This window comes from Sphingobacterium spiritivorum ATCC 33861, assembly GCF_000143765.1.
Taxonomy (GTDB): Bacteria; Bacteroidota; Bacteroidia; order Sphingobacteriales; family Sphingobacteriaceae; genus Sphingobacterium; species Sphingobacterium spiritivorum.
Map to the genome: position 1 here is coordinate 173,015 of NZ_GL379774.1, position 115,343 is coordinate 288,357.

78 protein-coding genes (2 of these 78 running past the window's edge) are annotated in these 115,343 nt (G+C 41.5%); 32 read left to right on the forward strand and 46 right to left on the reverse strand.

What is annotated here, in order from left to right; genetic code table 11:
- The 25 genes from HMPREF0766_RS18600 to rhaT form a co-directional block, all read right to left on the reverse strand.
- Nucleotides 1-835, reverse strand: partial view of a sialate O-acetylesterase gene (locus HMPREF0766_RS18600; RefSeq protein ID WP_236590590.1) — the 5' portion only. Its footprint begins 680 nt before the window's first position; 835 of the gene's 1,515 nt are visible here — the first part of the coding sequence; it begins with the start codon at nucleotides 833-835; its stop codon lies off the left edge, out of view.
- 8 nt (nucleotides 836-843) lie between these two features.
- Nucleotides 844-2,652, reverse strand: coding sequence for a RagB/SusD family nutrient uptake outer membrane protein (locus HMPREF0766_RS18605; protein ID WP_003000710.1), 1,809 nt, complete (start codon nucleotides 2,650-2,652; stop codon nucleotides 844-846).
- Nucleotides 2,653-2,663: 11 nt separating this feature from the next.
- On the reverse strand, nucleotides 2,664-5,888 hold the full coding sequence (locus tag HMPREF0766_RS18610) for a SusC/RagA family TonB-linked outer membrane protein (RefSeq protein ID WP_248676781.1): 3,225 nt from the start codon (nucleotides 5,886-5,888) through the stop codon (nucleotides 2,664-2,666).
- 564 nt (nucleotides 5,889-6,452) lie between these two features.
- Nucleotides 6,453-8,078, reverse strand: a complete 1,626-nt coding sequence (locus HMPREF0766_RS18615) for a RagB/SusD family nutrient uptake outer membrane protein (protein WP_003000714.1) — start codon at nucleotides 8,076-8,078, stop codon at nucleotides 6,453-6,455.
- Between the two features lie 11 nt (nucleotides 8,079-8,089).
- Nucleotides 8,090-11,185, reverse strand: a complete 3,096-nt coding sequence (locus HMPREF0766_RS18620; RefSeq protein ID WP_236590591.1) for a SusC/RagA family TonB-linked outer membrane protein — start codon at nucleotides 11,183-11,185, stop codon at nucleotides 8,090-8,092.
- A 63-nt stretch (nucleotides 11,186-11,248) separates the two neighbouring features.
- Complete coding sequence (locus HMPREF0766_RS18625) at nucleotides 11,249-12,829, reverse strand: fasciclin domain-containing protein (protein ID WP_003000718.1); 1,581 nt, start codon at nucleotides 12,827-12,829, stop codon at nucleotides 11,249-11,251.
- Nucleotides 12,830-12,840: 11 nt separating this feature from the next.
- A complete protein-coding gene (locus tag HMPREF0766_RS18630) occupies nucleotides 12,841-14,457 on the reverse strand; it encodes a fasciclin domain-containing protein (protein WP_003000720.1) in 1,617 nt (538 codons plus the stop codon).
- 7 nt (nucleotides 14,458-14,464) lie between these two features.
- A complete protein-coding gene (locus HMPREF0766_RS18635; RefSeq protein WP_003000722.1) occupies nucleotides 14,465-15,931 on the reverse strand; it encodes a RagB/SusD family nutrient uptake outer membrane protein in 1,467 nt (488 codons plus the stop codon).
- 12 nt (nucleotides 15,932-15,943) lie between these two features.
- Nucleotides 15,944-19,186 (reverse strand): SusC/RagA family TonB-linked outer membrane protein, encoded by a 3,243-nt coding sequence (locus HMPREF0766_RS18640; RefSeq protein WP_003000724.1) that lies wholly within the window; start codon nucleotides 19,184-19,186, stop codon nucleotides 15,944-15,946.
- A 54-nt stretch (nucleotides 19,187-19,240) separates the two neighbouring features.
- Nucleotides 19,241-21,436, reverse strand: a complete 2,196-nt coding sequence (locus tag HMPREF0766_RS18645) for a fasciclin domain-containing protein (protein ID WP_236590592.1) — start codon at nucleotides 21,434-21,436, stop codon at nucleotides 19,241-19,243.
- Nucleotides 21,437-21,824: 388 nt separating this feature from the next.
- On the reverse strand, nucleotides 21,825-22,856 hold the full coding sequence (locus HMPREF0766_RS18650; protein WP_003000728.1) for a GntR family transcriptional regulator: 1,032 nt from the start codon (nucleotides 22,854-22,856) through the stop codon (nucleotides 21,825-21,827).
- 72 nt (nucleotides 22,857-22,928) lie between these two features.
- The gene (locus HMPREF0766_RS18655; RefSeq protein WP_003000731.1) at nucleotides 22,929-25,682 is read right to left on the reverse strand and encodes a glycosyl hydrolase; all 2,754 of its coding nucleotides are present in this window, start codon (nucleotides 25,680-25,682) and stop codon (nucleotides 22,929-22,931) included.
- A 54-nt stretch (nucleotides 25,683-25,736) separates the two neighbouring features.
- Nucleotides 25,737-26,882 (reverse strand): glycoside hydrolase family 88/105 protein, encoded by a 1,146-nt coding sequence (locus tag HMPREF0766_RS18660; protein WP_003000732.1) that lies wholly within the window; start codon nucleotides 26,880-26,882, stop codon nucleotides 25,737-25,739.
- Between the two features lie 33 nt (nucleotides 26,883-26,915).
- On the reverse strand, nucleotides 26,916-27,656 hold the full coding sequence (locus HMPREF0766_RS18665; RefSeq protein ID WP_003000734.1) for a rhamnogalacturonan acetylesterase: 741 nt from the start codon (nucleotides 27,654-27,656) through the stop codon (nucleotides 26,916-26,918).
- Nucleotides 27,657-27,681: 25 nt separating this feature from the next.
- The gene (locus HMPREF0766_RS18670; protein ID WP_003000735.1) at nucleotides 27,682-29,529 is read right to left on the reverse strand and encodes a rhamnogalacturonan lyase; all 1,848 of its coding nucleotides are present in this window, start codon (nucleotides 29,527-29,529) and stop codon (nucleotides 27,682-27,684) included.
- Between the two features lie 28 nt (nucleotides 29,530-29,557).
- Complete coding sequence (locus HMPREF0766_RS18675; RefSeq protein ID WP_236590593.1) at nucleotides 29,558-31,735, reverse strand: hypothetical protein; 2,178 nt, start codon at nucleotides 31,733-31,735, stop codon at nucleotides 29,558-29,560.
- A 60-nt stretch (nucleotides 31,736-31,795) separates the two neighbouring features.
- On the reverse strand, nucleotides 31,796-35,413 hold the full coding sequence (locus HMPREF0766_RS18680) for a DUF4450 domain-containing protein (protein WP_003000740.1): 3,618 nt from the start codon (nucleotides 35,411-35,413) through the stop codon (nucleotides 31,796-31,798).
- A 2-nt stretch (nucleotides 35,414-35,415) separates the two neighbouring features.
- On the reverse strand, nucleotides 35,416-36,837 hold the full coding sequence (locus HMPREF0766_RS18685; protein WP_003000743.1) for a glycoside hydrolase family 28 protein: 1,422 nt from the start codon (nucleotides 36,835-36,837) through the stop codon (nucleotides 35,416-35,418).
- Nucleotides 36,838-36,851: 14 nt separating this feature from the next.
- Entirely contained in the window at nucleotides 36,852-38,297 is a 1,446-nt protein-coding gene (locus HMPREF0766_RS18690) for a glycoside hydrolase family 28 protein (RefSeq protein ID WP_003000745.1), read from the reverse strand.
- Between the two features lie 36 nt (nucleotides 38,298-38,333).
- A complete protein-coding gene (locus tag HMPREF0766_RS18695) occupies nucleotides 38,334-39,428 on the reverse strand; it encodes a glycoside hydrolase family protein (RefSeq protein ID WP_003000746.1) in 1,095 nt (364 codons plus the stop codon).
- Between the two features lie 237 nt (nucleotides 39,429-39,665).
- Nucleotides 39,666-40,832, reverse strand: coding sequence for an alpha-hydroxy acid oxidase (locus tag HMPREF0766_RS18700; protein WP_003000750.1), 1,167 nt, complete (start codon nucleotides 40,830-40,832; stop codon nucleotides 39,666-39,668).
- Between the two features lie 3 nt (nucleotides 40,833-40,835).
- Nucleotides 40,836-42,209 (reverse strand): FGGY-family carbohydrate kinase, encoded by a 1,374-nt coding sequence (locus HMPREF0766_RS18705; RefSeq protein ID WP_003000753.1) that lies wholly within the window; start codon nucleotides 42,207-42,209, stop codon nucleotides 40,836-40,838.
- A 27-nt stretch (nucleotides 42,210-42,236) separates the two neighbouring features.
- Nucleotides 42,237-43,511: a sugar isomerase gene (locus HMPREF0766_RS18710; RefSeq protein ID WP_003000756.1), complete on the reverse strand. Its 1,275-nt coding sequence runs from the start codon at nucleotides 43,509-43,511 to the stop codon at nucleotides 42,237-42,239.
- A gap of 94 nt (nucleotides 43,512-43,605) precedes the next feature.
- Entirely contained in the window at nucleotides 43,606-45,714 is a 2,109-nt protein-coding gene (locus HMPREF0766_RS18715; protein ID WP_003000758.1) for a bifunctional rhamnulose-1-phosphate aldolase/short-chain dehydrogenase, read from the reverse strand.
- A gap of 23 nt (nucleotides 45,715-45,737) precedes the next feature.
- Entirely contained in the window at nucleotides 45,738-46,811 is a 1,074-nt protein-coding gene (gene rhaT, locus HMPREF0766_RS18720; protein ID WP_003000759.1) for an L-rhamnose/proton symporter RhaT, read from the reverse strand.
- A gap of 273 nt (nucleotides 46,812-47,084) precedes the next feature.
- On the opposite strand from rhaT, the gene HMPREF0766_RS18725 reads away from it, so the two are divergent.
- Complete coding sequence (locus HMPREF0766_RS18725; protein WP_138944210.1) at nucleotides 47,085-47,705, forward strand: hypothetical protein; 621 nt, start codon at nucleotides 47,085-47,087, stop codon at nucleotides 47,703-47,705.
- A gap of 53 nt (nucleotides 47,706-47,758) precedes the next feature.
- On the opposite strand, the gene HMPREF0766_RS18730 is transcribed toward HMPREF0766_RS18725, so the two are convergent.
- Together HMPREF0766_RS18730 and HMPREF0766_RS18735 are read right to left on the reverse strand one after the other, a co-directional pair.
- Complete coding sequence (locus HMPREF0766_RS18730) at nucleotides 47,759-49,081, reverse strand: RagB/SusD family nutrient uptake outer membrane protein (RefSeq protein ID WP_248676783.1); 1,323 nt, start codon at nucleotides 49,079-49,081, stop codon at nucleotides 47,759-47,761.
- Between the two features lie 153 nt (nucleotides 49,082-49,234).
- Nucleotides 49,235-52,720: a SusC/RagA family TonB-linked outer membrane protein gene (locus tag HMPREF0766_RS18735; RefSeq protein ID WP_003000766.1), complete on the reverse strand. Its 3,486-nt coding sequence runs from the start codon at nucleotides 52,718-52,720 to the stop codon at nucleotides 49,235-49,237.
- Nucleotides 52,721-53,385: 665 nt separating this feature from the next.
- Here HMPREF0766_RS18735 and atpD point away from each other — a divergent pair.
- The 19 genes from atpD (at nucleotide 53,386) to nrdF (ending at nucleotide 74,938) form a co-directional block, all read left to right on the forward strand.
- On the forward strand, nucleotides 53,386-54,888 hold the full coding sequence (atpD, locus tag HMPREF0766_RS18740; protein WP_003000768.1) for a F0F1 ATP synthase subunit beta: 1,503 nt from the start codon (nucleotides 53,386-53,388) through the stop codon (nucleotides 54,886-54,888).
- A gap of 119 nt (nucleotides 54,889-55,007) precedes the next feature.
- Entirely contained in the window at nucleotides 55,008-55,256 is a 249-nt protein-coding gene (atpC, locus tag HMPREF0766_RS18745) for an ATP synthase F1 subunit epsilon (protein WP_003000770.1), read from the forward strand.
- A 402-nt stretch (nucleotides 55,257-55,658) separates the two neighbouring features.
- Nucleotides 55,659-56,549: a branched-chain amino acid transaminase gene (locus HMPREF0766_RS18750; protein WP_003000773.1), complete on the forward strand. Its 891-nt coding sequence runs from the start codon at nucleotides 55,659-55,661 to the stop codon at nucleotides 56,547-56,549.
- Nucleotides 56,533-58,233: a dihydroxy-acid dehydratase gene (ilvD, locus tag HMPREF0766_RS18755; RefSeq protein ID WP_003000774.1), complete on the forward strand. Its 1,701-nt coding sequence runs from the start codon at nucleotides 56,533-56,535 to the stop codon at nucleotides 58,231-58,233. Before HMPREF0766_RS18750 ends, ilvD begins: the two co-directional genes overlap by 17 nt.
- 58 nt (nucleotides 58,234-58,291) lie before the next feature.
- On the forward strand, nucleotides 58,292-60,040 hold the full coding sequence (gene ilvB, locus HMPREF0766_RS18760; RefSeq protein ID WP_003000776.1) for a biosynthetic-type acetolactate synthase large subunit: 1,749 nt from the start codon (nucleotides 58,292-58,294) through the stop codon (nucleotides 60,038-60,040).
- A 1-nt stretch (nucleotide 60,041) separates the two neighbouring features.
- Nucleotides 60,042-60,632: an acetolactate synthase small subunit gene (ilvN, locus tag HMPREF0766_RS18765; protein ID WP_003000779.1), complete on the forward strand. Its 591-nt coding sequence runs from the start codon at nucleotides 60,042-60,044 to the stop codon at nucleotides 60,630-60,632.
- Between the two features lie 2 nt (nucleotides 60,633-60,634).
- On the forward strand, nucleotides 60,635-61,108 hold the full coding sequence (locus tag HMPREF0766_RS18770) for a DinB family protein (protein ID WP_003000782.1): 474 nt from the start codon (nucleotides 60,635-60,637) through the stop codon (nucleotides 61,106-61,108).
- A gap of 35 nt (nucleotides 61,109-61,143) precedes the next feature.
- On the forward strand, nucleotides 61,144-62,625 hold the full coding sequence (gene ilvC / locus HMPREF0766_RS18775; protein ID WP_003000785.1) for a ketol-acid reductoisomerase: 1,482 nt from the start codon (nucleotides 61,144-61,146) through the stop codon (nucleotides 62,623-62,625).
- 94 nt (nucleotides 62,626-62,719) lie between these two features.
- Nucleotides 62,720-64,117: a 3-isopropylmalate dehydratase large subunit gene (gene leuC / locus HMPREF0766_RS18780; protein WP_003000789.1), complete on the forward strand. Its 1,398-nt coding sequence runs from the start codon at nucleotides 62,720-62,722 to the stop codon at nucleotides 64,115-64,117.
- Nucleotides 64,118-64,138: 21 nt separating this feature from the next.
- Nucleotides 64,139-64,723 (forward strand): 3-isopropylmalate dehydratase small subunit, encoded by a 585-nt coding sequence (gene leuD / locus HMPREF0766_RS18785; RefSeq protein WP_003000792.1) that lies wholly within the window; start codon nucleotides 64,139-64,141, stop codon nucleotides 64,721-64,723.
- Entirely contained in the window at nucleotides 64,723-66,189 is a 1,467-nt protein-coding gene (locus tag HMPREF0766_RS18790) for an ATP-binding cassette domain-containing protein (protein ID WP_003000796.1), read from the forward strand. Before leuD ends, HMPREF0766_RS18790 begins: the two co-directional genes overlap by 1 nt.
- Before the next feature lies 1 nt (nucleotide 66,190).
- A complete protein-coding gene (gene leuB, locus HMPREF0766_RS18795) occupies nucleotides 66,191-67,264 on the forward strand; it encodes a 3-isopropylmalate dehydrogenase (protein ID WP_003000799.1) in 1,074 nt (357 codons plus the stop codon).
- 34 nt (nucleotides 67,265-67,298) lie between these two features.
- Entirely contained in the window at nucleotides 67,299-68,465 is a 1,167-nt protein-coding gene (locus tag HMPREF0766_RS18800) for a 2-isopropylmalate synthase (protein WP_003000802.1), read from the forward strand.
- Between the two features lie 63 nt (nucleotides 68,466-68,528).
- On the forward strand, nucleotides 68,529-69,848 hold the full coding sequence (gene ilvA / locus HMPREF0766_RS18805; RefSeq protein ID WP_003000806.1) for a threonine ammonia-lyase IlvA: 1,320 nt from the start codon (nucleotides 68,529-68,531) through the stop codon (nucleotides 69,846-69,848).
- 226 nt (nucleotides 69,849-70,074) lie between these two features.
- Nucleotides 70,075-70,593, forward strand: a complete 519-nt coding sequence (locus tag HMPREF0766_RS18810; protein ID WP_003000810.1) for a DUF2911 domain-containing protein — start codon at nucleotides 70,075-70,077, stop codon at nucleotides 70,591-70,593.
- A gap of 534 nt (nucleotides 70,594-71,127) precedes the next feature.
- Nucleotides 71,128-71,361 carry a glutaredoxin family protein gene (locus HMPREF0766_RS18815; protein ID WP_003000813.1) on the forward strand — a complete coding sequence of 78 codons (234 nt, stop codon included), beginning with the start codon at nucleotides 71,128-71,130 and terminating at the stop codon, nucleotides 71,359-71,361.
- Nucleotides 71,362-71,392: 31 nt separating this feature from the next.
- On the forward strand, nucleotides 71,393-71,800 hold the full coding sequence (nrdI, locus tag HMPREF0766_RS18820; RefSeq protein WP_003000815.1) for a class Ib ribonucleoside-diphosphate reductase assembly flavoprotein NrdI: 408 nt from the start codon (nucleotides 71,393-71,395) through the stop codon (nucleotides 71,798-71,800).
- On the forward strand, nucleotides 71,760-73,865 hold the full coding sequence (nrdE, locus tag HMPREF0766_RS18825; protein ID WP_003000818.1) for a class 1b ribonucleoside-diphosphate reductase subunit alpha: 2,106 nt from the start codon (nucleotides 71,760-71,762) through the stop codon (nucleotides 73,863-73,865). The genes nrdI and nrdE overlap by 41 nt, the downstream gene beginning before the upstream one ends.
- An 86-nt stretch (nucleotides 73,866-73,951) precedes the next feature.
- The gene (gene nrdF, locus HMPREF0766_RS18830) at nucleotides 73,952-74,938 is read left to right on the forward strand and encodes a class 1b ribonucleoside-diphosphate reductase subunit beta (RefSeq protein ID WP_003000821.1); all 987 of its coding nucleotides are present in this window, start codon (nucleotides 73,952-73,954) and stop codon (nucleotides 74,936-74,938) included.
- 78 nt (nucleotides 74,939-75,016) lie between these two features.
- Here nrdF and hutG read toward each other — a convergent pair whose 3' ends face one another.
- From hutG to hutH, 4 genes are read right to left on the reverse strand one after another with little or no spacing between them, the layout of a single operon-like run.
- The gene (gene hutG, locus HMPREF0766_RS18835) at nucleotides 75,017-76,000 is read right to left on the reverse strand and encodes a formimidoylglutamase (RefSeq protein WP_003000824.1); all 984 of its coding nucleotides are present in this window, start codon (nucleotides 75,998-76,000) and stop codon (nucleotides 75,017-75,019) included.
- A 12-nt stretch (nucleotides 76,001-76,012) separates the two neighbouring features.
- Complete coding sequence (gene hutU, locus HMPREF0766_RS18840) at nucleotides 76,013-78,013, reverse strand: urocanate hydratase (protein WP_003000827.1); 2,001 nt, start codon at nucleotides 78,011-78,013, stop codon at nucleotides 76,013-76,015.
- A gap of 11 nt (nucleotides 78,014-78,024) precedes the next feature.
- Nucleotides 78,025-79,284 (reverse strand): imidazolonepropionase, encoded by a 1,260-nt coding sequence (hutI, locus tag HMPREF0766_RS18845; protein WP_003000829.1) that lies wholly within the window; start codon nucleotides 79,282-79,284, stop codon nucleotides 78,025-78,027.
- Nucleotides 79,285-79,287: 3 nt separating this feature from the next.
- Nucleotides 79,288-80,862, reverse strand: a complete 1,575-nt coding sequence (gene hutH / locus HMPREF0766_RS18850) for a histidine ammonia-lyase (protein WP_003000831.1) — start codon at nucleotides 80,860-80,862, stop codon at nucleotides 79,288-79,290.
- A gap of 134 nt (nucleotides 80,863-80,996) precedes the next feature.
- On the opposite strand from hutH, the gene HMPREF0766_RS18855 reads away from it, so the two are divergent.
- Nucleotides 80,997-81,890, forward strand: a complete 894-nt coding sequence (locus HMPREF0766_RS18855) for a LysR family transcriptional regulator (RefSeq protein WP_003000834.1) — start codon at nucleotides 80,997-80,999, stop codon at nucleotides 81,888-81,890.
- A gap of 122 nt (nucleotides 81,891-82,012) precedes the next feature.
- A complete protein-coding gene (locus HMPREF0766_RS18860) occupies nucleotides 82,013-83,818 on the forward strand; it encodes a M60 family metallopeptidase (protein ID WP_003000838.1) in 1,806 nt (601 codons plus the stop codon).
- 80 nt (nucleotides 83,819-83,898) lie between these two features.
- Here the strand turns inward: HMPREF0766_RS18860 and HMPREF0766_RS18865 are convergent, their stop codons facing one another.
- The 6 genes from HMPREF0766_RS18865 to uvrB all read right to left on the reverse strand — a co-directional run bounded on the left by HMPREF0766_RS18865 (nucleotide 83,899) and on the right by uvrB (nucleotide 91,359).
- A complete protein-coding gene (locus HMPREF0766_RS18865; protein ID WP_003000841.1) occupies nucleotides 83,899-84,300 on the reverse strand; it encodes a hypothetical protein in 402 nt (133 codons plus the stop codon).
- Between the two features lie 15 nt (nucleotides 84,301-84,315).
- The gene (locus tag HMPREF0766_RS18870) at nucleotides 84,316-85,584 is read right to left on the reverse strand and encodes a glutamate-5-semialdehyde dehydrogenase (protein WP_003000844.1); all 1,269 of its coding nucleotides are present in this window, start codon (nucleotides 85,582-85,584) and stop codon (nucleotides 84,316-84,318) included.
- Nucleotides 85,565-86,599: a glutamate 5-kinase gene (gene proB / locus HMPREF0766_RS18875; RefSeq protein ID WP_003000847.1), complete on the reverse strand. Its 1,035-nt coding sequence runs from the start codon at nucleotides 86,597-86,599 to the stop codon at nucleotides 85,565-85,567. Before proB ends, HMPREF0766_RS18870 begins: the two co-directional genes overlap by 20 nt.
- A gap of 176 nt (nucleotides 86,600-86,775) precedes the next feature.
- Nucleotides 86,776-87,555 carry a hypothetical protein gene (locus HMPREF0766_RS18880; RefSeq protein WP_236590594.1) on the reverse strand — a complete coding sequence of 260 codons (780 nt, stop codon included), beginning with the start codon at nucleotides 87,553-87,555 and terminating at the stop codon, nucleotides 86,776-86,778.
- An 80-nt stretch (nucleotides 87,556-87,635) separates the two neighbouring features.
- Complete coding sequence (locus HMPREF0766_RS18885; RefSeq protein WP_003000855.1) at nucleotides 87,636-89,093, reverse strand: hypothetical protein; 1,458 nt, start codon at nucleotides 89,091-89,093, stop codon at nucleotides 87,636-87,638.
- 232 nt (nucleotides 89,094-89,325) lie between these two features.
- Nucleotides 89,326-91,359 carry an excinuclease ABC subunit UvrB gene (gene uvrB / locus HMPREF0766_RS18890; protein WP_003000858.1) on the reverse strand — a complete coding sequence of 678 codons (2,034 nt, stop codon included), beginning with the start codon at nucleotides 91,357-91,359 and terminating at the stop codon, nucleotides 89,326-89,328.
- Between the two features lie 125 nt (nucleotides 91,360-91,484).
- Between uvrB and upp the strand changes: the two genes are divergently transcribed.
- The 4 genes from upp (at nucleotide 91,485) to HMPREF0766_RS18910 (ending at nucleotide 94,056) form a co-directional block, all read left to right on the forward strand.
- Nucleotides 91,485-92,129 (forward strand): uracil phosphoribosyltransferase, encoded by a 645-nt coding sequence (gene upp, locus HMPREF0766_RS18895; protein WP_003000859.1) that lies wholly within the window; start codon nucleotides 91,485-91,487, stop codon nucleotides 92,127-92,129.
- 160 nt (nucleotides 92,130-92,289) lie between these two features.
- A complete protein-coding gene (locus HMPREF0766_RS18900) occupies nucleotides 92,290-92,763 on the forward strand; it encodes a ribonuclease H-like YkuK family protein (protein ID WP_003000862.1) in 474 nt (157 codons plus the stop codon).
- A 61-nt stretch (nucleotides 92,764-92,824) separates the two neighbouring features.
- Nucleotides 92,825-93,424 carry a nicotinamide riboside transporter PnuC gene (pnuC, locus tag HMPREF0766_RS18905; protein WP_003000865.1) on the forward strand — a complete coding sequence of 200 codons (600 nt, stop codon included), beginning with the start codon at nucleotides 92,825-92,827 and terminating at the stop codon, nucleotides 93,422-93,424.
- A gap of 104 nt (nucleotides 93,425-93,528) precedes the next feature.
- Nucleotides 93,529-94,056 (forward strand): AAA family ATPase, encoded by a 528-nt coding sequence (locus HMPREF0766_RS18910; protein WP_003000867.1) that lies wholly within the window; start codon nucleotides 93,529-93,531, stop codon nucleotides 94,054-94,056.
- Nucleotides 94,057-94,116: 60 nt separating this feature from the next.
- Here HMPREF0766_RS18910 and ahcY read toward each other — a convergent pair whose 3' ends face one another.
- Nucleotides 94,117-95,433 carry an adenosylhomocysteinase gene (gene ahcY / locus HMPREF0766_RS18915; protein WP_003000870.1) on the reverse strand — a complete coding sequence of 439 codons (1,317 nt, stop codon included), beginning with the start codon at nucleotides 95,431-95,433 and terminating at the stop codon, nucleotides 94,117-94,119.
- Nucleotides 95,434-95,602: 169 nt separating this feature from the next.
- Between ahcY and HMPREF0766_RS18920 the strand changes: the two genes are divergently transcribed.
- A complete protein-coding gene (locus tag HMPREF0766_RS18920) occupies nucleotides 95,603-96,013 on the forward strand; it encodes a BrxA/BrxB family bacilliredoxin (protein WP_003000873.1) in 411 nt (136 codons plus the stop codon).
- Between the two features lie 77 nt (nucleotides 96,014-96,090).
- On the opposite strand, the gene HMPREF0766_RS18925 is transcribed toward HMPREF0766_RS18920, so the two are convergent.
- Genes HMPREF0766_RS18925 through HMPREF0766_RS18935 form a run of 3 tightly spaced genes read right to left on the reverse strand, consistent with a single transcriptional unit; the run spans nucleotide 96,091 to nucleotide 100,410 of the window.
- Nucleotides 96,091-97,338 carry a hypothetical protein gene (locus HMPREF0766_RS18925; protein WP_236590595.1) on the reverse strand — a complete coding sequence of 416 codons (1,248 nt, stop codon included), beginning with the start codon at nucleotides 97,336-97,338 and terminating at the stop codon, nucleotides 96,091-96,093.
- A 33-nt stretch (nucleotides 97,339-97,371) separates the two neighbouring features.
- Nucleotides 97,372-98,637: a DUF1501 domain-containing protein gene (locus HMPREF0766_RS18930; RefSeq protein ID WP_003000879.1), complete on the reverse strand. Its 1,266-nt coding sequence runs from the start codon at nucleotides 98,635-98,637 to the stop codon at nucleotides 97,372-97,374.
- Between the two features lie 12 nt (nucleotides 98,638-98,649).
- Nucleotides 98,650-100,410, reverse strand: coding sequence for a DUF1800 domain-containing protein (locus HMPREF0766_RS18935; RefSeq protein ID WP_236590596.1), 1,761 nt, complete (start codon nucleotides 100,408-100,410; stop codon nucleotides 98,650-98,652).
- Nucleotides 100,411-100,636: 226 nt separating this feature from the next.
- Here HMPREF0766_RS18935 and HMPREF0766_RS18940 point away from each other — a divergent pair, with 226 nt between their 5' ends.
- On the forward strand, nucleotides 100,637-102,292 hold the full coding sequence (locus tag HMPREF0766_RS18940) for an amidohydrolase (RefSeq protein ID WP_003000886.1): 1,656 nt from the start codon (nucleotides 100,637-100,639) through the stop codon (nucleotides 102,290-102,292).
- Between the two features lie 56 nt (nucleotides 102,293-102,348).
- On the opposite strand, the gene HMPREF0766_RS18945 is transcribed toward HMPREF0766_RS18940, so the two are convergent.
- The 3 genes from HMPREF0766_RS18945 to HMPREF0766_RS18955 all read right to left on the reverse strand — a co-directional run bounded on the left by HMPREF0766_RS18945 (nucleotide 102,349) and on the right by HMPREF0766_RS18955 (nucleotide 104,807).
- A complete protein-coding gene (locus HMPREF0766_RS18945; protein WP_003000889.1) occupies nucleotides 102,349-102,798 on the reverse strand; it encodes a hypothetical protein in 450 nt (149 codons plus the stop codon).
- An 89-nt stretch (nucleotides 102,799-102,887) separates the two neighbouring features.
- Nucleotides 102,888-104,117, reverse strand: coding sequence for a hypothetical protein (locus HMPREF0766_RS18950; protein ID WP_003000892.1), 1,230 nt, complete (start codon nucleotides 104,115-104,117; stop codon nucleotides 102,888-102,890).
- A 45-nt stretch (nucleotides 104,118-104,162) separates the two neighbouring features.
- Complete coding sequence (locus HMPREF0766_RS18955) at nucleotides 104,163-104,807, reverse strand: peptidylprolyl isomerase (protein ID WP_003000896.1); 645 nt, start codon at nucleotides 104,805-104,807, stop codon at nucleotides 104,163-104,165.
- Between the two features lie 164 nt (nucleotides 104,808-104,971).
- Between HMPREF0766_RS18955 and HMPREF0766_RS21975 the strand changes: the two genes are divergently transcribed.
- The gene (locus HMPREF0766_RS21975) at nucleotides 104,972-105,871 is read left to right on the forward strand and encodes a GLPGLI family protein (RefSeq protein WP_003000899.1); all 900 of its coding nucleotides are present in this window, start codon (nucleotides 104,972-104,974) and stop codon (nucleotides 105,869-105,871) included.
- Nucleotides 105,872-108,538 carry a peptidase associated/transthyretin-like domain-containing protein gene (locus HMPREF0766_RS18965; RefSeq protein ID WP_003000902.1) on the forward strand — a complete coding sequence of 889 codons (2,667 nt, stop codon included), beginning with the start codon at nucleotides 105,872-105,874 and terminating at the stop codon, nucleotides 108,536-108,538.
- Between the two features lie 84 nt (nucleotides 108,539-108,622).
- Here HMPREF0766_RS18965 and lipA read toward each other — a convergent pair whose 3' ends face one another.
- On the reverse strand, nucleotides 108,623-109,504 hold the full coding sequence (gene lipA, locus HMPREF0766_RS18970; protein ID WP_003000906.1) for a lipoyl synthase: 882 nt from the start codon (nucleotides 109,502-109,504) through the stop codon (nucleotides 108,623-108,625).
- A 158-nt stretch (nucleotides 109,505-109,662) separates the two neighbouring features.
- Here lipA and HMPREF0766_RS18975 point away from each other — a divergent pair, with 158 nt between their 5' ends.
- Both HMPREF0766_RS18975 and carB read left to right on the forward strand, forming a co-directional pair.
- Entirely contained in the window at nucleotides 109,663-111,918 is a 2,256-nt protein-coding gene (locus HMPREF0766_RS18975; RefSeq protein ID WP_003000911.1) for a glycoside hydrolase family 20 protein, read from the forward strand.
- Between the two features lie 204 nt (nucleotides 111,919-112,122).
- Nucleotides 112,123-114,939, forward strand: a complete 2,817-nt coding sequence (gene carB / locus HMPREF0766_RS18980) for a carbamoyl-phosphate synthase large subunit (RefSeq protein WP_003000913.1) — start codon at nucleotides 112,123-112,125, stop codon at nucleotides 114,937-114,939.
- 112 nt (nucleotides 114,940-115,051) lie between these two features.
- Here carB and HMPREF0766_RS18985 read toward each other — a convergent pair whose 3' ends face one another.
- Nucleotides 115,052-115,343, reverse strand: the 3' end of a protein-coding gene (locus tag HMPREF0766_RS18985; protein WP_003000916.1) for a formylglycine-generating enzyme family protein. 800 nt of this gene lie beyond the right edge of the window; 292 of the gene's 1,092 nt are visible here — the last part of the coding sequence; the start codon falls outside the window, past its right edge — the gene reads right to left on this strand; its stop codon occupies nucleotides 115,052-115,054.

Here is a 115,343-nt window from a genome sequence, read left to right on the forward strand (position 1 = left end):
TATTGTGGTATATTCCTAAAGGTTCTTTTGGTTTTTTGGGTAGTTGCTGTCCCTTGCTTCTTGCCTCCTCATAGTCCTTAAGTTCCTTCTGGTAGATCAGGCTGTCCTGTGGATAGCTTTCTTCGGCTTTATTTTGTTCTTCGATCAGTGTAGTGTAAAGCGGGTTGTGCTGCATCACCGGCATTGGCGTCCACGATTCGGCATGTGTCCCTCCCCAGGTTGTCTGTATCAGTCCTACGGGTAATTTGGTCTGTCTGTGTATTTTGCGACCGAAGAAAAAAGCTACAGCTGAAAACTCTTTTAAATTATCCGGATTACAAATCATCCACTCTCCTTCGCAGTCTTCTAACGGTACTTTAGGAGATAATGTCTGCCGGACATGAAATAAACGGATTTCCGGAAAATCTGCTTCTTTCATATGTTGCTCTTCATCCAGAATACCGGTTCTCCAGCCTGTTGATTTTGCAACCGGAAAATCCATATTGGACTGCCCCGAACAGAGCCATACCTCCCCCACCAGAATGTTACGAATGCGGATCTCATTTTTTCCGTTAAACAGCAATTCATATGTTTTGTCAGATGCTTTTGGAGTCTCTATTGTCAGCATCCATTTTCCGGCATAATCTGCAGTTGTTATAAAGTTGTCTGCCGTCCATGATGCCCTTACGGTTACCTGCTCGCCGGGATCTGCACTTCCCCACAGTCTGACTTTCGTATTTTGCTGTAAAAGCATATTGTCAGACAGAAGTGCGGGCAGCCTGATATCTGCCTTACAAATATCCAGCAGGACTAATGCAAGGCAGCTCAGCGCATATTTTAATACAGTGGTTTTCATGTTAAGCATTAGTAAAGCGGATGTTGCTGTCCGCGCAATCCCGGATTATCGTCTATAGTCTTGGTACTCAACGGGAAAAGTTCTACTTTATTTTTTTCCAATCCTCTGTATAAGTTGCCCACCCATGTTGCTGTTGGTGTAAGCGCATTGGCAAAGAACGCTGCAACATTGCTGTGCATCTCCAGGATCGTATATCCTTCATTTTGTAACTGAGTTCTTTCTGCAGCAGTGGGTGCTGTCTTGAAAGAAATATAGGTACACGCCACCAAGGGATCATTGAATGTGGTAGCAGGAGTCTTTTTATAGGCTCTGTACAGATCTACATTTGCAAAACGTCCTTTTTTTCCGGCAAGATCCAGTACCTGCTGTTTGGTTTCTGTTAGTTTTTCAAATAAAATACCCCATCGAATCAGATCTGTTCTTCTCCATCCTTCAAAACCCAGTTCCAGTTTTCTTTCTTCAATAATAGCATTTTTAAATTCCTGATAAGAACCGGGAGTTGTTCCGATCTTGCCTGCGTCGCCTTTAAAAGCTCTTAATCTGACTTTTTCCAACATTTGCTTTGCTGTAGCTGTCGGCGCCTGATTCAGTTCGTTTTCGGCTTCAGCATACATCAGTAATATATCCGAATAACGCAGTTCTATCCAGTTGATATCTCTCTTATTAACGGCAGGTCCCTTTTCGGATTTCCAGTTTACTCTGAATTTACCAATGGTATTACTGGCATATGTATTCATCTGATGCAGATTATCTGCTGTAATTGCATAATTACTGATCGCGACATCCCTGCGGGTATCTCCTTCTTTGAAATCAAAATAATAAGTCGGAAGCACGGCCATTGCCGGTTGCGCTTTACCATAGAATGAATTCTGGTGTGCAAAGATTCCATTGGTATACCCTACTTGTGCCTCATTGCGGTCCAGGCCTAGCTGACCGTATTCTAACATGGATTCCCTATTGTAACGGCCATTAATCAGATCCCGGAATACGGTTTCATAATCTATAAGATCATTTTCTCCTCTCTTAACGACTTCTTCACATGCATCGCGTGCAATCTGATACAGCTGCTGGATACGTTGGGTATCTGCTCTTCGGGCCAGTTGTACACTTCCGGGTGAATAGGAATTCAGATCCCATCTTAACGAATACCCGGCTGCATATAAGGCTGTACGTGCCAAAAGACCGTAAGCGACATTTTTGGTGATACGCTCAGAGCTAACTCCTGATTCGCTTTTCCATGGCAGCAGTGTTATGGCTTTCTGCAGATCTTCGATACATCCGTCCATGATAGTATCTCTGCTCACACGTGAAGATGAATAACTATCGGCTTCTATAACCGGAATCTTAGGATATGGTACATCTCCAAAATAACGTACTACATTCAGCATGTTTTTTGCACGTATGGCATAAGCCTCTCCCAGTAGCATATTCAGTTTCGTTTTTTCAGATTCAGCAACGTTTGTCATCAACGGAATATTACGAATGATGACATTGACCTGCTCAACTCCCGAAAACATAGCCGTATACGTTGAAGAGGGGCTTGTTGCCGGGTTATACACATAGTTAGAAACCTGATTTTTGGAGTTTGTCTCTCCTTCTGTAGAGAAACATTCGTCGGTACCCATTCCAAACTGATAATACAATTCGTTATTAAATGTACTTGTATATGCTCCCAACACAGCCATTTCGACGCGGGGTACATTTTCAAATATATTGGAACTATCAAAATCACTTTGCGAAGGCAAGTCTAACCAATCCTTACATGAAGTGGAGAATAATGCCGCGGAAATACTGATTATATAGACTAATTTTTTCATGACGTTAAATCTTAAAATGTTAAATTAACTCCTGCTACCACACTTTTTGCTCTCGGATAAGCTGAATTATCCACCCCTCTTGTCAGGATAGAAGAACTTGCGGATACTTCAGGATCATATCCGGAGTATTTGGTAAACGTATGGATGTTATTCAATGTCAGGTAAACCCGCATCTTATTGATAAATGCTTTTTTGGAAACCGCAGCCGGTAAAGTGTAACCGAACGTAATATTATTGATCCGTAGAAATGAAGCATCTTCCAGATAATAATCCAGGGCATCGCTAATGGCTATATTATTACCTGAGTTGAGACTCCATACCTGATCTTTACTGTGCTGATCCGGATTTAATGCTGCCAGACGACTCAGGTCTTTGGTTTCTAACCCTGTTGCCGGATCTATAAGTGTAAAGCGGGAAGCCATTGTTGACAGCGAATTCTGATTAGGAAGGTATGGCCCCATAAAACGTTGTGTATTCATATTGAATGCCTGATTGCCGTACGCAAAATTGACAAATACACTCAGATCAAAGTTCTTGTAAGAGAAAGCATTGTTCATACCCCCGAAGTATTTTGGTTCAGGATTACCGATAACTGTTCTGTCATTAGTAGACCAGACCGGGTTACCATTGGCATCTGTCTCTCCTGCTGTTGGCAAATATTTAACATCTCCCGGTTTGATATTTGCCCGGTTTTTACCTTTCAGTGAAGCCACTCCGTTTTTTAAACTGTATGATCCGTCCGGATTCTGATTGAAATCATCCGTTGTATATACACCATCGTATTTGTATCCGTAGAATTTACCTACAGATTCCCCTACCTGCGTCATAAAGTCTACTCTAGAACTCAGATTTGTAATGAGGTAATCATTGCCACTGGTTCCGAATAAAGCCTTTGTTTTTGACTTGTTGAATGTGATATTAAAACTGGTTTGCCATTGAAAATCTGCTTTCTTGATATTAACGGTATTCAGTGTTACTTCCACTCCTCTGTTTCTCAATGCAGCTATATTCTGAAACTGATACGAGTAACCTGTAGAGGTAGGAATATTGGCTCTAACCAACAGATTTTTGGACTCATTATTATAGAAGTCTGTTGTCAGATTGACTCTGTTATCTAAGAATGACATATCCAATGCGATATTGCTGGTCTGTGTTTTCTCCCATACCAAATCCGGATTTCCTAATGTTGTTCCTGGTTTGAGACCAATAACCTGTGTATTATTTACAGCTACAACTGTAGATCCGTAAAGAGTGGCATAGCTGGTATTACTGATCTTATCATTTCCGGTAGATCCATATCCTGCACGAAGTTTTAACTGATTAAAGAAACTTCCATCTTTCATAAAGCTTTCATTATGAATATTCCAGGCGGCAGATACGGAAGGGAATGTACCCCACTGATTTCCTTTTCTGAATCGGGATACACCATCTGCCCGGATTGTTCCGGTTACTAAATAACGATCGTCATAATTATACATAGCACGTGCAAAACCTGAAACCAGACCGTATCGTCCTTCATCCGTATCTGCTCTTTCGATACGGGATGCTAAAGAGACATCATTCAAACCAAAATTACTGGAAGGGAATCCGTAATAAGTATGTCCTACACTCAGATCCTTGGAATACAGAATCTCATGTCCTGCCAACAGATTAAGATTGTGCTTACCAAATGTTTTCATCCAGGATAAGGTATTGGTCAATTGCCATTGGTAACCTTCTGCATTGGAACGGCTTCCATACGGTCCTCCATTGTTGCGTGCGGTTACGGTACGTCCGTCATCCCAATAATCTTTACGGGTTTGATTCCACTGATATGCGCCTGAACTTCTAAAGGTGAAATTTTCCAGAAAATTTACTGTAAGCCCTACACTCAGATTAGCCAGACGAGCTACTTTATTACGGGTGATGGCATCGTTCGTAATAATCGGATTGTAAATATCGTACTGGGAATCCAGTGCCTGAAGATCTTCAGCAATATCTGAATTGATCAATTGCTCATTTGTAAAACGAATTCCACCGGTTGCAGGCTGGAGGATAGACATTTTTAACATCCCTCCAAGAGATCCGTCTCCATCAGTATTGGTATCCTGAAACAAGGAGTTAAAGTCCAGATTGACCCCCTTTAGCAATTCGTGATTTACTTTTGCACGAACACTATTTCTGCGAAATCCGGATTTTGCCAGAATACCATCCTGACTGGTATTATTAAAGGTCAACATGAGTTTTGTCTTTTCATTACCTCCGTTGATATTCAGGTTATGATTCTGTAAGATAGCTTGTCCTCCAAAGACCTCATCCTGCCAGTCGATACCCGGTCTGCTGCCATAATCACGCTGAATTCTGGCATAAGCGCCTGAAGCAAATTCCGGAGTATTGACATCTCCTCCGAACATATTGGCAAATTGCTGTTGTTTGCCTCCTAATGTTTGAAATTCATACTGGTATTTCACGTAATCTTCGATATTCAGTAAGTCCAGTTTTTTACTGAGCTTTTCAAAACTTGCATATCCGTTATAATCAATATTGGTACGTCCGGCTTTTCCGGATTTGGTAGAGATCAGGATAACACCATTAGCCCCACGTGAACCGTAGATTGCGGAGGCTGATGCATCTTTGAGGATGTCAATACTTTCGATATCATTTACATCGATCTTCATCAGGGCATCTTCCATGACAAAACCATCGACAATATAGAGCGGCGTGGTCGATCCTGTAATAGAGGTTCCTCCTCTCACGGTAATATTAATTGCAGCTCCGGGAGCGCCACTTTGAGTCACCACATTGACACCTGCCACTTTACCGGTAATTGCCTGTGCCGCTGTAGTCACGGGGACATTACGGATATCACTGTTTTTTACCGTTCCGACTGCTCCTGTAAGATCCCGTTTACGGGCGGTACCGTAGCCGATGACTACAATTTCATCAAGTTCATTGTTGGCAGATTGCAAGACTACTTCCATAGGACTCTTTGTATTCGCTACGGCATCTTTTGTTTCAAACCCTACGTATGTAAATCGGAGATTGGCATTTTGTTGCTTTACCTGAATGGAAAACTTACCATCTCTGCCGGTTGTCACCGCTACATTTGTGCCTACTACGGCAACTGTGGCTCCTCCGATGGGTTGATTCTTCTCATCGACAATTCTTCCTGTAACAATATCTGAGGTTTGTGCAACACTTATTCCTGTCATTACAAACGCAAGCAAGGCACATAAGATCGCTCTTAAAAAAAGCATATTTTTCATAAGCTGGTATTCGGTTTCTATTTTTCTGTAGGAGCTAAAATATAGCTCTTTTATTTTACGCTATTCTAATTTATTGTATACACCCTGATAAGACATTAACTGTCAGCACAATGAAAAATCAACATTGGCTGCTGTCTCATCGTTGTATTTCAATAATAAGAAAATGGGAAAGGGTACTGACGGCAATAATTATCAGCATATACGACCTCACTCCGGTTTATACTTGTTGGTTCCATTACGAAATTATAGATTGGTTAATCCAAACTTAGTAAAACCAAAAAGCACAACTATCCTGACCTATCCTGAAACGTATTCAAAACAGGCAGAAACCGGAAGGGCTAAACAGAAGAAATATAGATAAGAATATCTACAGACAGGTATTTACATATACCGGTAATGATTGATTTTAAATGTTTTAAAAACCGAAAGAGAGACCCCATGAACACTTGGTGTGTTCTTTCTTTCCTAGCAGGTCTCTCTTTTGGTTGTATTGTTTTTAGGTTAAAGAATTAGAATAAATATTGTTTATATGCTGCTTAATGTGTGTTTCTGTTGTTACAATGGGTAGTTGACATACCAGTTGACAGGATTCATCAGATGCTGTTTAAAGGTTTGCTGATAGGCTCCGGTGTATTTTTCGCTGACTCTGTTGGCGAGCATAGCCGGATCATTCCAGCGGGAGGCGATCCGTATCATCGCAAAATAAGCTTTTGCTTCTCCGGCACTTTCCATTAATGTTTCTTCAATGATCAGATCATCTACTGCTTTCTTATATGCTTCTATCTTCTCGGGAGTATTCAAGTTATCCTTTGAAAGCCCCGCCGGATATACAGGAGACAGATTGACCCGGCGCCGGATACCCCAATTCTTGGCTAAAGCCACATTCCATACAGCATTATTCAGCGGATATTGGAGGTTATTTGCATTACGGGACAGGTATAATTCTATACCATCATTGAGAAAAGCTTCTGCTTCTTTGAATTTTCCAAGATTATTGAGGGCTTCCACCATAAAGAAGTGAACATCAGCATCTCTGTAAAGGACAATATGGACGTTGTTTTTGTAGATCTCTGAAGCACTTTCCCTGTCTCTGGAAAACTTACGGATAACCCATTCACCATTTTGCATATAGTAGGTATAGTTTTCTCCGCGATACAGGTCTCCAAGTGTATTACCATCATAGCGCAATTGCTTTTTATAACGTTTCATTGCAGCTTCTGTCGGTTTCAGATAATATACAGAGGGCTGGGTATTGGAGAAATAAGAGATTAACTTATTGGTCTGATTACGTTCAAAATCATAGGGTACCACATTGATCAGTCCTCTGGTTTTTGTAACGGGACTGCGGGTAAAAAACTGAATCCATTCTCCGTTATAATCATCGTTACCTATTTTGTAGCGACCACCGCCGTTATCATAGATAAAAGGCATGCCGACTTCTACCACTTTGCTGTAATTCTTATTCCACAGATACAGCTCCATCAACAGCGGTTCGGGCGAAGGACAAATCATGTTCCACACGAGGTCCTGTTCGGACGCATTGACTCCGGGAAAGAGTACATCTCCCCATACGAGTACATTTTTGCCGTTGACTCCTTCTACACCTGACTCCATCAGGTCAATCAATTTGGGAATCAGCTGATCTAATGTCAGTACCGGAATTTCTCCGACCTTATTGATATCTAAATTTTTATCATCAAAGTAAGCAGCCTTACCATAGAGTTTACCGATCATCAGATATGACCATACCTTGAATCGTATCGCTCCGGATATAATGGAGTTGTAATGTGCTTCTTCTATTGCTTTCGGATTTTTCTTTCGGTACTCTATGACCTTTGCGAGGTAATTGTTTGCATTGATAATAATATCATAGAATCCTTTCGGATTTGCAAATTCATTACCTTGTTTTTCACGATAGTAATAGAGATCCCAGAGATCCTGAGGCGCATTTTTAGTAGGTTCCAGCAGATCTGTACGCAGGTCTGCCAGAAAAACAGCCTGATCAGCAACTTTCTGAACTTTTGCAGCTATTCCCATATAACCGGAATAGAGTTCGTTGGCATTACCTACATAATCTTCATCTTTCAGGATATCATTGGTATCTACTTCAAAGTATTTTGAACAACCTGTGAAAAACAAGACGGCACAGGCTGCTGCTATTTTCAAATAATTTTTCTTCATCTCTTCAACGATTAGAGTTTCAGGTTAACACCTAATTTAAATGTACGTGGTAATGGTATTTTACCATAATCGGCTCCTAACAGACTGACATCATAGCTATAAGCGGTCACCGGATCGAGGCCTAAATATTTGGTCCAGGTGTATATATTTTCCCCGGAAATATAGATTTCGGTATTGTTGAGCAATTTGATTTTTTGAGTTCCAAAATTGTATTTCAGAACTACATTACTCAGGCGCAGGTAAGAAGCGTCTTCAATCCAGCGATCTGAAAAACGGCTGTTACCCATCGGATCAGCATAAGTTGCTTTGGGAATTGCTGTAACCTGTCCCTCTTCCTGCCACCTGTTGAGGATAGCGGTAGACTGATTCCTATAGCTACTCATATCTTCCAGGCTCCGGCGAACGGCATTGTACATCTTGTTGCCTTTAGAGAAGGTGACATATCCGCGTAAGGTCAGTTTTTTGAATCTGACATCTATAAATCCGGATCCATAAAATTTTGGTAAGGCATTCCCCAAACTCTTACGATCATCTTTATCAATGATTCCGTCTTTATTGATATCTTCAAAGATAGCATCTCCGGCTTCGAAAGGCAGATTTTTGAAATCTGTCAGATTCAGACGTGAAGCCTCTGCCGCATTGCTGATTACACCATTGAACTGATGTCCGTAAAAATCATATGGTGAACCTCCGACCTGTGTGATCAGTGTCATGCCATACGGCGCTGTGGTTATCTTCTGGTCTATATTATTCAGACTTTTCACTTCATTTTTCAAGGTGCTCAGATTTCCTCCGATCGTAAATCCGAAATCTTTTTTCTCTATAAGGGTCAGGTTGGCATCAAACTCAAATCCTGTATTGAGCAGTGTAGCTCCGTTGACATACATATTTTCGATACCGGCAATGGGTGTGACCGGCACAGCCTGTACAACATCTTTAGCTGTTGTATGATAGTAAGAGGCACTTATATTAAGTCTTTTTTTCCATAGACTGGCGATCAGACTGACATCCCAGTTTCTGACATCTTCTCTGTTTAAAGATGTATTGGGAATATTGCCGACTACAATACCTGCTAACTGACGATAAATCTGGCTGCTGTAATAGGCCTGACTGAGTTTGGATGAATACCTGCTATTTGCTGTTTTGGAATATCCGGCATTCAATGTCAGCAGGTCCAGGTTGCTAATATCTTTGAATACGCTTGTATTTGACAACACAAATGACAGGTCAACTCCGGGATAGAATCCGAAACGGTTCACATCTACTCCTGTAGAGGATGCTCCGTCGGATGAGAGATAAGTAGATGCTTTTACTAAATTGCGCCAGTCATACTGTACAAAACCATAAAAGCTCATCCAGTTCCAGGATTCGTTATAGCCTTCAAAAGCACGTCCTGCAGCATTTACATAATTGAGGGTACGATAGAAATCCGAGCTGGTATTGCGTCCGAATCCGGCATCATATTCTCTATCGGTGATCACCCCCTGAAATCCTACACCTGCCTGAATATTGGATTCATCCAGTTGTTTTGTGTAATCTGCATTTATCTTGTAATAGATATTGGAGTTTTTACCTGATCCGGAACGGGCTGAGTTGAGTGCTACACCATTTTCCAAAGGCAGAATGGTACGGCTGGACAATCCGGGAATAAAGGTAGATTGTCTGTTATAACTGGAGAATAGTCCGAATGTACCGTACACATTTATATCCCGGGTGGCTTTGTACCTGACACCTGCATTGACAAAGACATCATATATATCCGAATTGATGGTAGTTGTATTGAGTAAGGCCAGTGGATTGGACACATTGAATTGTCTCACGATATCGTAATCCGGCAATATGTTATTCTGATCATCTTTGCGGTAAGGACTGAGTATCGGCGCCTGATACAAGGAAGCTAACATTGGGTTAGTCGCCTGAAGCATTCCCTGCTCGTGCAGTTTATTTGTCGCATATGTCAATGCTACGCTGGCTGAGAGATCAAATTTCTTTCCTAAGGTAAGGGTTGAATTAAGACGGGTGCTGTAGCGTGTAGATTTACTGTTTTCCAATGTTCCGTTCTGATCCATCACACCCAGAGAGAGGTCATATTTGGCAATGGCATCTCCTCCTTTGATACGAAGGTGATTATCTGTTACGAATGCCGGTGTATAGATCTCATTTTGCCAGTCTGTATGATTATTGTACAGAAAATTGTAATAGTAATTCGGATCATCTCTTAAAAACGGGAAATAGCTGATCATATCATTCATATCCGCAAACTGGGACATTCCCACATCTCCGATAAAGTTTTTGAAATCGCTTCCCTGCAATACCGGGATACGTTTGTTATTGTATCCTATGCCATAGTTTCCTTTGAATTCAATAACTGTTTCCAGATCATCTGCAGAGGAGGTCTCGATGAGGAGTACACCGTTGGAAGCTAATGATCCGTATACCGCAGCTTCAGGACCTTTGATCAATCTGATACTCTTGACATCCTGCGGATTGATGGCATTAAATACACTTCTGGAATATCCACCGATAATAGTTGAGGTCTCATTGTCCGGAAAGTATGGCATTCCATTGAGAATAATCAGCGGTGAATTGTCGGCACTCAGGGTTCTGATTCCGCGAAAGTTGAGCACGCTTCCCTCCGTTGGCATTCCACTTTTATTGATCACATTCAGTCCTGAAAATTCGCCGGCCAGCACATCTTCAATGTTGTACACACCGTCCTTGAAGTCCTGATTGTATAACACAGAGGTTCCTTTATTGGCAAAAATACCTTCTTTGACTTCGTCAAATCTGAATCGTGTATCGGGAACCAACGTTACAACAATAGAATCCCGCTTGAGTGTGCTGACCTGCAGTTCATGAAATCCCGGACTCCATACGGTAATAAGGGCGGAGGTACCGACATCATCAACCTTCAATGAAAAATCTCCATTTTTATTGGTTTGTGCTGATGCGGCACTGTTTTTTATGGAAACAATTGCATTTGCTACGGCAGCATTATTATAGGAGCTCAGTACCTTTCCTTTTATTATCCGCTGTGCAAAAGCCTGCTCTGCACTACACAAACCTATAACCGAGCTTACAAGCAAAATTTTATATAATATATTCACCCTTTTTATCATAACTGTTCAATAAGCATTCTTTAAAAACATTATAAAACTGCTTTACTCTTTTTAATAATTGTTTTGTGTGGGAATCAACGCCCAGTGATATAATTCTATTTGTTCAACCGTTCCTTTACCTAATCCGGCAAATTCTACTTTTATTTTAAATCGTCTCACCTGATTACCATCTATAATGACCGGGCCAACCAATCCTCCCCAACCATTATATTTGGTGCTGCCAACCGTATTTGTTGAACGGTCATAGTTCCATGGTGTGGACGGCTCTACATTGAGTGCACTTTTGATCAGTTTGCCATCGATATAGATATTTACAAAAGGATGGGTAGATGACCGGAATCCCATATACAGATTATATTCTCCGGGAGGTACTTCTACCACTTTATAACCTGTAGACCCGTCGCTGTTGCGAACAGTCAGTACTGGGGTAAAGTCTATAGAAAGCGGAGCTCCTGCGATTTTTGCACCTCTGAGTACCAGTGTGCGGTATTTGTATTCCAGTCCCAGCGTCGGGAAACTTGCATTATCGCGATCTGTCGGTACGACACTTGTTGCATTCAGTACGGTAAACAGATTTCCTTTTTCATTATCCGGTACGTATTCCCAATAGTGAAAAAACTGCTTGATCATATCGATGTGTACGTTATTCGGCACTTTCAACTTTGAAATTTCAAATATTCTGCCATTGCTCATGCGTTTGTAAACTGGGTTTACCTGTTGCACACTTGTTTTCCAAAGTTTGTTGAAAGCCGAATAGATATTTTCTTCACTGCCATAATCATCGACCAGTGTATTATAAAAAATAGCTTCTTTGATCCAGGACATAGCTTTGAGATAATCATCCTCTTCAAATGTTTTCCCAAACTGAGCATATAGACTTCTCAAATCATTAAAACAATTGTTCAGTACCTGATTGCTTGGCAAAAACATACTGACCTGAACAAATTCTGAACGGATATTCGCCTTTTCGAAAATCGGGTTCTTGATTACATAGGCTGAATCGTAAACGGTGTTTCCGGTAGGATCCACACCGATAGGGACACTGTTTGCCAGATCAAAAATAGTATCATTGAGTCGCAGAATGGTATCCCGGATAATGGAATAATCTGATCCCAGCCCTTCCAGGTATTCATAGATACTTACATCCGGTTTCATGAGTTCGTTAATCTCGTGGACGACTCCGTTTTTGCATAATTGATTACCGTTTACGATCGCCGCATCTCCTATCTGATATTTACCTGAAGCATCCTGATTAATGGACAGATACTTTCCATTCAATGTCTTCAGGCGTAATCCTTTTTTGAGTTTAGAGACATCATAGGTAAGATTGTTGATATGATACCCCATCACATATTTTTCATCCAGATTTAATTGTGCAAGACGATCCATCTGTTCGTTACTGACAGCCCACACAGTGAGATACTGGTCTCTTTGCAGCTCTTGTGCCAGTCCTGTTTCCTCCAGTTTTGCGACAAATTTGCTATACTCTGGTTTTGACTTCAGGTAGTCCAACAGATTTAACGGAGATACGGTAGTCGTACCATCTGTCGTTCCATAGTGGCTCTCCCAGGCTTTTTTACAGCTCGAAAAGCAGATCACTGCTGCCAATAGAGCAAAAATTAATCTTTTCATAATCGTAGTATTTAGTCTATAGGATCAAATCGTATATAATCCAGCGTAATCAGTTTTCCGTCTAAGGAAAGTATACGCAGTTTGTGAGATGTCGTCTCCTCAAAAGTGACATTGCCAAGCGACTGTTCAAGTTGTCTGTCTGTCCGGGTGTTGCTGATGGTATGTTTGTCTCGCATCAATACGCCATCCAGAATAAATGAACAGATACCTGTGGAAGTTGCCTGAATAGGACTCGGCCAGAAGAAGGTCACTTTATATTTCCCTTTGACGATGACCGGACTATTCATTTCTATCCAACCTGACTCACCCAAGGTAACCCGCAGATGATCGTAGTTCAGTACATCGCTGTAATAAATACCGTCTGCCGGCCGGCTGTTACGGTATATCAGCACATTGCTGCGTGTCTCCGGACGCGCACTCCAGATAATACTTTTGAGATCTCCGGTAACAAATGTTTTGTTATACTGTGCACTCAGATTTGCTTTCTTAAACTGAGTCACATTGGCTTCTACATCCGGATAGTCGGACAACTCCCAGATCACGGATACCCGCTCCGGTGTAAATACCGGCATCCAGTTATTCACTTCATGTAAAACCCCGTTTTTACACAGAACATTGAATTCTACAAATTTGATTCCTGTGGTATTGGCCGCATTACTGTTTAATAATAATTCTCCCTGTCCTTCCGACATTTTGATCAGCTGCTTATCTGCCAGAGTATTGATATTCATCTTACGCTGTCCTGAAGGGAACTGCCCCAGACTGGCATAATCTCTCAACTGTCCCAGAAGATGGTAAGCGACATACTGATTCAGAGGATTCCTGACGTCTGTATAAGGCAGACCATTATTAGCAGATAATTTCGTGATCAGGTCTGTGATACTCCTGATATTATCGGCAGCAAAAGTCTGATTGGCTACTGCAAATGCGGTATACCGATACCTTATTTCTATAGGGTTGCCCTGTTCATCTGTAGAAGGTGTATACACCGTTTTGAGACGTTCTTCATAGCCTGCCATTTTCACGGCTTCATAGAAAATGCTGAACTTCTCCTGTTGAAGACGATCGGTGATCGTTTCGGTCAACGGAATCAGTACATCTTCGATAATATGTATAATTCCGTTAGTAGCTTTAACATCAAATTTTTTGAATCGGGAAAGTCCGTTGAGATATACGGCCTCAAGTCCTCCTCCTCTAAACTCTATACTCAGATTGTCATCTGTTTCGTTAAGTTCGTCAATGGCTCCGCTCTGAAACTGCCCCAGATCAATAACTGTTCCTGCGATCAGATGATAGCGGACCAGATAAGCGGCATCTTCTTTGGACATATCCTGCACACTTGTGTAACCTTTGGCCTTTAAATAGCGGTCAACGCCTTCATTAACCGGCACAAAATGGGTATAATTTGCATTCAGATTAAGGGTATTATACAGATCTGCCTGCTTCAATACTTCTACCCAACGGGAGAATTGATCCGGATGCTGATTGAGGTATACTGAAATCGGAAATTCATCATAAGCCGTGAAGGTTTTATCTTCGAAGCCATCTTTACAGCTATTGACCAGCAACAGCGGAAACAACAGCAATAACGCCTGTATCGTTCGGTGTAAGTTGTAAATTCGTTTCATAAGTTGGTTAGTTTAAGCTATCGTAATAGGGATTCTGCACCAATAAGCGATTTGATTTCAACTCGTCAATATGAATCGGCAGGTAGTGCGAATTGTTATTTAATAATTTGGACCGTATTATCGGGGATGAACCTCCCGCAGTACCCAACAGCACCTGTTCGATGAGGTAATCCTTATATTCGTAATTGTTTCTTTTACCGACACGCAGCAGATCGTACCATCTTTTTCCCTCGCCTATAAATTCAAGAGCTTTTTCATTTAATACGATGTTTAGCATCTCCAACTGATTAGATGCAATAGAGAGGGGCTGTGTGATTCCGGCACGTGCGCGTACGGCTGAAACCAGATCCAACGCTTCCTGGTAATGGCCGGCTCCTTTCATCACATATGCCTCTGCTTTCATCAGGTAGATATCAGCCATACGGTAGAGTATCCAGTTCTGGTCACTATTCTGACGTGGAATGGTCGTTCCGCCTTCCGAACCCAGATATTTCCAGACCTTGAAATCAACACCTGAATAAGATGCTCCAAGACCACGTATATCATCCGGATTCTGCTGAAATCTGGCAACCATCAACGGGGAGATAATCCAGTTGTAGGAAGAGCCGAACCAACTAACGAGGCTATTGGTCTGATTTTTTGTAAAGTCAAATTGTATTTCAAAAATTCCCTCGTTCGAATTACCCGGACTGAAGATGGTAAACCAGTTATTTTTGGTATTTACTTTTCCCTGTATCAGTCCTACACGTCCGGAGTTTAATACTTTATCGCAGGCTTCGATGGCCAGATCATACTGCTCTGTCCAAAGGTATACATCTGCTAATGTGGCATATACTGCCCATTTGGTTACCCGTCCTTTGGTTTCCCATACCGTTGGCCAAAATTCTTTGCTGCTACCGATGGATTGTTGCAGATCGGAAATAATCTGTGTAAAGATCTGAGCGGAGGTCGAGGTTGCGATTTCAAAAGAAGTCTGATCATCCATATAAGGTTCCAGGATCAGTGGAGCATCCTTAAAATTACGTACGATGTAGAAATAGGCCAATGCTCTCAGATAATAAGCTTCTGACAGGTAAGACCGCATAGTTGCTTCATTAAATGAAGGGTCTTTTGCCACTACTTCCGGTGCATAGCGGATAACCATATTGGCGTAATTGATAATACTATAGAAGTTAGACCATTTCACAAATGAATTGGAAGGGATAACGTCGAATGATTTGAAACGCTGCAGATCGTTATTGATAAAACCACCTAATGATAATCCGTTTCCGCGGGCTTCTCCCCAGACCAGCATCAATTGTACAGACTGCTGCATCTTTACATATGCAGCTCCAAGTACGGCCTCTACTTCTTCTTTATTGGACCAGTAGGAGTCGCTGATCTGCTCGTTTTCGGGCTTTACATCTAACCATTTATTGCATGAACTGCTGAACGTTATTATAAAGGCAAAAAGAATAAAAATGATCCTTTTCATATGATATCTACATTAAAAGTTTAATAATATACCCATCGCAAATCTGCGCGGACGTGGTGTACTCGCATTGTCCTGACTCAACATATAAATATTGCTGGACAACGAAACCTCCGGATCCTGTCCGGAATATTTGGTCCACGTGAACAAATCCTGTACAGTAGCAAAGACATCAAATCTGCTCAGACCGTATCGTTTTACTAAAGTTTTGGGCAGCGAATAACGAAGCGAAACGGTTTTAAGACGGACATAGGAAGCATCTTCCACAAACCGGTCTGATCCCAGATAATTGTATCCTTCACCATAGAGTGCACGAGGGATATCCGTGTTATCTCCTTCATGTCTCCAGCGTCTCAGCACAGCGGTACTCTGATTGCCTGTGCCTCTCATATTTTCGGTATCCATGCGGGTGCTGTTGACAACTTTCTGACCAAAACGACCATGGAAGAAGGTTGTAAGTAAGAAATTTTTATAGCCGATATTGAATCCTGCTCCTGAGGTAAAGAGTGGCATTGCATTGCCCAGATATACAATATCATACTGATTGATAACTCCGTTGCCGTCTATATCCTGGTATTTTGCATCTCCGGCATATACTTTACGAGGTCCGTTCTGTATGACGACAGGTTCTCCATTCAGGTTATACATAATATTACCACTCAGATCCCGAGCAAAGGTTTCATCCTGATTCTGATAAACTCCGAGATAGCGGTATCCGTAAAATGAGCCAATAGGATTGCCTTCAATGATCTTATGTGCATATTTTCCATTTCCAAATTCATAATTTTCGAACTGCATGTTTTCAGGAAGTTCGACCACTTCATTTCTGTTTTTTGAAAAATTGATATTAAAGGAAAGTTTGAAATCTTCTTTCCGGACTGCGTCATAGTTAAACATAATTTCCCATCCCTTGTTGGTCAGTTCTCCTGAATTGAAATAACTGATTTGTGAAAATCCTGTCGAAGAAGGTAATTCCACATCTTTCTGCAACAGATCTGTGGTGCGGCGATGGTACCATTCTGCTGTAATGTTCAGTTTGTTTTTGAACAGGGAGAAATCCACCCCGATATCTGTACTTGTAATGGTTTCCCATTTCAGATTTTCCAGTTGTATGGAAGAAGGTGAAATCGCAGTCATATCCATATATCCCGGGGTAATCGGTTTGAACACCCCTAAGTATGGCCATGCTCCTGAAGGTGCATTTCCGCTTTGACCCCAACTCACTCTGAATTTGGCGGTTTGAAAAATATTCAGATCCTGAATAAACTTCTCATCTCCGGCCTGCCAGGCAACTCCGATCGAAGGGAATCCTGCCCAACGCTGATTCTTACCTAAGCTGGAATTAGATTCCCAACGGTATCCTCCGCTGATGATATACTTTCCTTTGTAGGTATAGTGTCCGTTGGAGATCACTCCGAGACTACGTGTCAGGGTATTACCTGATCCCATTGATAATACGGATGCTCCTGCTGTAGGATCACTCAGAGAAGAGGATGCATTACCGGAAGTCTCACTTGCATAACTGAAACGACGGGCTTCATTGGTCTGAAGTAGTCCGCTCAGAATGACCTGATGGTCTTTTGCAAATGTGCGGTTGTAGATAAATTTGTTTTCCGTATTAAGGTATAAGTCATCTGAAATCATATCCGACCCTCTGTTAAAGTATGGGTCTGTCCAGATCACACCGGTGACGGACTGCGGCAGAAATTTTTTGTTTTTAGTAGAGCGGGTATCAAAACCTACTGTACCGGTATACTGAAGTCCGTTTAACACATCATATGTCAATCTGAAAACCACACGGGCTTGCTCACCCTTGGTATTATTCACAGATTCATTGACCATAGCTACAGGATTGTAACTTTTGTCGGTTGAATAGCTCCCCTGAAAATTTTGTCTGGGTGTAAAGTACTGATCCGTTGGCAATCCGTTTTCGCCGATAACCCAGGGGCTCATATTGGGCATTTTGGTCATTGCCATTCCTCTGGGCGTTGCCAACTTGTTTTCTGTCCAGAAACTATTACGATCGCTCAGGGAATAAGACATATCCGCATTTACATTCAGCTTGTTGGAGAATTTATAGTTCACACTTACAAGGGAATTGTAACGGTTGAATTTTGTTCCTTTCGTAGTACCGATATCATTCAGATAACCTAAAGAGACCCGGTAAGTCGCTTTATCTCCTCCTCCGCTGACAGAAAGTGAATTATCTTCAAAATGACCAACCTGAGATACCTCTTTTACCCAATCTGTATTCTGATTATACTCATCAAAATACACCCATGAAGGATCAAATTTGATTTCATTGGTATTGAATAATAAGTTGAGATAGGCTGTTGAATTCTGATATCCGAGGTCATTGACGGTATTCCATACGCCATCCTGTATCAGACTGACGTATTGTGAACCGTTGAGCATCGGAATAGTAGAAGCCTCTTTCTTGACATCTATTTTACTGGAAAAAGCAAACTGTGTTTTTCCTGATCTTCCTTTTTTAGTTTTAAAGAGAAGTACACCATTTGCTCCTTTGGATCCCCATATGGCAGTAGCTGCAGCATCCTTCAGGACTTCTATAGATTCTATATCATTTGGTGAGATATTGACCAGGGCTCCAAAATCTTCATCGTTAGCTGTAGAGAAATTGAAATCATCTGATATCTGTGTAGGATAAGGCACTCCGTCCACGACGATAAGAGGCTCAGAGTTTCCATTCAGGGAAGATGTACCGCGGATACGAATAGAACTTTTTGCTCCCGGATCTGCACTGGCAATGATGTCGACATTGGCCAGTCGTCCCTGCAATCCTGATTCTATAGAAGCAAAGGGCATCATTTCCAGTTCTTTCATATCAAAGCGTTCGGTGGCTGATACCTGATTGCGGTAGCTGATTCCCATTGCATTTTTATCTGCCGGTTTTTCTTTGCTGATGATGACCTCATCGAGGGAATTTTCATCATCTGTGAGACTCATATTGAGGACTTTCTGCTTACGGTAGGCTACACGCTGGGTTTTATATCCTATACTTGAAAATACAATAGTCAGATTGTCCTGATCCGGTATTTCCAGACGGTAGAAACCATTTGCATCTGATGAGGATCCTTTTAGATTTCTTTTTTCCTGATTCTCGACAAATACGGTTGCTCCTAAAACAGCTTTTCCAAACTGATCTTTTACATTTCCCGTCAATACCAGACTTTTTTGGGCAGATGAATGCAGATAACAGCTTATCAAACAGAGGAAAAGTAAATATTTAATTTTCATAAAATTCGTTCTTAATCGGTAGGTTTAATTGATATTGTTGAATCCCGTCTCCTATTATTTGGTAAATACTTTATTGATCCTGTACACAGCTCCGTCACTGAAGATCTTTGGAAATTCACTTGTGACCGTTGCAGTTTCGCCATTATAAGCTGTCAGATTGAGGGCTGTGCCGCTATCTTTTACAGTCAGCGTCCGGAAGGTCTGTCCATTGCGCTTCGCAGTTATCCAGGATCCTTCAACATGAAATCCCGGAAACGGATAATCATTGAGCGAATTATCGGGAACTGAAACAAAGTAATATTTGAGGTATTCGGCCAGATCAGCTTTTACCGTTGGTATTTTACCGCTGCTGATTCCTGCAAGTACTGCAGCATTGTCAGGAGCGAACAGGACAAAATTGTTTCCAAACATAAAGGACAACTGACTTCCGGTTTCCATCAAACCAGCCTGTACCAGCAGCTTGGAAAATTCAGAAAACTCATTTAATGTATTGCCTGCTGCTGTTGCTCCTGATAAGGTAAATTTGATGGTTCCTGTTTCTCTCAATAAGGCTGTTTCAACTTCATAAGCGGATCCGTTAAACCATGACCCCGCGATTTTTGAGGCCTTGATATTGGTATTCATATTATAGGCATTGGAAGAAGATACGCCTTCATTCTTTACATATACATAGCTGAACGGATTACGTGTACGGAACACTTGTTTACCTGCTATCTGGGTTACATTGTTACTCACGATATGATTAGAAATAAACAACTCCTGAGCTTGTCTGCTCATGGCGACTTTTACACCTTCCGTATTTTCTACCTCTACCACTTCATCACCAAAGACCAGCGGATTTCCTTCATTCCAGAAAATGTAACTATCTCCGTAAAGGGTATTGAGGATCACTTCATCTGATGGTATAAACAGGGTATAATTCAGATCGCGGCTCATCAATGTGCTGATCAGGCCGGTATTGACCAGCATCTGAAGAAATATCTTGTATTTGGGGTTCTGCAGTGTCGGCCCGGTAACACTGTAAAACATATCCGGAACGATAACTTTATTCAATCCGTAATAGACTCCGTTGGAAGCAATGCCTTTGGAGACGACATCCTGATTAGGATCAAATTTGATGACTGAGCCAAACGTACTTTTCAATTGTTTGCTCCCTGTGATTTCCTGGGGGAAAACAATATTTTCCTGATAGACATGATTAGCCATCAACAGAGCTAAAGGCATGAAGTTTACAGATTTGAGATCTGTATAATAGTTACGCCAATAGCTATTAAAAAAGCTCTGTAAAGCATCATTTTTGGGTGCAAACACATTGAATGCGGTGTAAGCCAATTCTCCGAGATTGGCATAATCTGCGATTCCTCCCTCCCCGTTATAGGACCATTCGGAAGAAATATGCGGCAGTGCTCCATGCTTTACAATAAAAAGGGAATCGCCCGCTGCCGCATAATTTTTGGTTGCCTCTGCATCATACCAGAGGGTTCTGAAACGGTCATAGGTATGCAGGAAATCTGAATAATCTGTTTGTTTTTCAAGGACAGTATGTAGGTTCTCTAAGGGTTCGATGACATCATCAAGAATATAGACATATCCGTTATCTGTAGGTATAGCATATTCCTGTACACGTGCATTGGACATATTGAATCCACCGTCATTCCATGTGCTTTCCGGATAGAAATACGCATAGTTTGATTTAGCATCTATACCTTTTGTAGCGAAATGCATATTGGAAAACACAGGTAAAAAGCGGTCTTTATGAAATATTTTACGGGTTGCTCCCGTTACCGGATCAGGCAATGTAGAGATTTCATCTTTACTTCTGGTGCGGTGCTTGTAATACAGTCCGGCACGCAAAGGCTCTACTTTGTCTACACCCTGTGGCTGATAATTTGTAAACTTCAGCTTATCAAAGGCGTAGTAGACAATATGATAGTTGATCACTTTTTTGAGTTCATTCAAAGGAACCTGATCAATTCCTGCATAACCTTTTTTATTGAGGTAATTTCGGAAAGCATCATCAGTGGGAGCCAAAACAGTCGAAATTCCGTTTCCTATAAGTACTCCCTTCATATCCGTTTTTTCCACAGCAGATAAAAAGAGCTGCTGATCAGGGCGGGAGGAAAGCAATTCCCACGCATTACCTTTTAACCAGTCAGGGCGTTCATAGTGCGACACCAGTTCACTTTTTCTACAGCCGTAAAAGAACATGATCAGAAACATGCTGCATACAAAAGGGTATACTTTTTTCATAGCGGATTGCATAGGTTTAATATTAGTTTGTCTGGTCGACAACACTTCCTCATAAGATAAATTCCGTTAAGCAATCGGTTGCACTGAGTGTCCGAATAGTTTGCTTCTATACAAGAATATCTCCTGATTAATTTGTTTGTCTAATTGGTTATTATTTAAGTTTAATGTTCTGGTTCTGTAAAAATAGGTAGCCCGTATAATACAACCATCCTGCCCTATCCTGACTATATTTCGGACATAAAAAAAGAGGTAATTCCTATTAGCAAGGCTTTAAACGCAGTTATTCTGTTTTGTGCTCTGATACCGGCAAAAACTGAAAAAAGCAGAAAAAGAAAAAAAACAACGGGGAACGAAGTGTTCCGCATAGTGTATTTCCGGGAAAAACAGATTATAGAGAATTTCGCATCTTCAGATAAAAAGGAACTTCGATCTTATCCTTTGATTTGTTAAGGATTACTTTTGCAGCCAGTTTACCCATTTCCTTAAAGTCGGTAGAAATGGTTGTAATGCCGCTCAGGATAAATTTTTTGAGTGGTGTCTCATTATAGGATATCACTCCTACATCTTTTCCTATTTCCAGATCCAGCGAGAGCACTTTGTCCAGAAGACGAACAAGATCTTCTTCGATAAGATTGATATATACTTCTCCTGCACTGATCTGCTCCTTTTGAATATTGCTGACCAGAAGATGTTCAAATTTGAATTCCTGACAGAATTTATAGAACCCTTTGATAATTCCTTTTGGAAAATAACTATTGTCTGGAAAGATAAGTTTGAGTGTTTTATATTTGGCCAGACTTTTATTAGCCTGTTTAAGGGCATTGTAGATATCCTTTTCAAAGTTTTCATATACACATGCATACTCTCCCTGCAGTTCGGGTAATTCTTTACCCAGCACGATCAGTTTATCCTTCGGGATCTCGCGGATAATATCTATTTCCTGGTCCTTTCCTTTGATAAAATGAGGGATCACAACTATATGCTGATAATCTTTGTTAAGGTTTTTGAGAAGGGATTTGAAGTAATTGACGTCATTGTTATATACGAAAAGATCAATGCCGTAGTCTTCGCCCATTGTCTTGACAAAGGAATCATACACAATCTTTTTATGTGCACTCAATTTATTGAAAAACAAAGCTATATAGCCTTTTTTATCCAGATCTGTATGTGCAATAAAATAGCCTTTGCCAGGTACGGATAGGATAATCCCGTTTTTCTTGAGATAGCGATATCCCTTTTCTATAGTATCACGTGACAAATCCAGTATAGCACTCAGTTCATTGATGGAAGGCAAAAGATCATTTTTGGATAAATCCCCCACACGGATAGCTTTCATAATCGCATTGGCCAGCTGAAGATACTTCGGCGCAGCAGACGTCTTATCAAGTTGTAATACGGCATGTAGGTGATTAGATCGCATATATAGTGTAGATAAAAGGTCTAACAAATATATTGATTCAAAATCAATTATCGGGTTTACATTCCTGTTTTTTTAGTCATATATTTTGATAATGACACGTCCTGCAAGCCCTGAAGGCATGACAGACCAGGTATCAGCACGGAAAGGTTCATAGTCTATATTGACAAATTTAGTGTCATAATAGTCCTGTCTCTTCTGCCCGTTCCGGTCCATTTGACGAATACGGTTTGCCATTAGATTAGCGACTTCTATCTCGATTGTATTCGTTCCCTTTTTTAATATATTACCTAATGGCAGACTATAGGGCAAACTCCATATTTGTCCTGCATCCTGCCCGTTGATCCTGATCTTCGCAGATTCGTACAGGGTATCTAACTGTAGCACATAGTGTTTGTCCGCAAGCACTTCCGTCATTTCAAACTGACTGCTATACACTGCTTTTCCGGAAAAGTTATCTGCTATAGAATCCGAAAGAGAAGTCCATGGCTGTAATTTGTAGAGTTGCTTTGATTGCGGAATAACAGGTCCTCCTTCTGCAAATTGCAGGGACCAGTTATTATTCAGCTGTACTTCACCTTTTTGATGATCCAGATAGCTCCAGTCCGCAAGGGCAGGCTGAACAGCCTTATCTGCTACAAAGAACAGTGCTTCACCAGACCTGATTTTCACTCGGACCTGATTTGGATTTGCCTTATCAGACTGAGCTTTGCCTACCTGTCCACTCAACGGATCCATTATTTTCCATGATGAGGCTTTTGTCTGAAAGATAATTTGCTCATCAATGGTATGATCCGAATGATTGACGACATAATAGTAGGTTTGATCTCCTTTTTTGCGTTTTATAAATTTCAACCCTTTCTGAATAAGAGATTCTCCTCTTATATTCATCTCAGACAGACTGTTTACGATATCATTACCAATCACAATCTCCCCTTTCCCGATAACTATCCGGCGCTTATTTTTCAAGGGACCTAGTATCTTATTAAAGATCAGACGTCGCTTATCCAGATCTTTAAATCCGGGAACATCTGCCGGTAACTGATGAAATATTACTTTCCCTCCCTGTTCTGCGATTTCTATTATTTTCTCCAATGTCTCTACCGGCATGTATTCGACCTTGGGTATGATCAGTACTTTATAGGATAAATCCATATTGCTGTTCTTTAACTTCCACTGGTCTCCATCTGCATTCATGCCTTTCAGGAGCTCATCCGAAACAAAATCGAAGGAATAACCGCTCGTTTGCAGATGTACTGCTTCCTTATAAAAATCAGAGGGATGCAGCCACTTATCAATATTATGTATGGTCAAGGATTTAAGGGTTCCCTTATCATCGTTCCATATATCCTGTGCAGGCCAGTACAGTAATACTTCATTATCATTAGCTGTAGATTGCAGTATGGACTGTGTACGGGTTACATAAGCATTCAGTCCGTCCAGATGTGACCACAGACTATTCGTCGGAACGAAATTGACAGATGCGTAGAACAGCCATCCCGGCCACTGCTGATCTGCCGGAGAGTAGGTCGTACCATGATAGAATACATGATTGATCCCGGACAGAAAAAGTTGTTCGACTTCAGGCTTACATTGTGCCCATGATGTTTTGAAGTGTTCGGTCAGCCAGGTAAATGTCTCTGCCGAGACAAGTGTTTTTCCCAATACATGTGCTCCTGAGGATGCAAATTTCAGCATCATCGGATCCGGATCCACTTTGCGGACATCGGCACTATCCCTTCTTAATCCCTGAATCGGAAAATAACTGGATCCGAATGTTTCTGTTTCGGGTATATCTACGGCAGCATACAGATCCAACAGATTGCCCGGTGATCCGTGAGCCTGATTTTTCGTAACAGAACCCATTGTATGAGACCATGAGGTCCAGCTTTTGGTAAAGTTCTCCAATAACAGCTGTGATACGATATCCCGGTAATCCGCTTTGAGTCTGTCCCGATTCGAATGTTTCACATCTCCGAATACTTCTCCGATGTACTGACGAAGGTCATATCCTTTTATCCTTTGGAAATAATCAAAAAGCTCTGCTGTCCAGTTTGCCCCGTATACTTCGTAGCTATCATTGTAGTAGGCTCTGGGATGACGAGGTTGTGTTTTTAATGCTTCCTGATAAGGTTTTAAATAGGCCTGCAGTGCTTTCCCCGAAAAATGATCTAAGGTATAACCCTCTCCTCCGGGAGCCGCACGTTTTACTTTTTGACGCGTCTTACCCAAAAATCCGGCATAGACAGTCCATCCGGCTGCAGGAGCCGTCCAGTTCAATTGTTTTGCTCCTTTGACCTGTTTCAGAAGATCGATCTTTTGATTTTCAGGACCGTAAGCAAGTAGCGAAATTAACGGCGGATCTTTTTGTTTCGGATCTTTACAGCTAATCTCCAGAGTGTTCCGGCCTTTGCTTACGCTAAATGTGTTGACAATAATATTGCTGGCGGCATATTCTTCTGTTACCTGAGGACCTCCGAATGGCCAGCCGGTACCGTTTGTCAGATCTACGCCCATACCGATTTCATCAGCAGTAGCTAAAGTATGTTGAAGACGATCTACCCATGTCGGTGAAAGATGTGGAATAAATGCGGACTCGGCTCCTTTAGCACCATAGATAGGAGCGATCTCCACACCTCCTAATCCTGCATGATGATACTGTCGGAGTAATGCGGATATCTCTGCGTCAGAGACTGCACTTCCCATCCACCACCATCTCACCCAGGGTTTCATACTGCTTTTCACTACAGGCCAGTCTGACCCCTGTGCCTGCGCCAGAGAAAACGTCCCCAGCATGATTGCTGCAGTAATTATCTTCTTAAAAATCATAACTCACCTACTGAAAAAATCATTTAATTCCCCTATCGGAAACTCATAAACATTCTATTTATTAACTAACTTATATATTTCGGTTCCGGCCAATAAGAAACATCCTAATCCATAGTCTTCAAAGTCCGGCACACTGGTATAAGTAACAGGCTGACCATCTTTCGGTTCTTTTCCGGTTGCCTGCAGATAGCCTAAAAATCCGTTCTTATGTAAAGATTCTTTGCGCAGTGCAGTCCAGGCTTTCTGTACTACCGGCAGATATATTTTCTTATCCAGAATGCCATTATTGATTCCCCAGGCCATACCATAGACAAATAATGCTGTACCTGACGCTTCTTTCCCTCCAAAATGATCAGGATCGTGCAAACTTACATTCCAGAATCCATCTTTTCGTTGTAAAGGAACAAGAGCCGCCAAAAGATTTTTCAGATCCGTCTCATATTCCTGATAGTGTGGATCTGTTTTTGGAAGTTCTTCCAGTACACGCACCAGAGCAGCTGCTATCCAGCCATTACCTCTCGACCAGTAACAATCTTCTCCGTTTGGTTCTTTATATGGAGGCACAAAATCCTTATCTCTCCACCACAACTGATCTTTCGGATTATAAAGTCCGTGCTGTGCTTCTTTGTATTTAATATGATGATAAAATTTGTACATGGCATCAAAGTAGGACGGATCATTATAGGTCACTCCCAGTTTGACAAAAATGGGCATTGCCATTTGTATAGCATCTATCCAGGTCCAGTCATTGACACGACCACTGCGGATCACAGAATCTATATTTTCCTTAATTCCGGCTATACGGACAGGTTGAGGATCAATTCTGTAGAGATCAATATAGGATTGTCCGCAATTCTGATTATCTGCATGACGTGTGTATCGCTCTCCTCTTACGGGAAGCCATTTATGAAAGTCTGCCCACTCTACAGCATAATCATAATAACGCTTTTGCTGGTCAATGCCATAGAATGCCAGCAATCCTTCATAGTACACTCCTCTTGTCCAGATATTAGAAGTACGTTCTTTATTGGTAATAATATTTTTTGTAGGATCAGGCCATTTTTTCATAAAATAATCATTGGCCAGTCGCAGATCTTTAATAACTTGTTTTTTGCTCGTAAAATTTTGTCCGCTGACCTGAACAGTCAGAAAAAAAACGGATAAAATAGTAAATAGGCTCTTCAACGAATTCGTCTTCATATGTTTAGTTCTTCTGTTTTACTTTTTGTGTTTTTAAGGCAGGAGATAATTTCTCAATTCTGTTTGGTTTAATTCTTTTATTGCCTGTACCACGATTTGTGCATTTTTTTGAGCACCTTCATAACTGGTATGGGTATGATCTGCAGCAGTGAAATAAGCTGCAACTTTTTCTTTGCCGATTTTGTCATATTCATCCGCTACGAGATTATGAAGATCAATAAAAGGAACCTTATTATTTTGTGCCACCTGCTCAGCCCATGCGGGATAACTTCCTTCAGCCCGCTCTACTTTATGATCTTTCCATCTGTCTCGTGGTATCGGTGAACAGATAATGACATGCGCACCTTTCTGTTTTGCCTCCTGTATCATCTTTGTCAGATACCAGCCATATGTATGAACGGTCTCTTCCTGCCTGAGTAAAGGATTATAAATGGTCTTTACCTCATCTCCGATTCCTTTGATCGTCCCTCTTGCCCTTGCTGTATCATCTAAAGGACCACCATCATTGTGGCCAAACTGTACCACCAAATAATCATCTTTATTAAGCTGATCGAGCACATTTCTCCATAATCCTTTACTGATAAATGTACGCGTGCTTGTGCCTCCTAATGCCCGGTTTTGAATATCTATCCTCGTCGTATCAAAATATTGTTCCAAAACACTTCCCCAGCCCCATTGTCCTGCGTCACCTTTTCCTTTACCATTTTTCACGGTAGAATCTCCGATCAGAAAGATGACCGGTCTGCGTTGCGGAGCTGTAAAAGATACAGCCATGAGGAAGACTGCGAAAATGCAGATATTAAGGCCTGATCGTTTCATCTTTCGGGTATACAGGTTTTACAATTGTAATATTCGGCTGCCGGATAGGTGCCATATCTTTACCAACAAAATAACTGGTATGAGGTGGCTGATTATATCCTACATTCTGCCAGGCGATACTCAGTCTGTACTGCGGATCATGCATCAAGGTATACAACCTGTGATGGGTTAGATGTGGTGTTGCATATATGCGCAGCTCGGTTTGATCTTCGCTGGCAAAAATAACTTCTTCTCTCCAATCTCCGAACAGGTCTGCGCTTAAAACCGGAGTTGATTTAGTTCCGTTGTTCGATACACAGCCTTGTGCTCTGAAAATTTCTCCTTTGCCATATTTGGAAACTGCAGTACCGTTTAGCAGTTCTCTTTCCAGATCGCCATCCCACCAGATCAGAAAATTGGCAGAATTAGGCGCCCGGCCGATCCGTTTGCCGGCACTGTTATATAAATTTCTGTCTCCTGAAAACCACATTTCTGCTCCCGGATTCGAGTCGTCAATATTATCCGCTACTCCACGCCCTACATCTACACCATAAGCTTTTGCCCACAACACTTTGCCATCAGATGCTCTTCTTAGTACTGCACCCGGTTTATCTTCTTTGGGATGTTCGTGAATCGTAAAGATCTCCAGACCCGGACTGTCCGGATCAAAGTCTCCGACGTGATTCGCATCTCCATGTCCTAATCCGCTGCTGTATAAAGCCTTGCCATTATCATCTATAGTCATTGAGCCATATACAATCTCGTCCCGACCATCATTATCTACATCTGCAACACTAAGATTATGAAATCCTTGTCCTGAATAGGGACTGTCACCATTCCGGGAATCAAATTTCCAGCGCTGGCGGAGTTTTCCATCTACAAAATCCCAGGCCACAATCGCTGCACGACCATAGTATCCTCTGCACATCAATACACTTGGATGTTCACCATCCAGATAAGCTACCGCAGCCAAAAAACGATCAGCACGATTTCCCTTACTATCATTATGGCTGCCGATTCCCCATCCGTCTACCGGATAACGATCCGGGATATAACCGACAGTATGCTGTTCTGCCCCGGTGAGACCATCGAATACGGTGAGATACTCCGGTCCGTCCAATATCCTGCCTACTTGATTGCGCCAGTCTTTTTTTTCATCTCCTATTATCTTACCCTTTGCATCTTTTGTTCCGTCAGCTGTCTTGCAAACAAGTTCAGCCCGTCCGTCTCCGTCAAGATCATACACCATAAATTGGGTATAATGCGCTCCTTCCCGGATATTGATTCCCAGATCAATACGCCAGAGAAAAGTGCCATTCAGTTTATAAGCTTCCAGGATCGGGTGATCTGTCATTCCTTCCTGCGAGTTATCCTTACTCCTTCCTGTACGATGCAGAATCAATTCGTAAATTCCATCTCCATCCAGATCGGCTGCACTGGCATCATTCACCCGATAGCCATCCAAAGGCTGCAGTGTTATACTCGTATAATTCTTTCGGTCATCGGGATGGAAGGTAATCGTTCCGGAGTACTCATTAGCCTTATTTTCCCTTAATGTTTCGACATAGAAAGTGGCAGGATCTGCTGCGACAGGTACAAGTAAATTAGTGCTCTTTGTGATCGGTGTCGGATTGATGAGTATATCTTTGCCGTTTGTCTGTTTTTGAAACACATTGAATCCGGTATTTGGATGATCAGTTCCCAGCAATCTCCAACTCAGCAATACATGCTGAGGATCCACATTGGTGAGGGACAATCCGCGGTCCAGATACTCCATAGCGCGTTGTGCCATCACATATCCGCTATGTATGAATAGTAACAACAATAAGGCGGCTTTATAACCTTTCATAACACTTTTTCTGATCGTTGGTTACTGATTAAGGCATCTTATGAAACCCTTCTTTCTTAATTTTCCAAGTCCCGTCTTTCGGAAATCCGGGTAATTCACCGGTGCTGGCATCCCATCCTTCGGCCATCATCGCCACAGTCGTCAGTACACCTCCATTTCCCGGCAGATAAATACGAAGTCTCCCGTCCTGAAAGTTATGTCCGTTACGCAAATACGTATTGGTACGTATCGGCATAAATAAAGCTTCCAGAGCCTTTTCCGGCAGATTTAACCGGGCAGCATTCATAGCTGTCATCGGAAAATCCCAACCCCAGGTATCTGACCATGACCATACTTTCCAAACCGTATCCAAGGTATTTTTCATAATTACCTTATTCAATTTTGGCGATTCGGGAACCATTCCCAGTCCGCCCAGTACAGCGGGATGATCAGTCAGCCAACGTGGATTGGTATACGAATCGGTTGCACTTTCATTTGCGAGATATACATCGTCCTGTACCGGCAGAGGTGCCAGTTTTTGGATGACTGTATCCCATTTCGGATCTCTGGGTTGCCCAAGTCTTACTTTCCATTCCTGTGCGATCCGCAGGGCCCAGTCCCAATAGGCTAATTCATAGGTCGGATTCTGCGTATCTGCTGCCCGGAATACTTCCTGTGCAGGAATGACTCCTTTTCCCAGATTATACTGATCTTTCTGCTTATCGTAGGTCGGATAAGAAGCCATAAACTCTGCTGTTTCAAAAACCAGATTTTTATATTTTTCAAGGATTGCCGGATTCTTTTTATCCCGGTAAGCCAGTTCTGCCATATAGATAATATGGGGTTGCTGCCAGATAAGGAAAGCAGCTACGGATGAAGGGCTTTCATTTCCTTCGTTATCAGACATTTTTTGCCATCTTACTCCTTCATATCCTTGTCTTCTGGCTATTTCACGCGCTTTTTCCAATGTATTCTGGTAATATCCAAAACTCTTTTCCATAAGATCCACACGTCCCCACAGCGCAAAATGAACTGCATGCCACCAATGCATTTCCGTATGCGGTTTACCATACCAGCTGTTGAATGTCAGTCCGGTTTCCTGAGGCGGATAGTTGCCGGCACACTGTACTTTAGTCAGGTACTGAGACAGCACGACTCTTCTTTCCAATTCAAAGGCCCGCGTGTCCGTGCTACCTTCAAAATCTATTGCTGCACCGCTTTTCCAGAAAGCATTCCAGCCTTTTACACTACTTTCTTCTGTAGCCTTATATAACGGAACATGCTTAATCGTTTGCGGCGCAAATGCTGCACTAAATTCAAAAGTACTGTTAGTTTTCACTGGCTCATACACAAAGTAATGTGCCTGCTTACCCTTTTTAACAGTTCCTTTAGAATAGGCTAATACGGTCTGGTATACTGTTCCCTGAAGCTGGTGACGAATCTCTCCGCCGGTATTATTGCTGTGGCTAATGCTGGTCTGGTGCTGGTCTTCCTGTCCGTAGTATGCACCTTCATCCAGAAATTTGGCTGTTGGATACGGATAGCGGATGAACACTTTCAAACGGCCTTGTTTAACGAGGTCGGAACTGACTTTCACAGCGATCTGATCCAGATCCTGATGCGCAGCAGTGGATACTTTCACAGGCTCTCCTTCTACCTCAAAAGAACTAGAAACAATACCAGTCCACATATCCAGCTCTTGCCGGATCGATGTGATATCTGATGCTTGCACTGGTTGTCCGTTTTTCTTTGTAATCTCTAATCCTATATTTCCCAGTTGCAGACGATGCTGATTTTCCCGAAAATAATTAGTGGCTTCACTGTTTCTTCCGCCATCTTTCCATTGGATACTATAGAGCGCCTGTCTGCCTTCATTATTAAAGTCATAGGCTTTTAGCGTTTCTTCAAATTTATAATTACCCTTATTCGGAAAAGTATCCCATCCCCATTCTGACTGCGTCCCTAATGATACACCACCTTTATACAATTCCGGAAAAGTCTGTAATCCTGTAGCATCTACGGTAAAGGCAAATTTACCGTTACCAATAGTGAGAGAAGATAAAGTATCGAACTGTGTATTCTGAACATTGTGGCGCATAACCACTTTCTTACGATCAATTTTGGTATCCTTTTGCTGTGCATCGGTATGTTGTACAGCAAAAGGTACCGTCATCAAAACGACTGCTGTAGTCAGTCTTGACAGCATTATCCCCAAATTGATTTTCATAGCTTTTATCTTTAACATTTTTTAGTTTTATATTTTGTATCCTGCTGCGGAGCTGATGGTTTAGCGCAACAGACTTACCCCCATCAATCCCACAATGACATCATTGGCAATCGATTTCAGTTTGAGGCTTTTAAGTTCTTTTTTTGCATCTAAGGGCAGATCCAGTACGGTTGCAGCTCCTCCGTCAATGCCCCGTTTTGTAAATCCTTTTATTTCTACATATTTCGCTTCACCACCTTTTACTACTTTTCCCGTTTTCAGATGTACCCTGAGCGGACGCTCCTGTTTCAATACGAACGCATAGGGATCCTCTGAAAAATCCTGTTCTACGGGCCACCAGTTTTCAGGATTACGCAAGGCAAGTTCTGCTGTCGTTCCATCTGTATACTGTATCTGTATGACGGCGTTGATCAGCTGACTTTGCATAGGATTGGTCGAACCGGCCATCAGGAAGTAGGCATGTTTAGCCTTGCCTGACAGCGGAATTTCTTTTTCTGTCGGGAAATTATCCCACTGTGAAGTGAAGAGGATATTATTTTCTTTAGCAGCTGATATGCCGAAAGCCAATCCATTTGGAAGGTTAAATACTCCGTTCACAGATGCAGCGCGTAATCCGGCATCATCAATAGTTGCTGTTGTATTCGGATAGCACCAGTTTCCGATACCCTGAACAGGCAGCTGCAATGTAGGAGAGGCCGGCCGCGGACTCCAGTATTTATTCTGGAAAATCTGCGTAACAGCATCGTTAAAATAAGGCTTCAGATCGACAATCTCAACTTTAGCTGCTAAGGGCAACGTCCAATTGCTATATTGAACGGATCCGAGTGTATCCGTTCTTTCCATTACCTGAAGGGTATTTGTCCCTGATTGGAATATGGTCATCGGCAACACTATACTGCGGGTTTCCTTTTGGGCCAGTTGAACAGACTGTACTTGTTTCTGATCTATAAACAAACTTCCCTCAACCGCTTTTCCGGATTGATTTGTCAGCGTCAGCGTTACAGATGTTTGATCCGGATCTTCTCTTACGGTGAGCGCCAATGGTTCAGCAATACGCACATCCACAGGTTGCCACCAGCTGAAATCCTGTTGTTTCACCTTTACAAAGAAAGTTCCCCGATTGCGCTTCCCTTTAATCCGGAATACACCTTTGCTTATATCCTGACTCCCGAGCAGTCCCTGCGGATCATTTACCTCGAGAATTTGTGCTTTACCGGATTGTAAAGACAGATGTGTTTCTGCTAAAGATGTCTGCGAATAACTGATATTTTCGAATGCCTGATCTGCCCATCGGATCTGAATATCATAATGATCCGCTTTTGCCGGAGCAATTTCTATTTTGGCTGCTCCTACAGCATTTTCAACCATTTTCCATGGCGTTGCTATTCCGTTAACAGATAGCGACAGGATGCCGGTTTTTCTGGCTTTGAGGACCAGTTTTAGATTCATTTTCTGCTGAAACTTAGGTCTGATCGTGTAGTGTTCCACATTGTTATGGAGTTTAAAGTCAAAATCAATATTCGGACTTTCTAATGTACTGTACTCCCAGCTTCCAGGCAAGCCCGGCTGTATAGTCAGCGTATCTGCTAATGCATCCGGTAAAATTCCGTACAAGCCTTCAAAAAGAGTTCTGGAAGCTACTCCGATGGGATCTGCAAAGTCCCGGTACAATTCACCCCGTTCTGCATCATAGAAAGAAAGCTGCTGAAAATTACCCGGACTGGCTCCGTAGAACATGCTTTCTACAAGATTGCTCTTCCAGAGTTCAAAGGCTTTCCCTTCTCTCCCGGCCTGCCAATAGGCAAGTGCTGTCTGCAGATTCTCTGCAAGAGCCACATTATTGACTGACCAGGTATAGGGTTGCCAGTTTGTTGTGGATAAGGTATAAAAGCCCTGATCTTTCACATCAGCCACACGAACAGGAATATGCGGGATATAATCGTCTATATAACGTAATGCCTGATAGGCTTGAAACGAATCCATAAACCGACCATCCAGTGCATGATAGATCGTCCATACTCCGGGCTGATCGTGTAGCAATTGTTCACCTAGTAAATCCTTAAATTCTGCAAAATAACCTTTGTCTTTGATCCAAAGTTTTGCCAGCAAAGCCTGTCTGATTTTCTCCGCTTCCCGTTCATATGGAGCTGGATCTTCTCCCATTACTTTTGCCAGTCGGGCAGCCATCATATTTCCCCGGTAATTATAAGCCGAAGTATGGGTAACTCCTCCTCCTGAATATTGCAAACCATCACTGGCCCAGATAGCACAGTAGGCATCATATAATCCATCTCCGTCCATATCAAAATTCCGCTTTTCCCAGGCGAGATGTCTCTTGATAGCCGGCCAGACTTCTTTCAGAAAGGTTCGGTCTCCGGTATACTGAAAATGTGTAAACAGCTGATCAAAGAAGACCAGATTCATATCATAATGATGCGGTACTGTATTGTTATTCGGATTACGGGAGATATAGCCGCTTGAGAACATAGCTGTACCCATTTTCTCGAGATGCCGGGCCATATTAAGGACTGTATCTGCTATAACTTTTCCTACTGCGGGTTCTGTAACCTGTGAATTGACATAACTTCTGAAATGGGTCTCTGCCCGGTCATTCCACCCAAGCGGATTGGCCACATATGCTCCCCTCCAGGCATTCAGACGCATCCGCCAGGCTACGGCTCCATGCAAATAGGTTGGCGATTCCCAAATCCCGTCTGCGGCAAGTGCAAGCGCACTTCCTAACGTATTGATATGTTCATCCGGCGTGTGCAGTCGTATACGTCCGGCTAATGTCTGTACTTTATTTTTACTGTGATCAAATAGTTTCTGAAGAGAGATCTGTGGTGCTTTTGCCCCCTTACCTTGTCCACGTTGGATAGCAATATAAGTAGTGGAAGTTTGATTCAGTTTATATTTTGCGGCTATCGCCGGAGTTATTGAGGCCTTACTGGTCCACAACTGGTTTACATCTTTCAGTGCAGAAGCATTGATCAGTCTGATCTCCGGTTTTCCGGAAAAAGATCCGGCCAGATATTGCAGTTCACCCTTTTTATTGGGGTAGGATACCTGAAAATTATTTTTATTGATCTGGTAGGTATTGTGTTCACAGTACTCCGGCAAGAGATAAAAACTCGATTCCGGATCTGCTCCTATATCTCCTGCGCGACTGAATGTCTTTCCGCTCGCACCTCCGTATACAGCGATCAAGGCTATTCCGTCAGGCACATTTTTGGATTTCACTTCCACGATCATCCCCTCTTCATCCGCCTGAGCCAATACGGTGATCTGCAATTGCCCTCCGCGCAATGCGTTGTCATTGATCGTATAGACCATGCTTCCGGAAGCATAACGCACATCTGCCAGTTGAAGGTCATCAAACCGGATCATTTTGTCACCCGATTGGAGCACAAACTGCAGATTGCCCCCCATACCGGGCATATACAAGGCAAATTCGGGACGATCCCCTGCTTCTACGCGAAAGGCCGTATTCGTACCATACAAAGCACGATTAAACTTGCGTGTACCTTTTACCAGTACGATATCCTGACCATCAGGGCGGTAGTGTAAGGTCCGTTCTTTTCCGTGCCAGTAATCTGCTGTTTGACTAAAGGCAACAGGAGCCCACAAGGAAGCCCCCGTCACCAATAATCCAACAATATGTATCTTTCTGAATCTCATCTCTACTTTCCTGCAGGAGCCTCTGTTTTTACGCCGTTAATAATTACATTTTCAAATATGATATTGTCCAGATAATCCACTTTATACGGTTCTTTCACACCATTGATATCACAATTGACCATACGGAAATTTTTAATGGGTGAACTTTCGTATGCTGCTGACATCAATGCATATCTGCCGCCTTTCTTAACGTGCATATTCTCTACCCATACATTGCGGATTGTAGGGATATGATCACCTGGTTTTTCGTAAAACATATTGAATTTGACAGCAGCTTCCTTATATGTTCCTACTTCTACATCTTTCATAAAGACATTTTCGATAATACCTCCGCGGCTGGAGCTTGTTTTCAACCGAAGGATACGGTCCAGATTAGGACTGTCCATCTTATTATTCAGCGCATAAATATTACGGGCTCCGCCAGCGATTTCGCTACCGATAACGACACCTCCGTGTCCGTCTTTCATAATACAATTTTCAATGATATGATTCTCAGCGGGACGGCCGATGTTGCGTCCGTCCTCATCTCTTCCGGATTTGATCGCAATACAATCATCTCCTGTATCAAAATAACAGTCTTTTATAAGTACATTTTTACAGGCTTCCGGATCACAACCGTCATTGTTTGGTCCATGACTAATCACTTTAACGCGTTCTATAGTTACGTTTTCACACAATACAGGATTCAGATTCCACATCGGCGAATTAATCATCCTGATATCTTCGATCAGGATATTTTTACAATTGTAAGGCTGTACAAAATTGGGTCTCAGGTACTGTCCGTCTCCGAATACACGCTGCTTAGCATCGACTTCCTGATGCATCATTGTATGCAGTCTGGCTCTTGCAGGTTTTTGTTCTCCGCTTCTGGATTCGTTCCATCCATATTTACGGGCTCCGCACCACCACCACCAATTATCATTATCCGAGTTTCCGTCTAATGTTCCCTTACCTGTGATCGCAATATTTTCTTCCCCATACGCATAGATAAAGGAAGAATAGTTCATACATTCCATCCCTTCCCAACGCGTAAATACAATAGGATAATCCGAACTGTCGCGACTAAACAAAATAGTAGTACCATCTGTGAGATGCAGATTGACATTGCTTTTGAGGTAAATAGCACCTGTCAGAAAAACACCGTTAGGCACCACAACTCTGCCTCCGCCTTCAGCATGACATTTTTCTATAGCCAGCCGGAATGCTTCTGTATTCTTGGTCACACCATCTCCTTTCGCCCCGAAGTCGGCAATATTGTAATCCTTATTTTTAAATGTAGGTCTGACAATGATTTTTCGCAATGCTTCGATTTCCTGTAAGGGCTGCGAAACATCGGTCCAGACTTTTTCCTGTGCAGATGCAGTGTGCATGATCAGCATGCAGACAGCAACGGCTATGATATTGAGGTTAAATATATTCTTCATGTTAGATTACGGGCTTATAGGTTAATATTCTCTGTATCTTCAAGTACGACCTTCGTACCATCCTGAGCAGTTACTTTTACATTTTTCAGCTGCCAGTTTTTGGCATGGCGGATCACGCCTGCAGTCTTTGCAGTGATAGCTACATTTTCAAGGCTGAATTTTTGTAAGGGGTTTTCCTGTAAACCGTCTACATTGATAGCACGCTGTGCAAATTTCACAAAGACATTTTTGATCTGTATATTCTGAAATGTTGGAATTCCTTTGCTGGCAGGCTCTACAGGAGTCACCATCTTTTTCCAATGCTCCGGTACTTTATTGATGTCATATCCGGCCGGAAGTTTGGAATAGCTGTAAGAAGGGTTCCAGTTTGGAGTAACCTCAAATGCCGTTCTGACACTGTCCATCTGTATATTTTCGAGCAGAATATCTTCCACGACCCCACCCCGGTTTCGCGCTGATTTGAGACGAATTCCGACTTTAGTACCGTGTGCTTTGAGATTACGTGCAATAATGTGGCGCATACCACCGGAAGTCTCACTGCCGAAGGTAATCAGACCATCTCCCTTACGGGATATACAATCGGTGATAAGGACATACTCGGTCGGTCTGTTGACCCGCAGGCCATCCCAGTCACGACCGGATTTAATACAGAAATTATCATCATTGCAATCTATGTCTGCATTTTGTATACGGATCCATTTGGAGGAATCAATATCAATACCATCTGTACTCGGACCGATACCATTAATATTATTCTTAATAATAATCCCGTCCACGGTGACATATGAAGAGTAAAGCAAATGAACCGTCCAGAAACCTGCCTGTTTCAATGTCACGTCTCTGATAATGATATCTTCACTTCCGTCTACAATCACAGTGCGCGGACGCTGTGCATCATAATCTACAATCCATCTCAATCCTTTCTTATCATATTCCGATCTCAGCTTCCAGTACGCATCCCAGAATGGCTTCCCCTGTCCGTTGATAATTCCCTTTCCTGATATTCCGGCTTTTTGCTGCCCGTTGATATTCACAAGAGCCGCTGGCCAGATCATTTCTATGCCGGCCACACGGGTATTGATTTGAGGATAATCTTCCAAAGACTGGCTACCTAAGAGCTCTACTCCTTCATCTACATGCAGAAATACACCGGATTTGATAAAAACAGAACCCGTCAGGTATTTGCCCGGACGGAATTGCACCTTACCTCCGCCTTTTTTTGCACAGGCATCTATAGCCTGCTGAATAGCTTTTGTGCTTATGGTCTTTCCATCTTCCCTGGCTCCAAAGTCGTTGGCATATACAACAGCTTTCCCGACTTTAAAATTTCTTGCGCCTACTTTGTCCACCCAGCCCGGGTCTGATGTAGCAAAAGCTGTGAATGAAACAAATACCAAAAGGATGCCCATCAGCATGGCTTTTGGAGCAAGGACTCTCGGATTACATTTGAATACGTTCATGATATAGTTGTTTTAATAGGTTACGATTTGAAAAAATTACCAGATTTGGTTTGATGTACAACGGAAAACCATTGCGGAAGAAGTATTATATTTTCCTCCCTGAGACGCTCCGAACAGCCATTCGGGCTGATTCTCTTTATTTAACAGCAGCATGGGACGTTCCAGCCGGCCGACACGTTTGAGAGATGCCGGATAAGGCCCTTCTTTGGTATAAGTGGTCACCGCTTTAAAAGCCAGTGCAGGTTCAGACCACTTCTTACCATCAGCAGACCGCATCAATAATCCGTCTTCGTGACTCTGAACACCCATATCCCGGGCAATCATATAAAATACTCCCTTTTCGATCCAGACAAAAGCATCTTCAAACTGCGCATTCCCTCCTTTTGCAGAGAAATCAATAACAGGATTCTGCGCATATTTTTTAAAAGGCCCCTCCGGAGAAGATGCAACGGCTAATCCATATTTACGATTACCACGTATGGCCCCTTTCTCTGCCAGATAGTCGGCTGTGTTCCAGGATTTGTAAAAAAGGTAATACGCTTTATCCGCTGTTTGTATTACTGTAGGGTTCGTTGTACAATGGTCATCCCAGCTCCCTTCTTCCCCTGCTTCTAAAATCGGCTGATCTGTACGCTTCCACGGTCCATCCAATGATTCAGCGGTGGCCAGACCTATTCTTTTGGTATTGGTCTTACCGTTAGAATTACCCATATAATAGAGGTAATACGTATTATTGAACCGGGTTATTGACGGATTATGACAAGTAGTAGCATCCCAGTAACCGGCTCCACGCGGAGCAAGTACTGTTTCTTTTACAACAAAAGGCTGATCCGGTGCAGATGCTGTCGCATGTACAATCTCTGATCCTTTGAGCCAGCCACCCATTCCCAATTCCTGCTTCCATCTGGAAAAGAATATATGCACCTGACCATCGTTAGCATAGATCGGTGAACTGCACCACACATAGTAGCCTTCCAGTTCCAATGCACGGCCAATATATTTCAATCCTTTTGAAAAGGCTGATTCCCTTAATTTTAAAACAGAGATTTGTCCCAGCACTGTAGTATGACAAGCGATCAACCCAAGTGTCTGTGCAAAAAGTGTTAAAAATTTCTTTCTGTTGTAAATCATTAGAAAATCCGGTTTACCAGTTGTTAGCAAAAAACAATGTTTCCATTTTTCCTTTGCTGTATCAATTTTTTGATTGGTTATTTACCGCAAGATAACCCACCTTGCATAAAACAGCATCCTGCACCATCCTGAATTTCGATCTCCGTCACATTACTTTTACAGAAGGGAGATAATCAACTAAAAAAGGCTGATTCAAATGATGAATCAGCCTTTTTATATTTTGTAATATGTTTACAACTATTTGATCAGAGAGTGCGGAAAATCTACTATTTTTTCACAAGAGATCTGTTCCATCACCTGCTTAAGCTGCGCTTTAAACATGGCAATAGTATGATCGCCTCCTTTGGTTCCTAAAGCTCCCACACCATACATAAATGGCCTTCCCATAAAAGCAAATTCGGCACCGCTTGCCAGAGCACGGCCAATATCCGGACCTGAGCGAAGTCCGCCATCCATCATGATAGTGATCTTATTTGTAAATTCCGGATCCTTCGCTAATCGCTGTAATGATGCAATCGATGATTCTCCGGCATCAACCTGACGTCCGCCATGATTCGAAACGATAACTCCGTCTACACCCATCTCTATACAGGCTCTCATATCTTCTTCCGTCACAACTCCTTTCAATACAAGTTTACCTTTCCACATATCACGTATAGCTTTGATCTTTTCAATATCTACACGTCCTGTGAATGTACGGTTCATAAACTGTCCCAGCTGACTCATATTAAGCCCCTTTTCCATATATGGCTGTAAGGTTGCGAAACCCGGAATACCGTGTCTCAGCGTTTCAATACCCCATACGGGACGGATAGATGCCTGAAATATATTGCTGATATTCATTTTAGGCGGCATTGAAAGACCACTTTTGATTTCTCTGTAACGCAAACCGAAAGAAGGTACATCTATAAGAACAACTAACACAGGACATTCTACATCCTGCAATCTTTTGATAATATCGTCACGTAATCTGTTTTCGGTCGGATGGTACAACTGGAACCAGGCTTTACCACCGGATACTTCCGCAATACGTTCTATACTACTTGTCGAAACGGTGCTGAGGATGTAAGGTACATTGTGTTTGGCCGCAGCCTTCGCCAGAATTTCCGGAGCATTAGGCCACATCAGTCCTTGCAGACCGATTGGAGAAATACCGAAAGGAGCATCATATTTATGTCCGAAAATCGTGGTAGACATATCGATTCCGTTATACTTCTGCAGATAGCTTGGCTTCAACAGAATATCTTCAAAGTCACGTTCGTTTCTTCTCAGATTGACTTCTTCGTTACATCCTCCCTCCAGATAATCAAAGGCGAATTTAGGAATACGCTGTTTTGCTCTTTTCTTTAAATCAGCAACTGAAGGATATCTAGGATCGTATTTTAGTAAATTAGGACTTTCCATGGATTAGCTGACAGTTTTAAAGTTATTCTTTGCGTAAAATTTCAGTTCTATCAGATCATTAGGAATAGGATTGCTATTCCAGTGGCGATGAATGGACAATGCCGTACCGATAGCTGTGGCTTGTGCCATAGAAGCTGCAAACACCTCCTGGTGTTCAAACTTTTCAGATAAAAGGCTCATATATATGGGGTTTTTACTGAAACCACCATCTACAAATATCCGATGAATATTTGTCTCATCCATTACTCTCTTTGTGGCGATATACTGAACCTCGACAATATCCATGATCAACTGATGATAAGCAGTTTCATAGTCCTCAAAGATACTCAAATCTCGTTCAGAAAAAGTCTTAATTGAAAAACTTTTAACAGCATCCACAGACTTCAACTGCTTTATGGTCTTCCAGTTGGTCGTCACTGTTCTGAATTTGGCTGTAGATACCTGAAAATGGGCTGCAATCCTTTTGCTTTGCAATTCATGTTCATACCCGGCAAACAGACGGGATGCTTTCACCGGAGTTCCTTTATAACTCAGATAGAAAAGACAATCTGCCCGCAGCTCTTCTAAAGTAAGTTCACTGTGATTAAACGGATTGAATGAAATACTCCAGGTTCCGGTAGAAATCAGAATAAAAGGATCCTGAAAATTGAAGAGATAAGGGATCAGAGCGGCAGAACTATCATGCAGTCCTGTCCCGATCACATACGGACTACCCGGAAATGCAGATTTGAAGACCTCGTCAGAGTTACAAATAGGTGCCATCTTATCGATGACACCATCTCTACTAACCCATCTATGATAACCGTTATCTTTAAAGTTCCACAACGTGGTGTGGCAACCTATACTTGTTCTGTCTGCGTAATATTGTCCGGACAACAAAAAACTCAGGTATTGTGGTAAATGCAGGGCATACTTAATTTTCTTAAAAATCCCGGGCTTCTCTTCCTTTATTCGGTAGAGCTGCAACCCCGAATTTAAACTTCCTAATGCAGGAGAAGCAGTTTCTTTAGAAAACGTTTCTTCCCCTCCATATTGGTCATATATTTTTTGTGCTAATGCGTCCGGATAATCCTTTAAGTAATTATATAAAGGTGTCAACGGCCGGCCATCTTCATCCAGGTAGACAAAACTTGCTCCGTAAGATGAAAAATTAATAGCTTTTACCTCAAACTGAGGTTTACGGAATACTTCGTGCAACGAATCGAAAACAGCAAGTCTCAGGCTTTCCAGATTTTCACAGGGATCGCCATCTTCATCTTCAGTTTCCAAAAACCGGGCAGACCGCTCAAATACTATCCTGTAATTCTCATCGAATAAGAACAGTTTTTTGTTCGTCTTACCCACATCAAATACGGCTATAACGGGTATGGGTTTCATACAGTTGAGTTTATGAAATTACTGCTTTTACAACCCTGTAGCAACACTGGCAGTACCGCGTTCTTGTGTCAGGATATTACGAACCCCCAATTGACGATATAATTCAACCGGATTCAATGCACCGCCCTCACGGAGTCTGGATTCGGCAACAATACTTCTGACATCTGTACGGAATGCATCCTGCAGAATCTCCTGAGCCTTTACAACATCATTCTGTTGCTGTGCTTCTTTCAGCGCCGCACGATCTACTAACAAGGCCTGAGCGTATGCAATCTTAATCGCCTCTACAGACTGCAGCAAATCCACCAGGGGATCTTTTTGATTATGTGATGCATCGATCATCCAGCCTAAACCAGTGGCATGATCCATACCTCTCGCATCCATACCTTCGACCAGTTCATTGAAAATCAAAAACAGCTGATAGGGTTTTATACTTCCGGCTGTCAGATCATCATCTGCATATTTGGAATCGTTGAAATGAAAACCGCCCAATTTACCTTCCATTAACAGCAGAGATACGATCTGCTCGATATTAGCATTGGGCAGATGATGTCCCAGATCTACTAATGTATAGGCCTGATCACCCAATTTATTGGCCAATAGCAGAGATTGTCCCCAATCTGCAATAGTGGTGGAATAGAAAAACGGCTCGAAACCTTTGTATTCTACAAACAGCTTCCAGTCTGACGGAAGATGCTTGTAGATTTCTTTCAATGAAGAAAGTGTATTTTGAAATGCTTCTCTAAAGTTCAACTGTCCCGGAAATGATGATCCGTCGGCCAGCCACACAGTCAGAGCTTTCGATCCTAATGCAATACCATGACGGATCACTTCCACATTATGATCAATAGCCTGCTGCCGTACATGGGGATCTACATGATGAAGAGAACCAAATTTGTAACTGTATTTCTGGTCTTTCTGATCCTGAAACGTATTGGAATTAACTGCATCAAACACCAGTCCGTGATAACTTGCCAGCTGTTTGATCGCTTCCGCATCCTGCGGAATATCCCATGGAATATGTAAAGAAATAGCTCCGCTCGAACGGTTCAGTTTATGCAATAATCCCACATCTTCGATTTTCTGTTCCAGTGTCCCTGGCTCTCCCTGTCCGGAGAAACGTCCAAAACGGGTACCACCTGTGCCTAAAGCCCAGCTTGGAATAGCGATCTGAAAGACACCTAATTTTTGTAATATTTCTTCCGTATTGGAAAGGGTCTCGGCTAAAAATGTAAACCTGCGTTTATGTGCATCCAGATGCAGGTTATTATATTCCTCTATTAAACTATCTTTAATTAACATGGTTCGGTTTGTTTGTTTATAATCAGTAATTCTTGCAAAATCAAATATATTAAAGGATTCTCATACCTCTCCCCCGAATCCTTGAATGTCATACTTATCTTACAAATGCCATAGCGACTCCCCCGTCGACATTAAGCACATTACCGGTAGATTTGTTCAGTAAGCCTCCTGCGAAAGCAAAACAGGCATTGGCAATATCTTCCGGAAGAATAATTTCTTTTAACAGGGTACGGTTTGCATAGTACGCTGGCAATTCAGCCACCGTAATCCCGTATGCTTTCGCGCGACCTTCTGCCCAACCGTTCGCCCAGATATTACTATCAGAAATAACGGCATCCGGATTGACCACATTGACACGGATACCAGCCGATCCAAGTTCAGCTGCATTTAAGCGGCTCAGATGAAGCTGTGCTGATTTGGCACTTCCATATCCCGCATTATTCGGTCCGCTTACCAAAGCATTTTTACTTACAATATTGATAATATCACCACCAATAGCCTGCTTTTTCATTGTTTTGACAGCTTCCCGGGTTACAAAAAACTGTCCTTTGACCAATACATTATACAATAGATCCCAGTCTTTCTCTGTATGGTCTTCTATAGTTTTGGAAATAGACAAACCTGCATTATTCACAACAATATCTACTCCTCCGAATGCCAGTGCACACTGACTCAATGCCTGTTCAATCTGATCTTCACGTGTCACATCCAGGACTACTGTCGCAAAAGCATCTTTTCCGTATGTAGATTGGAATTCTTCAGCAACAGCCTCCAAACGCTCTGCATTCATGTCGTTGAGCACGACAACAGCGCCTTCATTGACAAATTTCTTAGCTATAGCTTTACCTATTCCACCGGCACTGCCAGTCACCAAAGCGATTTTACCCGATAGTGCTTTAGGCTTCGGCATACGTTGTAATTTCGCTTCTTCCAGCAACCAGTATTCGATATTGAATGCTTCCTGACGCGGCAGAGAAGTATATGATGAAATTGCTTCCGCTCCTTTCATCACATTGATCGCATTGATGTAAAACTCAGCGGCTACCCGTGCAGTCTGCTTATCCTTTGAAAATGAAAACATACCTACGCCCGGGTAAAGTATAATTACCGGATTTTCATCGCGTATGGCCGGACTGTTTGGATGTTTGCAGGATTCATAATAAGCAGTATACATTGCTCTGTAAGCTTCAAAAGCCGGAGCAAGCCGTGCCTTGAGAGCCTCTGTATCGGACAGATCTTCATCTTTTCCCAAATCCAGTACCAGAGGTGAAATTTTAGTGCGTAAAAAATGATCGGGACAGCTTGTACCTAACGGTGCAAGACGTTTCAGATCATTGGAGTTTATAAATTCGAGTACACGGTCATCATCTGTAAAATGGCCGATCATATGGCGTTTACTCGAACAGAATCCTCTTAATACCGGCGCCAGTTTTGCAGCTTGTCTGACACGTTCTTCCGCAGCCAGACTTTCTATTTGCTGACCTCCGAATACAGGTCCTTTTTTACCAAAATTATCTTCTAAATAAGCTGCACAACGCTCAATAACATCTAAGGTATTGACATAACTTTCATAGGCTGTATCTCCCCAGGTAAATAACCCATGAGAACCTAACATAATACCGCGTATTGAAGGATTCTTATCCAGACATTCTTTCAGCTGAAGGCCCAGATCAAATCCTGGTTTTTGCCAGTCCACCCAGCCAATAGTGCCGTCAAACAATTCCTGTGTGATCCTTTCACCATCTTTGGCTGCAGCTATTGCTATAGCTGCATCAGGATGTAAGTGATCGATATGTTTGAACGGAAGAAATCCATGCAACGGTGTATCGATAGAAGGCGCTTTAGACGCCAGATCATAAATACAGTGATTGAACAGCTCTACCATCTCATCCTCATGTTCGATACCCCGGTATACACTCTTCAATCCTCTCAGTCGTTCTACATATAAAGCGGCAAGACCACTTTTAGTCAATGTGCCAATATCACCTCCCGAACCTTTGATCCACATGACCTCTGTTGCAGATCCTGTTAACGGATCATTCACGACGACTTTACATGAGGTATTCCCTCCCCCATAGTTGGTAATTCTAAGATCGGATCCTAATAAATTGGAACGATACAGTAATAATCCAACTTCATCTCCTTCCAAAGATTTAGCCTTTTCATCATCCCACAAGTAATTAACGTGCTTATATGTTTTCACCTTTTATATATTTTTTATAGTTATTATTCTAAAGTTTTAGCAAATCCAACGATACAGATCGACAGGATTATAGTCACAATACCTGCAATAATAGCGCGGTAAGTAGGTTTACTGACACCTTTCCATTCTTTCAGAATAACGCCCCATGCGTTAGAAATAAGAATGATAAATGCCATATGCAGTATCCAGGAGCTGGCTCCGTTACCCAATCTGCTTTCTCCCATCCCATAGAAGAAAAACTGCAGATACCAGGTTGTACCGGCCAGTGCACACAACAGCAGATTTTTGCCAAGCGGTGCTGAGGATTTCGTATAATCAGAAAATGTTTTATTTCTGGCCAACAGATACAGACACCATATAAAATTGGTAGTAAAACCGCCCCATAGAATAACGATATACGTCACATTATTCTGGTAGAGGAATTCTCCCTGACCGGGATTTGCAGCTTTCCAAAGTTGATTGGCCACATCGGCCATAGGTTTACCCGCTTCGATTCCAAAGTTGAAACATGCACTCAGAATTCCGGAAACAATAGCGACCGTAATTCCTAAGCCAAATTTGTATTCAGACTGTACAGCCCCCGACAGATTCATCAGCCCTTTTTCTTTTAATACTCCCGCTCTGCCACAGAGATAAATACCCACGATACAGATCAAAAGTCCGATCATTACACAAATCCCTGAATTGGTAGTAAAAAAGAAATCGATGCCATGTTTGCCCGGAACAGAATTAAAGAAGTAATAGATCGAAGGCATCAGTGCTCCGAATACCATACTCAGTCCCAATATAATACTGCTGCCCAGAGATACGCCCAGATAGCGTACTCCAAGACCGTACGTCAGTCCGCCAATTCCCCACAGCAACCCAAATAAATAGGTATAGCCGATAATCGAAGAAGACGTGTCAGTGATAATCTTAAAAAAGTTAGGAATTGTCAGATAAGCGGCTACAGGTGGTACAAGTACCCAGGAAAATATTCCTCCGAGGATCCACATCGCCTCCCAGGACCATCCTTTGACCCGCTTATAGGGTACATAAAAACTCCCGGACGCAAATCCGCCAATAAAATGAAAAAAAACACCGGCTATCCAGCTCATACAATTTATAGGGTTATATTTGATATTATTTAGATACCGCAAATTATAACTTTTTACTTCGCGAACTGTTATGCGCTGTCATGTATGTTCTAAAAGTACAAATGCAAAGTACTGCTGAGAAAAAGGTATATCGGAAAAAGCAAAATAATGCTTCTCTTGATTTTGAATTAAGGTTTATTGATTTATTTGTATATTAGTAGCAATCGCAACTAAATATAGGCGTCATCTTTACCAAATATGAATATGAAACTTATCTATAACACAACAGATTGTATGAATTTCAAAAAACTATTTTGTTATATTTCGGCAACTCTACTTTTTGCCATTCTATCTTTCCCGTCGGGGAGTACCGCTCAGACCTCTGCTTTTAAATACAGTAATGACGGATTAAAAAAAGGGACGATAGAAAGTCAGTTTCAACACCTCAACTATATTTCCCGCACACAGGATCCTTACAAACTGATAAGGAAAGAAAATCTTGATATCATCAAGAAAAATGTACAGGACAGTATTGCCCGCCTTTCACAGGAAATCAACACGTTAAAATCTTCTTCTACCAATTTTGCATCCAGTACCAAAGCCCTCCAGGACTCTGTAAAAAATGTATCACAGGAACTGGAAAAAGAACGATCAAAAACAGATAGCATCTCTTTTATCGGCATACCTTTCTCCAAAGCCACCTATCATACTATGGTGTGGGCAATTATAATTGTATTGGCTTTGTTATTCCTGATCACGCTGGCTTCATTCAGAAAAGCAAAAGTAGATACGGTAGACCACAAAAAGACCACAGATCAATTGCAGGATGAATTGCAGACACTGCGTAAAAAATCAATGGAAAATGAACAGAAATTACGCCGTCAGTTACAGGACGAGATAAATAAAAGAGTATAAAAAAAGCGGGTTAACCCGCTTTTTTTATACTCTCTATCCTTTATTATTCAGAGTTAATATCCCGGATTTTGTGTAAGTCCTGTCCCTAAAGCGATCTGAGCGGAAGGAATCGGATACAAAAGGTATCTTTCATCAGTCAGTGTATCATATTTTCTAAGAGCCAGCTTTGTCCGGCTATAATCAAACCAGGTTTCTCCTTCAAACATAAGCTCCTTTTCCTTTTCTTCCTGCACAGCTGTAATAAATGCTTCCAGATTGCTATAGGTGCTAATGGGCACAGTGACACCTGCACGATCCTGCACAGCTTTTAGCGAATTGTACGCAGCGGTACTGACACTATTATCTACCCTTGCCTGAGCTTCTGCATGGATTAAGTAAATTTCAGCAAGACGAATCACCGTCAGATTCTGACTTGCAGGAGAGAAATTCGGGAACTTGCCCATAAAATAATTATTCTTGCTTCCCTTTTTTACAGTGAAAGCTCTCCGCTTGTCCTGCGGACTGTATAAATCCTGAATAGTAGAATCTTTAGCAAAAAACAATACACTGGCATTATCGTTGGCCACTGCAGCAAGCGGGTTTGTGGCCTGATCATCAAATTGAATCTCAAAAATAGCCTCATTCGTATTTTGTGTTGTCCAGATTGTACTGAAATCTGTTACTAAACCAAATCCGGCTGTCGTGATGATTTCATTAGCGAGATCTGCAGCTTTCTTATAATCATTCGTAAAAGCGGCCTGATATAAATATACCTTTGCCAGTAAAGCTTTAGCTGCCCAATAAGAAGCTCTTCCTTTGGCAGCATCACCGGTGTTAGGATTAGCCTGAGGAAGCGCAGCAACAGCCTCTGTTAAATCGTTAACAATCTGTGTATAGATTGCTTCTTTTCCGGATTCGGGAATATCAAAATTATCACCTTCTTTAGTATAGGTCAGCTTTAAGGGAACTTTATTAAAAGCCCGAACCAGAAAAAAGTAATTCAATGCCCTGATAAATTTAGCTTCACCAACGAATATATTTTTCTTCTCCCCGGTTATCATGGCAGGAGTCATGTTCGGAACTTCTTCAATAATTTGGTTAGCTGCATTTATAGTCGCATAGACCGCCTGCCACATGTTGGCCGTCCAGGGGTTTATAGCCTGTATCTTATGTTCTGCAAAATTCTGATACTCGGGGAAACTCGCAGAATGTCTGACATGTCCCGCCGAAAATTCCGGAACGATTACGATCGACTGACCAAATGAAAAGGAATTCATCATCGTACGGTAAGCACCTAAAACAGCGGCATTTGCATTGGTCTCCGAATTAAAAAACTGATCCTGTGCGATCTGCCCCATCGGGTCACGATCTAAAAATTTATTACACGATGTACTCAAAGTGACTATCATCGTAACCAAACAGATTAATATTATTTTATTTTTCATCATTATACTTTTTGTCAAAATCTATCGCAGTCATATTTTCGGCACTCCGCCAGGATCGTTGCCGGCTTTGAACTGCGATGATTTCAGGTTTACAGCTTTCGGAAATTAAAACGTCATGTTAATACCAGTAGTGAATATACGCGGCTGCGGATAACTACCGTAGTCATATCCATAGATCAAACCGGTATTAGCTCCTCCGTGGCTTGAACTTACCTCCGGATCATAACCTCTGTATTTAGTGAATACATATGCATTTTGTACCGTGAAATACCATCTAAGTTTTTTCATTTTGATCTTCTCAGCAACTGTCGCCGGCAATGTATAACCCAACGTGATATTCCGAAGTCTGAAGAAGGAACCATCCTCTACAAATCTGGAAGATACTGCTCCGTTACTCAGATCACCCGGAGCTGGTCTCGGAACATCCGTAATATCACCCGGAGCACGCCATCTGTCCACAAAGTCAACAAACTGATTTGAACTCGGATTAAAGCCTTCCAATCCGGAAGCCAGATTATAATTGAAGATATCATTTCCGTAAGTAAACTGCCCCTGAATACTTAAATCAAAGTTTTTGTAGGCGAAATTATTGGTAATACCTCCGAAAAATGAAGGATTAGGATCGCCAATCATCCTTTGATCTTTATAATCCGTAGGAGAGACAGCAGAACCATCTTGTCCCAGATAATCGATCATACCTGTCTGTGGATTTACACCATTAGCCTGCCATCCATAAAATACACCAAGAGGTTGTCCTACAATGGCACGATTCAGATCACCCACACCGCCTCTCATTTCATTCAGTCCCTCAGGTAGTGCCAATACTTTATTTCTGTTAAAGGTCATATTCAGGGATGTCGTCCACTTAAACTCGCCAACCAGATTTTTGGTTGTCAACTCAAACTCAAAACCTTTATTTTCTATATCTCCGGAGTTTGTAAATATATTGATGTAACCGGAACTGGTCAGAATTGGTAATCCGATTAACAGATCAGAAGTTTTCTTATAATAATAATCAGCTAACAGCGATATACGGTTATTTAAGAAGCCCGCATCAATACCCACATTCCATTGACGGGTAGTTTCCCATTTCAGATCACGGTCTCCAAGTACATTGGGTATAAATCCAGCCATACCCAGGTAATTGCTGTTTCCGGAATACAGAGAACGACTGGCATAGTTACCAATATTTTGGTTTCCCGTAATTCCCCAACTCGCCCGAAGTTTCAGGTCATTCAATATTTTGGAATCTTTCAAAAACTCTTCTTCCGAAAGTCTCCACGCTCCCGCAAAGGAAGGAAATATTGCCCAACGATTGTCAGCTCCGAAACGGGATGATCCATCCGAACGAACATTTGCATTCAGGATATATTTGTCCTTATAGATATAAGTTGCACGGGCAAACCCGGATGCGATAGCCCATTCTTCAGGATAAGAATTTGCACCTGTAACAACACCTCCTGCCGTAATATAAGGAATATCATTATTCGGAAAATTGGAACGTTGTCCGTGCACAAACTCAAGTCTGGACTCCTGAACCGAGAAGCCTGCCAATGCATTGAGGGCATGATCACCAAACACTTTATCATAAGTCAGCGTCGTCTCATTGATCCAAAGCTGATCCCGGGTATTGCGACGGGCACCTATACCACCCTGACTGGCATACGAACGAAGTCCCACAGGCGGCATAAAAAATGTCTCATCAATAAAACTAATATCTGTCCCAAAACTGGTTTTCAGTAATAACTCAGGAATGATGTTATATTCTGCACCAACGTTTGCCAATACACGAAAAGTTTCAGCTTCATTGGTAGGAAGTGTGAGCATGGCTACAGGATTTTCACGCGTTAACCGAACCTGGTCATATGCAAAATTACCGGAAGCGTCATATACCGTTAAGTTCGGAGGAGAAAAGATTCCGCTTTTGGTCGCTCCTTCTTTCGAGTTTTCTTCCTGAACACGTTTGTTAACTGCTCTTGTCAGATTGATTGCCGTAGAAAATCTAAGTTTGTCATTGTGCTGATGATTGAGATTTATACGACCGCTTAAACGATTGAAGTCTGATCCCAACAATACACCACCCTGTTTCATATACCCTACGGAAGTATAATATTGTGTCTTCTCGCTTCCTCCTCTTGCAGAAAGTTCGTAGCTACGGGTACCTGCATTTCTGAAAATAGCATCCTGCCAGTCCGTGTTAACATTGGAATTGGAAAATATCTGATCCGGAATAGTTGCATTCGGATCCTTTTCCTGCAGGATTTTGTAATAGTCCTTCATATAATCCTGATACTGTTCCGTATTCATAAGATCATAGTATCTTTCACGTGGCACCTGTGAAAATCCTTCATACATATTGAAGTTAAATTCACTTTGTCCGGCTACACCCTTTTTGGTCGTAATCAGTACAACCCCATTAGCAGCCCGTGAACCGTAGATAGAGGAAGATGCTGCATCCTTTAATATTTCAATAGACTGAACATCGGAAGGATTGATAGATGAAAGCACATTTATACCCTGAGTACCTCCCCCAAAATCAAAGGTAGAACCACCAGTAAAATTTGTTGTGCTGTTAACCGGAATCCCGTCGACTACATACAACGGATCCGAACTGGCATTAATGGATGTCGTACCCCTTACGCGGATACTGATACCGCCTCCGGGTGAACCAGACTTCTGCGTGACCTGAACACCTCCGGCCTTACCTTGTATAGCCTGTGTAATACTCGGAAGTACCTCGTCTTTGATTTCATTGGCCCCGATACTCGATACGGCACTTGGTAAGGTAGCACGATTCATCGTCCCATATCCTACTGCTACCACCTGGACAGAGTCAAGCACATTCGTTTCACTGCTCAGTACAACCCGTATGTCCTTTCTGTTGCCAACTGTTTGCGTAAGGGATCTGTAACCAATCGATGAGAACTTTATTTTATTCTTCGGGCCGGCAGCTATCTGGAATTTACCACTTTCGTCTGTATTCGTAGCCTGATTAGTTCCTACTATGGTAACCGTCACTCCCGGCAAGGGTCCTTTAGGGCCGTTGACAATTCCGGATACCGAAGCTTGTGTACCAGATACAATCTTGCTACTGCTATCCTGTTTAACAACACTGCTGTCTGTTATATTTGGTTTTACTGTCCCGGTAGAATCAGGAGCGACCGTGACTTTAGCAGAGTCTGGCTGCTGTGGTACTGAATCTGTTGTTGTTTCTGTTTCGGCCTCAGCCTTACCGCTGGATAAGGTGACCTCTACGAGCTTCTGATTATTTACATGGACTTCCTTATTCTTAAACCCCGACTTTATAGCAACCAGAATCCCGTTAGGATCTGCTGCAATTTTAAATTCGCCGTTTTGATCTGTTAATCCGCTGTTTGATGTCCCCTTTTCAGTAACGACCACTCCTGCAATGGCCATTCCGGCAGAGTCAGTGACCTTACCGCGGATCTCTATAGAGTCAGCTGCAACATACGAATGCGAAATAGAATAAGAGCTGTGATACTTGTTTTCAATAAGGTCTGCGCGTCCTGTTTGACAAAAAAAAAGAAGACCACATGTCAAAAAGAACGCGTGATATAGGTAGTGAATCATTACGTTAAATATTTTTATAAGAATCTGAAATGAAATAATACGTTAAAAGCAAAATGGGAATACCTGAGATAAGGTTGGCGTCACAGGAAAATGTAACTGGGAGGTTTAGAACTTGTTACGATACCTAATTTTAATAGGTGTCTACCTGTGGGGGCAGGAGTTGCAAAATCAGAGGATAAAATCTTTGGAGAGTGGGAATACCTCCTGTTTGGATTGTTTTTCTTAGAAATCATAAATAGCATAGTATAAATACAAAAAGTGTAAATCAGCATCAGGTTTCAAGGCTCCGTCCGGAACCAAACCAACCCATATATAACAGATTTATTGAACGTTTTAGTATAAATTGTAACAAAATAATAGACAAAGGGAGATAAAACATGATTTTTGATAGCTTAAACATAATTTTTATCCCGGCAGATGCACGTATAGATTTCTGGTATCTTCCATGTGTTAGCTATTTGCAAGGTGGAGAATTCATAACATGAAAACAGCTTTTGCATAACCTATTCAGTCATAATCATATTCAAATCTACCAAGTGCGAAAAAAAAGTAAATTTTATTAGCGTAACGTTTTGCTTTTAAGCAGATATAGTTTATTTTTGCAGTCCAAAATAGGACTCATTTAGAGTTTTGTAATTGATTATTAAATATTTAGTCCCTATAATATGCCCCAAATTGGTAAAATAGCGCAGATTATCGGCCCAGTTGTTGACGTCAACTTCGCCGACAATGAAAATCTTCCTAAAATCTATGATGCATTGTACATCGAGAAAGAGAATGGACAACGTATCGTTTTAGAGGTACAACAACACTTAGGTGAGGATTGTGTTCGTACTATTGCCATGGACGCTACCGAAGGATTGGTGCGCGGAATGAAAGTTGTAGACACAGGAGCTCCTATCAAAATGCCGATTGGAGAAGAAATCAAAGGACGTGTATTTAACGTTGTTGGTGACGCCATTGACGGGATCAAAAATCTAGACAAAACCAATGGTCGTCCTATTCACAATGTACCTCCTAAATTTGAAGATCTGTCAACAGAATCAGAAGTTCTTTTCACAGGTATCAAAGTAATCGATTTGCTCGAACCTTACGCTAAGGGTGGTAAAATCGGATTATTCGGTGGTGCCGGTGTTGGTAAAACAGTATTGATCCAGGAGTTGATCAACAACATCGCTAAAGGTCACGGTGGTCTTTCAGTATTTGCTGGTGTAGGTGAGCGTACCCGTGAAGGGAATGACTTACTTCGCGAGATGTTGGAATCAGGTATTATCAAATACGGTGATCACTTCATGGAAGGCATGGAAAAAGGCGAATGGCCTTTGGAAACTGTTGATCAGGAATTGATGAAAGAATCAAAATGTACGTTTGTATTCGGTCAGATGAATGAGCCTCCGGGTGCACGTGCACGTGTAGCATTATCAGGACTGACTGTTGCAGAATACTTCCGTGATGGTGAAGGTGACGGACAAGGAAAAGACGTACTTTTCTTTATCGATAACATCTTCCGTTTTACACAGGCAGGATCTGAGGTATCAGCATTATTAGGCCGTATGCCTTCAGCGGTAGGTTACCAGCCAACTCTGGCAACAGAGATGGGTCTGATGCAAGAGCGTATCACCTCAACTAAAAACGGATCAATCACTTCCGTACAGGCTGTATATGTACCTGCCGATGACTTGACTGACCCTGCTCCGGCGACAACTTTTGCCCACCTGGATGCAACAACAGTATTATCCCGTAAAATTGCAGAGTTAGGTATCTATCCGGCGGTGGATCCATTGGATTCTACTTCACGTATCCTTTCTCCGGCAGTATTAGGAGATGAGCACTACAATACAGCTCAGCGTGTAAAAGAAATTTTGCAACGTTATAAAGAACTTCAGGATATCATCGCTATCTTAGGTATGGATGAATTATCGGAAGAAGATAAGCAGACTGTTCACCGCGCACGTCGTGTACAACGTTTCTTATCTCAGCCATTCCACGTAGCAGAGCAGTTTACTGGTTTGAAAGGTGTATTAGTAGACATCAAAGATACCATCAAAGGATTTAACATGATCATTGACGGAGAAGTAGATGAATACCCTGAAGCAGCTTTCAACTTAGTAGGTAGCATAGAAGAAGCTATTGAAAAAGGTAAAAAATTATTAGCAGAAGCAGTATAAATAAGTAGTTAGTATTTAGTAATTAGTAGTCAGACGACCGACAAAAAGTCAATTGCTGCTAATTACTATGTAAAAAAGTCTAAATACGTAATACTTACTACTAAATACTATTAAAATAAATGAAACTCACAATTATTACTCCAGACAAGTTGGCTTATGAAGGCGACGTTACAGCAGTAACTGTCCCTGGCTCTGCCGGCTCATTTCAAATATTAAAAAACCACGCACCTATCGTCTCTACATTAGAGGATGGTCCGGTTATTATTAAGGCTGGAAACAATGAAGAGGTCCTTAACATTAAAAGTGGAGTAATTGAAGTAAAAAATAATGTCATTATTGTCCTGGCAGAGGGCATTATACAAGAATAGTAATTAAGATTTTTTAATCACTTCATAAGCCCTTAAAACAAGTCGTTTTAAGGGCTTATTTTTTTGAACTTTATTCAGCAAAATGACGATTTCAGGAAGAAAATCGACCGAAATCAAAATTTCACTAAAAAATCAAAAGTATACCGATTTTAATTCTGGTCTACCTTAAATATTAAATAATATCGAATAATTAAATTTAAATAAAATTATATTTTGTAAAAACAGAAATAACAAAATAAAAAACTATTTCAAAATAATGAGTTACCCTATTGGTTAGTATTTTTATTCGTCCTATCTTACAATTATCAAATTGAGGGGATCTTCTGTACCTTCCTTTGACAGGTAAAAATGAGGAATAAATCCATAGGTATTTTAATTCAACACAACAGCAAATCATAAGGTATGCAATATTACAATAACAATACACTTATCTACCTAGATGGGGACTTTGTAAAAGCGTCCCAGGCAGGTGTTGACTTTTATGGTCAGGCATTACATTATGGATATGGTGCATTCGAAGGTTTGCGCGCATATAACACACACAACGGAACCCGCATCTTCAAAGCAGAGCAGCACTTTGAAAGATTACAGCAATCCTGTGAAGCCATCAATATTCCGTACAAATGGAATAACCGTGAACTGGTAGAGAAAACCTACGAACTGCTGGCGCTGAATAATCTGCGCGAAGCTTATGTACGCCCATTGGTTCTTTCAGGATCCAATATGCACCTTACCTCAGCTACAGATTCTAAAATCCTTATTGCAGCATGGGAATGGGGACCTTATCTGGGACAAAACTTATTGAAAGTATGTGTTTCCAATATTCAGCGTCCCAACCCAAAGGCCTTCCCTGTCAATTCAAAGATCAGTGGTCAGTATATCAACTCGATCCTGGCCAGCAGCGAAGCCATTAAGAAAGGATTTGATGAAGCATTATTACTGGACCAGAATGGTTTCGTAGTACAGGCATCAAGTGAGAATCTGTTTATTGAAAAAGATTTCAAAATCTATACAGCACCTCAACAGGATGCTTTCCCGGGCATAACCCGTCAGACAGTCATTAATATCTGTAGAAATCTGAATTTCGAAATCATTGAAAAACCACTGACAGTAGAAGAAGTATATGCTGCAGACAGCGCCTTTCTCTGCGGTACTGCAGCAGAGATTATAGGCATCAGACAAGTGGATCACATAGAATATAAAGAAGATTGGGAGCATACAATCGGAGCTTCCATACAAAGAAGATATAAAAACCTGGTATTAGAGAACGAAAACTATGAAGTCATCATCTAACGGCGAGAATCAAATGAATAAATACAGCCGTACGTTTACACAAGACGAAACACAACCCGCAGCCAAAGCTATGCTTTACGGAATCGGCCTTACCGATGCAGATATGGATAAGGCTCAGGTCGGTATTGCAAGTATGGGATATGATGGGAATACATGTAATATGCACCTGAATGATCTGGCACAAGTGGTCAAAAAAGGTGTGTGGGACAGCGAATTGGTAGGCTTGACTTTTGGAACAATAGGTGTCAGTGACGGTATGAGTAATGGTACAGAAGGTATGCGCTACTCGTTGGTAAGCCGTGATGTCATAGCCGACAGCATAGAAACAATCTGTGGCGGACAGTATTATGACGGATTGATTGCTATCCCGGGTTGCGACAAGAACATGCCGGGAGCTGTCATCGCTATGGGTCGCCTGAATCGTCCTTCTATAATGGTATACGGAGGTACAATAGCGCCTGGACATTATAAAGGAGAAGAACTGAATATTGTATCGGCTTTTGAAGCATTAGGACAAAAAATCTGTGGTAACCTGTCCGATGAAGACTACGAAGGTATAATCAAGCATACTTGTCCGGGAGCAGGAGCCTGCGGTGGCATGTACACGGCAAATACAATGGCATCTGCGATTGAGGCTTTAGGTATGAGCTTACCTTATTCATCTTCTAATCCGGCAGTATCTTCAGATAAAAAAGACGAATGTCTTCAGGCAGGTAAATATATCCGTACGCTGTTAGAAAAAGATATCAAGCCGTCAGATATCATGACGCGTAAAGCCTTTGAAAATGCACTTAGAGCAATTGTAATCTTAGGCGGCAGTACAAATGCGGTATTACACTTTATCGCAATCGGAAAAGCTGTAGGAGTCGATATCACACAGGATGACTTTCAACGCATGAGTGATGAAACTCCCGTACTGGCCGATTTCAAGCCGTCAGGAAAATATCTGATGCAGGATCTGCATCAATACGGAGGAACGCCGGCAGTATTGAAATATTTACTGGATGAAGGATTGTTACACGGAGATTGTCTGACTGTTACTGGGAAAACATTAGCAGAGAATCTTGCAGACGTAAAATCCATCATGGACTATGATCAAAAGATCATTCAGCCATTGAGCAATCCGATCAAACCAAGCGGTCACCTTCAGATTCTATACGGTAATCTGGCAGAAAAAGGTTCTGTAGCCAAGATCTCAGGTAAAGAAGGTGAGAAATTCACCGGTCCTGCCCGCGTTTTTGACGGAGAGCAGAATCTGATCCGCGGAATTCAGGATGGTACTGTAAAAAAAGGTGACGTAGTCGTTATCATCAACGAAGGTCCTGTAGGAGCTCCCGGTATGCCGGAAATGTTAAAGCCTACATCCGCTATTATCGGAGCAGGACTCGGAAAATCAGTGGCACTGATTACAGACGGCCGCTTCTCCGGAGGTACACACGGATTTGTAGTCGGACACATTACACCGGAAGCCTACAAGGGAGGTCTGATCGGATTGGTAGAAAATGATGATATCATCGAGATCGATGCGGTCAATAATACCATCAATCTGAAAGTAGACGATGCTACGATAGCCAAGCGTAGAGAAAAATGGGTACAGCCGTCATTGAAAGTATCTAAAGGTGTTCTGTACAAATACGCAAAAACAGTTTCGGATGCGTCCGAAGGCTGTGTTACAGATCAGTAATGCAACAGGAAGATCGAATAATCAACAACTAAAAACTTTTAAACTAATCGAATAAGTAATGAGTACACTTGAAAAAACAGAGAATAAAGCTCCTGCTGCAACACCAAAAGAATCGGTACAGATATCAGGTTCTCAGGCGGTGCTGGAAGCTTTATTATGTGAAGGTGTTGACACCGTATTCGGATATCCGGGAGGGGCAATTATGCCAATTTATGATGCACTATACGATTATAATAATCGTTTGAAGCACATTTTGGTACGCCACGAACAAGGAGGTATTCACGCCGCTCAAGGTTTTGCACGTACTTCAGGTCGTACAGGTGTGGTATTTGCTACAAGCGGGCCGGGTGCAACCAATTTAGTAACAGGTTTGGCTGACGCCATGATTGACAGTAATCCTGTCGTCTGTATTACAGGTCAGGTATTCGCGTCACTACTGGGAACGGACGCATTTCAGGAAACAGATGTCATTAACATTACTGCTCCCGTCACTAAGTGGAACTATCAGGTGACAGATGCGACTGAGATCCCTCACGCATTGGCTAAAGCTTTTTATATTGCCAGTACTGGCCGTCCGGGTCCCGTATTGATTGATATTACCAAAAATGCTCAGTTACAATTATTCGATTATGAAGGATATGAAAAATGTAATCATGTCCGCAGCTACCGTCCTGCACCGGAAGTCAGAAACGAATACATCGAAAAAGCGGCTGACTTAATAAACAGCGCAGAGAAACCCTTTGTATTATTCGGACAGGGAGTGATTCTGGGAAAAGCAGAACAGGAATTTAAAGCATTCATCGAAAAAGCAGGTATTCCTTCCGCAGCTACTGTGATGGGATTAAGTGCGCTGGAAACAGACCACCCACTGCACGTAGGAATGCTGGGGATGCATGGTAATTATGCGCCCAACGTGATGACAAATGAGTGTGATGTCCTGATTGCTATAGGCATGCGCTTTGATGACCGCGTAACCGGACGTCTGGATAAATACGCAAAACAGGCGAAAGTCGTTCATCTGGATATTGATCCTGCCGAAATCGACAAAAACGTACAAACCACTGTGCCGGTATGGGGAGACTGTAAAGTCAGCCTGCCTTTATTAACTGCAAAGATTCAGGAAACAAAACGTCATGCAGAATGGTTGCAAAAATTCAGACAACTGGAGCAGGAAGAAATAAAAGAAGTCATTCAAAATGAATTACATCCGACAACAGATGTAATGACAATGGGTGAAGTAATAAATATTCTTAACGAATTGACCGGTGGTGATGCCATCATTACAACAGATGTTGGCCAGCACCAGATGGTAGCCTGCCGATATGCCAAATTCAACAATTCAAAGTCGAGTGTGACATCCGGCGGATTAGGAACCATGGGATTCGGACTGCCTGCAGCCATAGGCGCATGGTATGGCGCACCTGAAAAGACTGTAGTAGCCATTATAGGAGACGGAGGTTTCCAGATGACTTTACAGGAATTGGGTACCATCATGCAATTCGGAGCTAAAGTGAAGATCCTGATCTTAAACAATGAGTTCCTGGGAATGGTAAGACAATGGCAACAGCTGTTCCACGACAAACGCTACTCTTTTGTTAATATTACAAGCCCTGATTTTGTGGCAGTAGCAAAAGGATATTATATTGATGGACAAAAGATTTCCGAACGGAAAGATCTGCGTCAGGCGCTTGAAACAATGCTTAATCATGATGGAGCATACCTATTAGAAGTAATGGTGGGAAAAGAAAACAACGTATTCCCAATGGTTGCACAAGGAACATCTGTTTCCGAAATTCGATTGAAATAAAATGGAAAAACAAGAATTTACCATCACCTTATATACAGAAAATTCTATCGGACTTATCGGTAGAATTTCGACCATATTTTCGAGAAGAAAAATCAATATCGAAAGTCTTAATACTTCTCCTTCAGAAGTAGAAGGTATCCACCGGTTTACAATCGTCATTACTGAGACAGAAGAAGTATTACGCAAATTATGCCGTCAGCTGGAAAAACAGGTAGATGTCTTAAAGGCATACTATAATACTAATGATGAAGTGATCTGGCAGGAACAGGCGCTGTATAAAGTGCCGACAGATATCGTTGCGGAAAAAGCACCTGTAGAAAGACTGCTCAGACAGTACGGCGCTTCCGCAGTAGTAATCCGCAATGATTACACAGTATTCGAGACAGCAGGTCATCGTGAGGAAATCGACAAATTAACGGAAGAACTTACCAAATACGGTTTGATCGAGTTTGTGCGCGGAGCCCGCATTGCGATTATTAAAGATAGCGCTGGATTCCACTCCAAATTATTACAATTCGAAAAGAAACAACCTTCTGAAGAAATCGTGGAGAACGAATATCTGGATCAGCGAGACAACGTATTTACTATGTAATCATGATAGCACATACTTTTCACTATATCATTCAGACCCGTAAGCTATTTTTAGCCCTTATTGATTCACTGACTACCGAAGAATTAAATGTTATTCCTCAGGGATTCAATAATAATATCATCTGGAACTTTGGCCATATCGTAGTCAGTACACAATCACTATGTTATGTCAGAACCGGGATACTGGCAGATGCTTCTTCGATCGCCTACAATGAGGATTACAAAAAAGATACAAAACCTACGCGTCCTGTATCCAAAGAAGAAATTGATGAATTAAAATTGTATGCTCTGGAAACCATTTCCAAACTGGAAAAAGATTACCATAACGGAGTATTTTCCAGCATACAACCTTTCTCCACAAGCACATATGGCACCGAAATGAGTACAATAGAAGAAGTACTGACGGTGACACTGGCACATGATAATCTTCATTATGGATATGCAATGGCTCAACGCCGGATGATCAAAAATAAGTAAACAACCTAATAACAAAATATTAAAGAATTAAAACAATGGCAAATTATTTCAACACATTACCACTTAGAGAACAATTGAACCAATTGGGCGTAGCCGAATTCATGGACAGCACTGAATTCGCGGATGGTGTAGAAGCTTTAAAAGGTAAAAAATTGGTAATTGTGGGATGTGGTGCTCAAGGTTTAAACCAAGGGCTGAATCTGAGAGACAGCGGTTTAGATGTTTCTTACACCTTACGTAAAGAAGCAATTGAGCAAAAAAGAGACTCCTGGAAAAATGCGACGGACAATAACTTCACCGTAGGTACTTACGAAGAACTGATCCCTACAGCAGATGTTGTCATTAACCTTACACCGGACAAGCAGCATACCTCTGTCATCAATGCTGTAATGCCATTGATGAAACAAGGAGCAACATTATCTTATTCCCACGGTTTTAACATCGTAGAAGAAGGTATGCAGATCCGTAAAGACATCACGGTTATCATGGTCGCGCCTAAATGTCCGGGCTCTGAAGTACGCGCTGAGTACCTGAGAGGATTTGGTGTTCCTACATTAATCGCTGTTCACCCGGAAAATGATCCGCAGGGAAAAGGTCTGGCTGAAGCAAAAGCATACTGTGTAGGTACAGGAGGTCACCGTGCCGGAGTATTACGTTCTTCATTTGTGGCAGAAGTAAAATCTGACCTGATGGGTGAGCAAACTATTCTTTGTGGTTTGTTACAGACAGGTTCTATCCTTTCATTCGACAAAATGATCGAAAAAGGCATTGATGCAGGATACGCATCCAAACTGGTACAATACGGAGTAGAAGTCATTACAGAAGCCTTAAAACAAGGTGGTGTAACAGCGATGATGGACAGATTGAGCAACGTTGCCAAGATCAAAGCATTTGATATCGCTGAAGAGTTAAAAACAATCATGCGTCCGTTGTTCCAGAAACATCAGGATGATATCATGTCCGGAGAATTCAGCCGTGTCATGATGGAAGACTGGGCTAACAATGATAAAAACTTATTAGGATGGAGAGCAGCAACAGGTGAAACAGCATTCGAAAAAACACCTGCTGGAGATGTCAAAATCGGAGAACAGGAGTACTTTGACAATGCTGTATTTATGGTGGCATACATCAAAGCAGGTGTTGAACTGGCCTTTGAAACAATGGTAGAAGCCGGAATCAAACCTGAATCCGCATATTACGAATCTTTACACGAGACGCCTTTGATCGCTAATACAATTGCACGTAAAAAATTATTCGAGATGAACAGAGTAATCTCTGATACAGCAGAATATGGTTGTTATTTATTCGATCACGCTTGTAAACCTTTATTAGCTGATTTCATGAAGACAGTGAATACAGACATTATTGGCAAGAATTACAACGAAGGTAAAGATGGTGCGGTAGACAACAGAGAGCTGATCGCGGTGAACGAAGCAATCCGTACGCACCCTGTAGAAATCGTCGGTGCAGAGCTAAGAAAAGCAATGACTGCGATGAAAGCAATTAAAACTGTTTAAATTTTTGTAATTTAGACTATTAAATAAGGGGTGAAATTACAAAATTCGGATTTCACCCCTTATTAAATTGATAAAATTAAAGAGAGAACGAGAAATGTCAAAAACATTAGTAGAAAAGATTTGGGACGCACATGTCGTCAAGCGTGAAGAAGGATTTCCGGATATTCTATACATAGATACCCATTTAATCCATGAGGTTACCTCTCCTCAGGCTTTCGACGGCTTACGCAAAAGAGGTATTCCCGTCTTTAGGCCACAACAAACGGTAGCTACTGCCGACCACAATGTCCCTACACTCAATCAACATCTGCCTATACAGGAAGAATTATCTCGCTATCAGGTAGATATGTTATCCAAAAATTGTGCAGAATTTGGAATACAGCTTTACGGACTGGGACACCCTTTCCAGGGAATCGTCCATGTGATCGGACCGGAACTCGGTATTACACTTCCGGGCAAGACAATGGTTTGTGGAGATAGTCACACCTCGACACACGGAGCTTTCGGAGCGATTGCATTTGGTATAGGAACTTCTCAGGTCGAGCAGGTATTTGCAACACAGTGTCTGTTACAGCAAAAACCTAAAACGATGAAAATCGAGGTGAACGGAACTTTGCAAAACGGAGTGGGTGCAAAAGATATCATCCTGTACATCATTTCCAAGATCTCTGCTGCAGGTGGAACAGGTTACTTTATCGAGTATGCCGGTTCTGCAATCCGTGCATTAAGCATGGAAGCACGCATGACCATCTGTAACATGAGTATAGAAATGGGAGCACGTGGCGGACTTATCGCGCCAGACCAGACTACTTTTGATTATATTAAAGGTCGTGAATTTGCCCCTAAAGGAGAAGAATGGGACAAATCATTAGCCTACTGGCAGACCTTATACAGCGATGAAGATGCACAGTTCGACAGCGTGTTGACCTTCAAAGCAGAAGATATTGCCCCTATGATTACCTATGGTACAAATCCGGGTATGGGTATGGGTATCCGCGAAAGCATTCCTCCTACTACAGCACAGCCGGAGACAGAACAGCCTTCGTACAAAAAAGCGCTGGAATATATGGGATTTGCAGATGATGCTCCGGTATTAGGCAAACCCGTAGACTATGTATTTATCGGAAGCTGTACCAATTCCCGTATAGAAGACTTGCGCGAAGTAGCGTCATTTGTAAAAGGAAAACAAAAAGCACAAGGTGTAGAAGTGTGGATCGTACCAGGCTCAAAACAAGTAGAAAAACAAGCCATCGAAGAAGGTTTGGATAAAATTTTTGAAGCTGCAGGTTTCCAGTTGCGTGAACCCGGATGCAGTGCCTGTCTGGGTATGAATGAAGATAAAATTCCTGCCGGAAAATACTGCGTATCTACCTCCAACCGTAATTTCGAAGGTCGTCAGGGACCTAATGCCCGCACCATGCTCGTATCCCCTCTTACAGCAGCAGCAGCAGCAGTAACAGGAAAAATAAGTGATGTCCGGGAATTAATTTAAGGCTGGAAAATTAAAAAACAGATGAAAAAATTTGAAAAACTAAATTCAACGGTAGTTCCTCTGCCTATTGAAAATATCGATACAGACCAGATCATCCCTGCCCGTTTTTTGAAAGCAACGACCAGAGAAGGATTTGGAAACAACCTATTCCGCGACTGGAGATTCGACAGCAATAATCAGCCAAAAGCAGATTTTGTGATGAACAATCCGACTTATAAAGGAAAAATATTAGTTGCAGGCAAAAACTTCGGATGCGGTTCCAGCCGTGAACACGCAGCATGGGCTATACAAGATTATGGGTTTGATGTTGTCATCAGTTCATTCTTTGCTGATATCTTCAAGGGAAATGCGCTAAACAATGGTGTACTGCCGATTCAGGTATCCGATGAGTTTCTGGAAACAATTTTTGAAACAGTAACCAAAAATCCGGATACAGAAGTCATTGTAGATCTGGAAAATCAGACCGTCACATTAGTAGAAAACGGAGCACAGACTTCTTTTGAAATTAATCCCTACAAAAAATCTTGTCTGATCAACGGTTACGATGATATTGACTTTATTCTTAACCAAAAAGAGTTGATCGAAAAATACGAATTATCAAAATAATGATGTCAAATCCTGTCGTCCATATTGCCAATTTAACTGTCCAATACCCCAATCAATCGGTATTGCAGAGTTTGAATTGGCAAATTGAACAGGGCGAAAATTGGTTAATAGGAGGTAAAAGCGGATCCGGTAAGACAACCTTAGCATTAGCTATTGCTGATCAGGTACAATTCAGCGGAAATGTCGACATTCATTTTGACAGTACCAGTCCCCTACCCTCAAAAACACTTTACGTCTCTAACTGGTACCAGTTTACCAATCTCGAAGGAGACCGTAATTTTTATTATCAGCAACGATATAACAAACATCAGGGCAACGATACACTGACCGTATATGCCGAATTTATGCATTACGGAAAACAGGAAAATCTGAATCCTGAAGACCTGGAGGTTTACCTCCGCAAATTTGGTTTTCAAAACCAGAAAAACACACAATTAATCGAATTATCCAGTGGAGAACACAAAAAACTCCAATTGATAAAAGCACTGTGGCTGCAACCGCAGATATTGATTATAGATCAGCCTTATACTGGTCTGGACAAACAGTCCCGTCATGAACTGAATAATGTATTCAATCAGCTGGCTTCTGAGGGAGTTACACTAATTTTGATCTCAAACGATGAAGAACATCCGGACTGTATCAATCGTTTTGCTGAAATACAAGAAGGACAGCTAAACATACGAAACAGCGCTTCAGAAATCTCCAGAGAAGCTGAACGTATCAGCAAACCGCTGCCAGGATTTCTGCAACAACCACCTAAAGTCACATCAGACATTATGGTAAGCATGCACAATGTGACCATCCGGTACGATGAAAAAGAAGTTCTCAAAAATATTGATTGGGAAGTCCGCGCCGGAGAAAAATGGCTGTTGCAGGGACATAACGGATCCGGAAAATCAACACTGCTCAGCCTGATCAATGGTGACCACCCGCAGGCTTATGCGAATGATATCACCCTCTTTGGTAAAAAAAGAGGTTCAGGTGAAAGCATCTGGGAAATTAAAGAACACTTAGGAATTATCTCTCCGGAGATGCACTGGTACTTTGACGCTACTGCAAAAGTATGGCAGAGCATCGCATCCGGATTTTTCGATAGCGTAGGGTTATTTCGGGATCTGAGCTTTGAAAAACAAAGAAAAGTAGATGAGATATTGGCATTTTTTGATTTAAAAGAATACAAAAATCAGCTGCTGTCTACACTCCCTTTAGGCAAACAACGGTTAGTGCTGCTGGCACGAACCATTATCAAGAATCCCGAATTACTGATTCTGGATGAACCTTGTCAGGGCCTGGATTACGAACAGACCAAGCAATTCAATGCAATTGTAGATGAACTCTGTTCACACGGCAATACTCTGATCTATGTGGGGCATTTTGAGACACAACTGCCGTCCTGTATTGACAACAGAATAATTTTAGAAAACGGAAAAGTAAAAGCTGTAGAAACAGCATTAGAAAACGCATAACATGAAAAAAAATATATTGATTATCCCTGGAGACGGGATTGGTCAGGAGGTTACGACCTGGGGTAAGAAAGCATTAGAGAAAGTTGCGACAAAGTATGGACACGATTTCATCTTTGATGAAGCCATTATGGGACATACAGCAATTGAAGCAACAGGCGATCCGCTTCCGGCAGAAACACTGGAAAAGGCAAAATCCAGTGATGCTATTCTTTTCGGAGCCATCGGTCATGCTAAATACGATAATGATCCTTCAGCAAAAGTACGTCCGGAACAAGGCCTTTTAAAGATCCGGAAAGAATTGGGCCTGTATGCCAATCTACGCCCTATTCTTCTGTTTGACGAACTATTAGACGCTTCCAGTCTGAAACCTGAAGTATTACGCGGAACAGATATTCTGTTTTTCAGAGAATTGACAGGAGATGTGTATTTTGGAGAGAAAAAAAGAAACGAAGACAATACATTCGCTTCCGATCTGATGAATTACCATCGCTACGAAGTAGAACGTATAGCACGTAAAGCGTACGAAGCAGCTCGTACCCGTAGCAAAAAGTTGTGTTCAGTAGATAAAGCCAACGTATTGGAAACCTCCCGCCTGTGGAGAGAAGTCGTACAGGAGCTGGCAAAAGAATATTCGGACGTAGAGACCGAGCATATGTTTATCGATAATGCAGCCATGCAACTTGTCAAAAATCCTAAAAAATTTGATGTTGTACTTACAGCTAATCTTTTCGGAGATATCCTGACAGATGAAGCTTCTCAAATCGCAGGATCAATGGGCATGCTGGCATCTGCTTCTGTAGGAGACGGTACAGGCTTCTTCGAACCTATACACGGCTCAGCGCACGACATTGCCGGACAAAACAAAGCGAATCCGCTTGCTTCTATTCTGTCTGCAGCACTCATGCTAGACATCAGTTTTGGTCTTCATACAGAAGCGAAAGAGCTGACACAGGCTGTAGCTGACACCCTCAAAGCGGGATGGAGAACAGGAGATATTGCAAATGCTTCCACACCTGCAGAACAAGTGTTAGGCACAAAAGAAATGGGTGCCAGGGTATTAGAGTTTATTAAATAGAATTAATCAAGGTCAAACATAAAAACTTAAAAGTATGTTACACGATCCAAATCACTTATACATTTTCGATACGACTCTTCGCGATGGCGAACAGGTACCGGGATGTCAGTTAACGACACCTGAAAAGATTGAAATTGCCAAAGATTTGGAAAAATTAGGCGTCGATGTTATCGAAGCCGGTTTTCCAGTATCCAGTCCCGGTGATTTTCAATCCGTAGTCGAGTTGTCAAAAGCGGTAAACGATGTCATTATATGTGCACTGACCCGTGCCAATAAAAATGATATCGATGTGGCTGCTGAAGCACTGAAATTTGCAAAAAGACCCCGTATTCATACCGGTATCGGTTCATCAGATCTGCATATCCAATATAAATTCAACAGCACACGTGAAGAAATTCTGGAGCGTGCTGTGTCTGCAGTCAAACATGCCAAATCCTACGTAGAAGACGTAGAATTCTATGCAGAAGATGCAGGACGTGCAGACCTGGAATACCTTGCAAAAATGGTAGAAGCCGTGATTGCAGCAGGTGCTACAGTAGTTAATATTCCGGATACAAACGGATATTGCCTGCCCGATCAATATGGAGCCAAAATCAAATTCTTAAAAGAAAATGTAAAGAATATTGATCAGGCTATTATTTCTGCACATTGCCACAACGATTTAGGGCTCGCTACAGCCAATTCTATCGCAGCCGTACAAAATGGTGCCCGTCAGGTAGAATGTACCATCAACGGTATAGGTGAACGTGCCGGAAATACTTCTCTGGAAGAGGTAGCCATGATACTGAAAGTACACAATCAGGTGTTTGGAGGCCTGACTTCCAACATCAATAGCCAGATGTTTACCTACATCAGCAGAAAGGTCAGTGAAATGATGAACATGCCTGTACAGCCAAATAAAGCTATCGTAGGGCGTAATGCATTTGCACACAGTTCAGGTATTCACCAGGACGGATTCCTCAAACACAGAGAAACATATGAGATTATCCGTCCCGAAGATGTAGGCTTGTTAGAAGCAGACATTATCCTCACGGCACGTTCAGGTCGTCACGCCTTGAAACACCATCTGGAACGCCTTGGTTATCAACTGGAAAAAGAAGAATTAGCACTTACTTACCAACGTTTCTTAGTACTGGCTGATGCAAAAAAAGACATTTGTGACGAAGATTTAGTCACCTTAGTCACTTCAAGACAAGGTTAAAAGAGCATAATCGTCATTGTGCATTAGATCCGGTAATCCATTAAAGAACAGAAACCGGACAGCATGCACAATGGCGGTAATTTTACAGCCCTCAACCTTGACTTTTATTTTTCACTTTTCACCTACAAAATGAGTTTCGATCTATCAACCCTAAACATAAACTCAGAACAGACGTTAGAACAGATCAAAGATGTGGTTAACAGAACCCCATTGCAATACAATCAACATCTTTCTGAGAAATATCAAGCCGAAGTCTATTTAAAACGTGAAGATCTCCAGATCGTCCGTTCCTACAAATTGCGTGGTGCTTACAATAAGATCGTCAACCTTTCGGAAGACGAAAGAAACCGCGGTGTCGTATGTGCAAGTGCCGGCAATCATGCACAAGGCGTCGCTTTCTCCTGTCGAAAACTCAATATCAAAGGCGTAATATTCATGCCCGGCCCAACTCCCAAGCAGAAAATATCACAAACTGAAATGTGGGGAAATGGCAATGTAGAGATCGTGTTGACGGGAGATACCTTTGATGATTGTCAAAAATCAGCATTGACCTATGCAGAGGAACATGGCATGACCTTTATTCCGCCTTTTGATGATCTCAAGGTAATAGAAGGACAAGGTACCGTAGCAGTAGAAGTGCTTCAGGATCTTCCGGATCTGGATGTTGTATTTATTCCTATAGGTGGAGGCGGGCTTGCAGCAGGTGTGAGCCACTACCTCAAAGGAAAGAACAATGCGATCAAATGCTTTGGGATTGAGCCTGAAGGAGCTCCTTCTATGCAAGCTGCATTAAGCGCCGGAGAGCCGGTGGAACTGGGGCAGATCAACAAATTCGTTGATGGAGCCGCAGTCAAAAAAATTGGAGCTACAACCTTCGAAATAGCCCGTCAGCTACTTGATCATACCCGCTCTATACCGGAAGGAAAAATCTGTACCTGTATACTTGAACTTTACAATAAAGACGCTATTGTAGTAGAACCAGCAGGAGCCCTTTCTGTGGCAGCATTAGAATTTCATAAAGAAGAAATAAAAGGCAAAAAAGTAGTCTGCATTATTTCAGGAGGGAATAATGATATTGACAGGATGAGTGAAATCAAAGAACTGTCCCTGCTCTATGAAGGATACAAACACTACTTTATTGTCAGATTCCCCCAACGCCCCGGAGCATTGAAACTCTTCGTATCTGAAGTTTTAGGTCCGAAGGATGATATTACCCGTTTCGAGTTTATTAAGAAAACCGAACGCGAAAGGGGGCCTGCTCTGGTCGGTATAGAACTCAATAAGCCCGAAGATTATCAGTCGCTTATTGACCGGATGAAAGAATATAAGTTTGATGTTATAGAAGTCAATAAAGACCAGACATTATTCGAATATCTGGTCTGAACAACGACAGACATTTCACTAAATAAAACAAGGAAGCCCGGCAATATGCCGGGCTTCCTTGTTTTATTTAGCTTGTTATTTTTTGTACATAATTACATGCTGATACGCTGATTGAACAAAACTAAATATTACAGCATTATGTCTCTTTTCGTATACAAAAATTTAATGCTCTGATCTTAAAAATATTTTCTTAACTTCAACCTATCAAACTGTATATTAGAACACTATGAAAACACAAGCAATCTTATTATTCTTCGTATTACTCAGTGCGACAGCATTCGGGCAGACAGACAAGAGCAAACGTCCGAGTCCTCCGGACAGTGTCAGAATCACGACAGACGACGGCGTTACAATAGCTGTTAATTACAGTCGGCCTTCGCTGAAAGGTCGTCAGATAGGTGTTGATGTAGCACCCATAGGCAAAGTATGGCGTACAGGAGCTAACGAAGCCACCACATTCGAAATCAATAAAGATGTATCCATAGAAGGCCAGGAACTTCCTGCCGGAAAATACAGTCTTTACAGCATTCCCGGAGAACAACAGATCACACTGATCTTTAACAAAACCTGGAATCAGTGGGGTACTAAATATGAACAGAGCGAAGATGCGCTGCGCGTAGATGTGACGCCTACTGCAGCAGACACCGCACAGGAACAGTTTAAAATCAGCGCAGATAAATCCGGAAAAGTACAGTTAATCTGGGGCGAACATGCAGTTCCGTTTACGGTAAAAGCCGTCAAATAATCTGACTTGCCTCATAAAAATAACAGACAAAAAATCTTAATGGATTTTTTGTCTGTTACTCTTTACTTCTCTTCCATACTTCTCTTCCTCACACGTCGGAAAACTTTTCAGATCGCCTGTAAAAATTATCAAAAAAGTACTTTTCTGAATAAAAGTATTGCAAATCTCATCTTAAATTTAGTATTCAAAAAAAACAGCAAAAAACCGAATTTTAACTGCGTTTTTTTGTCTATATTTTGTCATCAATTTTTACAAGTTTTACCTGTAGAAATTACTCCACAAAATTAATTTTAAAGTTATCCACATTCTATATATATACTGAAAAACAAACGGTTACTACAAAAAACAAACACAGGAACGCAGTTTATACAGTTTGTTTTGATCTAGTGTGGAAAAGTATCATTACCCCTCCTATTTAAAATAGTTGATATTTGTTCAGGTCAAGAGGAAATACCCTCCTGGCTATACGTTTTCATCATCTTCAGACACTAACTTATCACCTGAAGTGAAGGTCTGGCTTTTAACTTTAATATCATGGCAAGAATCATCAAATTTGAAAAAAATGACTGTGCACCATGTGCACAAGTATCGGCATACCTCGATCAGAAAGGTATTCAGTACGAGACTATCAATCCTTTTGATCAGCCTGAGTTAGCTGTCAAGTTTAAAGTTCGTACCGTTCCTACCGTCATCGTATTGGAAGACGAAGAGATCAAAAGCCGTATCATTGGATTTAAGCCGGAAGAATTAGCGTCTATTGCACAGTAAATAGCAGGTATCATCTAAACCACATACTGCTATGATACACATCTACTACGACTCTAAAACCGGCAATGTACAACGTTTTATGGACAAGCTGACCCAGATCACCGGTTGGCACGGACATAAGATCACAGAAGATCTGGAAGTAACAGAACCCGGTCATCTGGTCACGTTTACCACCAATTTCGGACAAGTCCCGGAGCAGACGCTGTTGTTTATGAAAAGAGCATCTGCAATGATCAACTCCGTTACATCTAGCGGAAACCGCAATTGGGGTAGAAATTTCGGTCTTGCAGCAGACAAAATAGCTGCAGACTTTGACATCCCTCTGGCATTCAAATTTGAATTGTCAGGAACGATGGAAGATATTAATCAATTTATTGACATCATAAAGAATCATAACTATGATAGCGAACGAGGTAGCAAAAAGCTGGATATTGCTTAATAATGAAATCATGATCAAACATGATGACGAGTATAGCTTACACAAAGACAAAGAAGCTGTACGCGCCTATTTCTTGGAATATGTAAACAAGAATACGGTATTCTTCTATACATTGAAAGAGAAGATTGATTATCTGATTGAACAGAATTACTACATCAATTTTTACGAATGGTTCACATTCGAACAAATGGAAGAGGTGTTTAATTTTGTATATGCTAAGAAATTCCGCTTTCAATCCTTCATGAGTGCATTCAAATTCTTTCAGAGTTATGCACTGCGTGATGATTCAGGTGAAAAATTCCTGGAGCGTTACGAAGACCGCGTAGTGGCGGTAGCGCTATTCTTAGCACGTGAAGAAGGTGTCGCTAAAGCGATCGAATATGCCGAGATATTTATCAATCAGGAATATCAACCTGCTACCCCGACTTTCCTGAATGCCGGTAAAAAACGTTCCGGAGAGCTGGTATCCTGTTTCCTTGATGAAATCGGTGACAACCTTAACGGTATCGGTTATGCTGTAGATTCTGCAATGAAATTATCATCAATCGGTGGTGGTGTCTCTTTCAATATTTCCAAAATCCGTGCTCGTGGTGAAGCGATCAAAGGTGTGGAAGGAAGAGCAGGAGGTGTACTTCCGATCATGAAGATCATGGAAGACACGTTCTCATACGCCAACCAGTTAGGACAACGTCCTGGTGCCGGAGCCGTATACCTGAATATCTTCCACTCGGATATTGAAGAGTTTCTGGATTGTAAAAAGATCAACGTTGACGAAAAAGTACGTATCAAATCGCTGTCTATCGGTATCATCGTTCCTGATAAATTCATGGAACTGGCTGAAAAAGACGAAGCAGCTTACCTGATCTATCCGCATACCGTAATGCAGGAATATGGTCAGTATCTGGACGAATTAGATATGGATCTGATGTACGAGGAACTGATTACCAATCCAAACATCAAGAAGAAAAAAATCAATGCACGCCACCTACTGGTGAAGATTGCACAAACGCAAAAAGAATCAGGATACCCATATATCTTCTTCAAGGAAAATGCAAATCGTGAGCATGCCCTGAACGGATTGGGTAAAGTGAAATTTTCTAACCTGTGTACAGAGATCATGCAGGTATCAGAAGTTTCAGACATTAACATCTACGGTAAAGAAGATACCATTCGTTATGGTATCTCCTGTAATCTGGGTTCGCTGAACATAGCAACCGTAATGGACAACAAACGCATCAAAGAAACCGTTAAGACAGCCATGCGTGCCCTTACAGTAGTTTCTGATGTAACAGATATCGAAATGGTTCCATCCATTGCCAAAGCAAACCGCGAGCTACATTCCGTAGGCCTGGGAGCAATGAATCTGCACGGATTCTTAGCAAAAAGCTTTATCATGTACGAATCAGACGAAGCATTAGATTTTGCCAATACGTTCTTTATGATGATGAACTACTACTCTTTGGAAGCTTCTATGGAAATTGCCAAAGAACGTCAGAGAACATTTGTAGGATGTGAAAAATCAGCATATGCAGACGGTACTTATTTCGACAAATACCTGAACAGAGACTATATGCCTAAATCGGACAAAGTCAAAGAACTGTTCGAAGGTATGCATATCCCTACTATTGAAGATTGGGCACAACTGAAAGAACAGGTCAAAGAACATGGTGTATACCACGCTTACCGTCTGGCAATCGCACCGAACCAGTCTACATCATATATCATGAACGCAACTGCATCAGTAATGCCGATTGTAGATATTATTGAAGTACGTGAGTACGGAGACAGTACAACCTACTATCCGATGCCATACCTGACAAACGATAACTACTTCTATTTCAAATCGGCATACGATATGGACCAGATGAAAGTATTGCGTCTGATCTCAGTTATCCAGCGTCACATTGATCAGGGAGTGTCTACTATCCTCCACACGAACTCGAAAGATTCGACACGTGATCTGGCAAAATATTATATCTATGCACATAAATTAGGGTTGAAATCCCTTTATTATACACGTACACGCAAATCTACTATCGATGAGTGTGTATCTTGTTCAGCATAAAAGTTTAAAAAGTACTTAACTCATACAGAAGCTGAATATCAACGACACCAGTCGTTAGTATTCGGCTTCTTTTAACGAATACCACCATGAACAGAAAAATTAGAGCGGTAAACTGGAATACCCCGGACAATGATTATGCATTAATGTTCTGGGAGCAGAATATAAAACAGTTCTGGATCGATACCGAATACATTCCTTCAAAAGATATTGACAGCTGGAAAGGTCTGAGCTGGGATATGAAAGAATGTTACAAAAAAGCATTAGGCGGACTGACATTGTTAGATACATTACAGAGCCACACCGGAATGCCGAAGATCATTGATCATATCGATTCTCTTCAGAATAAAGCTGTATTGTCTTATATGTGTATGATGGAAGCGATCCACGCCAAATCATATTCTACTATTTTCACGACCGTATCTACGACCAATGAGATCAATGACGTATTCGGATGGGTAGAGCAGAATAAGCACCTGCAGTTTAAAGCGCAGACAATCGACAAATATTACCGTTCTATTGATAAAGAAGATCCTACAGACGAAGAATTGTTCATGGCCTTGGGAGCGTCCGTATTACTGGAATCATTCCTGTTCTATTCCGGTTTCTTCCTGCCGCTTTGGTTATGTGGACAAGGTCAGATGGTAGCTTCAGCAGATATTATCAAGAAAATCATTGCAGATGAATCTATCCACGGTGTATTCGTTGGATTAATTGCACAGGATATTTTCAGACGTATTCCAAATAAAGAAGAAGTTAAAGCCCGTTTCCTTACCCTATTGAATGAGCTTTATGAAAACGAATTGAAATACACAGAAGAGATCTACACTGTTGTAGGATTAACAGCAGAAGTGAAAGAATATGTACGTTACAACGGTAACAAAGCATTGATGAACTTAGGTTTCGATCCTATTTTTGAGGTAAAACAAGTCAACCCGATCGTGCTGAATGGTTTGAATACAGAGACGACACAGCATGACTTCTTCTCTAAAAAATCAACGAACTACGAGAAAGCAACTGAAATCGTACACTTGATGAATGAAGATTTCCAAATGGATGCAACAGTAAATGTATAACCATTTACATAACATTATAATAGAAAAAGCCACTACATGTAGTGGCTTTTTCTATTATTATAAAGTCTTACTTTTTGCTTACCCCGATACAGATTTAAAAATCAGATCAGCTGCCAGTTTCGCCGTCCTGTTATCCACATCAAAGACAGGATTAAGTTCAGCAATATCATATGATCTTAATTTCCCGCTGTTCAGAATAGTATGTAACAGCTTAAAAAAGTGCTGATCCGGTAAAATTCCACAAAAAGCAGCAGCACTTACTCCAGGAGCGTACGCTGCAGCAAATACATCCAGATCAATCGTCATATAAATACAGTCTACTTCTGCAATAAACTGTTCCAACTGAACAAGTATATGTTCCTGCCGGAGCGGGTTACCCAACTCTTCCGCAGTAATATAAGTTGCGCCAAAATCATGTGCTGTATCAAACAAAACCTTTGTATTGCTGATTTTCTGTATACCAAGCGCCAGATAGTGTAGCTGTTTACTTTGTTTGTGTAAATCTTCAGCTATCTGAAAGAAGCCCGTACCTGAAGTAGCTACCCCATCTACAGGTTTACGCAAATCAAAATGTGCATCAAAGTTAATAATACCGATTTCCTGCAATTCTCCTAAAGATTGATATACAGCCTGAAAATGTCCGTATGTGACTTCATGTCCGCCTCCCAGTACAATCGGAAAACCACCGAGTTCCAAAACCTTCCGGATCACTAAACTGAGCTGTCGCTGAGCCTGTTCCAGATGACCTTCTGTACACAGAATATCTCCCCCATCGTACACGATCACATCTGCATCGTGATGTACAGGAAGATTACGCAGCACCTCGCGTATAGATTTTGGTCCCTGCACAGCACCTACCCTGCCCGAATTACGTCTTACCCCTTCATCACTACAAAATCCCAGCAAGACATAACTTCCGGGTAACAGTGTTCCTACATCCGAAAGATCAATACATTGAACAACCTGATGCCAACGCAGAGAAGCACTGTCAGTGCCATCAGTCCTTCCCTGCCACAAAAGAGGATTCCCCGGATGGTAATCTTCAATCTGTAAATGCCCCATATTTCCTGTCCTTTAGAATAAGTGATCAATAATAGCATCATCAACCAGTGAAGCCCGCGTAACCTGCAACTGTCTGGAACGTTGCAATTCACGTTCTATAGCCGATATAGCTTCCGGATTGCGAGCCCACGCACGTCTGGCGATACCGTTATTTACATCAAAAAATAACATCTGTACTAATTTTTCATCAGCTTCAGAAGTTCCGTCAAGAACCATTCCGAATCCGCCATTGATCACTTCTCCCCAGCCAACACCACCACCATTGTGAATAGAAACCCAGCTTGCTCCGCGGAAACTATCTCCAATCACATTATGTATAGCCATATCAGCGGTAAATTTACTGCCATCATAGATATTGCTCGTCTCTCTGTAAGGAGAATCCGTACCACTAACATCATGATGATCCCGACCCAGAACTACCGGAGCAGACAATCGTCCGGTTCTCACGGCTTCATTAAATTTCTGAGCAATTCGGATCCTTCCTTCCGCATCTGCGTACAATATGCGGGCCTGAGAACCTACAACAAGCCTATTAGCCTGTGCGGCCTTAATCCACTGAATATTATCTTCCAGTTGTTGCACGATCTCCTGAGGAGCATCGGCCTGCAATTCAAGCATCACTTCGAGTGCCAGTTGATCCGTCAATTGAAGATCAGCTTCAAGCCCCGAGGTACACACCCATCTGAATGGCCCAAAGCCATAATCAAAACACATGGGCCCTAAAATATCCTGTACATACGACGAATACCTGAAATCCGTACCATTCACGGCAAACACATCTGCACCTGCCCGACCGGATTCCAGAAGAAAGGCATTTCCATAATCAAAGAAATACGTTCCTCTGGCCGTATGCTTATTGATCGCTTCCACATGTCTTACCAATGTTTCTTTTACCTTCTGCTTAAACAACTCCGGCTCTTCTGCAATCATGCGGTTTGCTTCTTCAAACCCCAGCCCTACCGGGTAATAACCTCCAGACCAGGGATTATGCAGTGAAGTCTGATCGCTACCCACCGTCACAAAAATCTCTTCTTCATAAAACCGTTCCCAAAGATCCACCACATTACCAATATAAGCCAGTGAAACGACTTCCTGTTGGGCTATTGCCGACTTTAATCGTACGACAAGTTTATCAATATCCTCGAATAATTCATCCACCCAGCCCTGTTTATGTCGCTTATGAGCGGCATCCGGATTGACCTCTGCACATACTGTAATACAACGGGCAATATTTCCGGCCTTTGGCTGTGCACCACTCATTCCTCCCAGACCAGATGTCAGAAAAACTTTTCCTTTCGTATCTTCCCCAGCTTTCAGCTTTTTACGCAATGCATTCATTACTGTAATCGTCGTGCCGTGCACAATACCCTGCGGACCGATATACATATAAGATCCTGCTGTCATCTGGCCGTATTGCGTTACTCCTAAAGCATTATAACGTTCCCAATCGTCCGGTTTAGAATAATTCGGTATCATCATACCATTCGTCACGATGACACGCGGAGCAAAAGCCGACGAAGGAAACAAACCCATCGGATGTCCGCTATACATATGCAGAGTCTGGTTATCTTCCATATTCGCCAGATATTGCATTGTAAGTCTGTATTGTGCCCAGTTCTGAAACACAGCACCGTTACCCCCGTACGTAATCAGTTCCTCGGGATGCTGTGCCACGGCAGGATCCAGATTATTCTGAATCATCAGCATAATAGCTGCCGCATGACGGCTTTTTGCAGGATACTCCGTTACAGGCCTTGCATAAAGGTCATATGAAGGCATAAAACGATACATATAGATACGTCCGTACTGTTCAAGTTCTTCCAAAAACTCCTTCCCCAGTACAGCGTGCCATTCTTTTGGAAAATAGCGCAGTGCATTCCGCAAAGCGAGTTTCTTCTCTTCCCTATCCAATATATCCTTACGCTTGGGCGCATGGCTCACTTTACTATCTCTGCTTCTTTCTACCGGCAATTCCGCTGGAATACCCTGTAAGATCTCTTCCTGAAATGTCATCTCTTTAGGTTTTAATTATGATCAAAAACAACTGCTCCGTCTATCCATACCTGTGCAGGCGCCAGCAGGCCCTGATGATAGGTAATCTCTTTAATGCTATCCGTAGGGAACAACACAAAATCAGCCTTCGCACCTTTGGACAATAAGCCCCGATCGGACAATCCCAAAGCCGCAGCAGCCCTGTATGTTACACCGGCAAATACCTCTGCATTGCTCAGTTTTTCAAAACAAGCCAGTACAGATGCCTGCGTCAGCAAATGCCCCATTGGAGCCGAACCCGGATTCCAGTCTGTGGCAATAGCCAGACTGGCGCCTGCATCCAGCAATCTTCTTGCCGGTGTAAAGGCACATCCTATACCCATAGATGCTCCCGGCAAAGCAACAGGAATAACATCTGAAGCAGCCAGCAACTCTATTTCGGCAGATCCCGAACTCTCCAGATGATCTGCACTTCTGGCAGCAAATGACACAGCAACTTCACTTCCGGAAGTACTGAACTGATCTGCATGTACCGTGATATCAAACCCCAACGCCCGGGCAGCCTCAAAATACGGCTTGATCTGTTCCTTAGAGAAAGCACTTTTCTCCACAAATGCATCAATACGGTTGCTCAGTTGCTCTTCCTTAAGAACAGGGAATAACTCTTTTACAAGTATCTCTAAATATGCTTCATGACTCCCTTCAAAGTCCTTTGGTAAAGTATGTGCAGCCAGACAGGTAGAAATCAGCTTCGCTTTGCAGGTTTTAGCAGCCAGTTTGATGGCACGTAAAATTTTAAGCTCTTCTTCGACATTCAGACCATATCCGCTCTTCACCTCAATGGTCGTTATACCCTGACGAATCAGTGCTGCCGCCCGTTCCAGAATAAGATGTACTAAATCATCAGTTGTAGCAGCACGGGTATCTTTGACCGTACTCCAGATACCACCTCCGCTCTCTGCAATTTCCAGATAAGAACTTCCTGCATTACGCAGGGCGAAATCGTTGGCCCGCGTACCGGCAAATGCGATATGTGTATGCACATCGATCATTCCTGGGATCACGACAGTATCTTCTTCTACAAGCGTAAGCTGCAAATCCGGATATGACGATTCGGACCGTAACAATTCAAAATCAGCAATACGTTCTATCCGGTCTCCTTTGATAAGAATACCGGCATTTTTCTCAATATGAAGTTGCTGATCCTGCAGAGCGCCCTTTAACGGCAAATCAGTCATTGTCAGCACTTCCCTGAAAGGCCCTGTAAGGCGATATTGATTTTCGTTGTTCATATCTTAAAATTCATCAAATAAATTACCTCCCTTACCCGGATAAGGTTTATTTTCCTGTTTCGCAGCTGCTCTTGCTACAGCTATAAGTTCACCAGAGTATGTCAATGCCTGTGCTGTTTCCATAATTTCCGACATAGCCTGATCTTCTTCCAGATGAGGAATTGCCGATCGTACATGTGCATGTACAGCTGCCACAACAGGTGTAGGTTTCAGCGGATGATGAAAATCCAGAGCTTGTGCAGCACACAGCAATTCTATACTCTGTATCTTTTGTACATTATCCAGCACTTGCAGCAATTTTCTTCCTCCAATAGACCCCATACTCACATGATCCTCCTGTCCCAGAGATGTTGGAATACTATCAGCGCTTGACGGAAAACAAAGTCCTTTATTTTCACTCGCAAGAGCGGCTGTCGTGTATTGCAAAATCATAAAGCCGGAGTTCAGTCCCGTAGAACGTAACAGCAGCTTAGGAACATTAGGCGTATCTCCTTCCAATGATAAATATACTCTTCTGTCTGCAATATTTCCGATTTCGGAGGCTGCGAGACAGGCATAGTCTAAGACCATTGCCAAAGGCTGCCCGTGAAAATTTCCGCCGCTTATCGTCAGATCTTCATTAATCAGAACAGGATTATCCGTCACAGCATTGATTTCTGTTTCCACCAGTTCTTTCAGATGCAGCCAGGCTGTACGTGAAGCACCATGAACCTGAGGAATACAGCGTAAGGAATAGGGATCCTGTACGCGTGAACAATTCGCATGAGAGGTCACAATCTCAGATCCTTCCAGTAAATGATAAATAGTATCTGCGACAAATTGATTCCCCGCATATGGTCTGAGTTCGTGCAGCTCCCTGAAAAATGGTTTTATAGATGCATTCATTCCTTCCAGCATCAAAGCCGCTATCAAATCCGCCTGCATCAGTACCTGATGAAACGTTTCCACTCCTTTGACTGCATGAGCAGCAATAAATTGTGTTCCGTTAATCAGTGCAAGACCTTCTTTTGCTGCCAGATGTAAAGGTTCTAAACCAAATACCGCAAGTACCTCCCCTGTCGAACGTATCTCACCTTTATAATGCACCTTCCCCAACCCAATCAAAGGCAGGAACAAATGTGACAAAGGAGCCAGATCCCCCGAGGCGCCTACAGATCCCTGCTTAGGTACCACCGGAATCACATCCTGTTCAATATGCCAGATAATACGATCAATCGTACTTTCCTGTATTCCCGAAAATCCTTTGGCCAAAGCATGCGCTTTCAGGATCAGCATGAGTTTAGATAATTCAACAGCAATAGGTTCACCAACCCCTACAGCATGACTCTTAAGAATATTTTCCTGCAGCAAACGGGTATCTTCACGGCTGATAAGTGTGGTGCAAAGAGGCCCGAAGCCGGTGTTGATACCGTAAACAATACGATCAGAAGATACTATCTTTTCTACCAACCCGGCACTCTTCCTGATGCGCTCACGACTTTCTTCAGTAAGTATACCTGTATATTGTCCATTGCTTATCGCCAAGGCTGTAGAAACCTTTAGATGATCTTCTCCGTAATGAAATAGTGGCTTAATCATATCGTTATATAGTTTTTATAATGGATGATATGCATACAGTATAATAAATATGCATAACTATAAATTGTCCTTTATCAAATTTACCTGCTATATTTGATAATTAGAAATACCAATATTATCAATAATTGATAACCATGAGTAATCAAATAGAACTAAGACACCTTATTTATTTCAGTACACTTGCGGAAGAATTACATTTCCGGAAAGCTGCCGAGCGTTTATTTATTTCCCAACCTGGGCTGACCCGGCAGATCAAACAGATGGAAGAAATATATGGCGCCGTTTTATTTGAAAGAGGAAAACGATCTGTACAACTGACAAATGCAGGTCAATATCTCAAATCAGAGGTAGATATTCTTCTCAATCAACTGGATAATATCAAAACCCAGATCAAAAAAAGAGCTGAAGGTAAGATCACAGAACTATCCATTGGTTTTATCGGATCAGCTGCCCAAAGCATCATGCCTGATCTGCTTTATCAGCTGGATCAGGAACACCCGTTGATTGAAGTTGCCATGAATGAGCTTCCAAACAACACACAGGTTGAATACCTGCTGCACAACAAACTCGATTTTGGTTTTGTTCGGATGGACACTCCCATTAGCGGATTAGTGCTCAAAAAAATCACAGAGGAACCTTTTTCACTGGTTATTCCCAAAAACTATCCTATTCAGCAAGACAACTTCCATTCCCTGCAGCAGTTCCGAAATGAAGCTTTCATTTTATTTTCGAGAGATTACAGTAATGCTTATTACGAATTGGTAATGAGCATATTCGGGGATCATGGATTCGTGCCGAATGTACATCACAAAACAGTTAATGCACTTAGTATATTCAAATTAGTTGAAAAAGGTATGGGGGTGGCCATAGTCCCCAGCTCTCTAAGGATTGGCTATGATGTACCTGTCAACTTTATTGAACTGCATGATATTCCGCAACGTAGCCAACTGTCGTTGATATGGAATCCAAAAAACAGAAATCCGGGTATTCCAGCGCTGCTGTCAGTATTGGAACACTACTTTTTATAGAAGACTAACCTCTCCGTATACTTTTCTTCAGGAGGATAAAATAGTGCAATCGATTGATCAGCAACGGACTGCATAAATTGAAAACAGATTAGATATATTTGGTTTTCAAAGATCCAAAACCTATGATGAGAAGACTACTTATTACTTGCCTTTCCCTGATCAGTATCGCTTATGCACAGAACAGAAAAGCAGACATTTTCAAAGATGCTTCTTTGACCACTCTTAAAAAGAATATCAGCGAAAAACAGATCGATCTGATTCAGAATCCTACACTTAAAAATGTAGCTACCCAATTGTATAATAAAAACTATCCCCTGGATAAACGCTACCGTGAATATAGCAATTACGAATCTCCTCAGACATTGGCGAAGAAACTTAAAACAAGTCCCTACTCCCAATATGAAAATCCAACAGGTATATATTTTTCGGAAGGAGATTCAGCCGTACTATGGGTAGAAAAAACAAATGCCACACAGCTTTCATTACGTGTAACCAACTGGGATGATGAGGAATTTAAACAAAAAGATTATCCCTTAACGCAAGGGTATAATGCCTTTAAAATAGAAAATAAAGGGAATTCCTATATTCAATATTTTACTCCCGACAAAGCCGGCAACAACAAGGTGAAAATACATATCCTTTCCGGAAAAGTGAATGGCATCTTTGATATCAGCAAACATACAAATGAAGACTGGGACAACTTGCTGGCTAATGCAACAGCCCCTGTACTGGACATCGTCGGCAAACAGGTGCAACTGGCTTATGCCGTTCAATCCCTGCAAACCAATGCAGCTCATCAGGGTGTGGAACTGGTTAGACTCTATGACTCCATTATTGGTATACAACATGAGCTGATGGGGCTCAAGCAAACAAACCGTATTCCGAAAAACAGAATGTTTGGACGTGTTATCTGGAAAGGATTTATGCACGCAGATGGTATTGGAGCAGCTTTTCATAACAATACTATGAAAGATGTAGCCAATGTGGCAGGGCTCAGAAAAAATTCATGGGGTGTAGCACATGAATTTGGACATGTAAACCAGGTTCGACCAAATATGAAATGGGTAGGAACTACCGAGGTTACAAATAACATTTATTCGGTCTGGACACAATATATCTATAACCAGAATCAACCCAAACTGGAACGTGAGAAGTTAAAAGATTATGATGAGCCAAAGATCGGAGGTCGTATTACTTCTTATATGGAATCCGCATTTATTCATCGCCAACCCTGGCTGACACAGGCCGGTCCGGACCGCTGGGACAGAGAGCGTCCCCGCGATTGGGGTGGAGACCATTTCGTTAAATTAGTACCGCTATGGCAGTTACAATTATACTTCAACGTTGCAGGAGAAGGAAATACATGGGAAAACAAAAACTTCTACGGTGATATTTTTACAAAAGCCATTAATGCGCCCACAACAAAAGATAAACCGGACGCTTATTATCAGCTTGAATTTATAAAGAATGCCTGTGATGCTGGAAAACTTGATCTGACCGACTTTTTCGAACAATCAGGACTATTGATCCCAATAGATCTGTGGGTAGATGATTATACCTGTGCGCAAATGACCATTACACCAAATGATATTCAACAGGTCAAAACCTACGCTGCCAAATATCCGAAGCCGAATACGTCTGTACTTCATTATATTACAGCCAACAGTGTACAAGCCTATAAAAATAAATTAGCTGTTTCCGGCACCAAAGGCTCCGGGTATACAAAAGAAAATAAAAAAATCATTGTTGATAACAGCAAATGGCAGAATGCTGTTGCCTTTGAAACTTTTGCAGGAGATAAATTAGTTAAAATCGCTTTTGTAGGAGCCGGATCAGCAGATGCAGCACAGACGATTGTACATCTGCCTGAGGGAACAACTGCAGTCAAGGCTGTCAGCTGGGATGGGAAACGTATCGATATATTATAAGAATAGAAAAATCCGGTTCAAGCCTTCTTTTACCGGATTTAGTTATGTCTTCCTGTTCTGTCAGGAAGACACAACCAAATTTAGCTGAGCTTACTGTCAATAGTTGACAGATAAGCATAATCCTCAAAAGCAAAACTCGAAGTTTGTGACATCACATAATTCAATACTTGCTTCGCTTTAGTCAACAGATTCTTTTGTTGTTCTGTATCTGCAGTATGAAGACCATCGTTCATCAGAATAAGAGCCAGTGGACGAAGTTGTTCTACTTCCAGTTCCTGCTGAAAATAAGCCTGTAAAGATTCAGAAGTCTGATTCAGAAAAAAAGCTCTGTCTTTTCCGAAAAATGTACTGTATCCATTATCAAAAAAATCCGGATCTTCCGGTTCATCAAAGGCTGTAAACTTATCTGTGATCAATCGAAGATACTTACCGATCTCGTTCATCCAATTCATCAACGAGTCTTTCTCAAATCTAATTCCCATTTATTTTTTTAAAACTTATCTGATCTGTCCGTCTCCGGTCACAAACCATTTTTCCGTAACCAATTTTTCCAACGCAAAAGGACCTCTGGCATGAAGTTTCTGAGTAGAGATACCGATCTCTGCTCCAAGTCCGAATTCTCCACCATCGGTAAATCGTGTAGACGCATTTGCATACACAGCAGCAGCATCGACACTATTCATAAAACGTTCAATTTTCTCCGCATCATTCGAGATAATACATTCTGAATGCCGGGATGAATACAAAGCAATATGATCCAATGCCTCTTCCGTGTTATCCAATACTTTGATTGAACATTTCAAATCTAAAAATTCACGACCAAAATCCGACTCTTCTGCATGCTTTAAAAACGGATAACGCTCATTTTTTAACACTTCGTAAGCAGTATTGTCAGCAAAAACTTCCACTTCTGCTTTTGAAAAAGCATCTACCAGCTTAGGTAAGAACGTATTTGCAATCTCCCGATCCACCAATACCGTATCAAGAGCATTACAGACAGAAGGACGACTAATCTTCGCATTTGCAACGATAGCTGCAGCTTTATCCAGGTCTGCTGTTGACTCCACATACGTATGGCACACACCTGCACCGGTTTCGATAACAGGTACTTTAGCATGATTACGCACAAAATCAATAAGTGACTGTGAGCCCCTGGGAATAATAATATCGACATATTTTGTAGCTTCCAGCAGTTCAGTTACGAACTTGCGGGCTGTAGGCAGGAGCTGTACGACCGCCGGATCAACAGACATATCAGCCAGTACCTTGCGGATAAGTTTGACCAACACCGTATTGGTATGCCAGGCATCACTACCACCACGCAGCAGACACACATTACCTGACCGGATACAAAGAGCCGCCACATCGATGGATACATTAGGTCTGGATTCATAGATTACCGCGACGACACCTAAGGCGACCGTCTTCTTTTCCACTAACAATCCGTTTTCCAGTCTTTTAGAAGAAAGCAGCTTACCCGTAGGATCTTCCAGTATAGCTATTTCACGTAAGCTGGAACATAGTCCGTCAATGCGCTCTGCAGTCAGCAGCAATCGGTCATACTTCGGATCTTCTTTATCCATAGCATCCAGATCCGTTTGATTAGCATCTAAAATTTCCGGTACATGCTGTTCCAGCACATCTGCCAGTTGAATAAGTACCTGCGCCCTTTTCTCAGCAGGAATATGTTGAATAGCCTGAGTTGCCGCACGGGCAGCCAACAGCTGTGAGGTAATATTTTCCACGTTATAAGAGTACAATATCATTGGCATGCGCCAGTTCTACATTCTTTTTCTGATCCAGGTTTGTAAGAGAGGATGCATCTATCCGGGCTTTTGCAACAGCGATTTTCAATCCGGTTTCATCCGAGATATGAAAAACTTCTCCTGCCTCAAACCCCTGAATAATATCCTTAACGCCTACCGCCAGTAAACTTTTACGTTTCTGAAGAGCTTCCACAGCACCACTGTCGACACGTACCTCGCCTTTGATCAGACTGCCGCTGGCAATCCACTTATTACGCGAAGATACCCGCTTAGACTGAGGAAGACAGACCGTTCCTGTCTGACCTTTTACAGCTTTCAGCAGTCCATTTTCTGTCTGCATGCTGAAAATGACGGCCCGGATTCCCATCTGACTTGCTAAACGCGCAAAATTGAGCTTAGAAGTCATACCTCCGAGTCCTACAGAAGATTTATCTTTTCGGGCAAGAGACAAGGCTTCCTTGTCTACAACTTTGATCTCTGTGATCACCTTTCCGTTAGCATCCATGACTCCGGGTACTGAAGTACTGAATAAAATCTGCTCTGCCCCAAATCCTACAGCAATCAATGTCGCCAGTTCATCATTGTCAGAAAACTTAAGCTCCTTATTACTGACGACATCATTTTCATTGGCGATCGGAATAATATTGTTTTTCCAGAGTTCTTCGTACGTACTTTTCAACTGTAAAAACTGATCCCGGTTCGCAAAATGCTGCCTTTCACAAAGGCTTTGGGCCAATGCAATTTTGTAGGGACGGAAATAAGTACTGTATGTACGGATCAGTAATGGATTTCCGATAGCCGCTGCAGCTTTACGCTCGGAAAGTGTACCGGAATATTTGGGTAAAAATCGCTTACCGGCAGCTACAGCACCTGAAGATACCAGTACAATATTATATTTCTGTTGTAACTCTGCACATTGCCGAGCTATCTCCAGCACAATCCGTTCATCTATTTCACCGTCTTTAGATGTGATTGCCGCTGAACCAAACTTGACAACCAGTATAGGTTTTTTCATTTTATTACTCCGCTCTTTTATCTCTGCCTGACATTAATCCCTAAAATTAAAAAGTTAAAGACACAAAACAAGCAAAATATGTAAAAGAATGGATAAAATAAATCACATCCCTGCTGATGGCATTCTTGTCAACAGCAGGGATGTGAAGTTCAGTTAATATAAAGTTTTCTGAAGAATTACAGCTTAAAGGAATAGATCTCCGTACCATCCGAAAAATGGATTTCAGTATCAAAATCAGTTCCATGAGTTGTTTTATAGCTTTTAACCAAGGTCTTCAACGTCTCGACATCCCCCCTGTAAGTCAGCGCAAATGGTTTAGCTAAATTATATGCACTAAGGTCCATCATTACTTTTCCACTGTTATCCACATCAAACATGGTATATTTCCCTGAAGGCAATTGCACAGCAACAGCACCTTTGTTTTGTAACTCAGTCAAAAACTGATCAACAATCGCAGCTTTCTCCTTTGTAGATCTGGCAAAACCAAAAATAATATGTGCAGGAACACGATTCAGTTTAGGATAAAGCACTTTTACCATCTGCTGTTCCGGAAGAGTTAATGTATAATCATTAGCCGTCACTTCCAGTTTCCCCTTAATCTGCTCTCCGCCTAAGTTTACCTCTACAGGATAGCTTTTATTCTCCAGATTCACCAGATCAAACTGAGAAATCGCCGGCCCCAAACTTGTCAGGCAGACATCCGGAGACTTGACATCATAATAATTTAAAACAATTGTTCCGTTCTGGAGTTTAAAATCGCTGTTCAGGTAATAATTACCACAATTAAAGATCTTAACCGTTTTATTAATTAAATGGAGAGTTTTAGCAGAGCCATCAGCACGTTCCATAAGCGAAATGGTAACAGGCTCTGCGGAGGACTGTTTCTCTTCACTTTTTTCACAGGATAATAACAGCAAGAACAGACAAGCAACAAATAGGTTTTGAATTATTTTCATATTAGTAGGTTTTTTTACATAAAACGTACAACATATACCAAATGCTACACAGCTCCGATGTATTTGTCCAAAACCCAGCCTCAAAATTTTTGTTCCACATCTTTTCCCCATTCCTCATTAAGCTGAATCGCGAAGTTAGCATTAGATGAAAAACCTTCCAGCAACATTCCTTTGAAAGTCAGTTTCATATTATGCTTTAATGTAGAGGAAACTGAAAATTCCCGTATAATCTTATTCTCCTTATTATATACTTTCAGGGCATATCCTATGTCTCTGGCAATCGGGAGATACCCCAGAAACTGATTGAATTGCAGTACAGGTTCCGTTTTACCAAATTCGGGATAGAATATAATAGCTGATCCATCGGACAGGTCCGGAAATCTGGCTTCACTAAAAGGCACATAATAGGGCAGTTCGTGTTCCTGTACAATTTCTATTTTTCCGACTTCGGAAAGATCAGCTTTATCTGTAAATTCAAATTTCACCTGAGAATAATAACGCTGTAATACCAGAGGAATTTTCAAATCTTCCCCTACTTTCAGGCTCATAATCCTTTCACCGAAAACCTGGTTATCAGAATTATCAAAAGTATTATACAGATAATAATCATCCGCTGTTTTGATCGTACGCGGAAGAGTCAGCGTTTTAACTGCCTGACTCAGAACAAAAGATACATCATAACTTCCGGATGCCAGTGTCAGTGGCAGGTTCATTTCCAATGAATTTCTTTCAAGCTCTATCCTACCTTCTGTTACAAGTTTTCGATCCTGACTATTGAAGATATGATAGTATAAATGACGTAAAACAGGATTTACCGTTACAATCTTTCCGTCATAAGATCCTGAAAGCCGCATATTATCGATTCGGATAGTTCCCGTTTTTTCATTGAATTGCCCATTGTTACCCCGTTTTAAAACAAGTCTGAAGATGATTTTCTGGATTTCTTCAGTTCGTTGCAATTTGGTCAGGTCTGCCGTAATATCTCCCCAGGCTGTTCCCTTTATACTGCTCATATCATAGTCCGAAAGCAGCCCAACAAACGTAAGTCCGTTATCAACAGAATATAAGAGATCCAATGCTTTAGGACCGGTATCTGACCCTGAGACATTAAAAGCTAAGTGATTTAAAGATTTCACATCTTTCAATGGTATAGCGATCTCTATCTGTGTCACGCCTCTGAAAGATGCTGCACGTCCTGCATTGTATTCCCCATAAGCCTTTCCCGCTACAAAATCTACATTATTGGGTGTGACTGTCCATTGTACTCCATCTTCATCTAATGCGAGATCAGGTCTCAAGGTACCGTTGTTAAAAGACCAGAAGTATAGCGGTTGCTCTCCGGATATTACATTGTTTCCGGAATTAGCAACAAGTTTCAGGCCGTTATCCAGAGAAGAAACCGAGGCCGTAAAACCGGATAAAACAAAGTCTACACGATAAGATTCCCTTCCTTCGGGAACAGAAACAGACTTGCTGCACGAAAAGAGTACATGCCATGCGAGAAATAGTCCTAAATAAAGTTTTGCTCTTCTTTTCATAATTTATAACAGGCTAAAAAGTAAAATAATGGGGTATGCAGATATGCTGTTACATGATGAACATCATATAACAGCATATTTTTTTTAAAAGTCCTGGCTTAAATGGGGAAAACCCTTATGAATAACGGTAGTTATTCAGGAATACAACGGCAATAATAATCTGAATATACCAAATATTTATCTTTACTTCAAATTATTTCGCAATTAAAAATTAAATATCAACAAACAACTGTTAGGAAGTAAAGCGATCGTCATATGCCTTTTCCAGCGAGAACATCTCATCTCTTAGCTTGGCAGCCTCAAGGAAATCCATTTCTTTCGCTGCTTTTTCCATACGTTTCTTGGTCGTTTCGATAGCTTTCTTAAGATCTTTCTCACTCAGATACTGCATCACCGGATCAGCAGCCACAGCTACCGTAGGATCCGGCTCCACATATATTTTAGGTTCCATACCGTTAAAATCAGCAACAGAAGTCTGTTCCATAATTTCTTCTCTTGTCTTACCTACTGTGCGTGGAGTAATATGATGCTCTTCATTGTATTTCATCTGCTTTTCACGACGTCTGTTTGTCTCGTCTATCGTGATCTGCATACTGTCCGTCATCTTATCAGCATACATAATCACACGTCCCTTATCGTTACGTGCAGCACGCCCTATAGTCTGTATCAGAGAACGCTCCGACCTCAAAAATCCTTCTTTATCTGCATCCAGGATAGCAACCAGAGTCACTTCCGGCAGATCAAGTCCCTCACGAAGCAAATTGACGCCGACTAATACATCAAACTCGCCAAGCCGGAGGCCACGCAGAATCTCCACGCGTTCTAAGGTTTTCACCTCGGAATGGATATAGCGTACCTTAATATTCAGGCGTGTCATATATTTGGTCAGTTCCTCTGCCATACGCTTGGTCAAAGTAGTAGCCAGTACACGGCCACCTTCTTTAATTGTTTTATCCACCTGTTCCAGAAAATCATCCACCTGGTTAATAGCCGGACGCACTTCAATAACAGGATCTAACAATCCGGTAGGTCTGATCACCTGCTCTACAACAACTCCTTCGGTTTGCTGTAACTCATAATCACCGGGTGTAGCGGAGACATAGATGGTCTGATTGGTCAACGACTCAAATTCAGGAAAATTAAGCGGTCTGTTATCTAAAGCTGCAGGCAGACGGAAGCCATATTCTACTAAAGAAACCTTACGCGAACGGTCACCTCCGTACATGGCGCGAAGTTGAGGAATAGTAACGTGACTTTCATCAATAACTAATAAGTAGTCATCCGGGAAATAATCCAGCAACGTAAAGGGGCGCATTCCGGGCTGGCGTCCGTCAAAGAAACGGGAATAATTTTCAATACCCGAACAATACCCCAGTTCACGCATCATTTCCAGATCATAGTTGACACGTTCTTCAAGACGCTTTGCTTCCAGCATCTTTCCCTCATCTTCCAGTTGGGCTTTACGCTGCATCAATTCATCCTGAATAGCCCAGATCGATTGGGTAAATTTTTCCTTCGGTGTAACAAACAGATTGGCCGGAAACAGAGCCAGATCTTCCATTTTATTGATTGTCTTGGCAGAGACCGGATCGATTGCACTCAATTCATCAATCTCATCTCCAAAAAAGGACACCCTAATCGCATAATCAAGATAGGCCGGATATACATCTACTGTATCTCCTTTTACACGGAAAGTACCTCTTTTAAATTCGGCAGTTGTACGCGAATATAATATCTCCACCAATTTGTGAAGAAATGCATTTCTGCTGATAGTTGTTCCTACTGCAAAACGGAAAATAGAACGGGAAAAATCTTCGGGGTTTCCCATACCATAAATACAGGATACAGACGATACGACCACAATGTCTCTTCGGCCCGACATCAAGGAAGATGTAGTTGCTAACCGCAGCTTCTCTATTTCTTCATTTATGGCCAGATCTTTTTCAATGTAAGTATTGGAAGACGCAATAAACGCTTCGGGTTGATAATAATCATAGTACGAGACAAAGTAATTAACTGAGTTTTCCGGGAAAAACTGTTTAAACTCTCCATACAATTGGGCGGCCAGTGTCTTATTATGACTGAGAATCAATGCCGGCTTTTGTGTTTCCTGGATTACATTAGCAATAGTAAACGTTTTTCCCGAACCTGTAACACCGAGAAGAGTCTGATATGTTTCGCCGTCATTTACCCCTGCGACTAACTCTTTAATAGCCTGAGGCTGATCCCCGGTGGGTTGGTACTCAGAAGTTAATTTGAATTTCATTTGCCGTACATCTATAAAACATAAAAATACGCAATTTTCTCAACTTATCGAAGCATCAAATCCCGGCAACGGCAAACAATAATCCGTTTTTTTGTGTATATTGAGTAACAAACAACACAACTATTATGGTGACGATTCTTACAAAGCAAAACAGCATTGCCAACCAGTATATTACAGAACTCAGAGATGTAAAAATACAACAGGACAGAATGCGCTTCAGACGCAATCTTGAACGCATAGGTGAAGTCATGGCGTACGAAATCAGCAAGACATTGGAATACCGTCAGCATTTTGTAGACACTCCTTTAGGTGTTGCTGACACACATGTCCCTTCGGATTACCCGGTATTGGGCACGATTATACGTGCCGGCCTTCCTTTTCATCAGGGATTCCTGAATGTATTTGATCAGGCCGATAATGCATTTATTGCAGCATACCGGCACACCAAGAAGAGCGGAGAGTTTGAGATCCATAAAAAATATACCAATACCCCAAATCTGGATGATCGTGTTGTGATTATTGCAGATCCTATGCTGGCCACAGGTCGCAGTCTGGTCCTCTGTTGTAAAGATCTTCTTGCGGATTATAATATCAAAGAATTGCATATAGCAGTGGTCATTGCATCTGAAGAAGGTGTCCAGCACGTCAGAGCTTTTCTTCCGGAAGCACAATTATGGATCGGAGCAGTGGATAATGAACTTACAAGCAAAGCATATATCGTACCCGGACTGGGAGATGCAGGTGATCTGGCCTATGGAAATAAAGAGTAAGAAACAGTAACTACTGATTCTAACAAGAGCGTAAAGTTTACGTTAAGCACGAAATTAATTAACAATTATTTAGCAGTTAAAATGTTAAAAATCAAGACACAACACTTACATTTATATTATTATATCATTCGTTCTTTTTCACCACTAAAATTTATATTTTATGAATTGGCAAAAATACAATGGCGAATACATTCGCATTCCTATTACAGATGCCGTTGAAGAAATCATTGCCCGGGAAACAAGGCTCGGCAACAAACTCAAGGTTTACATCGGCACCGACTCTCAGGTCAAACGGGGGACCATCGACTTCGCGACAGTCATCGTCTTCCTCCGAGAGCACAAAGGCGGATTCATGTTCATCCATAAAGACAAACGAACCCACCTCATGAGCATTAAAGAGCGGATGCTTCTTGAAGTTCAGAAATCCATAGAAATCGCCTACCACCTCTGCCCCCTCCTCGATCAATACCATGTGGATCTCGAAGTCCACGCCGACATCAACACCAATCCAAATTTCCAATCCAACGTTGCACTCAAAGAAGCCATGGGCTATATTATGGGAATGGGATTTGTGTTCAAAGCAAAACCGGAATCCTTCGCCAGTACAAATTGTGCCAATAAACTGGTACAGTAACGTATTAAAGTAGGATTTCTAACTTTACTTTGTATCTTTATTCGCGATAAGCAATAGAGGTATGCAAGACTTTTTTCAGCAAATTGCCCGGCAGTTTGTCCAGACTTCTTTACTCGAATGGATAGGCACAATTACCGGATTTCTCTGCGTCTATCTTGCCGCCAGGCAACATATCCTCAACTGGCCTGTCAGCATCATCAGTGTAACCATCTACGCCTACCTTTTTTACCATAGCAAACTCTACGGAGATGCAGTATTACAGATTTATTTTCTCGGAACTGCGGTATACGGCTGGTATTACTGGATCAAACGAAAAAAAGAAGCCGACAAACCTATTGTAAGCTTTACAAACCGTCAGATGGTATGGACCATAGGTATCATTTTGCTTCTGACAGCAGCTCTCGGAACTTTTCTTGATCATCAGACAAACTCGGATGTACCCTACATTGATGGCTTCTGTACGGCTGTAAGCTTCGTGGCTCAATTCCTGATGACCCGAAAAGTATTGCAAAACTGGTTGCTATGGGTATTTGTAGACATCTGTTATATCCCGCTTTACTATCATAAGGATTTATTACTGACAGCAGTCCTGTATCTTGCATTTGCAGTCATTGCCTGGAACGGATATAAAGACTGGAAAAAGACGTATTTAATGTCCTGAATAAGATAATATAACTGGTTTCACCTGCTGCGCTTCCGCTAAAGAAAGAGGGTGAAAGAGCAGTTATTCTTTTATCTTTGCTTTTATTAAGAGAAATATAAAGAATGGCGAATCAGATTTTAAAGAAAATAGCAGTGGTAGGTCCGGAATCTACAGGAAAATCGACCATTGCACAAGCCATAGCCAGACATTTCAATACAGTATGTGTACCGGAATATGCACGTGAATATTGCAAAAATCTAAAAAATGAATATACTCTGCAGGATGAAGTCAATATGTATTATGGACAGATTGCGCTGGAGGATAGCCTTATTCCACTTTCTCAACATCAAATCCTGATCTGCGACACTACGATTCTAACCGTCAAGGTATGGTGTGATTATCTGTTTGGAAATACTCCGGAAGAAGTTAAAAATGAGATCAGACACAGAGATTATGACCTGTATCTGCTGATGGATATCGACCTGCCCTGGGAAGATGATCCTCTTCGTGATTTTCCGAATGAACGGGAGCATTTCCTGGCAGTCTGGAAAAAAGAATTAGACAGCTTAGAAGCCAGATATAGTCTTATTTCAGGATTAGGAGAAGAGAGATTGAAGAATGCCCTGAAAGCTATAGAAGAATTCCGATAAACAAAAAGAGCTTCATCTGAAAATTAAGATGAAGCTCTTTTTGTTTATGAGGATAATCTCCTAGTACCGGTAAGCATCCGCTTTATAAGGACCGTCAACCGTAACCCCGATATAAGCCGCCTGATCTTCCGTTAAAGTATCTAATTCCACACCGATTTTTGCCAGGTGAAGACGCGCAACTTTCTCATCCAGATGTTTTGGTAAAGTATACACCTTATTTTCATAAGCAGCTGTGTTAGTCCACAGTTCCAATTGAGCCAGCGTCTGATTAGTAAACGAGTTGGACATCACGAAAGAAGGGTGTCCTGTAGCACATCCCAGATTTACTAAACGACCTTCTGCCAGTAAAATAATGTCATTACCATCAATGGTGTATTTATCAACCTGCGGTTTGATCTCAATCTTGGTATTACCGTAGTTTGTATTTAACCAGGCCACATCAATTTCATTATCAAAGTGTCCGATATTACATACTACAGTTTTATCCTTCATTGTTTTGAAATGCTCAGCACGCACGATATCTTTATTTCCGGTGGTAGTCACCACGATATTAGCTTCTTTTACTGCATCAGCAAATTTCTTAACCTCAAATCCTTCCATAGCTGCCTGAAGCGCACAGATCGGGTCAATTTCTGTTACAATAACACGTACTCCGGCTGAACGCAGAGATTCAGCAGAACCTTTACCCACATCTCCGTAACCTGCGACTACCGCGACTTTACCGGCCAGCATCAGATCTGTTGCACGACGAATAGCATCTACCAATGATTCACGACAACCGTATTTATTATCAAACTTAGATTTTGTAACCGAATCGTTTACATTAATTGCAGGGAGGTGTAATGTTCCGTTTTTCATACGCTCATACAGACGGTGAACACCTGTAGTCGTTTCTTCGGATAATCCTTTTATACCGCTGATAAGTTCGGGGTATTTATCAAACACCATATTTGTCAGGTCACCACCATCATCCAGGATCATATTCAGAGGCTGACGATCTTCTCCGAAATACAATGTTTGCTCGATACACCAGTCAAATTCTTCCGCATTCATTCCTTTCCATGCATACACAGGGATACCCGCTGCTGCAATAGCTGCCGCCGCATGATCCTGAGTAGAAAAGATGTTACATGATGACCAGGTCACATCTGCTCCCAGTTCTACCAAAGTTTCTATTAATACCGCTGTCTGAATAGTCATATGCAGACATCCTGCAATACGAGCTCCTTTAAGTGGTTTGGCAGCGCCAAATTCCTCACGCAAACTCATCAATCCCGGCATTTCAGCTTCTGCCAGTTCAATTTCTTTACGGCCCCACTCTGCAAGGCTGATATCTTTAACTTTGTACGGTACGTACGTGCTTTCTATTGATGACATAATTATTTTCTCTTTTAAAATTTAGAATACAAAAATACCATTAACGACAGTCAATTCAAAACATTAGCTTTTTGGCATTTACAAATCTGACATTCATTTGAGAGTATAAACTTGACGGAGGAGTATAAGTGCCTTATATTTGTAAATATTTAATTAAAAAAGAGAAGAAATGTATCCAGAATATTTAGTTGAACCCATGCGTAAGGAGCTTACGGATGCAGGTTTCCAGGAGTTAAAAACCATTGCAGAAGTAGATTCGGCAATTCCTTCTGAAGGAACTGTTTTTGTAGTTGTAAACTCAGTATGTGGTTGTGCTGCAGCAAATGCAAGACCTGCGGCTAAAGCGGCTGTAAAAAATGAGAAACATCCTGACAAACTTGTTACTGTATTTGCAGGGATGGAAAAAGATGCTGTAGATAAAGCACGTGAATACATGTTGCCTTACCCTCCGTCATCGCCGGCAATGGCTCTTTTCAAAGACGGTAAATTGGTACACATGATTGAAAGACATATGATCGAAGGTCGCCCGGCACAAATGATAGCAGACAATCTGGTTGCTGCATTTGACGAGTACTGCTAGATCATCTATTTTGATTTTTGAAACAAAAAAGCTGTTCCACAATTGTGGAACAGCTTTTTTTACGGCACCTGTTTCGGTCAGAATAAGTAAGGGCTCATGCTGCCGGTATAATATTTTGCAGGAACCATCAATTTATTTTTCGGTAATACGACACCATTGAAATCAAAATAGGCAGTGACCTTTCCCCCCTCTTTATAGTAACGGATAGAAAGCAATGGAGATTTGTTCTGATAGGCCCAGGTAAACTGTGCATCATCCTGAGAGATCAGTTCAGTGAAGGTATTATCCTTGTTTATATGTCCGAAGTAGTGGATTTCGCGGTATGCCCCGCCTGATACTTCCTTAGTAAGCTGTCTGATTGCAAATTCATCATTTAATTCTTCCCCCTGATTGCCTCCCATTCCGGCCTTTATAATACCTAAACCAACAGAAACGTCCCCCGGAATATTACGGGACAGTCTTACTTTTACCCCAAACAGCGAAGTCAACGCAGAATCAGTGGTCAGGCTCTCTCCTTTACGGACTAATTGATTATCATAGATAACAGCTTTCCAGTTTTCATCCGGATATGTCGAATTGTACATTTCCGGTGGTTTAATTGCTTCAGGTGGTTCCAGCCTGTTCGACTTCCTGGTCTTACTCTTTACAGCGGCCTTCACAGGTACAACAGGTGCTTCCTTCGGAGCTATTTCGTCAACAGCAAAGCCTACCGGAAAAGTATAACGTAAATATCCTTCATCAAGCGTACCACTAATAAGTTCTAATTTTTCAAATGAAGGAATTGTTGTAACTTTTCGAAACTGATCTGCCACTGAGATAATCGTCCCTTTTCTATCTGTATCATATACAGCAAGGTATTGTGTCTTATTGTTTCTCTTTGAATCATAAATACTAAAAGCTTCTACCTTGGAATAAATCTTATCCAGTGTGAAACTTTGATGGTTTACCGGAGAAGCGATTACAGTCTTATTATCCTTTTCAAAATGGTAATAAGCAATGTCATCTATAATTATTAACGGACTGCTATCTTTGAGAGTACCCATATTAACAGGTTTGCCTGTCTGCGTATCCATAAGCCAATACATATAGTTGTCTTTCGCATCTTTATCCATAATGACATAATATGAAAAATCACCATATACTTTAACAGATGCACAAAAACCCGGTGCTTTAACCTCATTTCCCAATGTATCCATTAACCCATATTCTCCGTTAACCTGAAAAGGGACAAGCAACGGACGTTTTACAGGTAATGTCTGTTGGGCAGACAACTGTACCGTCAAACTCATCACTAAAAGAATCGAAGAGAAAATAAATCTGATCATAATTTAATATTATTTCTCCTCATCAAGCAAACATTATGCCTTCATTACACCGATAGACTTTCCATCCCAATCGGGGAATAATATTTTATCATCATTTAATTTCAGATGTCTGTCAGCAACTTCTGAAAAAATAGCCCGGAAATCGGTTGTTACTTTAAGATCACGCCCGTCTTCCAGATTTTCTTTTGCCAGTTCATCCATATGTCCGTGCACTTTTCCACCATTCACCTGATTTCCCAGAATAAAATTGCAGGATCCGCGTCCGTGATCTGTACCTCCTGTACCATTCTGATATACAGTCCGGCCAAATTCTGTCATTGTCATCACGGTGACATCATCCTGATATGCTTCGATATCTTTCCAGAAAGCCATTATTGAATTGGAAAGATCAGCAACATTACGCGCAAAAATCCCGGTATCCTTTCCCTGATTAAAATGTGTATCCCACCCGTTACTCTCTGTAAAGGCGACTTCAAGACCCACATCCATTTTGATCAATTGTGCAATTTGCTTCAGAGACTTACCCAGACTACTTCCAGGATATGTTACATTATTGGCCGGCTCATAATTTTTAACGGCATTACTCTGCAACATTTTCATCGCTTCAAAGCTTTCTTTACCGGTATCACGCAAGACTTCATTCACTGTATTATCATACAGATCTTCAAAGCTCCTTGCATTCTGATTAAAAGTCACCCCTTTGCCCTGTATCTTAAAATTTTTAATATCACTGATTGCCAGAGCTTCATGCTGACCATATAATGATCGGGGTAGCGCTGCCGTTATACTGACTGCTGAGAAAGGAGTCAGACTATCATGTCCCAATAATCCGACTGCACGATTCAACCACCCGCTGCTGGTATTTTTCTCAAAAGGCGTACCTGACTCCATATAATCCTGCGCATCAAAATGGGAACGTGTGGTATTAGGAGATCCCATTCCGTGAACAATGGCCAGCCGGTTTTCACGAAAGACTTCCTCAAATGCTTTCATCCCCGGATGCAGCCCGTATTTTCCGTCCAGATCAATCAGTGCAGATGCTCCTTCCGATTTTGCCGCCGATAAAAATAAATCCGGACGTGCAGCCTGCAAATGGGTATCCAGAAATGGCGTTACAGCCATCAATCCGTCCATAGCACCACGTTGAAAAATACAGACCATCACCTTACGCTTGCTGTAGGGGCTCAACAATTTTTCTCTGGCAACTGCTTCGGCTAAAAAAGCCGGAATACCTCCCATTAAGCCGATTCCGAATAGGCCCAACCCTGAATTTTTTAAAAATGCCCGTCTGTTTAACATCTTCTTAGATTATTATCGCCGCTGAAACTCCGGAGAACCTATAATGAGTCCTACAATTTGTGCCAGCATAGCATTGGTCTGATTCTTACTCTTTGTACTTATCTTCTGTTCCTGTGCACGATCATCCTGCATCATGCTTTTGTCTCTGTTTTTCTGCGAGGCTGCTGATACTTTCTCTTGCAGATCCTGTTGTGTCAGTCTCTTTTTCAGCACATCTATATCCACCTCCGGCAAAAGCTTACGACCAAATACTTCCAGTGCCTGTTCAGCACTTTCTGGTTCTCTGCCACCAGTCACCCGCATCAGATCAACTTCTACGCCTGAATTATTTTCCGAAGTAAAAGATAGTCCGAAATTCATTCTGTTCAATAAAGACCCTGTATTTATCCAATAATCTGATTTGTCCGGAAAACCTGTAGGAGCGATATAATGATACTTCTGTTCTCCCATTCGGGTTACCCAGTTATTAAGCTTGACAGGATTGTTCACATCTGCATCCAATCCCCTGACGGCACTGATTGCCAACTCAAAAGGGGTTTTTATTTTCTGATCAATCGTTTTCTTATCCCAAAATTCGGGAGAATACACCATCATTGTCAATACAACTGAAATATCGCCGTTATTTTTTAGAAAAGCATCTTTCATACGGTTTACCAATACCGGAGAAGGATTATCGGATACAAACCGAACAGCAAGTTTATGAACGATAAATTCTGCTGTCTGTGGTTTTGACGCCAGCATTTTTAATAATTCCACACCCTCTTCATACCCCTTATTGCTGAAGGTATGGGCTAATACTGTTTTTGTTCCTTTATCGTGGCGGTTAGCCAGGAACAAAAAATCACCATCCGTTACATTATTCTTATTGTTAGCGATATTCTCCTTCTGTACATTTCCATAGCCTTGCATCGGATAGATGGTCCAGCCTGTGAGGACACGAGCCGCTTCTGTCACATCTTTTTGTGTATATCCTCCATCTACACCCAACGTATGCAGTTCCATCAGTTCACGTGCATAATTTTCATTTAGTCCCTTTTTTCCCTTGCTTTTGGGATTATCGGCAACACTTGAAAAATTGTCCAGATACATCAGCATAGCCGGAGCTTTAGCTGTTGCCAGAAGCAGATCCTCAAAATCTCCTAAAGCATTGGGTCTGATGACATAAGCCTCATAATTGGGTATAAACGGAGCCGCCTGCCCTTTAGTAAAAGATACATTAAAGTGATTAAACCAGAAATCGGTCATTACTTCGCGAAGCTGATTCTGACTATATACAGCTCGTACTATTTTAGAAGCCAGAAACTGACGATTTAATTCGTTTTCAGGTCTGTAACCTTTGACTTCCATAAATTTTCGAATCGCTTCTTTATAAGAATGCTTGCTGTTATCAATAGAATCCTTTGAAATAAAGCCTTCCTTGACAGCTTGTCTGCGGACGCGGGCTGAGCGCGGATAGAGGGAATCAATTGCGCGATTGCTCAATAATACATCTGCATAATTACTCATCAGGTTATTTAGCCGTTCGTCCTTGATATTGCCCTCCAGCTGTTGTCTAAACCATTTTTCCAATCCCTGCTTTTCTACTTTTTCGATCTGTTGCTCATCAAAACCATAGGTAAAACGGCTAAGCAGATGTACAATGGCCTCCTTTTCAGTGAGTCCCTGTTGTTTGTATGGAAAACTGCCTTTGACTTTCACTTCCTGGCTGTAGCCTGTCAGAAGAAAAGAAAGAGAAATAAACAGAACTACAGCAATTCTTATCATAACTTTCATAGGAGGCATTTTTTAACTGTATAAATTTACAACTTGATCCTAACATTTATGTATTAAGAAATCATTAAAGGCCAACCGTTTATACAGACGCCGGTGCTTATCATAGACAACGTTTTTTCGAAAAGGTTTAGTGTGTTTTAAAGCTATATCTTTAAAAAGAAAGGACTTTTAATTGAAATAAAACAGCATTCACATCGTATTGTATCCCAATGATTTGTATTTTAGTATGATCAATCCTTATGATATGCGAAGCATTTACCTTAATTGTGTCTTTAGTTTATTCCTTCTATTCGGTTGCAAACCGACCAAACAGGTCGATCTGATTGTATACAATGCCCGGGTCTACACAGTGGATTCAGCATTTACGGCTGCAGAAGCCTTTGCCGTAAAAGACGGCAAGTTTGTGTCAATAGGATCAGGTACAGCTATCCGGCAGCAGTATACTGCAGAAGAGGAGATCAATGCAAACGGCAAAGCCATTTATCCCGGATTTTACGATGCACATGCTCACTCTTTCCTACTCGGTGAATTATTGGATCAGGTAGATCTGATGGGTAGTAAATCATTTGAGGAAGTGATAACACGGCTACAGGCTTATCATAAGGCACGCCCCGAAAAAAAATGGATTATCGGAGGAGGATGGGATCAAAATCTCTGGAAGGACAAGAAATTTCCGACAAAAGAACTGTTAGACAAAGCGTTTCCTGATATTCCTGTATACCTCTCCCGCGTAGATTATCATGCGGCTGTTGTTAACTCAGAGGCACTTCGCATTGCAAAAGTCACCCATGTACGCACTATCGAAGGAGGACTTATAGGCGGAGAAAACGGCATTCCGAATGGTATACTGATCGATAATGCTATGGACCTGGTCAGTCATCAGATCCCGGAAGCGGAAGAATCTGCAGTCCTTCGAACACTGAAGGTCGCTCAGGATTCACTCTTGTCTGTAGGGCTGACTACTATCGTAGATGCCGGGCTCACGCATATGCAATTAGAAATGCTAAAGAATTTCTACAAAAGGGATGAATTAAAAATCAGAGACTATGCTATGATAGCCACCAATCCGGAGAATGTAAGTCACTATCTGAAAGAAGGCGTATATGATACAGATAGACTCACAATCCGTTCTTTTAAGTTATTGGCAGACGGGGCATTAGGATCCAGAGGTGCCTGTCTTCTGGAACATTACCATGACGCTCCGACAAAAGGATTTCTGTTACATAGCCCTGCGGCATTTGACACCGTGATCAGGCAATTAGCAAACAGTCCTTTTCAGGTCAACACACATTCTATAGGAGATTCGGCTAACCGGATTATATTAGATGCTTACGGAAAATATTTAAAAGACAATATCAACCGTCGCTGGCGCATAGAGCATGCACAGATCATTGCACCCGGAGATTTTCACAAATTCAGACAATTCCATATTATTCCCTCCGTACAGCCCACTCATGCTACCTCGGATATGTACTGGGCCAAGGATCGTTTAGGAGAGGAAAGGCTCAAAGGAGCATACGCTTACAAAAATCTCTTGGAAGAGTACGGCATGCTGGCTTTGGGAAGTGATTTCCCTGTTGAACATTTTAATCCGCTTTATGGATTTCATGCTGCTGTGGCACGTGTGGATGCTCAGGGCTTTCCGCAGGGAGGATTTCAAATGGAAAATGCCATCAGCCGCGAGCAGGCCTTACGTGGTATGACCATCTGGGCTGCTTATTCCTGCTTTCAGGAAAAACAACGCGGAAGTATAGAAAAAGGAAAGGATGCTGATTTTGTTATTCTGGATAAAGATATTATGCAGATTCCTAATCAGGAACTCAGAGGCACAAAGATTATACGGACTGTGATTGCAGGCGAGAGCGTATTCATACGGAAATAACTATTCAAAAAAAATACGGCATCATTAGATGCCGTATTTTCCAATATTATATCAGCTTATTTTTGGCTGATATATGTTTTGTTTCCATTACTATTGATGTAGTATTTACCTCCTTTAGGACCTACATACACCTGATGACCATTATATTTTTCACCGCTCAATTTATCTGTTGAGGAAACAGTTTCCTTTTTAGCGGCTGCTACTTCTTTTTTAGCTTTTGTGGTAGCCTTCTTCGTTGTAGACTCTTCAGCTTTCACAGCTTTAGTCTTTTCTTTTGCCGGTTCTTTCTTTGCTGTTTCGGTCACCTTTTTTGCGGCTTCCTTTTCCTTTGTTGCTGTCTGTTTTGTTTTTTCTTTTGATTTATCTGAAGCAGATTTTATCTTTTGCTCAGATTTTTTTACCGCTTTCTCGGGGGTAGTCTGTTGTGCCTGACTTGTTGCAATTCCAAACACGGAAACCATAGCAGCAACGGCTGCCATTTTTTTGAAATAATTTGAGAGATTCATAACTCTAATTTTTAAGAATTAAACTGAAATAATCCGGTCAAAACAAATGCCACACACAGCTCCCCGACCACTGAAAAACAGGCAATTAACTAAACTTTAACATTAGATTCTTTGTACTGCCTTTTTGGAATAAAAGAAAAAATAAAAAGTAGTAAAACAGCGACACAAAGGACAATGCTGGCACCGAAAAGGAGGAAAGGATAATAGGGAACCAAAGGCCAGCCCATATAAATACTTAAACCCTGCAACAGCAATAGTATTTCTGTTAAGGTAAAGCCTATAATAAGCAGATAACTTGAAAATCTGATGCCATATGAAGAAATATTCAACCAGCCGGATCTCATTGCGAATAACAACAGACTTCCGCTGATCGTCCCTAACATCAGAAGGTGTATAAAACCTACAACCAGATGTCTTATATAATGTACAGCCTCCATCATTGGAGGGTACAACAACAGCAAAGGAATGATGATTTTTATGAAAAGTGTCAGCCCGCTATAACTAAAAAGAATACGCTCAGTGGCTGAATATGTTTTCAAAATTCCATGCACCTGAAAACGTACCGAACGATAGAGAATTACAAATGCGGCTAATTGTGTCAATATCCCGGCGGCATGCACCCAATACAACAGCGGATTTTTGAGATACCAACTCAGTGGCAAAGCAAAGGTGAGCACGACAGACAAGAGCAACAGTATATAAAAAACTTTCCAATCCTTTGCCTGAAACGCTATCCTGAAGAAGTAAAAAGCGATAGCCAATACAGCTATCACAAACCATCCGTTAAATTGAAAGTGTAGAAAAAATTGTATTGCGACCTGGAAGAATGCTGAAGTATTTCCCATTAATCCAACTGCTGGTCCCAGACACCATACGCCCAATGTGGATATCAGCATAAATCCCAATGCCGTCTTCAACAGCGTTGATCCGGGATTATGTTCTCTTTTTCGAAATTTCCAGATCAGATACACAAATGTATAGCTGCATAACAGGTGTAAAGTAGAAAAAATGATAGAATAGACAGCATATCCCTGAACAGGAAAGAATATAAACATTCCAATTACAGCAATCTGGGATACAATGAACAGTATCTTAAAGTATTTTTCAGACTGTTTACTTTGTTCTGCAAAACGATCATAAATCAATGCAGTCAAAGCAAGGTAAATCCAACCCAGCATAGCACCATGAGAATGTCCGTGTAGAAGAAACTTAAAATTGATATTGCCAATCGTATAGACCCCGGCATATCGCAACAGCAGCCCCATGTATGCGGCAATTGCAAAATTAAAAAGACTAATCTGAAACCATTTTCCGGGCATGGACACAGGTAAATACTTTTGCGATTAATAAATTCAGTATAACCGTTATTCGATTACAGTAAGGGAAAATGTAACTTTATCTACAGGCAGATCGGCAGAAGAGGTTTTAACTTTACTGATCTTCAGAATTACATCCAGACCTTCATATATTTCACCAAATACGGTATAATCATGATCGAGTCTCGGCTGCCCACCATTTTTGAGGTATTCTTCACGTTGTTCTTTGCTATATACAATCCCCTTTTTCTTCTCCAATGCATCAAGATCCTGAACAGTTACTTTTTTACCCACAACAAAATAGAGCTGATTCAGAAAAGAAGATTTGGTAGGATTATCGTCCCGGCCTGCTCCCAATGCACCTATTTTATGAAATGCACGTGTATCAAATTCAGGCGCAAGACGAACAGGTGGTTTTGAAGGAGATTTGGCTTCTTCTGAAAGAATATCTTCGTCAAGCTCTCCGCCCTGCACAACAAAATCTGAAATTACACGATTAAACTGTGCGTTTGTATAGACTCCGCTTTGTATAGCATCAAGAAGAAGTTGCTGGTGATGTGCTGTATAGTCATATAACAATACCTTAAAATCTCCGTAATTTGTATGCACCAATATCCTTTTGGACTGTGCCTGACTGATGGAGAAGAAACACAGGAAAAGAAGAACAGCAAAGCTTATTTTAAATTTTATCATGGAGCTTGTTTATTAATTCATTCAAATATATCCAACATCTGCAGACTATCCAATAGCAATCAATGCTTACTCCTACAGATACTTCCTGAACAAAAAGAAGAAGAAATTCAAAATAATTTCTTAATTACGATAATTTCGTATATTTACGATATAAATGTAATATTATGAAAAAATCATATTTATTTTTGATCGGGTTATTCCTATTAAGCTCTGCCCGTGCACAGCAGACAGAACCTGCGCTAGCAAAAGCGCATTATCTTTTTAAACACGTCAATGACACCAGCAACCGGGAACAGTTTCGGCGGGATGAAATGGTATTATATCTGGGCAAGAATTCGAGTTACTTTACCTCTTATTCTTCAAACCGGGCACAGGAAGATATAAAAAAACAAATGGACAATCCTGCATTTGACGGTAATCTGAAAATTGTAAGGAATACCTCTCCGACACAGGAATCTTACTATTGCCGTCCTCATGAGCACAAGCTCACAGAGCTTAAGGATGTCGCCGGTGACAAATTTCTGGTGGATACACAATGGCCCGAACTGGATTGGAATATAGGGGAAGAAACACGGAAGATAGGCGGTTACAAGACTCAGAAAGCGCAGACTAATTACAAAGGCAGAAACTATACAGCCTGGTTCACAACGGAATTACCATTTCCATTCGGACCCTGGAAATTACAGGGATTACCCGGACTTATTCTGGAAGCTTATGACGATAAAAAGGAAGTCATATTTGAATATTCAGGCTTTGACAAACTGGACAATGGTCTCTTGAATGTAGAATTACCGGCAAATGCTGTTAAATCAAATCTCAAGGAAATTAAGAAAATTCAGGACGCCTTTCACGCTAATCCACAAGCTTATATACAGGCCAAACAGGCGCAAAGACAAAATGCTGCAGGTGTAAGTGTATCCGGCAACAGTATTTCCGTATCCGCCACAAGCGCCAAAGCATCCGGAGAAATGGATATGTCAAAAATAAAAAGTGTAAATGTTCAGCAGGACGATAATTATAAACCTTCTAAAATCACAAACAATCCTATCGAATTGATTCCGTAAATGAAAAAACTCATTCTTTTACTATTTCTATGGTTACTTCGTACAGGATGTTCGGCGCAGCAATATAAAGTGTCGGGAACAGTTACAGATGCAAACAGCAAACAAAAAATCCCGTATGCGAGCGTCAATCTGCTATCCGAAGAAAATAAGATAATCGCTTTTAAATCCACAAATGCAGAAGGCAGTTTTACGATCATAATGACACGGCCTCCGGAAGAGCTGATCATGGAAATAAATCACCTGGGTTATGAAAAGTTCAGACAGCAGCTTCATAAAGGAGCTGCTGACCTAATGGTTACCCTTATTCCCAAAATGCATTTACTGGAAGATGTGGAGGTCAGGAGCCGGCCACAAATCCGAAAATTAGGAGATACACTTTCCTATAATGTGGAATCCTTTGCGAAAGAAGAGGACCGGTCTATCGGAGATGTAATCAAACGTATACCGGGAATGGAAGTCAGTGAATCGGGGCAGATCAAATATCAGGGAAAAGCCATCTCCAACTTTTATATAGATGGCGATGATCTGCTGGATGACAGATATGCAATCGGGACACGCACCATTCCGTATAAAATGGTGCAGGATATTCAGGTTCTCAATAATCACGAGCATCTGAAAGTATTAAAAAACAAACGGTTTACAGATCAGGTTGCCATAAATCTATTGATAAAGGATGACGCCAGACTCAAACTAACCGGGCAGGCTAAGGTCGGCGGAGGCTTTCCAAAGCAGTATGATTCTGAATTAAACAGTATTCTGTTTAATAAGAAATATAAAATGCTGAATGTACTCAACGGCAACAATACCGGAAAAGATCTTACAGGAGATCTGGTCGGATATAATCAGGCGTCCATATTTTCAAAACTCGGAAATTCAAGTGTCAATAATTTATTGTCTCTTGGCACAATAGGTCCTCCTCCGATATCCAAACAGCAGTATTACTTTAATAATACCGGAGCATTAAATACCAATAATCTGTTTAATCTGAAAAATGATCTGCAGCTCAAATCAAACATTCAGGCATTGTACGATAAAGAAAGAAGATCTTTCAGAGGGCAGACGGCATATTATTCAGAAACCGGGACAGCATCTTTTGATGAGTCACAACATACAGAGACCGAAAAATTTATGAGTGCTATACGGCTTACACTCAGTAAAAATATAGAGAAAAAGTATATCAACAATACCCTGTCTTTTGAATATGAAAAACAGAATGGCATTGCTGCGTTACTAAGCAATGCACAGTCTATAGAACAGAACCGGCAGCATACTATACGGGGAATATCCAATCAGCTGAGTTTTGTTCCGGAATTTAAAAACAAACATATCGTAGAGTTTAACTGGTCGTTTAGTTATGGTAATAAACCCCAGTTTCTGAATATACAGCCGGGAATATTTCCGGATATATTAAATTCAGGTCAGAATTACAGTGCTACTCACCAAAAAGTCGAAGTCCCAACACTCTATAATACATTATCAGCAGGCTATCGGATCTCTAAATCTAAGATCCGTCAACTTTATGAAGCCGGAATTTCCAATGACAGGCAACACCTTCGTTCTGATCTTTTGCTCCGCCAAACAGAAACTGATGCTCTGCAATCCGGAGGACAACAGGGCAATGATATGACATGGCTCCGCAACAAATTTTATATCAATGCCCAATATGAATGGAAACAGAACCGGTTTGAGGCTATGCTTTCACTCCCGCTAGCCTATCAGATCACCTCTTTTGCTGATCCGGGGTTTGACCTGAAGAAAAACAGAAACGATGTGTTATTCAATCCTGTTTTTAAATTCAAAATGAAAGTCATGCAGGAAGATGAAATCAGCTTAAATTACAACTTCAGCAATTCTTTTGGCGGGATTACAAATGTATATCGGGGTTTGCTGGTCCGGAATTACCGGATGCTGAGTCAGAATCAATCCGAAATTAATGAAAGTCAGGGCCATAATATAGGATTGAATTACAACTTTAACAGGATTACAAAAATACTCTTTGTCAATGCCGGACTTAATTATAGTCAATCGGTATCCAATACCATTATTTCCTCAAGAGTCAGTAATAATATTACCGAAGAAATACTGGTACCTATGGATAATAAGATCCTTGCATACTCAGGTTATGTTGGATTTGATAAATACTTATTTCGTTTAGCAAGTACCGTCAAGCTCAAAGTATCATGGAATCTTTCTGATTATAATCAGCTTTTTAATGATGCACTTTTACCATTCCGGAATACCAGTTATGTGATTCAGCCTGGATTTGAAGCTAAGATATGGAAGAATTATAACCTGTCTTACTCCGGTACGATTAACTGGAATATCAGCAGACAAAGAGAGGCAGAAGATGGTTTCGACAGACAGGTTACCGGAATTACACAAGTGATAGGATTTCCTGTTCACCCTTTTAAAAATACCTACTTACGCTTCAGTATGCGACACCATTACACTCACCAACCTTTAATGAAAGACATCAACTATACATTTATAGATTTCTTTGCACGTTACCGCATTCAAAAGTGGAAAACAGACCTGGAATTGGATATGAGTAATCTCGCTAACATCAAAACATTTCAAACCTATACAGTGTCATCCAATATGTTATCCGATAACAGGTATGATCTGCGCGGCCGTATGGCAATAGTCAAAGTATTGTTCAATCTGTAGGAAGACTTTTATGGCCTTGTATAAAAATAAAATACCCTCCCGGTTTAAGGGTAGGGTATTTTCTTATATTTACAGATCAGGATCTTATTGCATATCAAATAAATGCTTTTCAGCATGGTATGATGAACGCACTAATGGTCCAGATTCTACGTATTTGAATCCCATTTTCAATCCGATCTCTTTGTATTTATCAAATTGTGCCGGAGTAATCCAATCGATAACCGGGTGATGTGCTTTTGTAGGTTGCAGGTATTGCCCCAGAGTAAGGATGTGAACACCTACATCATAAAGATCCTGCATAGCTTCGATTACATCTTCTTCAGTCTCTCCCAGTCCCAGCATGATACCTGATTTAGTCCGCAGACCTGCCTCAGATATGCGTCTCAGACATTCCAGCGAACGATCATATTTAGCCTGTATACGCACTTCTCTTGTCAGCCTGCGTACAGTTTCCAGGTTATGAGAAACAACCTCAGGACGTACAGCAAGTACACGGTCCAGATTGTCCCACTGGCCTTTGAAATCAGGAATTAAAGTTTCAAGTGTTGTTTCAGGACTTTCTCTGCGAATCGCATTGATAGTTTCAGCCCAGATTGTGGAACCTCCATCTTTCAGATCATCACGGTCTACAGAAGTAATAACACAATGTTTTACCTGCATAAGCTTTACCGAATCCGCTACACGATTAGGTTCATCCAGATCTGCCGGCAACGGTCGGCCCGTAGCAACAGCACAGAAAGAACATGATCGGGTACAGATATTTCCCAAAATCATAAAGGTCGCCGTTCCGGCTCCCCAACATTCACCCATATTAGGACAGTTACCACTTTCGCAGATCGTATGTAGTTTATGCTCATCAACAAGACTTCGTACATGTCTGTATTCTTTGCCCACAGGCAATTTTACACGTAACCAATCTGGTCTTCTCTGCGTCGGGGTTACCGGAATAACTGGAAGTTCAATCATAGCACAAAGTTAAGCAATATTCGGATAAATCAGAGATTTCAAATTGTTTGAATAATATCATAAAACAATTAGTCACTTTTACAGTTAATTATTTATGCGCAAAGTCGCTTTTTAGAACCTAATTTAAGATATTTGTAACAAAAAACGCTATCACTGACATGTTTCGAATTATCCTTAATACACTTCTTTTATTCTTTTTATTGCCACTGACAGGTTTAGCTCAAAACAAAACGCTAAACATTATTCCCAAACCCAATCGAATTACATATCATGTAGGCAGCTATACTATTCCGGGTCAACCTATTGTATATGTATCTCCTGAATTTGAGGAAGTAGCAGGTTTATTAGCAGAGCATCCTGCAATAAAAGGATTTACGATAGAAAAAATCAAAAAAATTAAGAAAACTCCTGAAAACGGAATCAGACTGATCCCCGGATTCAGTACAGATCAGATCGGGGACAACAGTTATCACATCGATATTGATAACAATGGAATTGTGCTGAAGGCCAGGACTCCTGCGATGATGATAAATGCCATCTACACCCTGATTCAAATGTCCTACCTTCAGGATCAGCCCGAAATCTTACCTGCCGTAGAGATCGAAGATAGTCCGCGGTTTGGATACAGAGGAATAATGCTTGATGTTTCACGTCATTTTATGCCGTTTGCATCTTTGAAGAAATTTGTAGATGTGATGGCCATTTATAAATTTAACCGCCTCCACTGGCATCTTACAGATGGAGCGGGCTGGAGATTAGAGATTCATAAGTATCCTGAATTGACACAAAAAGCGGCCTGGCGTACACATTCCAGCTGGAAAGAATGGTGGAATAACGGACGTCAGTATGTAGAACAAGGGACGCCAAATGCCAGCGGAGGGTATTATACCCAGGACCAGGCTCGTGAACTGGTAGCTTATGCTGCCCGTAAAGGCATTACTGTTATTCCGGAAATCGAAATGCCGGGGCACTCAGAAGAGGTTCTGGCGGTATTCCCGCAACTTTCATGTTCCGGCAAGCCTTACGCACAAGGAGAATTCTGCATAGGAAACGAAGAAACATTCACCTTCCTCAAAAATGTACTCGACGAAGTTATACAGATATTTCCCTCGACCTATATACACATCGGTGGTGATGAGGCAGCTAAAGAGCATTGGAAAAACTGCCCGAAAGATCAGGCACTCATGAAAAAAGAGGGATTAAAGAATGAGGAAGAACTTCAGAGTTATGCCATCAGACAGATGGATCAGTATCTGCAGTCGAAAGGCCGAAAGCTATTAGGATGGGATGAGATTCTGGAAGGAGGATTGAGTGAAGGGGCAACAGTAATGAGCTGGCGTGGAGAAGACGGAGGTATCAAAGCAGCAAATGCCGGCCATGATGTCATCATGACTCCGGGCGGTTACCTGTACTTCGACAGTTATCAGACAGATCCGCGTACACAGCCTGAGGCGATTGGTGGTTACCTGCCTATAGAAAAAGTCTACTCTTATGACCCTGTACCTACGGCTATCAGCAGCGATAAAGCAAAACATGTATTAGGTGCGCAAGCCAATCTGTGGGCGGAATACATGCCAACTTATCAGCATGTAGAATATATGGCATTTCCAAGAGCGCTGGCTCTTTCGGAAATTGTCTGGTCCAAAAAAGAAGATAAAAACTGGGAAGACTTCAAAGCAAGACTGCAAAATCATTATAAAATCCTGCAGCAACTGGAAGTAAACTATTACCGTCCTTCTTACAATGTGAGGTTTGATGTACAGTTTAACGACAAAAGGTACAGTAATCTGATCCGTATCAATACCGAACAGATCAATCCGGACATACATTATACGATCGACGGTTCGGTACCTACTGCCCATTCGACAACGTATACCCAACCGATTGATCTTACGATACCGACAACACTCACAGCAGCCATGTTTATCGATTCTGTCCGCGTAGGGCCTGTACAGAGTATAGAAGTAGATGTACATAAAGCAATCGGAAAAACTGTTATTTATCAAAATAGCTGGGATGGTTATCCGGCTCAGAAAGAGCTCACACTAACCAACGGTAAAAAAGGAGGACTAAGCTATGGCGACGGAGAATGGCAGGGTTTTACAAAAGATCTGGACATTACAGTAGATTTTGAACGGAGAGAGGAAATCAAAAGCGTAGCCATGAATTTTATGCAGGTTCCGGGACCGGGTGTCTATTTCCCTGGAGAATTTACCGTACTTATTTCTGATAACGGAAAAACTTTCCGGGAGATCGGAACCGTGAAAAATGATGTGGGAACGGATGATCCGAGGCTGAAATTTAAAAAATTTGAATTGAAATTGCCCAAAAGCCAGGCGGCCAGATTCGTCCGGATAAAAGCCCCTAACAGTATGAAAGGCTATCTTTTTACAGACGAAGTACTTATATATTAAATACAAAAAAGGATGGAAATAAATTTCCATCCTTTTTTGTATTTTGTATCAGGGAGTTAAACTTGAAAATAATTGAACTTTTTTAAAATATAAAATGTAACTTTGCACTCCGACAAAGCAGTCGGAATACTCCCTCTCTTCAGATAGCATTTTGATTGTTTTGCTCAAGATCGTTTTAGAAAACAATTTTTTTGAACTACAAAAATGCCAAGAAACACTTCCATCAAATCGGTTTTAATTATTGGATCAGGTCCTATCGTTATCGGTCAGGCTTGTGAGTTTGATTACTCAGGATCTCAAGCTGCTTTATCTTTGAAAGAAGAAGGTATTGAAGTCTCCATTATTAACTCCAATCCTGCTACAATCATGACAGACAAAGTCGTAGCAGACAATGTGTACTTGCTTCCTTTGACCTGCGAAAGCATCGAAGAAGTCCTTCAGAAACACAACATCGACGCTGTATTGCCGACTATGGGCGGACAGACAGCATTAAACCTATGTATCGAAGCTTCCGAGCGCGGTATCTGGGAAAAGTACGATATCAAAGTCATCGGTGTCGACGTTGCGGCAATTGAAAAAACTGAAAATCGTGAAGCTTTCCGTCAGTTGATGGTCGATATCGGTGTAGGTGTTGCCAAATCCAAAATTGCGAACTCATTCTTAGAAGGAAAAGAAGCAGCACAAGAAATTGGCTACCCGCTGGTTATCAGACCTTCTTACACACTTGCCGGTACCGGAGGTGGATTTGTTCACAAAAAAGAAGAATTTGATGCTGCCCTGAACAGAGGTCTTCATGCTTCTCCTACACATGAGGTATTGGTAGAACAAGCCGTATTAGGATGGAAAGAATTCGAATTAGAGTTACTTCGCGATGCAAACGATAATGTAATCATTATCTGTACAATCGAAAACTTTGATCCGATGGGTATCCACACAGGAGACTCTATCACTGTTGCTCCGGCTATGACACTGAGCGATCGTTGTTATCAGGATATGCGTAATCAGGCGATCAAAATGATGCGCTCCATCGGTAACTTCGCAGGAGGGTGTAACGTACAGTTCTCTGTAAATCCTGAAAATGAAGAAATCATAGCGATTGAAATCAATCCACGTGTATCACGCTCTTCGGCTCTGGCATCTAAAGCTACAGGATATCCTATTGCAAAGATTGCTGCTAAACTAGCGATCGGATATAATCTGGATGAGTTACAAAATCAAATTACACAAACAACTTCAGCGTACTTTGAACCTACATTAGATTATGTAATCGTTAAAGTACCTCGTTTCAACTTTGATAAATTCAAAGGAGCGAATAAAGAACTTGGTCTGCAAATGAAAGCAGTAGGTGAAGTAATGGCGATAGGCCGTACCTTTATCGAAGCTCTTCAAAAAGCAGCACAATCTCTTGAAACAAACCGCGCAGGACTTGGTGCAGATGGCAGACAAAGCCGCAATCTTGAGGAGATTATGGACAGTCTGGAACATCCGAGCGCAGACCGTTTGTTCCATATCAAAGATGCATTCGAATTAGGTGTGCCTTTAGAATCTATCCGCAAAGCAACCCTGATTGACAAATGGTTCCTTGTGCAGATTCAGGAATTAGTACAGCTGGAAGGTGAACTTCGCCGCTACCAGTTAAATAATATCCCTAAAGATTTCTTCATGACCCTGAAACAAAAAGGATATTCTGATATTCAGATCTCCTGGTTATTAGGAAATGTCACGGAAGATGAAGTATATGCACGTCGTAAAGAACTAGGCATTAAGAGGGTATATAAAATGGTGGATACCTGTGCGGCAGAATTCCCGGCACAGACTCCGTACTACTACTCTACTTTCGAAGAAGAAAACGAATCCATTATTTCGGATAAGAAAAAAATCGTTGTATTGGGTTCTGGCCCTAACCGCATCGGTCAGGGAATAGAATTCGATTACTCTTGTGTACACGGATTATTAGCGGCTAAAGAAGCTGGTTATGAAGCAATCATGGTTAACTGTAACCCTGAAACAGTTTCTACAGACTTCAATATGGCTGATAAATTATATTTCGAACCTGTTTTCTGGGAACATGTACGTGAAATCATTGAACTGGAAAAACCTGAAGGGGTGATCGTACAGTTAGGTGGTCAGACGGCATTGAAAATGGCAGAAAAATTAGAAGCTATCGGTGTCAGGATCATCGGTACTTCATTCCAGGATATGGATCTTGCTGAAGATCGTGGCCGTTTCTCAGATCTGTTAAAATCATTGGATATTCCTTACCCTAAATACGGAGTTGCTGAATCAGCAGAAGAAGCTATCGTCGTAGCTAATCAGGTAGGTTATCCGGTACTGGTACGTCCGTCTTATGTATTGGGAGGACAAGGAATGAGCATCGTTATCAATGATGAAGATCTTGAAAAAGCAGTCGTTAATCTGCTGAAAAACTTACCTGGAAACCGTGTACTGATTGACCACTTCCTGGATCGTGCCGAAGAAGCAGAATCAGATTCAATCTGTGACGGAGAAGATGTACACATTATCGGTATGATGGAACACATCGAACCTGCCGGAATTCACTCAGGAGACTCTTCTGCAGTATTACCTCCATTCAGTTTATCCCAGAATGTACAGGATAAAATGGAAGAATACTCGAAGAAATTAGCAAAAGCGTTGAATGTAAAAGGTTTATTAAACATACAGTTTGCTGTAAAAGACGAAAATGTATTTGTCATCGAAGCAAACCCGCGTGCATCACGTACAGTACCGTTTATCGCAAAAGCTTACGATGTACCGTATATCAATATTGCAACAAAAGTTATGCTGGGTGTAAACAAATTAAAAGACTTTACCATCACACGCAAACTGGAAGGATATGCAATTAAAGAACCGGTATTCTCTTTCTCTAAATTCCCGGAGGTAGATAAACAATTAGGCCCTGAGATGAAATCTACAGGTGAAGCAATCCGCTTCATAAAAGACCTGAATGATGCATACTTCAGAGAACTTTATGCTAAAAAATCAATGTTCTTAAGCAAATAAGAACAGGTATATAGACAAAAACAGGGTAGTTTGCATGAGCTACCCTGTTTTTTTATGCTTTAATTCCTAAAATCTACCTGTATTATAGCGGTCTTATACAGAGCTTTGAAACCTACTGTATATCTTTTACTAATCTGAATCCTACATTATTAGTAGGACTATTGACCTCTCCCTTACCTCTGCTGCCGGCTTTGTACCGCTCACAATACATATCATTACATAAAAAAGAACCGCCACGTTGTACACGTTTTACAGCTCCCGGTTCCTGAGGATCATAGGAATCTATGGGGCCGGTTGGATTACTCTCCGAACTGTTTTTATAATAATCCGGACGATAAAAATCAGAACACCATTCCCAGACGTTTCCCTCCATATCATACAGTCCAGAAGTATTAGCCGGATAT

What these genes read in the sequence shown, in the direction of transcription:
- HMPREF0766_RS18605 (WP_003000710.1), bottom strand. Translation starts at nt 2,652, where the DNA reads ATGAAAAAATTAGTCTATATAATCAGTATTTCCGCGGCATTATTCTCC.
- HMPREF0766_RS18610 (WP_248676781.1), bottom strand. Translation starts at nt 5,888, where the DNA reads ATGCTTTTTTTAAGAGCGATCTTATGTGCCTTGCTTGCGTTTGTAATG.
- HMPREF0766_RS18615 (WP_003000714.1), bottom strand. Translation starts at nt 8,078, where the DNA reads ATGAAGAAAAATTATTTGAAAATAGCAGCAGCCTGTGCCGTCTTGTTT.
- HMPREF0766_RS18625 (WP_003000718.1), bottom strand. Translation starts at nt 12,829, where the DNA reads ATGAAAAGATTAATTTTTGCTCTATTGGCAGCAGTGATCTGCTTTTCG.
- HMPREF0766_RS18630 (WP_003000720.1), bottom strand. Translation starts at nt 14,457, where the DNA reads ATGAAACGAATTTACAACTTACACCGAACGATACAGGCGTTATTGCTG.
- HMPREF0766_RS18635 (WP_003000722.1), bottom strand. Translation starts at nt 15,931, where the DNA reads ATGAAAAGGATCATTTTTATTCTTTTTGCCTTTATAATAACGTTCAGC.
- HMPREF0766_RS18640 (WP_003000724.1), bottom strand. Translation starts at nt 19,186, where the DNA reads ATGAAAATTAAATATTTACTTTTCCTCTGTTTGATAAGCTGTTATCTG.
- HMPREF0766_RS18645 (WP_236590592.1), bottom strand. Translation starts at nt 21,436, where the DNA reads ATGAAAAAAGTATACCCTTTTGTATGCAGCATGTTTCTGATCATGTTC.
- HMPREF0766_RS18650 (WP_003000728.1), bottom strand. Translation starts at nt 22,856, where the DNA reads ATGCGATCTAATCACCTACATGCCGTATTACAACTTGATAAGACGTCT.
- HMPREF0766_RS18655 (WP_003000731.1), bottom strand. Translation starts at nt 25,682, where the DNA reads ATGATTTTTAAGAAGATAATTACTGCAGCAATCATGCTGGGGACGTTT.
- HMPREF0766_RS18660 (WP_003000732.1), bottom strand. Translation starts at nt 26,882, where the DNA reads ATGAAGACGAATTCGTTGAAGAGCCTATTTACTATTTTATCCGTTTTT.
- HMPREF0766_RS18665 (WP_003000734.1), bottom strand. Translation starts at nt 27,656, where the DNA reads ATGGCTGTATCTTTTACAGCTCCGCAACGCAGACCGGTCATCTTTCTG.
- HMPREF0766_RS18670 (WP_003000735.1), bottom strand. Translation starts at nt 29,529, where the DNA reads ATGAAAGGTTATAAAGCCGCCTTATTGTTGTTACTATTCATACATAGC.
- HMPREF0766_RS18675 (WP_236590593.1), bottom strand. Translation starts at nt 31,735, where the DNA reads ATGAAAATCAATTTGGGGATAATGCTGTCAAGACTGACTACAGCAGTC.
- HMPREF0766_RS18680 (WP_003000740.1), bottom strand. Translation starts at nt 35,413, where the DNA reads ATGAGATTCAGAAAGATACATATTGTTGGATTATTGGTGACGGGGGCT.
- HMPREF0766_RS18685 (WP_003000743.1), bottom strand. Translation starts at nt 36,837, where the DNA reads ATGAAGAATATATTTAACCTCAATATCATAGCCGTTGCTGTCTGCATG.
- HMPREF0766_RS18690 (WP_003000745.1), bottom strand. Translation starts at nt 38,297, where the DNA reads ATGAACGTATTCAAATGTAATCCGAGAGTCCTTGCTCCAAAAGCCATG.
- HMPREF0766_RS18695 (WP_003000746.1), bottom strand. Translation starts at nt 39,428, where the DNA reads ATGATTTACAACAGAAAGAAATTTTTAACACTTTTTGCACAGACACTT.
- HMPREF0766_RS18700 (WP_003000750.1), bottom strand. Translation starts at nt 40,832, where the DNA reads ATGGAAAGTCCTAATTTACTAAAATACGATCCTAGATATCCTTCAGTT.
- HMPREF0766_RS18705 (WP_003000753.1), bottom strand. Translation starts at nt 42,209, where the DNA reads ATGAAACCCATACCCGTTATAGCCGTATTTGATGTGGGTAAGACGAAC.
- HMPREF0766_RS18710 (WP_003000756.1), bottom strand. Translation starts at nt 43,511, where the DNA reads ATGTTAATTAAAGATAGTTTAATAGAGGAATATAATAACCTGCATCTG.
- rhaT (WP_003000759.1), bottom strand. Translation starts at nt 46,811, where the DNA reads ATGAGCTGGATAGCCGGTGTTTTTTTTCATTTTATTGGCGGATTTGCG.
- HMPREF0766_RS18725 (WP_138944210.1), top strand. Translation starts at nt 47,085, where the DNA reads ATGAATTTCAAAAAACTATTTTGTTATATTTCGGCAACTCTACTTTTT.
- HMPREF0766_RS18735 (WP_003000766.1), bottom strand. Translation starts at nt 52,720, where the DNA reads ATGATTCACTACCTATATCACGCGTTCTTTTTGACATGTGGTCTTCTT.
- atpD (WP_003000768.1), top strand. Translation starts at nt 53,386, where the DNA reads ATGCCCCAAATTGGTAAAATAGCGCAGATTATCGGCCCAGTTGTTGAC.
- atpC (WP_003000770.1), top strand. Translation starts at nt 55,008, where the DNA reads ATGAAACTCACAATTATTACTCCAGACAAGTTGGCTTATGAAGGCGAC.
- HMPREF0766_RS18750 (WP_003000773.1), top strand. Translation starts at nt 55,659, where the DNA reads ATGCAATATTACAATAACAATACACTTATCTACCTAGATGGGGACTTT.
- ilvD (WP_003000774.1), top strand. Translation starts at nt 56,533, where the DNA reads ATGAAGTCATCATCTAACGGCGAGAATCAAATGAATAAATACAGCCGT.
- ilvB (WP_003000776.1), top strand. Translation starts at nt 58,292, where the DNA reads ATGAGTACACTTGAAAAAACAGAGAATAAAGCTCCTGCTGCAACACCA.
- ilvN (WP_003000779.1), top strand. Translation starts at nt 60,042, where the DNA reads ATGGAAAAACAAGAATTTACCATCACCTTATATACAGAAAATTCTATC.
- HMPREF0766_RS18770 (WP_003000782.1), top strand. Translation starts at nt 60,635, where the DNA reads ATGATAGCACATACTTTTCACTATATCATTCAGACCCGTAAGCTATTT.
- ilvC (WP_003000785.1), top strand. Translation starts at nt 61,144, where the DNA reads ATGGCAAATTATTTCAACACATTACCACTTAGAGAACAATTGAACCAA.
- leuC (WP_003000789.1), top strand. Translation starts at nt 62,720, where the DNA reads ATGTCAAAAACATTAGTAGAAAAGATTTGGGACGCACATGTCGTCAAG.
- leuD (WP_003000792.1), top strand. Translation starts at nt 64,139, where the DNA reads ATGAAAAAATTTGAAAAACTAAATTCAACGGTAGTTCCTCTGCCTATT.
- HMPREF0766_RS18790 (WP_003000796.1), top strand. Translation starts at nt 64,723, where the DNA reads ATGATGTCAAATCCTGTCGTCCATATTGCCAATTTAACTGTCCAATAC.
- leuB (WP_003000799.1), top strand. Translation starts at nt 66,191, where the DNA reads ATGAAAAAAAATATATTGATTATCCCTGGAGACGGGATTGGTCAGGAG.
- HMPREF0766_RS18800 (WP_003000802.1), top strand. Translation starts at nt 67,299, where the DNA reads ATGTTACACGATCCAAATCACTTATACATTTTCGATACGACTCTTCGC.
- ilvA (WP_003000806.1), top strand. Translation starts at nt 68,529, where the DNA reads ATGCACAATGGCGGTAATTTTACAGCCCTCAACCTTGACTTTTATTTT.
- HMPREF0766_RS18810 (WP_003000810.1), top strand. Translation starts at nt 70,075, where the DNA reads ATGAAAACACAAGCAATCTTATTATTCTTCGTATTACTCAGTGCGACA.
- HMPREF0766_RS18815 (WP_003000813.1), top strand. Translation starts at nt 71,128, where the DNA reads ATGGCAAGAATCATCAAATTTGAAAAAAATGACTGTGCACCATGTGCA.
- nrdI (WP_003000815.1), top strand. Translation starts at nt 71,393, where the DNA reads ATGATACACATCTACTACGACTCTAAAACCGGCAATGTACAACGTTTT.
- nrdE (WP_003000818.1), top strand. Translation starts at nt 71,760, where the DNA reads ATGATAGCGAACGAGGTAGCAAAAAGCTGGATATTGCTTAATAATGAA.
- nrdF (WP_003000821.1), top strand. Translation starts at nt 73,952, where the DNA reads ATGAACAGAAAAATTAGAGCGGTAAACTGGAATACCCCGGACAATGAT.
- hutG (WP_003000824.1), bottom strand. Translation starts at nt 76,000, where the DNA reads ATGGGGCATTTACAGATTGAAGATTACCATCCGGGGAATCCTCTTTTG.
- hutU (WP_003000827.1), bottom strand. Translation starts at nt 78,013, where the DNA reads ATGACATTTCAGGAAGAGATCTTACAGGGTATTCCAGCGGAATTGCCG.
- hutI (WP_003000829.1), bottom strand. Translation starts at nt 79,284, where the DNA reads ATGAACAACGAAAATCAATATCGCCTTACAGGGCCTTTCAGGGAAGTG.
- hutH (WP_003000831.1), bottom strand. Translation starts at nt 80,862, where the DNA reads ATGATTAAGCCACTATTTCATTACGGAGAAGATCATCTAAAGGTTTCT.
- HMPREF0766_RS18855 (WP_003000834.1), top strand. Translation starts at nt 80,997, where the DNA reads ATGAGTAATCAAATAGAACTAAGACACCTTATTTATTTCAGTACACTT.
- HMPREF0766_RS18860 (WP_003000838.1), top strand. Translation starts at nt 82,013, where the DNA reads ATGATGAGAAGACTACTTATTACTTGCCTTTCCCTGATCAGTATCGCT.
- HMPREF0766_RS18865 (WP_003000841.1), bottom strand. Translation starts at nt 84,300, where the DNA reads ATGGGAATTAGATTTGAGAAAGACTCGTTGATGAATTGGATGAACGAG.
- HMPREF0766_RS18870 (WP_003000844.1), bottom strand. Translation starts at nt 85,584, where the DNA reads ATGATATTGTACTCTTATAACGTGGAAAATATTACCTCACAGCTGTTG.
- proB (WP_003000847.1), bottom strand. Translation starts at nt 86,599, where the DNA reads ATGAAAAAACCTATACTGGTTGTCAAGTTTGGTTCAGCGGCAATCACA.
- HMPREF0766_RS18880 (WP_236590594.1), bottom strand. Translation starts at nt 87,555, where the DNA reads ATGAAAATAATTCAAAACCTATTTGTTGCTTGTCTGTTCTTGCTGTTA.
- HMPREF0766_RS18885 (WP_003000855.1), bottom strand. Translation starts at nt 89,093, where the DNA reads ATGAAAAGAAGAGCAAAACTTTATTTAGGACTATTTCTCGCATGGCAT.
- uvrB (WP_003000858.1), bottom strand. Translation starts at nt 91,359, where the DNA reads ATGAAATTCAAATTAACTTCTGAGTACCAACCCACCGGGGATCAGCCT.
- upp (WP_003000859.1), top strand. Translation starts at nt 91,485, where the DNA reads ATGGTGACGATTCTTACAAAGCAAAACAGCATTGCCAACCAGTATATT.
- HMPREF0766_RS18900 (WP_003000862.1), top strand. Translation starts at nt 92,290, where the DNA reads ATGAATTGGCAAAAATACAATGGCGAATACATTCGCATTCCTATTACA.
- pnuC (WP_003000865.1), top strand. Translation starts at nt 92,825, where the DNA reads ATGCAAGACTTTTTTCAGCAAATTGCCCGGCAGTTTGTCCAGACTTCT.
- HMPREF0766_RS18910 (WP_003000867.1), top strand. Translation starts at nt 93,529, where the DNA reads ATGGCGAATCAGATTTTAAAGAAAATAGCAGTGGTAGGTCCGGAATCT.
- ahcY (WP_003000870.1), bottom strand. Translation starts at nt 95,433, where the DNA reads ATGTCATCAATAGAAAGCACGTACGTACCGTACAAAGTTAAAGATATC.
- HMPREF0766_RS18920 (WP_003000873.1), top strand. Translation starts at nt 95,603, where the DNA reads ATGTATCCAGAATATTTAGTTGAACCCATGCGTAAGGAGCTTACGGAT.
- HMPREF0766_RS18925 (WP_236590595.1), bottom strand. Translation starts at nt 97,338, where the DNA reads ATGATCAGATTTATTTTCTCTTCGATTCTTTTAGTGATGAGTTTGACG.
- HMPREF0766_RS18930 (WP_003000879.1), bottom strand. Translation starts at nt 98,637, where the DNA reads ATGTTAAACAGACGGGCATTTTTAAAAAATTCAGGGTTGGGCCTATTC.
- HMPREF0766_RS18935 (WP_236590596.1), bottom strand. Translation starts at nt 100,410, where the DNA reads ATGAAAGTTATGATAAGAATTGCTGTAGTTCTGTTTATTTCTCTTTCT.
- HMPREF0766_RS18940 (WP_003000886.1), top strand. Translation starts at nt 100,637, where the DNA reads ATGATCAATCCTTATGATATGCGAAGCATTTACCTTAATTGTGTCTTT.
- HMPREF0766_RS18945 (WP_003000889.1), bottom strand. Translation starts at nt 102,798, where the DNA reads ATGAATCTCTCAAATTATTTCAAAAAAATGGCAGCCGTTGCTGCTATG.
- HMPREF0766_RS18950 (WP_003000892.1), bottom strand. Translation starts at nt 104,117, where the DNA reads ATGCCCGGAAAATGGTTTCAGATTAGTCTTTTTAATTTTGCAATTGCC.
- HMPREF0766_RS18955 (WP_003000896.1), bottom strand. Translation starts at nt 104,807, where the DNA reads ATGATAAAATTTAAAATAAGCTTTGCTGTTCTTCTTTTCCTGTGTTTC.
- HMPREF0766_RS21975 (WP_003000899.1), top strand. Translation starts at nt 104,972, where the DNA reads ATGAAAAAATCATATTTATTTTTGATCGGGTTATTCCTATTAAGCTCT.
- HMPREF0766_RS18965 (WP_003000902.1), top strand. Translation starts at nt 105,872, where the DNA reads ATGAAAAAACTCATTCTTTTACTATTTCTATGGTTACTTCGTACAGGA.
- lipA (WP_003000906.1), bottom strand. Translation starts at nt 109,504, where the DNA reads ATGATTGAACTTCCAGTTATTCCGGTAACCCCGACGCAGAGAAGACCA.
- HMPREF0766_RS18975 (WP_003000911.1), top strand. Translation starts at nt 109,663, where the DNA reads ATGTTTCGAATTATCCTTAATACACTTCTTTTATTCTTTTTATTGCCA.
- carB (WP_003000913.1), top strand. Translation starts at nt 112,123, where the DNA reads ATGCCAAGAAACACTTCCATCAAATCGGTTTTAATTATTGGATCAGGT.